The 115,343-nt window shown below is 46.6% G+C and carries 91 protein-coding genes and 1 tRNA gene (1 of these 92 running past the window's edge); 33 read left to right on the top strand and 59 right to left on the bottom strand.

The window, feature by feature from the left end; all coding sequences use genetic code 11:
- Positions 1-1,899, bottom strand: partial view of a TonB-dependent receptor gene (locus ABD836_RS09875; protein WP_344935235.1) — the 5' portion only. Its footprint begins 402 nt before the window's first position; the window shows 1,899 of its 2,301 coding nt (coding positions 1-1,899); it begins with the start codon at positions 1,897-1,899; its stop codon lies off the left edge, out of view.
- 240 nt (positions 1,900-2,139) lie between these two features.
- Between ABD836_RS09875 and ABD836_RS09870 the strand changes: the two genes are divergently transcribed.
- Positions 2,140-4,428: a 4Fe-4S binding protein gene (locus ABD836_RS09870; RefSeq protein WP_344935232.1), complete on the top strand. Its 2,289-nt coding sequence runs from the start codon at positions 2,140-2,142 to the stop codon at positions 4,426-4,428.
- Here ABD836_RS09870 and ABD836_RS09865 read toward each other — a convergent pair.
- Together ABD836_RS09865 and ABD836_RS09860 are read right to left on the bottom strand one after the other, a co-directional pair.
- On the bottom strand, positions 4,425-6,302 hold the full coding sequence (locus tag ABD836_RS09865; RefSeq protein ID WP_344935230.1) for an N-acyl-D-amino-acid deacylase family protein: 1,878 nt from the start codon (positions 6,300-6,302) through the stop codon (positions 4,425-4,427). The genes ABD836_RS09870 and ABD836_RS09865 overlap by 4 nt on opposite strands.
- An 18-nt stretch (positions 6,303-6,320) precedes the next feature.
- Positions 6,321-6,938, bottom strand: coding sequence for a TetR/AcrR family transcriptional regulator (locus tag ABD836_RS09860; RefSeq protein ID WP_344935228.1), 618 nt, complete (start codon positions 6,936-6,938; stop codon positions 6,321-6,323).
- 149 nt (positions 6,939-7,087) lie between these two features.
- Between ABD836_RS09860 and ABD836_RS09855 the strand changes: the two genes are divergently transcribed.
- Both ABD836_RS09855 and acs read left to right on the top strand, forming a co-directional pair.
- Positions 7,088-7,990 (top strand): alpha/beta fold hydrolase, encoded by a 903-nt coding sequence (locus ABD836_RS09855; protein ID WP_344935225.1) that lies wholly within the window; start codon positions 7,088-7,090, stop codon positions 7,988-7,990.
- Between the two features lie 258 nt (positions 7,991-8,248).
- Positions 8,249-10,189 carry an acetate--CoA ligase gene (acs, locus tag ABD836_RS09850; protein ID WP_344935222.1) on the top strand — a complete coding sequence of 647 codons (1,941 nt, stop codon included), beginning with the start codon at positions 8,249-8,251 and terminating at the stop codon, positions 10,187-10,189.
- A 44-nt stretch (positions 10,190-10,233) separates the two neighbouring features.
- Here the strand turns inward: acs and ABD836_RS09845 are convergent, their stop codons facing one another.
- From ABD836_RS09845 to ABD836_RS09825, 5 genes are all read right to left on the bottom strand, one after another.
- Entirely contained in the window at positions 10,234-11,781 is a 1,548-nt protein-coding gene (locus ABD836_RS09845; RefSeq protein ID WP_344935220.1) for a purple acid phosphatase family protein, read from the bottom strand.
- A 157-nt stretch (positions 11,782-11,938) separates the two neighbouring features.
- Complete coding sequence (locus tag ABD836_RS09840) at positions 11,939-12,757, bottom strand: SDR family NAD(P)-dependent oxidoreductase (protein WP_344935217.1); 819 nt, start codon at positions 12,755-12,757, stop codon at positions 11,939-11,941.
- Between the two features lie 30 nt (positions 12,758-12,787).
- Positions 12,788-13,729: an alpha/beta fold hydrolase gene (locus tag ABD836_RS09835; RefSeq protein ID WP_344935215.1), complete on the bottom strand. Its 942-nt coding sequence runs from the start codon at positions 13,727-13,729 to the stop codon at positions 12,788-12,790.
- Entirely contained in the window at positions 13,726-14,610 is an 885-nt protein-coding gene (locus tag ABD836_RS09830; RefSeq protein WP_344935213.1) for an SDR family NAD(P)-dependent oxidoreductase, read from the bottom strand. The genes ABD836_RS09835 and ABD836_RS09830 overlap by 4 nt, the downstream gene beginning before the upstream one ends.
- A 10-nt stretch (positions 14,611-14,620) precedes the next feature.
- Positions 14,621-16,087, bottom strand: a complete 1,467-nt coding sequence (locus tag ABD836_RS09825; protein ID WP_344935211.1) for a flavin-containing monooxygenase — start codon at positions 16,085-16,087, stop codon at positions 14,621-14,623.
- A 94-nt stretch (positions 16,088-16,181) separates the two neighbouring features.
- Between ABD836_RS09825 and ABD836_RS09820 the strand changes: the two genes are divergently transcribed.
- The gene (locus ABD836_RS09820; protein WP_344935209.1) at positions 16,182-16,856 is read left to right on the top strand and encodes a TetR/AcrR family transcriptional regulator; all 675 of its coding nucleotides are present in this window, start codon (positions 16,182-16,184) and stop codon (positions 16,854-16,856) included.
- 108 nt (positions 16,857-16,964) lie between these two features.
- Here ABD836_RS09820 and ABD836_RS09815 read toward each other — a convergent pair whose 3' ends face one another.
- From ABD836_RS09815 to ABD836_RS09780, 8 genes are all read right to left on the bottom strand, one after another.
- Positions 16,965-17,675 carry a crotonase/enoyl-CoA hydratase family protein gene (locus tag ABD836_RS09815; protein ID WP_344935207.1) on the bottom strand — a complete coding sequence of 237 codons (711 nt, stop codon included), beginning with the start codon at positions 17,673-17,675 and terminating at the stop codon, positions 16,965-16,967.
- A 164-nt stretch (positions 17,676-17,839) separates the two neighbouring features.
- Positions 17,840-18,619: an SDR family NAD(P)-dependent oxidoreductase gene (locus ABD836_RS09810; protein ID WP_344935204.1), complete on the bottom strand. Its 780-nt coding sequence runs from the start codon at positions 18,617-18,619 to the stop codon at positions 17,840-17,842.
- A gap of 62 nt (positions 18,620-18,681) precedes the next feature.
- On the bottom strand, positions 18,682-19,449 hold the full coding sequence (locus tag ABD836_RS09805; protein WP_344935201.1) for an SDR family oxidoreductase: 768 nt from the start codon (positions 19,447-19,449) through the stop codon (positions 18,682-18,684).
- 45 nt (positions 19,450-19,494) lie between these two features.
- Positions 19,495-20,529: a phosphotransferase family protein gene (locus ABD836_RS09800; protein ID WP_344935199.1), complete on the bottom strand. Its 1,035-nt coding sequence runs from the start codon at positions 20,527-20,529 to the stop codon at positions 19,495-19,497.
- A gap of 61 nt (positions 20,530-20,590) precedes the next feature.
- Positions 20,591-21,805: an acyl-CoA dehydrogenase family protein gene (locus ABD836_RS09795; protein WP_344935197.1), complete on the bottom strand. Its 1,215-nt coding sequence runs from the start codon at positions 21,803-21,805 to the stop codon at positions 20,591-20,593.
- A gap of 71 nt (positions 21,806-21,876) precedes the next feature.
- The gene (locus ABD836_RS09790) at positions 21,877-22,554 is read right to left on the bottom strand and encodes a histidine phosphatase family protein (RefSeq protein ID WP_344935195.1); all 678 of its coding nucleotides are present in this window, start codon (positions 22,552-22,554) and stop codon (positions 21,877-21,879) included.
- A gap of 137 nt (positions 22,555-22,691) precedes the next feature.
- A complete protein-coding gene (locus ABD836_RS09785; RefSeq protein WP_344935193.1) occupies positions 22,692-23,627 on the bottom strand; it encodes a LysR family transcriptional regulator in 936 nt (311 codons plus the stop codon).
- A 162-nt stretch (positions 23,628-23,789) separates the two neighbouring features.
- Positions 23,790-25,388, bottom strand: a complete 1,599-nt coding sequence (locus tag ABD836_RS09780; RefSeq protein WP_344935191.1) for an AMP-binding protein — start codon at positions 25,386-25,388, stop codon at positions 23,790-23,792.
- Between the two features lie 257 nt (positions 25,389-25,645).
- On the opposite strand from ABD836_RS09780, the gene ABD836_RS09775 reads away from it, so the two are divergent.
- The 3 genes from ABD836_RS09775 (at position 25,646) to ABD836_RS09765 (ending at position 27,860) form a co-directional block, all read left to right on the top strand.
- Positions 25,646-26,353, top strand: coding sequence for a hypothetical protein (locus ABD836_RS09775; protein ID WP_344935189.1), 708 nt, complete (start codon positions 25,646-25,648; stop codon positions 26,351-26,353).
- 42 nt (positions 26,354-26,395) lie between these two features.
- Positions 26,396-26,620 carry a Sec-independent protein translocase subunit TatA gene (locus ABD836_RS09770; RefSeq protein WP_344935187.1) on the top strand — a complete coding sequence of 75 codons (225 nt, stop codon included), beginning with the start codon at positions 26,396-26,398 and terminating at the stop codon, positions 26,618-26,620.
- A gap of 211 nt (positions 26,621-26,831) precedes the next feature.
- The gene (locus ABD836_RS09765; protein ID WP_344935185.1) at positions 26,832-27,860 is read left to right on the top strand and encodes an AraC family transcriptional regulator; all 1,029 of its coding nucleotides are present in this window, start codon (positions 26,832-26,834) and stop codon (positions 27,858-27,860) included.
- 69 nt (positions 27,861-27,929) lie between these two features.
- Here ABD836_RS09765 and ABD836_RS09760 read toward each other — a convergent pair whose 3' ends face one another.
- The 16 genes from ABD836_RS09760 to ABD836_RS09685 form a co-directional block, all read right to left on the bottom strand.
- Complete coding sequence (locus ABD836_RS09760; RefSeq protein WP_344935182.1) at positions 27,930-28,406, bottom strand: styrene oxide isomerase; 477 nt, start codon at positions 28,404-28,406, stop codon at positions 27,930-27,932.
- A gap of 30 nt (positions 28,407-28,436) precedes the next feature.
- Complete coding sequence (locus tag ABD836_RS09755) at positions 28,437-29,330, bottom strand: metal-dependent hydrolase (protein WP_344935180.1); 894 nt, start codon at positions 29,328-29,330, stop codon at positions 28,437-28,439.
- 471 nt (positions 29,331-29,801) lie between these two features.
- Entirely contained in the window at positions 29,802-30,683 is an 882-nt protein-coding gene (locus ABD836_RS09750; RefSeq protein WP_344935177.1) for an alpha/beta fold hydrolase, read from the bottom strand.
- Positions 30,676-32,358: an alpha/beta fold hydrolase gene (locus ABD836_RS09745; protein ID WP_344935175.1), complete on the bottom strand. Its 1,683-nt coding sequence runs from the start codon at positions 32,356-32,358 to the stop codon at positions 30,676-30,678. The genes ABD836_RS09750 and ABD836_RS09745 overlap by 8 nt, the downstream gene beginning before the upstream one ends.
- Before the next feature lie 262 nt (positions 32,359-32,620).
- Positions 32,621-34,261 carry a fatty acid--CoA ligase gene (locus ABD836_RS09740; protein ID WP_344935174.1) on the bottom strand — a complete coding sequence of 547 codons (1,641 nt, stop codon included), beginning with the start codon at positions 34,259-34,261 and terminating at the stop codon, positions 32,621-32,623.
- Positions 34,262-34,426: 165 nt separating this feature from the next.
- Positions 34,427-35,674 (bottom strand): PucR family transcriptional regulator, encoded by a 1,248-nt coding sequence (locus ABD836_RS09735; RefSeq protein ID WP_344935171.1) that lies wholly within the window; start codon positions 35,672-35,674, stop codon positions 34,427-34,429.
- Between the two features lie 629 nt (positions 35,675-36,303).
- Positions 36,304-37,194: a haloalkane dehalogenase gene (locus tag ABD836_RS09730; RefSeq protein WP_344935168.1), complete on the bottom strand. Its 891-nt coding sequence runs from the start codon at positions 37,192-37,194 to the stop codon at positions 36,304-36,306.
- Positions 37,195-37,241: 47 nt separating this feature from the next.
- Positions 37,242-38,987, bottom strand: coding sequence for an acyl-CoA dehydrogenase family protein (locus ABD836_RS09725; RefSeq protein WP_344935166.1), 1,746 nt, complete (start codon positions 38,985-38,987; stop codon positions 37,242-37,244).
- A gap of 524 nt (positions 38,988-39,511) precedes the next feature.
- A complete protein-coding gene (locus ABD836_RS09720; RefSeq protein ID WP_344935163.1) occupies positions 39,512-40,855 on the bottom strand; it encodes an aldehyde dehydrogenase family protein in 1,344 nt (447 codons plus the stop codon).
- A 203-nt stretch (positions 40,856-41,058) separates the two neighbouring features.
- Positions 41,059-41,937, bottom strand: coding sequence for a haloalkane dehalogenase (locus ABD836_RS09715; RefSeq protein ID WP_344935161.1), 879 nt, complete (start codon positions 41,935-41,937; stop codon positions 41,059-41,061).
- A 205-nt stretch (positions 41,938-42,142) separates the two neighbouring features.
- On the bottom strand, positions 42,143-43,786 hold the full coding sequence (locus tag ABD836_RS09710; RefSeq protein WP_344935158.1) for a long-chain fatty acid--CoA ligase: 1,644 nt from the start codon (positions 43,784-43,786) through the stop codon (positions 42,143-42,145).
- Between the two features lie 179 nt (positions 43,787-43,965).
- Entirely contained in the window at positions 43,966-45,342 is a 1,377-nt protein-coding gene (locus tag ABD836_RS09705) for a DUF1329 domain-containing protein (RefSeq protein ID WP_344935156.1), read from the bottom strand.
- 87 nt (positions 45,343-45,429) lie between these two features.
- On the bottom strand, positions 45,430-47,502 hold the full coding sequence (locus tag ABD836_RS09700; protein WP_344935153.1) for a DUF1302 family protein: 2,073 nt from the start codon (positions 47,500-47,502) through the stop codon (positions 45,430-45,432).
- Between the two features lie 59 nt (positions 47,503-47,561).
- Positions 47,562-48,557, bottom strand: a complete 996-nt coding sequence (locus ABD836_RS09695) for a WD40/YVTN/BNR-like repeat-containing protein (protein WP_344935151.1) — start codon at positions 48,555-48,557, stop codon at positions 47,562-47,564.
- 54 nt (positions 48,558-48,611) lie between these two features.
- Complete coding sequence (locus ABD836_RS09690; protein ID WP_344935149.1) at positions 48,612-50,000, bottom strand: DUF1329 domain-containing protein; 1,389 nt, start codon at positions 49,998-50,000, stop codon at positions 48,612-48,614.
- Between the two features lie 76 nt (positions 50,001-50,076).
- Complete coding sequence (locus ABD836_RS09685; protein ID WP_344935147.1) at positions 50,077-52,557, bottom strand: efflux RND transporter permease subunit; 2,481 nt, start codon at positions 52,555-52,557, stop codon at positions 50,077-50,079.
- 748 nt (positions 52,558-53,305) lie between these two features.
- Between ABD836_RS09685 and ABD836_RS09680 the strand changes: the two genes are divergently transcribed.
- The 3 genes from ABD836_RS09680 (at position 53,306) to ABD836_RS09670 (ending at position 57,232) form a co-directional block, all read left to right on the top strand.
- A complete protein-coding gene (locus ABD836_RS09680; RefSeq protein ID WP_344935145.1) occupies positions 53,306-53,626 on the top strand; it encodes a 2Fe-2S iron-sulfur cluster-binding protein in 321 nt (106 codons plus the stop codon).
- 22 nt (positions 53,627-53,648) lie between these two features.
- Positions 53,649-54,917 carry a cytochrome P450 gene (locus ABD836_RS09675; RefSeq protein WP_344935143.1) on the top strand — a complete coding sequence of 423 codons (1,269 nt, stop codon included), beginning with the start codon at positions 53,649-53,651 and terminating at the stop codon, positions 54,915-54,917.
- A gap of 206 nt (positions 54,918-55,123) precedes the next feature.
- The gene (locus ABD836_RS09670; protein WP_344935140.1) at positions 55,124-57,232 is read left to right on the top strand and encodes a PQQ-dependent dehydrogenase, methanol/ethanol family; all 2,109 of its coding nucleotides are present in this window, start codon (positions 55,124-55,126) and stop codon (positions 57,230-57,232) included.
- A gap of 293 nt (positions 57,233-57,525) precedes the next feature.
- On the opposite strand, the gene ABD836_RS09665 is transcribed toward ABD836_RS09670, so the two are convergent.
- The 8 genes from ABD836_RS09665 to ABD836_RS09630 all read right to left on the bottom strand — a co-directional run bounded on the left by ABD836_RS09665 (position 57,526) and on the right by ABD836_RS09630 (position 67,122).
- Positions 57,526-58,557, bottom strand: a complete 1,032-nt coding sequence (locus tag ABD836_RS09665) for an AraC family transcriptional regulator (protein ID WP_344935138.1) — start codon at positions 58,555-58,557, stop codon at positions 57,526-57,528.
- A gap of 666 nt (positions 58,558-59,223) precedes the next feature.
- The gene (locus ABD836_RS09660) at positions 59,224-60,327 is read right to left on the bottom strand and encodes an NAD(P)-dependent alcohol dehydrogenase (protein WP_344935136.1); all 1,104 of its coding nucleotides are present in this window, start codon (positions 60,325-60,327) and stop codon (positions 59,224-59,226) included.
- Between the two features lie 49 nt (positions 60,328-60,376).
- Entirely contained in the window at positions 60,377-61,117 is a 741-nt protein-coding gene (gene tatC, locus ABD836_RS09655; protein ID WP_344935134.1) for a twin-arginine translocase subunit TatC, read from the bottom strand.
- Positions 61,114-61,488 carry a Sec-independent protein translocase protein TatB gene (tatB, locus tag ABD836_RS09650; RefSeq protein ID WP_344935132.1) on the bottom strand — a complete coding sequence of 125 codons (375 nt, stop codon included), beginning with the start codon at positions 61,486-61,488 and terminating at the stop codon, positions 61,114-61,116. The genes tatC and tatB overlap by 4 nt, the downstream gene beginning before the upstream one ends.
- 212 nt (positions 61,489-61,700) lie before the next feature.
- Positions 61,701-62,591: a fatty acid desaturase family protein gene (locus ABD836_RS09645; protein WP_344935130.1), complete on the bottom strand. Its 891-nt coding sequence runs from the start codon at positions 62,589-62,591 to the stop codon at positions 61,701-61,703.
- A gap of 204 nt (positions 62,592-62,795) precedes the next feature.
- Positions 62,796-63,125, bottom strand: coding sequence for a 2Fe-2S iron-sulfur cluster-binding family protein (locus tag ABD836_RS09640; RefSeq protein ID WP_344935128.1), 330 nt, complete (start codon positions 63,123-63,125; stop codon positions 62,796-62,798).
- Between the two features lie 49 nt (positions 63,126-63,174).
- A complete protein-coding gene (locus tag ABD836_RS09635) occupies positions 63,175-64,080 on the bottom strand; it encodes a metal-dependent hydrolase (protein ID WP_344935126.1) in 906 nt (301 codons plus the stop codon).
- A gap of 258 nt (positions 64,081-64,338) precedes the next feature.
- A complete protein-coding gene (locus tag ABD836_RS09630) occupies positions 64,339-67,122 on the bottom strand; it encodes a winged helix-turn-helix domain-containing protein (protein WP_344935124.1) in 2,784 nt (927 codons plus the stop codon).
- Between the two features lie 577 nt (positions 67,123-67,699).
- On the opposite strand from ABD836_RS09630, the gene ABD836_RS09625 reads away from it, so the two are divergent.
- The 3 genes from ABD836_RS09625 (at position 67,700) to ABD836_RS09615 (ending at position 71,284) form a co-directional block, all read left to right on the top strand.
- Complete coding sequence (locus tag ABD836_RS09625; RefSeq protein WP_344935122.1) at positions 67,700-68,173, top strand: styrene oxide isomerase; 474 nt, start codon at positions 67,700-67,702, stop codon at positions 68,171-68,173.
- Positions 68,174-68,234: 61 nt separating this feature from the next.
- Positions 68,235-69,686, top strand: a complete 1,452-nt coding sequence (locus tag ABD836_RS09620) for a coniferyl aldehyde dehydrogenase (RefSeq protein WP_344935120.1) — start codon at positions 68,235-68,237, stop codon at positions 69,684-69,686.
- 2 nt (positions 69,687-69,688) lie between these two features.
- Positions 69,689-71,284: a class I adenylate-forming enzyme family protein gene (locus tag ABD836_RS09615; protein WP_344935118.1), complete on the top strand. Its 1,596-nt coding sequence runs from the start codon at positions 69,689-69,691 to the stop codon at positions 71,282-71,284.
- A 99-nt stretch (positions 71,285-71,383) separates the two neighbouring features.
- Here ABD836_RS09615 and ABD836_RS09610 read toward each other — a convergent pair whose 3' ends face one another.
- The gene (locus tag ABD836_RS09610; protein ID WP_344935116.1) at positions 71,384-72,271 is read right to left on the bottom strand and encodes a LysR family transcriptional regulator; all 888 of its coding nucleotides are present in this window, start codon (positions 72,269-72,271) and stop codon (positions 71,384-71,386) included.
- A gap of 95 nt (positions 72,272-72,366) precedes the next feature.
- On the opposite strand from ABD836_RS09610, the gene ABD836_RS09605 reads away from it, so the two are divergent.
- Complete coding sequence (locus ABD836_RS09605) at positions 72,367-72,867, top strand: lactoylglutathione lyase family protein (RefSeq protein WP_344935114.1); 501 nt, start codon at positions 72,367-72,369, stop codon at positions 72,865-72,867.
- A 150-nt stretch (positions 72,868-73,017) separates the two neighbouring features.
- Here ABD836_RS09605 and ABD836_RS09600 read toward each other — a convergent pair whose 3' ends face one another.
- Both ABD836_RS09600 and ABD836_RS09595 read right to left on the bottom strand, forming a co-directional pair.
- Positions 73,018-74,421 carry a cytochrome P450 gene (locus tag ABD836_RS09600; protein ID WP_344935112.1) on the bottom strand — a complete coding sequence of 468 codons (1,404 nt, stop codon included), beginning with the start codon at positions 74,419-74,421 and terminating at the stop codon, positions 73,018-73,020.
- Positions 74,422-74,487: 66 nt separating this feature from the next.
- Positions 74,488-74,808: a 2Fe-2S iron-sulfur cluster-binding protein gene (locus ABD836_RS09595; protein WP_344935110.1), complete on the bottom strand. Its 321-nt coding sequence runs from the start codon at positions 74,806-74,808 to the stop codon at positions 74,488-74,490.
- Between the two features lie 193 nt (positions 74,809-75,001).
- Between ABD836_RS09595 and ABD836_RS09590 the strand changes: the two genes are divergently transcribed.
- Positions 75,002-75,607 carry a TetR/AcrR family transcriptional regulator gene (locus ABD836_RS09590; RefSeq protein ID WP_344935108.1) on the top strand — a complete coding sequence of 202 codons (606 nt, stop codon included), beginning with the start codon at positions 75,002-75,004 and terminating at the stop codon, positions 75,605-75,607.
- An 86-nt stretch (positions 75,608-75,693) separates the two neighbouring features.
- On the opposite strand, the gene ABD836_RS09585 is transcribed toward ABD836_RS09590, so the two are convergent.
- On the bottom strand, positions 75,694-76,110 hold the full coding sequence (locus tag ABD836_RS09585) for an MAPEG family protein (protein WP_344935106.1): 417 nt from the start codon (positions 76,108-76,110) through the stop codon (positions 75,694-75,696).
- Positions 76,111-76,236: 126 nt separating this feature from the next.
- On the opposite strand from ABD836_RS09585, the gene ABD836_RS09580 reads away from it, so the two are divergent.
- Both ABD836_RS09580 and ABD836_RS09575 read left to right on the top strand, forming a co-directional pair.
- Entirely contained in the window at positions 76,237-77,220 is a 984-nt protein-coding gene (locus ABD836_RS09580; protein ID WP_344935104.1) for a GlxA family transcriptional regulator, read from the top strand.
- 120 nt (positions 77,221-77,340) lie between these two features.
- The gene (locus ABD836_RS09575; protein ID WP_344935102.1) at positions 77,341-78,258 is read left to right on the top strand and encodes an alpha/beta fold hydrolase; all 918 of its coding nucleotides are present in this window, start codon (positions 77,341-77,343) and stop codon (positions 78,256-78,258) included.
- Here the strand turns inward: ABD836_RS09575 and ABD836_RS09570 are convergent.
- The 7 genes from ABD836_RS09570 to ABD836_RS09540 all read right to left on the bottom strand — a co-directional run bounded on the left by ABD836_RS09570 (position 78,252) and on the right by ABD836_RS09540 (position 88,955).
- Positions 78,252-79,490 carry an alpha/beta fold hydrolase gene (locus ABD836_RS09570; RefSeq protein WP_344935098.1) on the bottom strand — a complete coding sequence of 413 codons (1,239 nt, stop codon included), beginning with the start codon at positions 79,488-79,490 and terminating at the stop codon, positions 78,252-78,254. The two genes, ABD836_RS09575 and ABD836_RS09570, sit on opposite strands and share 7 nt — an antisense overlap.
- Positions 79,491-79,585: 95 nt before the next feature.
- Complete coding sequence (locus tag ABD836_RS09565; protein WP_344935096.1) at positions 79,586-80,602, bottom strand: nucleoid-associated protein; 1,017 nt, start codon at positions 80,600-80,602, stop codon at positions 79,586-79,588.
- 327 nt (positions 80,603-80,929) lie between these two features.
- Entirely contained in the window at positions 80,930-81,682 is a 753-nt protein-coding gene (locus ABD836_RS09560) for a 3'-5' exonuclease (RefSeq protein ID WP_344935093.1), read from the bottom strand.
- 9 nt (positions 81,683-81,691) lie between these two features.
- Complete coding sequence (locus tag ABD836_RS09555; RefSeq protein ID WP_344935090.1) at positions 81,692-83,569, bottom strand: DUF294 nucleotidyltransferase-like domain-containing protein; 1,878 nt, start codon at positions 83,567-83,569, stop codon at positions 81,692-81,694.
- A 79-nt stretch (positions 83,570-83,648) separates the two neighbouring features.
- Positions 83,649-85,274 (bottom strand): BCCT family transporter, encoded by a 1,626-nt coding sequence (locus ABD836_RS09550; protein ID WP_344935088.1) that lies wholly within the window; start codon positions 85,272-85,274, stop codon positions 83,649-83,651.
- A gap of 51 nt (positions 85,275-85,325) precedes the next feature.
- Positions 85,326-86,627: a porin gene (locus ABD836_RS09545; RefSeq protein WP_344935085.1), complete on the bottom strand. Its 1,302-nt coding sequence runs from the start codon at positions 86,625-86,627 to the stop codon at positions 85,326-85,328.
- Between the two features lie 327 nt (positions 86,628-86,954).
- Complete coding sequence (locus ABD836_RS09540; protein WP_344935083.1) at positions 86,955-88,955, bottom strand: alkyl/aryl-sulfatase; 2,001 nt, start codon at positions 88,953-88,955, stop codon at positions 86,955-86,957.
- A 182-nt stretch (positions 88,956-89,137) separates the two neighbouring features.
- Here ABD836_RS09540 and ABD836_RS09535 point away from each other — a divergent pair, with 182 nt between their 5' ends.
- The 6 genes from ABD836_RS09535 to ABD836_RS09510 all read left to right on the top strand — a co-directional run bounded on the left by ABD836_RS09535 (position 89,138) and on the right by ABD836_RS09510 (position 97,263).
- Positions 89,138-89,710 (top strand): DUF1214 domain-containing protein, encoded by a 573-nt coding sequence (locus ABD836_RS09535; RefSeq protein ID WP_344935081.1) that lies wholly within the window; start codon positions 89,138-89,140, stop codon positions 89,708-89,710.
- Entirely contained in the window at positions 89,707-90,252 is a 546-nt protein-coding gene (locus ABD836_RS09530) for a DUF1254 domain-containing protein (protein ID WP_344935079.1), read from the top strand. Before ABD836_RS09535 ends, ABD836_RS09530 begins: the two co-directional genes overlap by 4 nt.
- A gap of 360 nt (positions 90,253-90,612) precedes the next feature.
- Complete coding sequence (locus tag ABD836_RS09525; protein WP_344935077.1) at positions 90,613-91,206, top strand: hypothetical protein; 594 nt, start codon at positions 90,613-90,615, stop codon at positions 91,204-91,206.
- Between the two features lie 813 nt (positions 91,207-92,019).
- Positions 92,020-94,404: a right-handed parallel beta-helix repeat-containing protein gene (locus ABD836_RS09520; protein WP_344935075.1), complete on the top strand. Its 2,385-nt coding sequence runs from the start codon at positions 92,020-92,022 to the stop codon at positions 94,402-94,404.
- Positions 94,329-95,804 carry a sulfatase-like hydrolase/transferase gene (locus tag ABD836_RS09515; protein ID WP_344935073.1) on the top strand — a complete coding sequence of 492 codons (1,476 nt, stop codon included), beginning with the start codon at positions 94,329-94,331 and terminating at the stop codon, positions 95,802-95,804. The genes ABD836_RS09520 and ABD836_RS09515 overlap by 76 nt, the downstream gene beginning before the upstream one ends.
- Before the next feature lie 97 nt (positions 95,805-95,901).
- Complete coding sequence (locus ABD836_RS09510; protein ID WP_344935071.1) at positions 95,902-97,263, top strand: family 43 glycosylhydrolase; 1,362 nt, start codon at positions 95,902-95,904, stop codon at positions 97,261-97,263.
- Between the two features lie 115 nt (positions 97,264-97,378).
- Here ABD836_RS09510 and ABD836_RS09505 read toward each other — a convergent pair whose 3' ends face one another.
- Positions 97,379-98,203, bottom strand: a complete 825-nt coding sequence (locus ABD836_RS09505) for an alpha/beta fold hydrolase (RefSeq protein ID WP_344935069.1) — start codon at positions 98,201-98,203, stop codon at positions 97,379-97,381.
- A gap of 376 nt (positions 98,204-98,579) precedes the next feature.
- On the opposite strand from ABD836_RS09505, the gene ABD836_RS09500 reads away from it, so the two are divergent.
- Positions 98,580-98,656 (top strand) — tRNA-Arg (locus ABD836_RS09500).
- A gap of 659 nt (positions 98,657-99,315) precedes the next feature.
- Entirely contained in the window at positions 99,316-101,532 is a 2,217-nt protein-coding gene (locus ABD836_RS09495) for a hypothetical protein (protein ID WP_344935066.1), read from the top strand.
- A gap of 223 nt (positions 101,533-101,755) precedes the next feature.
- Here ABD836_RS09495 and ABD836_RS09490 read toward each other — a convergent pair whose 3' ends face one another.
- The 7 genes from ABD836_RS09490 to ABD836_RS09460 all read right to left on the bottom strand — a co-directional run bounded on the left by ABD836_RS09490 (position 101,756) and on the right by ABD836_RS09460 (position 107,781).
- Positions 101,756-102,268, bottom strand: coding sequence for a DNA/RNA non-specific endonuclease (locus ABD836_RS09490; protein WP_344935064.1), 513 nt, complete (start codon positions 102,266-102,268; stop codon positions 101,756-101,758).
- 460 nt (positions 102,269-102,728) lie between these two features.
- Positions 102,729-102,965 carry an EexN family lipoprotein gene (locus tag ABD836_RS09485; RefSeq protein WP_344935062.1) on the bottom strand — a complete coding sequence of 79 codons (237 nt, stop codon included), beginning with the start codon at positions 102,963-102,965 and terminating at the stop codon, positions 102,729-102,731.
- An 81-nt stretch (positions 102,966-103,046) separates the two neighbouring features.
- Positions 103,047-104,090: a hypothetical protein gene (locus ABD836_RS09480; protein ID WP_344935060.1), complete on the bottom strand. Its 1,044-nt coding sequence runs from the start codon at positions 104,088-104,090 to the stop codon at positions 103,047-103,049.
- 122 nt (positions 104,091-104,212) lie between these two features.
- Positions 104,213-104,575, bottom strand: coding sequence for a DUF4870 family protein (locus tag ABD836_RS09475; RefSeq protein ID WP_344935058.1), 363 nt, complete (start codon positions 104,573-104,575; stop codon positions 104,213-104,215).
- A gap of 97 nt (positions 104,576-104,672) precedes the next feature.
- The gene (locus tag ABD836_RS09470; protein WP_344935056.1) at positions 104,673-106,580 is read right to left on the bottom strand and encodes a hypothetical protein; all 1,908 of its coding nucleotides are present in this window, start codon (positions 106,578-106,580) and stop codon (positions 104,673-104,675) included.
- Positions 106,581-106,978: 398 nt separating this feature from the next.
- Entirely contained in the window at positions 106,979-107,419 is a 441-nt protein-coding gene (locus ABD836_RS09465; protein ID WP_344935053.1) for a hypothetical protein, read from the bottom strand.
- 158 nt (positions 107,420-107,577) lie between these two features.
- Positions 107,578-107,781 carry a carbon storage regulator gene (locus ABD836_RS09460; RefSeq protein WP_344935051.1) on the bottom strand — a complete coding sequence of 68 codons (204 nt, stop codon included), beginning with the start codon at positions 107,779-107,781 and terminating at the stop codon, positions 107,578-107,580.
- 1,172 nt (positions 107,782-108,953) lie between these two features.
- Here ABD836_RS09460 and ABD836_RS09455 point away from each other — a divergent pair.
- The 8 genes from ABD836_RS09455 (at position 108,954) to ABD836_RS09420 (ending at position 115,157) form a co-directional block, all read left to right on the top strand.
- Positions 108,954-109,256, top strand: coding sequence for a thrombospondin type 3 repeat-containing protein (locus ABD836_RS09455; RefSeq protein ID WP_344935049.1), 303 nt, complete (start codon positions 108,954-108,956; stop codon positions 109,254-109,256).
- Positions 109,257-109,293: 37 nt separating this feature from the next.
- Complete coding sequence (locus tag ABD836_RS09450) at positions 109,294-109,953, top strand: hypothetical protein (protein ID WP_344935047.1); 660 nt, start codon at positions 109,294-109,296, stop codon at positions 109,951-109,953.
- 116 nt (positions 109,954-110,069) lie between these two features.
- Positions 110,070-110,774, top strand: coding sequence for a zinc metalloprotease (locus ABD836_RS09445; protein ID WP_344935046.1), 705 nt, complete (start codon positions 110,070-110,072; stop codon positions 110,772-110,774).
- A 456-nt stretch (positions 110,775-111,230) separates the two neighbouring features.
- The gene (locus tag ABD836_RS09440; protein WP_344935044.1) at positions 111,231-111,677 is read left to right on the top strand and encodes a DUF2846 domain-containing protein; all 447 of its coding nucleotides are present in this window, start codon (positions 111,231-111,233) and stop codon (positions 111,675-111,677) included.
- A 588-nt stretch (positions 111,678-112,265) separates the two neighbouring features.
- On the top strand, positions 112,266-113,300 hold the full coding sequence (locus tag ABD836_RS09435; protein WP_344935042.1) for a hypothetical protein: 1,035 nt from the start codon (positions 112,266-112,268) through the stop codon (positions 113,298-113,300).
- Between the two features lie 303 nt (positions 113,301-113,603).
- A complete protein-coding gene (locus ABD836_RS09430; RefSeq protein WP_344935040.1) occupies positions 113,604-114,119 on the top strand; it encodes a P-loop NTPase family protein in 516 nt (171 codons plus the stop codon).
- A gap of 66 nt (positions 114,120-114,185) precedes the next feature.
- Positions 114,186-114,527 carry a hypothetical protein gene (locus ABD836_RS09425; RefSeq protein WP_344935038.1) on the top strand — a complete coding sequence of 114 codons (342 nt, stop codon included), beginning with the start codon at positions 114,186-114,188 and terminating at the stop codon, positions 114,525-114,527.
- Positions 114,528-114,842: 315 nt separating this feature from the next.
- Positions 114,843-115,157 carry a hypothetical protein gene (locus tag ABD836_RS09420; RefSeq protein ID WP_344935036.1) on the top strand — a complete coding sequence of 105 codons (315 nt, stop codon included), beginning with the start codon at positions 114,843-114,845 and terminating at the stop codon, positions 115,155-115,157.
- Positions 115,158-115,343 lie beyond the last annotated feature (186 nt).

Raw genomic sequence — 115,343 nt, 5'->3', positions numbered from 1 at the left:
GTGATTCGGTGAGAAAGAGGTAAAAGCCGTTTCATAGTACGCATCCAGATAGCTGTAACTTGCGTCCACTAGCCACCTACCACGATTTAGCGAGGCGTTTAACTCAAGTCCCTGATGCCGCGTATCGCCAATATTGGTGAAGAAGCCTTCGTTAGACGAAACACCGCCTACTGTTTGAAAATGAATGTCATCACGATTAATTGTCGTAAACAGTGCCGCACTCCATATCAATGCGATAGCAGATTGCTGCAGCTCCCCACTCAGCCCCCATTCAACACTGCGAGCAACAACATCCTTCAGGGGCGGGTCGGCGAGGAAGGTATTGGGTAATACGCAGGGTGCATCGGGATGCGAACACGCCAACTCTACCGGCGTTGGTGCGCGAGACGATTGATACAAACCGGCATAAACACTCAGCGCCTCGCTCACTAACCAGCGTGCACCAATACCGCCATTCAGACTTCTGTAGCGATGCCGCGCAGTTAACTCTGGTCGCTCGCCACTCAAATCCTTGGCGCCAACGCCAACATCGTTATAACGTAAAATGGCCGTTATACTCATGCTATCGCTAAACCGAAACGTATCGGAAAAATACCACGCCGCCATGTCGCTACTCGCGCGCAACACGGTAAAGCCTTCACCATCATATAAGCCAGAGCGCGTGGTCGATCGTGTTTCCGTTAAGCTGGCAAACTCGACCTGTGAGTTAAAATCAGTGATTCCGGCCAGATAATCAGCGCCCATGGTAATGTGGTGTTTTACCCCACCGGCCTCGTAGAGCCAATACAACTGGGCGCTGGCGCCCCAGCTTCGCTGCTGCCGACGACTAATATTATTCACCGCGTCAAACTCGCTACTCACCGGCTCACCAAATTGATCACTCGCCAATTCATCGCTATCGTCTTCGCATAGAAAATCACTGTTTACGCCGTCGCACTCTTCAAACTCTGTGCCGTCGCCGTTAAAACTATTACTGTAAACTTGCCGATAGAAAATATTTGAAGAGAACTTTACATCATCCGCCAACCAGCGCGAGTAAACGATATTCGTCATACTCATTTGATTTTCAGTTAAATCGGGATGTGTAAACACCGCCTCTCGGTCGGTTTCCAGCAAACCCAGGGGTACCGCGCCGTTACCCTTTAGATAAGTGTCTGAAAAATTAAAGAACACATCCAACTCGCTCTGCTCGTCGTGCCGACTTAGCGCCCCATAGAGATTCCGCGCCTCAGTCGGCGAATAATCGCGCCATCCGTCTTCTTGGTATTTTTCTAACGATAAAAATCCACCCCAATGCTCACCATGAGCACCCTGAGACACCGCCACAGCAGATTGGCCAAAGCTACCAACGCCGAGTTCTACAGCACCTCCCTGCGCGGTAAAACCGGTCTTGCCTTTAATCACGATGGCGCCACCGAGCGCATTTTGACCAAAGATAGGATTAACCCCGGCAACCAAGGCCATTTCTTGTACGCTGCTTGCGGGCAATAAATCCCAGTTCACGGTATCGCCGAACAACTCATTAACTCGCACGCCGTTAAAATACACCACCAAGCCCTGCGCGGAGCCCAGTAGCGGCGATGCGGCGTAGCCACGGAAGCGAATATCTGGTTGCAGAGGATTATTCTGGGCATCGTTCACCGAAATGCCACCGCCGTGCTGGTCTAGAAATCCTGCGACCGAGTAGGTTTTACCTTTTGCCAACGCCGCCGCCGAAAATATTTGCACCTGAAACGGCGAAAGCTCGGTAAGCGAGCCTACGCCCATCGGCGACATACCCACCACTCGCACGTTTTCAAGAGCCGGCTTTTCAGTTGCAGCAACAGCCAAAGGCGTGACACCAGCCGCGAGTACAGCGCCCAGCAAAAGCCGCTGAGTAAAGGCCACTAAACTGTTCATTATTATTCTCCACCGTACAGTTTATAAACCACCAAGCTTACGGACTGGGCCCGGAGCTACAATCCAACCAAAGTGGTTAAACTGAGGTGCGAAGTACTACTTTCGTCTTATTCGCCACCAAAGTAGTAACTAATTAAACGTTAAGTGCTATTCATGCGCAGCAGTCCCTACGAGACACTGATATTCAATAAATCCGACACAGCCATCCCTAAATAACATATAAAATAATTCGGTGTCGCCATGACTACATTACGCCCTTCTCGCCAGAATTTGCGCAGCAAATACCAGACTGAAGAGTTCGCCGCTTCAGGCTATCAAACATCAATATTATGCATTTCAAGTAGGCCAATAACGCCGGTTTACCAAGGCCTGAATCTGGCCGCGATGCTATTGCTGCTACTATTTTGGCTAGTGCTACCGGGTGCCGCCTTTGCGAGCGAAGACACCGGCGCAAGCACGCAGCAGGACCTAGAGAGTGACATTCTCGCCTTGTTCCCCCGCGCAAATCGTCCGCCGGAACTTGACCCTACAAGCGGAATTTGGTCGGTGTATCAGCTCAATGAACTGATCGGCTACGCCTATGAATCCAACAACTTTGTGGACTTCAAAGGCTTCTCAGGTGAACGTATCAATGTATTGATCGGTCTAGACATGGATGGCCGCTTCACTGGTCTACACATACTTAATCATCACGAACCCATTTTTCTGCATGGCCTTGGCCCCAAGCCACTAAAGGAATTTATTAACCAATATCCCCAACACAGCTTGTCGGAACATATTCTTTTTAGCGACCGTAAAACCGGACAAGGTGACGGCGGCAGCCACAACACTTACTTCGATGGCGTGACCAAGGCCACAGTGTCGATCATCGTTATCAACGACACCATCCTCTCATCCGCGCGGGAAGTTGCACGGCGAGTGCTTCCGGCTTTTGCACAACAAGCGCCCGCGGTGGTGCGCTCCGATGTATTTACTGCAATGGATTGGCAGGCGCTATTGGCGAGCGAGTTTGTTAAACACTGGACCATCCCCAGCGCAGATTTAGAAACCAAGCTTGGCCACTCGCTGTCGAGCTATTTAGCAGACCAAGTTGACCTAAGCCAGGCAGAGAGAGATGGCGATAGCAAAACTGAGCTTTACTATGCGTATCTAAATGCACCGAGTATCGGTAAGAACCTGCTTGGCGAGGAAGACTATCAGCGCTTAATGACCAAGCTCAGTGACGGCGAGCAAGCTATCGCCATTATGTCTAGCGGGGTTTACGACTATCTCGGCGCCGACTTCCGCCCCGGTACGATTCCAGAACGTGTCAGCCTTGAGCAAAACAATATCCCCATTACACTCCGCGATATTAATTTCTTTGATAGCAGTCAGCCCAATCTCCCTGAGGGCGCGCCAGCGCTCGACAACCTACGGATATTCAAAATACGACCTCAGGCCGGTTTTGACCCCAGCAGCGCCATGCAACTGATACTGAATGTAAAGCTAGATCGCAATCATTTGGTTCATGACAGCATTTATGTAAAGAGCGACTACGAGTTACCCGACAAGCTCTTTAGTCAGCTAAGCACACCAGAAGCTAGCAAACCCGACGCCATGTGGATCAAAATTTGGAAGGGCCGCCTCAACGATATTGCAATACTCCTGTTGGGATTAAGCCTACTCACTGTCGCTTTTAGCCTTCAGCGCAAAATCGTCGACCATAGTCGTGGATTCCTATGGTGTAGACGTGGTTTTTTACTCTTCACCCTTGTTTATATTGGCGTTTACGCCCAAGGCCAACTGTCTATCGTGAATCTTATCGCGTTGTTTATGGGCGCTATAAATGGCTTTGATATCACTGTATTTCTGCTCGACCCCATCATATTTATACTTCTCGCCTACACCGCAATCAGTCTTGTGTTTTGGGGCCGCGGGCTGTTTTGCGGCTGGCTATGCCCTTTTGGCGTGATGCAAGAATTCCTCGCCAATGCCGCCAGCAAGCTGGGAATAAAACAGTGGCATATCAGCCCTCCGCTGCACCGCCACTTACTCAAGTTGAAGTACCTGATCTTGATTGGCTTACTCGGCACTGCGCCCTTCTCCCTTACCGCCGCAGAAAAAATGGCTGAAGTTGAGCCCTTTAAAACTGCGGTCACATTAACGTTTGTGCGCGACTGGCCGTTCGTTATGTACGCGGCCATCCTACTTGTACTGGGTTTATTCATTCATAAGTTTTACTGCCGCTATATTTGCCCGCTGGGCGCGGCACTGGCAATTTTGGGAAAGATTCATCGCTTTGAATGGCTGCACCGACGTCGGGAGTGCGGTAGCCCCTGCCAGCTGTGTAAGCATCGCTGTGGTATTAACGCGATCGACAAGACAGGCAGCATCGACTACGACGAATGTATTCAATGCTTAGAATGCGTGGTTATTTTACAAGATCCAGCGCAATGCGCGGCGGCGATGTCTGCTGAGAAAAAAAGCCAGAAAACCCGCGCGCCACGCATTGACACTGTCACCATTTTTGAAGGCAACAGTACACCTTAGTGGGCGGTTGCTCTGAGCAAACGCCCCATTGGCTTGTTGCCAAACTGACTGGAGAATTCATCATTTTCCCAGGCGACATTACCGGCAATCATTACCAGCGGCACAACACCGTCGGAACGATTCACTAATTGATCGTGATTGTATTCGGTGCGGAACTGGCGAATAACGTGGGCTTCGCCGTCGTAGTTCGCCAGCGCCTGTGGGTCAACTAAAATCAAATCTGCAGTATCCCCTTCGTTGATCGTGCCGCCTTTAACACCAAAGAGATTTGCGGCATCTTTGGTAAGTCGCTTCACCATATACGAAACGTCTTTATCACCGCCACTGGAGGCGAGTTTGAGGCTGCGTAAATTAACATCGTAAAACGCCATATTGGTCAGATGCGCGCCGCAGTCGTTGAAGCCTGGCATAAGCAGGGGATTCATTAATAATTCGCGAATAGTCTCTGGGTTGCGGTTCGCTGTGACTGTGCTCCAGCTAAGGTCAAGGTCAAAGCTACGCAACAGCTGCAGCATAAAGTCCGCTTCGTCACTGATCCAAAAGAAATCACTGTTAATAATCTCTTTCTCTGCTTCATTACATCCGCTCGGCGTCTCGCCGCGTTTAATCGCGATGATCCGGTCCAGCAGATCCTGCATATTCAAGCCTACCCAATTATCAATTGGGCAGCCTTCCACGGTCATATCACTTAAGTTGCGATTGAAAGCATAATCTTCCATATTGAGAATACGCTTTAGCCTCGCCACGCTCCAGCCATGCTTACCCTTTAGCCACATTGCCCTAAACGCTTTAATGTAATCGGCGTCATTCAGGATACGTAGCCGCGCGTCGCGATCTTCAATGTCAGTTTCATTCAGTTTTCTAAGCTCAGGTATCTCTTCTGACAGCGGCGTTACTGCACCATCTGACCAAACTTTAAACGGCGCACCCAAGGCCTGCAGATGAAAGTCACCGCGGAAAAATTTGGAATTTAAAACTTTGCTAAGCAACTTCGCTAAGCGTAGAAGTTTCCTATTATTCGCCACATCTAAGGCAGCGACGACCGTGGTTCGCAATGGTCGTTTATGCAGTCTGCCACTGGTCAACAAAAACGTTTTTAAGGTGTTAATCGCACTGTCTTTTGGTGGTGTTGCCTGCCATACCGCGCCGTTGTCCCGCACGACCTGAGTCAAAGCTTTAATTTCTTCGTATTTGGCAAATTGGGTGGGGATAGTTTTTCCGCAATTCGGCTGATTAGCCAAGTAATGAAAGGGCAAGGCGTCGGTCGAAAAACCCGCGTAACCCAGTTTAAGCGCAGCGCCCAAGGTCGCTTCCATGTTCTTTAATTCACTGTCACTTGGGTCGCGGCTAATACTGGCATCAAACCCCATTGCATCAATACGCAACATTGAGTGCGGGAATAGGGTGACGACATTAGGCCCTAGATTAAGTTGTTCTAGATGTTCCAAATACGCTTTTGGTGAATCCCAATCGACTTTGTCTGCGCAGCTGCGCAATAATGACTTTGGTAGATTTTCCACCCGAGCAAAGCAATCAACGATGGGGTCTATATCGCCGCTGCGCTGATTACCGAACGCCAAACCTAAACTGCAATTCGCGATAACAACAGAGGTAGTACCGTGCCGCACAGACTCGGGTAAACCGGGCGCAACTTCGAGCTCTAGATCATAGTGGGTATGAATATCAAAGAGCCCCGGCATAAGCCATTTGCCACTGCCATCGATTACGCGTGCCGCGCCCTCGGTGGCTAAATTTTTACCCCGCGCCACAATTTTACCATCCGCGATTGCGATATCTTCTATAACAGCAGCCTCGCCGTTATTAAAAATTTTGGCATTTTGAATTAGTGTGTCTACTATTGCTGATGAGCTCATGGCTTATTATCTCTATTTTTATAAGTTATCGAAATAACTGGCGAGCATGGCTGCGCCCAGTTGTAATGTAAGCACTTTTGATTGTTCAGGGCGGCCAAATACCTGGCGATGCACCAAGCCCTCTGCCATGGCAAATAGATTAAAGGCAACGGCATCGGCGTTTTCAATATTAAAGCGATTCACAAACATCAATACCCGGTCATACAACATTTTTTCGCCCTGGCCTAAAATTTCGGCCAACTCAGGATCGAGTTCTTTGCGCTGCTCTAATATTTGGTGAAGCTCAGGCGCTTGCGCATGAAACGCATAAATTAACTCCAAAACCTGATGAAAAATCCGCTCCGTGGCACCCGGTTTTACACCGGCCGTTTCCGCCTTACTACTGAGTTCAAGGAACTCGGTCGCCGACGGCACTTGTTGATAAAGCTCTTCCATGCGCTGTTTTGCTATGACGCGCAATATGTCTTCTTTATTTTCAAAATACTGATAAAAAGTACCCGTCGCGACGCCCGCTTTGCTTGCCACGGTCTTTGCCGTGGTGTTGTGATAGCCGTAGCTAACAAAACACTCGCTTGCCGCCGCGATTAAGGCGGCGCGTTTTTGTTTGGCTCTCGCTTGGCTTGGTATGGCTTTCATTGCGTGGCTCTAATTGTCGACTTGTAGGGCGCATTAAACGGTTGATCTACGCAATATAGCCAAAACTTGAACTAGACGTCAAGTTCAGCTTTAATAGCAAAACATCAGTCCACTCTATTTGCGTAATGCATGGTTATATTGGGGTAAACATGAACACTCAAAATAAAAACAACTTAAATACAGCCCTTGCCAGCTGGAAAGCCAGTGGAGAGTGGCTAGAACTCAAGGGCCATCAAATATTCGTTAAAGACGACGGCGCGAGCGACCTCCCGGTATTGCTGCTTATCCACGGGTTTCCAACCTCAAGCTGGGACTGGTACAGCATTTGGGATACGCTAAAATCACGCTTTCGCCTAGTCACACTTGATATGCTGGGCTTTGGCTATTCAGACAAACCCAATGTGAGTACCTACTCCATTCATGGCCAGGCCGATATTGTTGAGGCGCTGGTAGCGGCCAAATTCTTAAAAGAATTCCATGTATTGGCTCACGACTACGGCGACACCGTAGCCCAAGAGCTATTGGCAAGACAGCAACAAGGCGTCGGCGCGGGCACATGGCTGTCATGCTGTTTTTTAAATGGCGGCTTATTTCCTGAAACACACCGCGCAATATTGACCCAAAAATTACTACTGAGTCCCTTGGGCCCAATACTCAATAAGCTATCTGGTTACAAACAATTTAGCGCACGATTTAGCTCAGTATTTGGTGACCAAACCAAACCCACCGAAGAAGAACTCCGAATCTTTTGGGCGCTTATTAATGAGAAAGGCGGAAAGCACATATTTCACAATTTAATTACCTATATGCGGGACCGTAAACAACATCGCGAACGCTGGGTAAACGCCCTGCATAACGCCACTATTCCGCTCGCCTTAATCAATGGCTCGGTAGATCCCGTCTCTGGGGCTCACATGGTCGCGCGCTATAAAGAGCTGAAATGTCGTTTAGATTATTTGGCTGAATTGGCGACCATTGGCCACTATCCTCAGGTTGAAGACCCCGCCGGGGTCGCGCGGCATTTCTTCAACTTTATTGATAGCCAAAAATAAGGTTTAACCAAGCATAGCTCGTAATGACGTGCTAGGTGACATTTTTAAAGGCACCTAGCACCATAATTTTTAAAGCGTTTTTTGTAAATATATTCCTACGCCCCACCGCAAACTTCCAGCACCTAATTAAGCACCACCCGCACCGCCCAGCAGTAGCCGCCACTTTCTGTGTAGAGGCTTTACGACTTTAGTTCAATTGTTATCAGCAGCAAGCACAGTGACACTTAGCACCATAATTTTTATGTCGGAACGCCTGCCATGTCTAAAAACCTCGTACACAAAGTGCCTAAAAATTTTCACGATGCACACATCACCCCACAAAAATATAAAGAGATGTATCAACGCTCAATAGATGATCCAAATGGCTTCTGGGCAGACATGGCAACTGAATTCTTAGATTGGAATCAGACATGGAACCGCGTCGTTGACTACAATTTTTCTAAGGGCAAAGCCCAGTGGTTTAGTGGCGCCGAACTTAACGTTAGCTACAACTGTATTGACCGGCACCTACCCAAGCGTGCGAAGCAAATCGCGCTAATATGGGAAAGCGATGATCCTGAAGAGAGCATGGAGATAAGCTACGCCGACCTCAAGACAGAAGTGTGCAAGCTTGCCAACACCTTAAAATCGCGCGGTGTTAAAAAAGGTGACCGGGTGTGCATCTACTTGCCAATGATCCCCCAAGCAGCTTACGCAATGCTCGCCTGCGCCCGTATTGGCGCGGTGCACTCCGTGGTGTTTGGCGGATTTTCACCCGAGGCGCTTAAAGACCGAATACTGGATGCCGATTGCCGGCTCGTTATTACCGCCGACGAAAGCACCCGGGGCGGTAAAAACGTACCGTTAAAGGCCAATGTCGACAAGGCACTCGCCCATTGCCCAGATGTCCACACCTGCCTTGTTGTTAAGTGCACCCACAACGATATCCCATGGGTGGCGGGCCGCGACATCTGCTACCGAGATTCCGTTAACGTAATGAGCGCCGACTGCCCACCCGAGTCGATGGCTGCCGAAGACCCGCTTTTCATTCTTTATACCTCGGGCTCAACAGGCAAACCCAAGGGCGTACTCCACACCACGGCAGGCTACCTATTGCAGGCGGCCATGACCTTTAAATACACTTTTGACTATCGCGAAGGCGAAGTCTACTGGTGCACCGCCGATGTTGGCTGGGTCACCGGTCACACCTACATTGTGTATGGACCGCTGTGCAACGGCGCCACTAGCCTCATGTTTGAAGGCGTACCAACATACCCGGATGCCGGTCGTTGCTGGGACATTGTAGACAAACACAAGGTTAATATTTTTTATACGGCGCCAACTGCGATTCGCGCACTACAAGCCCAGGGCGATGAGTTTGTTAGCCGCAGTGATCGCAGCAGCCTACGCTTACTCGGCACCGTAGGTGAACCTATTAACCCAGAAGCATGGGAGTGGTACCACCGTGTCGTTGGCGACGCGCGTTGCCCGATAGTCGACACGTGGTGGCAGACCGAGACCGGCACTCATATGATCACCGCACTTCCCGGTGCCACCGACCTAAAACCCGGGTCCGCGAGCTTCCCCTTCTTTGGCGTGCAACTGGCGTTGCTGAATGAAGACGGCAGCGAAGTGCAAGGCGCGGGTTCGGGCTACTTGGTGGTTAAATCATCTTGGCCAAGTCAAATTCGCACCATCTATGGCGACCACCAGCGCTTGATCGACACCTATTTTAGTACTTACGAGGGCTACTATTTCACCGGTGACGGTGCCACCCGCGATGCCGACGGCTACTACTGGATTACTGGCCGGGTCGACGACGTGCTCAATGTGTCTGGCCACCGCATGGGTACCGCTGAAGTTGAAAGCGCCTTGGTGCTGCACCCTAAAATTGCCGAAGCCGCTGTGGTCGGCTTTCCCCACGACATTAAAGGCCAGGGTATTTATTGCTACGTTACCCTTATGGACAACGCTGAGGTCGACGACAACTTACGCGCGGAACTCATCGCGCTGTGCAGCCGCGAGATCGGCCCCATTGCCAAACCCGATGTAATTCAATGGGCGCCCGGTTTACCAAAAACACGCTCTGGCAAAATTATGCGCCGCATTTTACGCAAAATAGCCGAATCAGATATGGAGTCCCTCGGCGACATTACCACCTTGGCCGATCCCACCGTCGTAGACACCTTGGTAAAAGACCGACTTAAGATCGTCGCCTAAGTCAGCCGATGGCGCATTTTTGCCGCCTAGCTAGAGCAGCAGGTTTAACCGCAGTGCTGCAACGCGCGGCGATTTCGGTCTTTGGTATGGGCGGCAATGGCCTCAAAATTTTGCAATAGCACTTCTTGGCCTCGGGCTGGCTTCGCACATTGGCTGCAGGCCAGCAAGGATTTCGCCTTTATTTCAACGCTGTCGAGTACTTCAAATTTACCTTCGCTGTATTGACGGCCAATATCCGACATATCCAAAGGTGGTGCGCCAATATACTCGATATTAATTTTGCCTTTACTCACCTTGTAATGGGCAAAACCGATACCGACAAATGCCTTTTCTGACCAGCTTTGTGTGCCGTCATCATCTAATAAACGAATCGACGCACCGCCAGTGCCCACCATCATTTGCACATAACCCAGCGGATTTGGCAGCCCCAAAAACATCGGCGCGGAACGCTGATAAATATGATCATGGCCAACAATAACGAGGTCTACGCCGTAGCGAAGAAATATATTCTCCTCCAAGGCCACCAAGGTGAAATTGGCCGGGCTGCGATCAAGCTGATCAGTCCATATAGTGAAATGCTGCATAACAATAATAAAATCTATTTCGCCGCGCAGACGACGCAGCGATGCATTGGCGAGATCGGCCTCAATATTCAACAGCTCTTCTGGCAGTGTACCGTCCCCGATTAAGGCGCCTGCCGTGGTCACCAAAAAGTGCACGCGATTAAAGTCGAAGGAATAAAATGTGCTGCCCGGATCACTAGGCCCAAACGAAGATGTTAACGGCTTGGGCGGATGGCTGAACCGATTTTTAAACGTATCGCCACCAAAGTCTTTTTCTTCATGGTTACCCGGCGCCGCCATAGTTAGACGACGCGCCAACAGCGGCTGCATTTGCTCAAACCACACATCCCATATTTCTTGATCGCCATTGGCATAGGACAAATCCCCCGCGAGCATCAGCAAATCAGCTGGTGTGCGCATCACTTCTTCCGTTACTAATTTCGGAAGTTCACCGATGCCGTGATCGCCAAAATGGATAAAGCTCCACTCATCACGCGGGCTCGGCATCACCACATAAACCGCTGACCAGCCTCCCTCGTCTGAGCCGACCCGGTAACGTAAAGGCCGATCAGGGTCGATACCCACGGCACTGGCTCGATGGGTAAAGCTCTCGATGCCGGTCGTTTGTGACGTACTCGCCTCAACACTATTTTCAAAGGCGTCGTCTTGAATCGAAAACTCATCCAGTCCCAGTTCAAACGACGAAAACTCCAACCACGAGACCGGCGCATCTTCACCGTCGGTAAACCAAGTGATGGTTCGCGAAGTGTGACTATCTCCCACCAAGCTACTGTGCAAGCCGCGCGGCATCATCGGCCCCGGCACTTCTGTATCCGGTATCGGTTCCGGCTCAGGGTTTGGCAAAGGAGTGGGATCCAGTTCATCTACCACAGCGCCATCAGCGCGACGACGAGTGCTGCTATTACAAGCGGTTAAAGCTATACCAGCAAGACTGCCCGTCACAAAACGCCGACGTGTTAACGGCCGCAAGGGAAATTGACGTGATTTTGGATCGCGAGGTAAAGACATAGAGAGCTCCGGAATTTATGCCCGCAGAGTCTATACGCACCCTATGAAGAAATGATGACACCGCTGAAATTGGCCAAAACTAAGAAGAATTGCCCTGAAAATACCCACACGTACTCATTAGCGCAGGCGAGTCAACAAAGCAAAGTATTTCCATAAGCTAACGCGCGACGATCCCACGTAGGCGCATCATCATTTTTATTATATAAATCGATGCGGTGGGCAGTAACCTTGCGAGTATGTCTTGCGCACGGCCGTCACTGATAAATATGCGGCCCACATTCTTTTGTACGCCACGTAGAATGATCTTTGCTGCATCGGCAGGCTGGGTTCCGCGCTGTAATTCTTCGTGAAATTGTTGGGTGCCGCTATTGTGGTGATCTGCATTGAGGGTGATATTGGTTGCTACCGCGCCGGGATGTACTGTGTGTAGCGTTACATTGCGGATGCCGCGAATATGGTGTTCAGCGCGCAGGCTATCGGTAAAGCCGCGCACCGCAAATTTGGTGGTGCAGTACGGCACAAGATACGGCAGCGCGAGAATACCTTGTGAGCTTGAGAGATTGACGATAGCCGCCTCTGGCCGAATCAGCAAATGCGGATAGCAACGTTGGGTAGTGTGAATGACACCCCAGTAATTGATGTTGGTAATTTTTTCAAAGTCTTGTTCGCTCGCTTCGCCAAAGGTCAGGTCACCCAAGGCAATACCGGCGTTGTTTATGAGCAGGTCAATGCAACTAAAGTGAGCGAGCACATTGTCGATGAAGGCCGTTATGGCTTGTTTATTACCCATATCGACGGTTTCACAGTAATAATCTGTACCTAACGCCGTTAATTTTTCTTCTGTGGCATTAAGCTTTGCGATATCGCAAAAGGCGATTTTAGCGCCTTGGCGCGCAAGCTCCATGACCAAGTGATGACCAATACCGTCGCCACCCCCGCCCGTCACGATGGCGACTTTGTCCTTGAATGTTTTCATGGCGGATCCCTTATGTCATTGCGGCTAGCGTTAACGATGCTTGGCGAGAAAGGCGAGCACGTCTTCAGCACTCTGGCGCGGCGCTTCTAACATGGGCATGTGGCCAAGCGCTGGGTACGTAATCAATTCGGCATTCGCAATGCCATTCTGCCACACCGTTGCGGAGCTAATATGCAGCAAGCGATCACGTTCGCCCCACAATACCAGTATCGGCACGTGTATTTCGGTCAGGCGCTGGTCCAAAAAATCGGTATTATGGAAGTCTTCAAATATACGGGTAAGTGACTCGCGACGAACCATATAGTCCTCGGCCATATAGTCTAAGATCATTCTTGGCAGCCAAGGCGGCTGAGCCATTGTCATGGCGTAGAAATCAATAAACTCCTCGCGACTGTGAATCTCAAAGGGGTTACGACCCGCCGCGAGCATTTTGGCCATGTCGCTCTTCTGCGGCGCAACGACACCCGCTGCATCAATTAGCACCGCACTCTGCACGCGGTCGGCGTAGAGCAAGGCTAACTGCCCAGCGATAAACCCCCCCATGGAATTACCTACTATGTGAGCGCGCTGAATACCCAATACATCCATGGCCTCAACGACGCGTTGCGCCTGGCTCACAGTGTCGTACTTAAGTGCGGGGTCGAAGATAGTTTCGCCGTGGCCGGGCAAGTCGAGAATTAAGACCCGATAGTTTTCGGTAAAGTGACTGGCAAAGCGCATCCATACGGTTTTTTCTGAGCTGTAACCATGGATCATCACCACGGTTTCTTTGGCGTCTTGTGGGCCGCCTTGCCAGCTCATCATCAGGCTATCGCTAATCTCAACTTCGGCGCGGTGCAAGCCATAGATACGTGTTTCAATACTGCTGGCCAAGTGCAGCACGTCACCGCCAATACGCGGGTATGTGACACCAGCCCAAACGGCAAAGCTGACGGCCAACGCGACAACGACGACAATTAGCGGCTTCTTCATCCTGCATTCCTTTCTTTGATCGGTGTAGCTGTAGCTGTAGGTGTAATCATTGGCTTAGTAGCAGCTGGCTGTAACGGATAGTCGCTACGATCAATCACGTCGCGCATATCCCACCAGATGATTTTATTGAGAAAACGCAGGGGCACAAAGTTTGCGCCGAACCAGGTTTTAAATGAATCTTTGCCATAGACAATTTTGGGCGTGCCACGGCGTATGCCGCGAATGACATAACGCACAATGGCCTCTGGCGGCGTTGACAGGTATTTATCCGAGAAGGCTTGATGCTGAGGCACATTGGCAATATTGGTGGCAATACCACCGGGATGCACAAGGTGTACGCTGATAGGGCTGTCGTGTAACTCAACCATTAACGCTTCAGTAAACCCGCGCACCGCGAATTTCGCCGCACTGTAATCACAGTTGTTTGGTGGTCCGATCAAACCAAAAATACTCGACACGTTCACCACCGCGCCCTCACCATTTTCAATTAACTGCGGTAAGAAAACTTGTGTACCGTGCACTACCCCGTAAAAGTTAATATTCATCACCCGCTCAATCGTCGCGAGCGGTGTTGCCCATACCGGCTTACCTTCACCAGACACGCCAGCGTTGTTAATAATGATATGGGCATTGCCGAGCTGAGTCTGTACGTCTGCCGCAAAACTTTCCATGGCAGCGCGATCCGAAACGTCGAAGCTTGCGCTGTAGACTTTGTTCGGACTACTGTCGTCGAGCAATGCCACTGTTTCAGCGAGTCCCTTGATGTCGTAATCGTTAAGTGCAAGCCGCGCGCCCAGTTTGGCAAACTCAACAGCATAAGCGCGGCCCATACCTGAGCCCGCACCGGTAATAACAACGATTTTATTATTAAAGTTTTTCATATTATCTGCCTCAGCTGAACAAATGGTGTTTCGCTTTAAAGCGATTTGCGAGCCGGCGGAAGGTAAAGCTGAAGCCAGGGAACATAGCAACTACATGGCCACTTTTACTCTTATACCAGCTAGTACAACCGCCGGACTTCCATACCGTTTTTTCCATTTCGGAGTGAACCATTTGGGTGTATTCATCTTCAGCCTCGGCGCTCACTTCTACCGCTTGCTTGCCCAGCTTATCGAGCTGCTGAACACTGTTGGTGATGTACTTCATTTGCGACTCAATGATAAAAATCGCCGAGGTGTGACCGATGCCGGTATTCGGCCCAGTGACAACGAAGAGGTTGGGAAAACCGGGGATCGTGGTACCAAGATAGGCCCGAGGATACTCACTCCAAACATCGGCCAAAGACTTATTGTCCCGACCAATCACCGGATAAGAGATCATGCCATCAGTGGCGTCGTAGCCGGTTGACCATACGATAAGGTCGACATCAAGCTGCTTACCTGTTGTGGTGAGAATACCGCTCTCGTTGATCTCCGCGATGCCATCTTGCTTGTCATGCAAGCTAACATTCTGCCGCGACAAAGCCGGATACAGGGTGCTAGATAGAATGACGCGCTTACAGCCGATGGTGAAATCGGGGGTTAATTTTTTACGCAACACTGGGTCCGGCACTTGTTTTTCAAGGGTCTTTAATGCGACTCGCCCAGCGACTAGGTCTAGCATAAGCTTGGAATACTTAAAGCCGATAACGCGGGTTTCAAGACTCCAGTAAATAGTCCAGCGCAAGAGCTTGTGCAGCAATTTAATACCTAAAAGCTTGCGCTGAAACGGCGAAAACTTGCGATCTGGCCGTGGCAATACCCAGTGCGGACTCCGCTGAAAAACATGCAATTCGGCAACATCGCCAGCAATAGCCGGAATAACCTGCGCGGCACTTGCGCCACTACCCACAATAGCCACTTTTTTACCACGGTAGTCATAGCTGTGATCCCAGCCGTTGGTATGAAAGCTCTTTCCTTTGAAGGTATCACGGCCGGGAAAATCCGGAATCACCGGCGTACTCAGCGGCCCAGAGGCATTAATTAGAATTTGCGCCTCAAATGTCCCCGCAGCGTCAGTCTCTACGACCCAGCGCTTGTCACCCTCATTCCAAAGCACCTGCTTCACGTTGGCGTTTAGCGTGGTCTTATCTCGCAAGCCGTGCTTATCAATCACCTCATTGGTGTATTGCTGCAGCTCATCGCGCTCAGCAAACATTTGGGACCAGGCATAGGGCTCTGAGGAGATTGAATACAGTGGCGACTGCACGTCTACTGCCGCGCCGGGATAGCTATTCTGGCACCAGGTTCCACCCATAAAATCACGGCGTTCAAGTAGGCGGATATCGGTGACGCCCTGCTCCTGCAGGCGAATTGCCGCGCACTGGCCGCCAAAACCGCTGCCGATAATAACAACCCGATAACACTGCTTTGTTTGCATGTGATTATTCTCCCCCTGAGGGCACTAGAAATTTTATATGTGATGACGCATAACATCACTTTACTTCTGATGACACTTGTCGTCAAATACTGAAATGCAAAAAAGTGAACAGAACAGAAAATCAGGACGAACCTACGGCGGTGAAAGTGCAGCGGAACGGCTGGCACGACAGCGTCGGACCTTTATGGACGCCGGATTAGAACTTTTTGGAACGGTGGGTTATCGAGCGACAACAGTTAGGATGCTGTGCAAGCAAGCGGGCTTAATCGATCGCTACTTCTACAAGACCTTTACTGATACCGAAGATCTTTTAGCCGCGGTCTATACCGAGTCACTAGACCAAATCCAAACAGAGGTCGTAACGGCGATAGAAACAATTACCAGCGAGCAAGCCACCGCGAAGCAAATCGAAGTCGGCCTTGAGGCATTTTTCAGTGCGTTCGAGAATTCACGGGTGGCCAGAGTGTGCTGGCTGGAGGTGCTTGGTGTCAGCCCACGCATCGACGCCCTGTACACCAGTCGCATACAACAATTTGCCGAGCTACTGCTACAACTTGGCAAATCGATTATGCCAAATTGGTCACTGGACGATGAAGAAACACGCATCACCGGCATCGCGTTGGTCGGCGCCATCAGCCAATCAGCACTGCAGTGGTTGCTAGACGATTACCGCTCACCGCGAGCAACACTGGTCAGTGCAAACGCGCGCTTAATCCGTGGGCTAATCAACACACTGCCTGACAAGAAACAGAATACTGACAATCCCTAATAATACTCAGGGCTTAAACCAAGTAGCTCGGTCGCACCGCGAGTTGCAGTATATGCTCTGACTTCCAAAGCGCCGCCCCATCGAATAATACTCGGCAAAAGCACCAAACTATGAATGCCCAGGTAAAAGCGTTTTGCCTTCGGCGTAATCTTGCGCAATTGCCTGATCCAACTTATTTAGCAAGGCTGCGCGAGACTTCAATTTGGTCCCCGCATGCGCCGGCATATTTAAACCAGACAAACGTAGGGCTTGCGCTTGTGCCTCGGCCATTAAGTTTTCTGCCGGTACGATTTTGTCGAGCAGGCCAGCAGCAACGGCCGTTGCGGGATCGTACATTTCGGCACTGATAACCGAACGGTCAAAAAATGGCTTATTTAAACGTGCACGTGACAGCGTTATGCCAACCTGATGCATGGTCATCCCAATTTGAACTTCGTTCAGGCCAAGCGTGAAAGGGCCGTCTATGCCAATACGGTAATCACAGGCCATGAGTGTGAAGCAGCCCTGTGCGATGGCATGCCCAGTACATACGCCAACAATGGGATAGGGAAATGCCAGCATTCGCCTACACAGCGACGACCCTGCATTTACCATTTCAACTGCTTCTACCGGATCACGCTGAATGGTTGATAAATCAAAACCCGCCGAAAAAATACCGTCCTTACCTACCAGCATAACCACTGCTTTGTCAGATTCAGCCTGATCTAAAGCGGCGCCAATTGCCAGAATGTGCGGCAATGACATGGCATTCACTTTGCCATTCTGCATGGTGATGGTCGCGATACCATCAGCTAAGGAATAATTTACTAAGTCGGCCATAACATCACTCTCGAAAATGTGGATAGTGAAAAGCCTCTGCAAACACAGAAAATCGGCGTTTTAGCGCCGATTTCGCGTATGGCAGAGCCATTTTCTTTAAACTAGGAAAATCATAGTATCACTGATGTTTTGCTCCCCCTAGTTCAGCTGTTTTATGGCGGCATTTAGAGCGACAATGCACCGCCACTTATTGCGATACACTGCCCCGTCATATAGGTGTTAGCTGGCGATAACAGCAGAATCATGGCGTTGGCAACTTCGTCCGGTTGGCCAAGACGCTTCATAACACAGCCTCGACTCAATACACTTTCTGCCGCATCCACACCCTTATGAACAGCAATAGACGACTCCGCCACCATAGGCGTAAGAGTGAAAAACGGACAGGCTGCGTTCACACGTATATTAGCAGGGCCAAGTTCCGCCGCTGCTGATTTTGTCAGGCCAACCACCGCGTGCTTAGCCGCGCCATATGCTGCGATACCCGGTGCTGCGCCGATACCCGCCATTGACGATAGATTAAGAATATTGCCGCTGCCCTGCCGCTTCATTTGCGCTATTTGGTGTTTCATACCGTATTGCACGCCATTGACGTTAACTTCCCACTGGCGCGTCCATACACTTTGTTCAATTTCTTCAAAGGGTATAAAGTCGTGACTGATGCCCGCATTGTTAACGGCGATGTCTAAGCGCCCATAGGTTTCTACCGCCGTCGCAACCAGGCGCTGGCAATCTTCTTCAAGCGCAACATTGCATAGCTGCGCAACGGCCTCAAAACCATCCCCGCGCAATTTTTCAGCGAGACTTTGAACGGCGCCTTCGTTCACATCACCTAATACTAGTTTTGCGCCACGCTGCGCCAAACCCTCGGCGATGAGTTTACCAAAGCCGCTCCCAGCACCCGTAATAAGTACGCTCTGATTCGTGAAATCCAGTAGTGAATCCATAGTCAAAATGCCTTTGCTTGATTAATTTTTAAAAAATAATTTCCATACGATCGGTGTTCGGCTTAAATCGTTAAACCGCCATCCACCACAATACATTCGCCGTTGGTATAACTACTGGCGTCACTGGCTAAATAGATAACCGTACCTGCCATTTCATTTGGCTCGGCATGACGGCCCATGGGAATTTTCGAGATCGCTTCGTTGTAGATGTCTTCGTGAGTGAATAAGGCACCGGCAAACTTGGTGTTGGTCAGCCCCGGCAAAATCGCATTACAACGAATGCCGAGATTTCCGCACTCTTTAGCAAAGGTCTTGGTCATATTAACCACCGCGGCCTTAGTGATTGAATAAATGCCTTGAGCCGGCCCTGGCTGTAATGCACTGACTGACGCGGTATTAATGATCACTCCGCCGCCCCGCGCCTTCATCAACTTGCCAGCCTCGACTGACATAAAGAAAAAGCCGCGAATATTTACATCTACGGTTTTCTCAAATGCCGCCAAATCGGTGTCCAATACATGGCCAAAGTAGGGATTGGCCGCCGCATTGTTCACTAGAATATCGAGTTTGCCATCGTGCGCATCTTTGAGATAAGCATAGATTTTCGTAATATCCTCTAACTTACCAACATTGCAGGCGAATGCTTCAGCCTTGCCGCCCGCGGCAATAATTTTTTGCGCGACCTCTTCGCAGTCCGCTAATTTACGGCTAGACACAATCACGTAGGCACCAGCCTCTGCCAAGGCCATCGCAATCGCTTCGCCAATACCGCGACTGGCACCACTTACCAACGCGGTTTTTCCCGTTAAGCTGAATAATTCTTTGTACATAATCTGTCCTGTCTCTAGGCAGTAATTTTAATACGAGGCCAAGAACTAGGCGCCGTCTTTTATAATTTGCATGCCACTGGCCGCCAAGGGCTGCACAAAGGCGCCTGCGGTTTGCGCCTGTTTGCTGGACGCATTACCCTGCGAGGCACGCTTCGCAACACCTTGAGCGATCGCCGCCAAGCGGAAGAAACTAAACGCAAGGTAAAACTCCCAGTTTACAATTGGATCAATACCGCGAATTTCGCAGTAGCGAGCCACCAATTCTTTCTCACTAGGGATACCAAGTGCAGCGGCATCGATACCCGCAAGCCCCTTCATGGCAAGACCTTGGCTCGGCATACGTAATTGCATGCAGTGATAGGCAAGATCCGCCAGTGGATGCCCTAGAGTAGACAATTCCCAATCAAGCACGGCGATAATTTCTTCACGCTCAGGATGAAACATCAGATTATCTAAGCGGAAATCGCCATGGGCGATACTCAGTGAACCATCGTCGGCAGGCACATGCGCACTGAGCCAAACGATCAATTCTTCCATCGCATCTATGGTGCCCATTTCACTAGCGCGGTATTGCGTTACCCAGCGATCAATCTGGCGCTGATAATAATTTCCAGGACGGCCGTAATCCTCTAGACCGACGTCAGCAGGATTCACCGAATGCAGAGTAGCCAATACCTCGACAACCTGAAAATGGATACGCGCACGCGCGGCGCTATCTGCTATCTCCGGCAGCGCCGAATCCCAAAATACTCGGCCTGGCAAATACTCCATGAGATAAAACATTGAACCGAGAACCTCGGTGTCTTCACAGAGATGAAATACCTTGGCAACCGGCACCGCACTGTCATTCAATGCGTTTAACACCCGGTACTCGCGATCTACCGCATGAGCCGACTTCAACAATTTGCCCGGAGGCTGGCGGCGTAATACATACTGCCCAGATGCCGCACTAATTTTAAAGGTGGGGTTAGATTGCCCACCCGGAAACTTTTCCGCCGTCGCTGGGCCTTTAAATCCCAGTACATGCTGTTCCAAATACGGCACTAATACATCTATATCGATACTGTCTACTTGTTGCATAACTGGCTCACCGTCATTCAATCGGGCTTGAAAATGTGTGCTACAACTCGCGCTATGGCCCCTAGCTGTCCAAGCGGCGGCGGGCCATATCACGACCGAGTTGCATCATGTGTACTTGGTCAGGGCCATCGGCTAAGCGCAAGGTACGCATCATTGCGTACATATTTGCTAAGAAGGTGTCTTGGCCAACGCCTGCCGCGCCGTGAATTTGAATTGCTCTGTCGATGACATCGAGTGCCATATTGGGGGCAACAATTTTGATCATGGCGATAATATCTTTAGCGCCTTTTGCACCCTCTTCATCGATTTTTTGAGCGGCTTTCAAGGTCATGAGACGTGCCTGCTCAATCTGACATGCCGATTTGGCGATATCCTCACGCACAGATTGCTTCTTGATCAGCGGCTCACCAAAGGCGACACGCTGATTAGCACGGTCAATCATCAATTCCAAGGCGCGCTGGGCAGCCCCAATCGAACGCATGCAGTGATGAATACGACCTGGCCCTAAGCGACCCTGGGCAACTTCAAAGCCGCGCCCCTCACCCAGTACGATATTGCTTACCGGCACACGCACATTTTCAAACGTCACTTCAGCGTGGCCTTCGGGTGCATCGTCGTAGCCAAAAACCTTCATCGGACGCACAATGGTCACGCCCGGCGTGGATTTTGGGACCAAGACCTGCGACTGCTGCAGATGGCGATTACTGTTAGTCGGGTCGGTTTTGCCCATAACAATGAGTATTTCGCATTGCTTACGGCAGGCACCAGAGATATAGAATTTACGGCCGTTGATGACATAATCGTCACCGTCGCGTTCAATGCGGGTTTCGATATTGGTGGCGTCGGACGAGGCAACTGCAGGTTCGGTCATCGCAAAGGCTGAACGCACTTCGCCTGCAAGCAGCGGCTCTAGCCACTGTTTCTTTTGCTCGTCATTACCGTATTTGGCAAGGACTTCCATATTACCGGTGTCTGGCGCGGCGCAGTTAAAGACCTCCGGCGCCCACATCACCTTGCCCATTTCCTCGGCCAATGGCGCGTATTCCAAATTGGTTAAACCCCCACTGTATTCACCGTAAGACACCGGCAAAAATAAATTCCACAAGCCCTGCTCCTTGGCCAGCGCCTTGAGTTCTTCCATCAGCGGCGGCGTACTCCAGCGCTCTAGTTCAACCTGCTCGTGCATCAAGGCTTCGTTGGGGTATACATGCTCGTTCATAAACGCACGCACTTGCTCCAATAAACCGATTACTTTTGTGCTGTATGTAAAATCCATGGTATCCACCTATCATGTGATGTGTCTGCCGGTCTACGCGACCGAACAGTGTGTTAAAACTGGCCGGAGCATCAAAAATAACTGATTAACTCACGGCGTTCGGACGTATCTAAATGCGGCACCGCATTAAAGCTACTCAAGCTAAACCCGCTACTATTAAAGTAGCAGTGACTGAGGCTAGCGTTACGTGTTTGTAAATTTAGTTTTACCATCATGCTCGGTGGCGACATCAGGATAAGTCGCAGCGCCATGGCAATTGCACCGCCGGAACTGATCACCAGTACCTTTTCGCGTGATGAATGACTTTGTAAGGCGTCTAATTGCCGAGTAAGACGCCCCTCGAATTCAGCCCAGCTTTCAGGTAGCTCGCCCTGAAGCTTACCCGCCGCCCAGTGCTCTAGGGCCTGTTTTAGCAAGCCGTATCGAGCCGATCTAGGGACATCATCTGCTAATCGAAAAGTGGGGTACTCAGTAAGGAATTGGCTAATCAAGCGATCGAAGTCGAACTCATCCCAATCAGCGGTGGTTTCTACCGCGAAAGACGGCTTACCAAAGCCCGCGAGCACGCCTTCGGCGGTTTCGCGATGACGGACCATTTGGCCAGTAATTATCCGGTCGAAGACCAAACCGCGTTCAGCAAAGTACTCGCCAAGCCAACGTGATTGTTGATGACCAAGGCTAGACAGCTGGTCATAGTTATCGCTCTCGATCGATGCTTGACCGTGACGGACAAGAAATAACTCTGCCATGAGGGAATTCTGCCGGTTGATAGTATTTATCTATCTTATGACAGTGCCACCACCACGAAAAATTCTAATTATTCATGGCCCACTATGAATCTGGCGCATGGCCGAGCAGCCGACACACCTAAGCGCCGATAGCTTGCCTAATCAGGCCCGCCCTGCTCGCTAATATTGCGTTGGAAGACCTCGGTAATGAAGTCTCTAAACCATAGGCTGGCCGGGTCGCTGTCTACATTCTGATGCCAGTATAGAAAGAGGCTCAATGACGGCACTTCAATCGGGAATGGCAAGACCACTAATTTGGCATCGCGCACGGCCTCATGCGCATAGGCATAGCCAGCCGACACAACGAGATCAGAAGTAGCAACCACCGAAAGTGCCGCGTTTATATTTTGGCAACGAACTCGGATATTTCGCTCATGGCCAAGCCGATTTAACTCGATATCCTCAATACCCCGGCCCGCACGACGCCCACTTACCTGAATATGCTCCAAACTAAGAAATCTTTGCAAGTCTAAGCTCGCACTCTGGGCCAAAACAGGGTGGCCCTTTCGGGCAACCACAACTAAGTCATCGTCCTGCAGCTTGCTATGACGCACACTGCCCGACAACGGTTGTAAAACGTCAATCGCGACATCAAAAACACCGGATTTAAGGTCTGCTTCAAGGTTGCCACGGTCTAAACGCACGGTCGAAATGCGGATCTGTGGGGCGATTTCTAAAAGGCTAGTAACAATAACGGGCAGCACCACCGACTCTACCGGCTCACGCACGCCAATGGTAAAACTACGTTCAGAAAGGGCCGGATCAAAGGAGGAAAAATCGTTCAAGGTTTGCTTTAGATTGCTGAGCAGCGGCTGTACTCGTTGGTATAAATTGCGCGCAATAGGCGTAGGTTGCATGACCTGGCCACTGCGAACAAATAAAGGATCGTCAAACGCTTCACGAAGGCGCGATAAGGAATGACTCACTGCCGACTGGCTTAGGTGCAACTTCTTGCCTGCGGGTGTAATGCCGCCCTCGCTAAAGATCGTACTAAACACCACCAGCAAGTTGAGATCTATGCGCTCAATATCCATTATTCCCTACTTCTAAACTCATTACCGCGACAGTATACGACACACACCTCCGTGTTGCCTTTTCCAAGCATCCTATACCTACAACTAAAAAGCCCCCAAAAAGGGGGCAAGGTATCAGCTGTAAAAATGCAAACAGCCAGTGAACTTAGCTGCTCAAATGGCCTAGTCGCGCAGCTCCCGACGCAATATTTTGCCAACATTCGACTTAGGTAGGTCCGCTCTAAACTCTATTTTGCGTGGTAATTTGTAGGCCGCCAGACGTGACCGACAAAAATCGAGAAGCGCCTTTTCGTCAGTGCTTTGATCTGCCACAACAACAAAGGCTTTAACGGCCTCCCCGGTCTTGTCACTCGCTTCACCGACTACCGCACACTCGACAACGTGTGGATGCTCATAAAGCACTCCCTCAACTTCGTTGGGATACACATTGAAACCAGAAACAAGAATCATATCTTTCAGGCGGTCAACGATACGAACAAAACCATCGTCTTGAATAATCGCAACATCACCTGTGCTAAACCAGCCGTCGGGGGTAATGCTACTTTCAGTGGCCTCTGGGTTATTCCAGTAGCCAACCATGACTTGCGGCCCTTTGAGCTGGAGCTCGCCTTCTTGCCCCGGTGCCAAGATCGTGCCGTCAGTAGCAATTACTCTGACATCACAGCCTACTGTCGCCTGACCAACCGTTCCGATCTGTCGTCCATCGCCACGGCCATTACAGCAGGCCACTGCAGCTGTCTCTGACAGGCCATAACCCTCGTATATTTGGCTACCAGTTAAACGCTCCCAACGCTCACCCACTTCATGTACCAGTGCTGTACCCCCAGAGATAACACCACACAACGCCGAGAAATCGATATCACCAAATTCAGAGTGATCCATCAGCGAGGTAAATAAGGTGTTCACGCCAGAAAAGGCAGTAATAGGAAATTGCTTGAACGCCGAGATAATTGAGGCGGTGTTGCGCGGGTCAGGAATTAGAACCGACAGGCGCCCATCGAGCACGCCACTCACCACATTTACGTTAAAGCCAAATATATGATAAAGCGGCATTGCGCCTATCAGTACCGGCCGCTCAACATCCGGAAACAAATTCATCCAAATTGCCGCTGACTGCCTACCTGCAGCATAAACATTGCCCTGGGTGAGCATTGCGCCCTTGGAAAACCCCGTGGTACCACCGGTGTACTGTAGTATCGCAAGGTCATCCATTGTGCAATTACTGCTATCCAATGCGGTTTGCTCATCTGCCGATGTCACCGCATCAAATGCATGTAATGAGGCTAGCTTTGAAACCGCCAATTCAGCCGTATCGATCGGCCCCGCCAGCGAGACCACAACAAGGGCTTTGACATTTGTATCGGTAATGACTTTCTCGATCATCGGTAGCAAGTCACTTAAGGTCACCACCACGCGGGCGCCGGAATCTTTAAACTGGTGCCGTAATTCACGCTCGGTATACATCGGGTTGGTGTTCACCAACACCATACCCGCGCGCATTACCCCCCACGCTGCAATCGGGTATTGCAGTATATTAGGTAACTGCACCGCGACCCGGTCTCCGGCGCTCAGCTTCAGCTCCTCTTGCAGAAAACGCGCAAACGCCCGACTCCGAAGGTCTAGGTCCTTAAAACTTAAGTCCTGCCCCATACAAGAAAACGCAACGCGATCAGCATTGGCCGCACAGGACTCATCAAAGGCCTGTATTAGATTTCGGTGACCTAAGGGATTGAGTGCATTCAATCTGTTTATTATATCCATATCTATACCGACTCCGGTGCTAGGCGAACATTGAATCTACATCGCGAGGCTCCTTCTAGGCAAATTTAGTTGGCCATACAATGCGTATCTTACGAAACCGCCCGGTTGTCCAACGTAGTCAAAACATCACATCGCCTCCGTGATACATACACGCAGCAGAAAGTGAGGACTATTTGCACAACACCAATCTAAAGACTGGTTATCTCTAAGTGATCACGTGCTTAAATCGCATGATAAAAAATAATATAGACATAAATATGATATTAAGAAATCACATCATCGCTGCCTGCAGTGTATCCATTTTTATACTTTGCTTTATTGCAGGTTGGTGGGTGATCGCTGGCTTAGTACCGCCGCTCTCCCCGTCTGCTAGCGCAGAGCAAGTGGCCGCTTTCTATCAGCAAAACCAACTCCGAATACAGTTAGGGCTCGCGCTGGCGATGTCTTCTGTAGCCTATATCATTCCCATGGCTAGCGCGCTCGGTTACCAAATTCGGCGGATTGAAGGCGGTAAGCCAATGCTTGCGAATGCCCAACTTGCCTGCGCGACAGTGACCGTAGCTGTGGTAACTGTAGCGCTAATCATCTGGTCGGTGGCCGCCTACCGCCCCGACAGACCCATTGAAATCACCTATTTGCTCAATGATTTAGCATGGATTGGCTTTACAATGCCGGTATCCGGCATCGTGGTATGGATGCTTTGTGTTGGCGTGGGGATACTCTCTGACAAATCAGCTGAGCCGATATTTCCGCGATGGGCAGGTTTTCTCAGCCTATTTTGCGCGACGTTAACACTACCAGGATTCCCCGTTGTCATTTTTCAAAATGGACCATTTGCCTGGAATGGACTTTTCGCATTCTGGATAGCGCTGACCGCCGCGATCGTATGGATGATTATCATGTCCGTTCTAACAATTCGCGCAGCGATCAATGAAAGCAAGTCCAACGCATTGGTACAGAATTAAGAAGATAAACTCACTAACGTTGATTAATTTACGGAGAATAATATGGGATTAGGTGGAATTGGAATTTGGCAGCTGGTTATTGTACTTGCCATTGTCGCACTGGTATTTGGCACTAAACGGCTAAAAGGAATGGGCGGCGACCTCGGCGGTGCTATCAAAGGCTTCAAAGATAGCCTCCAAGACGATAGCAAAAAAGACAGCGCATCATTATTTCATGAAAGCGCTAAGGCCGACATAAACGAAAGTCCAGCGACGAACAACAAGTAAACCCTTGCACTCAAAGTGGCGCCTGACGATAAATATCTCGTCACTGGTATTCGGCAGCACATGAAACTGCGGTATTGGCGCCACTGCAGCGTATTCAGCTGTATTGATGAGTTTGCACACTCAGTATCGCGACGTCTAATCATTGTCAAAAACGCGCATAGTTCAAGATCGGCGCGTTGTTCAGGCTTCACCATAAACGTTTGGATAGTTTATGTACAACGAGCCTGAGAGCCTGCTAATTCCAACTACCTACTCGCGTATTATTGCGCGAGTCCTCGGCTTATACGAAAGAGATCTAGGCCGCTTACTACGGGGCACTCAGCTTCCGAATTCAATATTATTGCCTGGCGACGACACGCATATTAATGTCCAGCAACAGATCAGTATTGTTGAAAACGCCCAGGACATTATTGGCGATAGGCAATTCGGTTTGAAATTTGGCAGTCAGCTGCTCCCATCAACCCACGGCGCGCTAGGTTATTTGATCCTAAGCAGCCCAGACCTAAAGACAGCATTAGATTCATTTATTGACTACCTTCCTTTCAGAATTCCATTCATTCGGGTGAGCATCTCATCCGATTCAGAATACATGATTTGTACACTTGAATTGCTTATTAGGCCCTCAGAGCGAGTTACTAGCATTCTCCATGAGTGTTTCTCCTTAATAATACAGGCCGTAGTAGAGTCCGTTTTAGGCCGGCCATTATTGACCGGTCTAGCCACCTTCACTCACCCAACGCCCAGCTACCATGAACACTATCGCGAGTATATTCATTCACCGACGCTGTTCGGACAAGTCTCAACCTCATACCAAATACCCCTAGTATTAGCTAATGCAGTAAATGCCTCGGTCGACCCAGACTCTTACGCCTTGGCAAAAAAACAATGTCATAAGCTACTGCGCAATCTCCCAGTTAACAGAATATCGACGGCAGATCAGGTCCGGCGTTTAATTCTGTCTACACCGATGGGCACGCTAAAAGAAGACGACGTTGCGAAAGCGCTATTCACCTCTAAGCGTACCCTTAGCAGAAGACTCGCGCGCGAAGGCTCCAGCTACCGAGCGATCACAGAAAAAGTTCTTTCGGAACTCGCTATTCGTCATTTGGCGGAGAAGGGGCTATCAATAGATAAAATCGCGCTAATGCTCGGCTATTCGGACGCGGCGGCATTTCGTAAGGCCTTCCATCGCTGGTACGAAAAAAGCCCGTCGGAGTACCGTTTATGTCAGAGTGAATAGGAATAGATGTAGGTAACGAGACATAACTCGCAGCTAGCGAAACTCGCTACGAGTCATGCTAAACAAGCGCTAAGGTGCTGCTCGGAATGATCGAATGGCGATTGTCGCCACCAGCCAGATTACGATGCCAATACCAATAATAAACAAAAAGAAGGCAATATCGCTAATCAGGCCCGACTCTTTGGTAAATGCCAAGCCCCGTGATTCAGGAAACAATGGATCTAATACCGATGCTATTGCGATTGTCCAACCTACGATGACAGAACCGACCGCCAGCCGATATGTGCCCGCAATATAATTAGACAATATTGGCATAACAGCAGCCAGTATCCACATCATCAGGCCATTGAGAATACCTTCAATATGCGCCATTCGCCATGCATCGTAAGTTCCGGGCATTTGATATTCAATTGCGCCAAACGGCCAGAGTTCGATTTTCCCCAACAGAAAAAACAAAAAACCGAATCCTACAAGAAAGCCAAAAAGCAGTACAAGCGCACCGTGGCCAAGCAATAATCGCTGTGATTTCTCTAACTTGCTAATCATTATTATTCCTCTCTACATATCTTATAATTTTTATGAAAAACCTGGGGTAAGATTCTTGGTATCTATCTGTTCAAGCGTATGTCCCTCTTTCTGATACAGATCAAGCCATTCGTTGCACCACTGCGGATCAGGACGCTTAGATGGGTGATGGTTAGGGAGACAAGCTTCAAAAAAGGAAGGGAGAACATTTTTATGGAAACGAAGTATAATTTTCATCAAACGCCACCGCGACGCCAAGTTACTCCACAAACTATCTCGCTCCAGCATTAATTTGTAGGCAATTCGGCTGTACTTCAAAACATGAAATGTCGCGTACAGCACCCCATATATGCGATAAAAATAGTCTCCATAAACATAGTTGTAGGCGTCTATCGCGACATTCTTATGCTCAATCTCTTCAACAAAATGCCAGAGTATTAGTGATGCGACTTTGGTATCGGAATCGCCGAACAAATATTCGCGATCACGAATGAGCCAATGACCAACACCTAAAGCCATAGATTCAAAGCCAGCAGCGTATGCAAGATTGAACTTCAATGAGCGATTTTCTTCCATATTCTTATAATCTTCACTCAATCTCCTTTCCACCTCGGGTAGCTCTACGTAACCGTTAGCAATTAAGGTGTCATTAAACTTTCTGTGCTGCTGATAGTGCTGTGCCTCCTGCCCCATATACAGCTTTACATCAGCCTTTAACGTTTCCGAGTCGATTAACTCACTTGCTTTTCGCAAAGTGCGAATGAGGTAGGGTTCAAGAAAGGGCATTGCCAGCGATGCGCCATTGGCCATGTGACTCCATTCGGGCAGCCTAGGATTCCAATGCGGATCAATTTCGTCAGGAAACTCGAAGGGCATTCTACGTATCTGCATTTCTCTTGCGGACTCGCCCACAGCAGTCTTCGATGAAGAAAAATCTTTATTCATAGGGTTATCTCCTGATTTACCTAGAAATTATTTTTTTATTTATGAATAGGAATATTACTCCGCTTAGCATTCTACAAAGGGGTTATAAGTTGCCATCAAGGGGTTATATATGGCCATTATTCTCTGTCTAATATAAAATATATTTATACTATAAAAATATTTTAATAATATATTTTTTGTGAAACACGATATCCCGAAAATTTAGGAGCTACAATTTATGCAGTACGTCAACAAAAATTAACTAGAGACGTATGAGGAGACAGGGCACATTTAGAGGATAAACAATTAAATTTAAAGGGAATAATTTTCTTATTTTGGTACTGGTATGGTCCACCCTATACTTCAAAAGAAAGATTACTAACACTAGCTATAATGTAGCTTCACAACCAATCCGAAACCAATCTAAAGACGGCGCGATGATACAAAATAACTTTAAGTCGCGCCTTCCGTTCTCATCTAATACGTTCAGCATTAATCAATAACACCAGCACTTTCAACCCACTTATTGAGCAGTGCTGCCGTTTCTTCCGACCGCATTGTCATGAATAAATGTCCGCCGCCGTGCATCACATGCAATTTTGCATTGGGTATCAACTTGGCGAGTAAGTGAGCATTGCCAATATGGATCAAAGGGTCATCGTCTCCGCAAATGACCAAAGCCGGACAACGCAAGCGATGCAGCCAAGGCAGGCTGCTAAACCCCCACATAGCAAGCAATTGCTGAATGTATGCTAGGCCAGTAGGTGGCATAATAAAGCGCGCGTGTTCCACCGCCTTGTGTGGTGAGTTGAGCAATTCACCACCGTAAATTGCGCTCGCATTTTTCGCCATATAGCCACGCGACAAATATCGCTGAGGTGTGGCCATGCGACGAATGGCACTGATCCTGCCAGGAAGCATAATAATCCCAGGGCTAGTGGCCATCAGTATCAGGTGGCTAACGCGTTTGTGTTGGTGCCTTGCTATTTGCTGTGCCAGACCGCCGCCCCAAGACACACCCGCCACGGCAAATCGACCGGTATAGCCTGCGTGATCTAAAACCTCCATAGCAAATCGACTGTAGCGCCGTAGGCTCGGCCAAAACAATGTCGATTCAGATCCGCCAGTGCCAGGCAGATCGAGTACAACAACTGGACGCTTGAGATATTTCAATAGTGGTAGCATCAACTCCAGATTGGCACCAATACCATTGCACAATAATAATGGTTCACCGACCCCAGCTTTAACAGCATAACGAATACGGGCACACCCTATTTGTGCGTGCCGGATGTCGATATTGGCTGCCTGTTGCGCCTCCAACAGTCTCGCGCGGCGGGATGGCGAAACCCGCAATAACCCCGGTTGCTCAACCATGAATATAGGTTCCCGGTGCTGCGTCTAGTGCAGGATAGGCTGCATTGCCCACATTGATATCGACAGCCTTTTTGCGCCCAGAGCGTTTGCCCAACCATGCATGCCAGTGAGGCCACCAACTGCCGTCGACGTGCTCCGCCCCGGCTTTCCAAGCGTCAGCGTCTGGGACAGTTTCACCGCCCGTCCAGAATTCGGCCTTTTTCTTGCCAGGAGGATTAAGAATACTCTGGATATGTCCACTGTTCGAAAGCACAAAGGTGCTATCGCCGCCCAATAACTGCGTACTTCGGTAGCAGGCTTTCCATGGCGTGATGTGATCGGTGGTGCCAGACAGTATATAGTTATCACAAGTGACTTTAGTCAGGTCAACAGGTACACCTTGGAGCCGCAATGCGCCTGGCTGCGTCAATGCGTTATTTTTATAAATATCCAGAAACTGGCCGTGCAGACACGCAGGCAAACGAGTGCTGTCACCGTTCCAGTACAGCACGTCGAAGGCCGGCGGCGGGTTGCCCAGCAAAATATTATTGACCCAGTAATTCCAAATCAGATCATTAGGCCGCAACCAAGCGAAGGCGCTGGCCATATCCTTGCCGTCGAGCACCCCTTTGCGCTTCGACAGGCGTTTTGCAGCCTTAAAAACGCGGGGGCTGGCGAACAAACCGAGACCGGTATCACCCAGCGCACCAGTGTCCAACACATTCACCAATAAGCTCATGCTGTTAACGCGGGTATCACCCACTGCGAGTCGTGCTGCCGCAAATGAAGCCAAGGTGATGCCTCCTGCGCAGGCACCCAAAAGATTGACCTTAGTCTGGCTGGTTATATTACACGCTACTGACACCGCTAGCTCGATACCTGCCGAGTATTCAGACAGCCCCCAATGCGCGTGCTCTGGTCCTGGATTGCGCCAACTCACAACAAACACCTGGAACCCCGCATCCAACAACCCTCGCACCAAACTCTTCTCGGCACTAAGATCGAATACGTAATACTTATTAATCTGCGGGGGCACAATCATCATTGGAATCGCATGAGCTTTTTCCTGAGTCGGATGGTACTGGATGAGTTCCAGTACTTCCGTGCGTGCCACTACCGCACCGGGCGTGTTCGCAACATTTTCGCCAATTTTAAAGCGAGTGGTATCTACCTGTGCGGGTAAGCCGCGATTGTCGCGCAGATCTTTCATAAAATTGCGCAGTCCCGCCCTTGCGCTTGCGCCCCGCGTTTCCTTCATTTTACGTAGCGCAGTCGGCTGAAAAGGAAAGTTTGATGGTGCGATCGCATCGTTGATCAGGCTGGTCAAAAACTCCAACCTAGCTCGCGCAAACTGACTAATTTCGGGTTGCTCCTCAACCCAACGGTTTACCCCATTTACCCAGGCAAGATAAGCTTGCAACCATTGACGATACGCTTTGTTTTCCATCCACTCAGGGTCGGCGAAACGGGCATCGCGATCGGCTGGAGCAAGCTCTGAGTCGTCTTTAAATACCTTTACCCATTCATTGACAATACTCTTAGCGACCGTACCAGTCAGGCGCGGCTGGCGCAATGCAATACTAACTGCCCGTGCAGTTTCACGGGCAACGTCAGTGGCACGAAACCCCACAATGGGATTGGGGCCGAGTATGACATCAGCACTATTGATACTGTCCTTATCAGACGATTGATCCACGAGGAGTCTCCTTTGCTTGGTTTACGCCGAATATCACTACAGAGTCATCGGCGATGAGTGCCACTTCCTTTTTGTTCTCAATTTCTAGTACATTTTTGGTCAGAATAAGCACCAGACCCTTGCCATTGCCCTTCTATTCACGGTTTCACCCTGGCGCGAATCACTTGGACTGCAAGCACAGGGATATAAATTTGACATTACTACCATCTGCATTGACGGCCTGCATGAGTAGCCCATGCAAGCATGTAGCGCCGAACCAAACTTAGTTTCCGTACTTCTCGCGCAGCACTTTCTTATTGATTTTGCCAACACTGGTTTTGTCGATACTGTCAATAAACAGAATTTGATCTGGGACTGCGTAACGCGACATCTGTCCTTCGTCAGCAAAGACTTGCAGGTGCGCCTTTAACTCAGCCACTGAAGGCGGTGTATCGTTATTCGCGACAACCAAGGCAACCGGACGCTCCCCCCACTTCTCATCTTTGGCACCGATCACCGCAGCTTCGATAACACCAGCGTGTTTAGAAAGCAGATCTTCAATTTCAATTGAAGACACCCACTCACCACCGGTCTTGATGACGTCTTTGATCCGATCAGTAATCTTCAAATAACCGCGCTCGCTAATACCGATATCTTGGGTATGAAGATAACCGCCAGCCCACAGCTCATCCGACGCCTCGGGATTACCAAAGTAGCCTTGTGTTAGCCAAGGGGTTCTAACGACCACCTCGCCGCTAGTTTGACCATCGGCGGGCACGTCGTTCATATCGTGGTCAACCGTACGCAAATCCACCAGTGGCACTGGCGTGCCCGCTTTACAGCGATAGAGAATCTGTTCATCTTCACTCAACTCACCCAACGCTGGGCGCAGTTGGGCCAAACTGAGCAGTGGGCAGGTTTCAGACATACCATAGCCACCAAAAACATCAATACCCCGTTTAATTGCTGCGCGGGCCAGACCGTCGGACAAAGCCGAACCCCCAATAACTACCTTCCATTCACTGAGATCAACCTTGTCTGAACCCGGTGTATTTAACAGCATTTGCAGAATGGTCGGCACGCAGTGGGAAAAAGTGACACCTTCGTCCTGTATAAGCTTGAGTAATTGGTCAGGCTGATAGCGACCGGGATAGACCTGCTTTACACCCAGCATCAGGGCTACATAGGGAATACCCCAGGCATGAACATGAAACATAGGGGTAATGGGCATATAGACATCACCCGTGTGGAAGTTTTGCCCCTTCGCCGAAGAACCGAGTGCGGCCATAGTAGCTAATGAATGCAGCACCAACTGGCGGTGACTGAAATACACGCCTTTGGGATTTCCGGTGGTGCCAGTGGTATAGAACGTTGTCGCTCGGGTGTTTTCATCAAAGTCGGGGAAGTCATAATCAGCGCTAGCCTCAGCCAATAGCGTTTCATAACTACCTAGCACGGGAATCGAGGTCGGAGCGGCCTCGGCTTCGTCGCTTATCCAAATCACCGTTTCGACCGAAGTGAGTTGCTCGCGAATTTCCAAGTACAGCGGTAAAAATTCACTGTTAAGCAACACAACCTTAGGGCCCGCGTGATTCAGAGTGTAAAGCACTTGGTCTGGCGACAAGCGAATATTCACGGTTTGCAGCACGGCACCCATCATCGGTACCGCGTAATAGCTCTCAAGGTAGCGATGCGAATCCCAATCCATTACGGCCACAGTATCACCCATGGAGACACCCGCCCCACTCAGCACATTTGCCAGACAAGCAACTCGGCTTCGAACACTGCTGTAACTAAGACGAATATTACCTCGGTAGACTATCTCCTGATTGGGAGAGTGCACCAGTGGCGCGCTCCACAACTGCTTTATTAACAAAGGATAGTTATAGGCTTCTGCCGCAATAACAGCGTTATTATTTTGCATATAATCGACTCTTAATGTGATTAGAACTGTCAGTATGGCAACAGTCTAAAGTCGAGAATGCCTGCGTACTATGGAGGGAATACGGATCTTTTTGTGATGTGTCACAAAGACACTGAACTGAAGACATGTACTTAACTCGGAAACAGCACCCGAGTTCAGTATCTGCTAATTACTGCGACGTAGTGCGATATACAGTTTCGCCTGCCAGGCCGGATCATCGAGCCGGGCACCCAAAATTTCTTCAATGCGACCCAGCCGATAATCAAGTGTATTGGGGTGAACATGCAATTTGGCAGCGGTCGTCTTGCGCTGCTGATGATGATAAAAATAGGCTTTGAGGGTATCCAGTAAATTGGCCTCCTGCGCTAAACGTTCAACAATCGCATCAAAATAGCGGGCAGTATTAGCTAGTTGACTGATGGCATCATCGAGTACTCTGTCGGAATAGCAATACACTGCATTGTTTGTTGAGTCACCTTGCATCTGAAGCGATTTCATAGCCTGCTCGGCAGACAGTGCCCAACCTGGCGCGCCCACCCCAGGCAAGCCAATCCCAATCGCGGTGATATTCGGCACGTTTTCAAGCATGCGCTCGGCTTGAGACGCTAATTGGTGATCAAAATCCAGCAGCGATACCCCGCCGGGAACTGGCGCCCACACCAGCAAGCAGTCGGCATGAAATACCCGAAACAGGCGCAGCCTTTTTAGACCGAGTGCACGGGCAGCACCGTCGATCATGCGATCTAACTGAGACTCCTGCTGCGAAGGTGTACTTGGCAAATCTGCTGTTTTCATTGCGAGCGTCGCATACGCAGGGGTCACATCCAAGCCCAACGCCGCAGCATGACGACGAAAACTCTCATCATCATCTGGCCGATTGCGGGCGATATTCCAGATTTCTGCGCGTAAACGGCTACGCCAGCGAGACGACTGATGCATCTCGGTTAAGTATGCAGAGGCACTATCACGCGCAACCCTGTCGAAGTGAGCCAGTAAGTAGGGAGAAACATTAAATAGCAACTCACGGTGCAGCTCGGGGAGGTCCCGCACAGCATCCAGCATCAGAAACCAAAAATCCTGAGACCCCGCTCGAAATGCATGCAGCAAACCGGAAAGTGAAATCCCCTGATGAACTCGACGTGACGAACTGATCCGAATTTGCTCAAATACCTCATCGTCAATAGGAATTCGCTCGAGTAATGCCCTATACCAAAGCGCCAGATTTGCTTGAACCGCCTCGCCTAATTCTCTAGCAGCAATCTGATCATTCACCGCTTTGTATTCAGGCACCATTTGCAGAATATTAACGGTGATACGGTGGCTATCGCTCGCAAGATCCTCACTCATCGATGCAACCAAGGCGCGCAGCGCCGGTGACAGCGTTGGCGGATTCTGCAGAATTGATTTGGGCATAAACAAATACTTCCGAGACTTCATTATCACAAACGACAAAAGCGATACCAAGCGTAATTCTACAGAGCAGAAAACACTAGTATCACCCATGTAGAATCCAGTACTTGTCTGCGGCTATTCAGCCCCCAAACAAATCCTCAGACGAACATGATCATTGTAAAAAACCCCATCAAAAGCAATGTCTCTCATCGCCTTTTTACACAGGCACTGAAAACCGGCGTAAGATCCGTCGACCACAGATACATCGTAAGATGCCAGCCTAGCCAATTTCCGGCCGGCTCAGCCAAAATTATTGCAACATCAATAAACCGAGTCAGCCGATAAGATCAACCATTCTCCCCAAATTAGCTAAGACATTATCGGGTTAGACGCGATCTAGCCCTCAGCGACCGCGCTTTTTATAAGGACGTGACATCGCATTTACTTTGCCGTTAAACAGAGCAACAAGTTCAACACTACCCGCTAAGAAACGATCCAGAAGATCAGTTATAATTTCAGTTTAAAAATACTTTTAACTTAGCGTCCGCGGAATCTTCAACGCCATAATTTGTACGTGTTACACAAATTATGGCGTGATATTCCCCGTCACTAACTACCAGAGATATAATCCAGAATTACATCTCGACAATTTAAAGTAGCGAGAGATGCCACTCGGCAATAGCCTGTCCAATCTCATGAGGAGAATCTTCTTGCATAAAATGCAATCCAGGAACACTGGCTTCCGACAAATTTGGCCAAGATCGAACATAATCCCGCACCGCGCCGGTTATCAAAACTCCGGGCTCAGCATTAACAAATAGCTTTGGTATGTCGCACTGCGCTAACCATGCACTGTACTCGGAAATTATTTCAACCACGTTCTCAGGCTCGCCCGCTATGGGTAATTGACGGGGCCACGTCAATGTAGGGCGCCGATCTTCGCCTGAATTTGAGAAAGGACGACGATATTCGGCCATTTCGGCATCAGACAGTGGTCGCAATATCATTCCGGGCAGAACAAATTCAATAAAAAGATTATCTTCTAAAATCATCTGCTCGCCAGCCGGGGAGCGAAAGCCCTGAAACAGTTCTTGCGCATCTTTGGGGAAATCGTCCCATGTGGGGATAGGTCCAACAATTGCCTCCATAAATGCGATGCCCTTAAGCGCGCTCGCATTCATTTTTGCCCAGTGAAAACCTAAGCCAGATCCCCAGTCATGGATAACCAAGGTTACATTTTCTTTAACGCCCAACTCTTCTAATAATGCGAAAAGATACTTGCGATGCTCAACATAGGTGTAGCTGTCTACGCCGCTATTATCGAGCTTTTCAGAATCGCCCATGCCGATTAGGTCTGGCGCTATCAGTCGTCCTCGTCCTTCCAGATGGGGCATGATATTCCGCCAGAGATAAGACGAAGTTGGGTTACCGTGAAGGAAGACAATCGGATCGCCTTCGCCACTTTCCATGTAAGCCATGCGCTTACCATGAATAGTCTTGTATTTTTTCTGGTAAGGATATTGCTCAGATATTTTTTTCATAAAAACTCCCCTATCATTGCTATAAATTAAGTGCTCTTAATAACTGACTAAAATTGTTCGACTGACAGTGCCATGACATCATCCGCACCAGAACGTATCGCGATCCAATGGGCATGAACACGTGGTAATATCTTGTTTATATAAAATCCAGCAACGGAAATACTAGCCGAAAGGTAATCTACATCGTCACCATCAGCCGGCATTGTACTTGACAGCATCGCTTTATCGCACAGCAGCGATCCAGCGCAGACATAACCAGCCAGCATGACAAAGTCGAAAGCAACACTTTCAATAAAATCATTATCGTCTTTGTTTGCCAATATCCAATCCGTAGCAGCCTGAAGCGCCATAACCGCTTCCATAAGATTCATTCCCATATCAGAAATATCACTTTCACAACGCTGAAATTTGTATGCATCGGCTCTGATCATATGGATCATCCGCTTCATTTCACTGCCGGAATCACGTATCACTTTTCGCTTAGTAAAATCTAAGGCCTGAATTCCGTTGGTACCCTCATAAATAGCCAGAATGCGCGCGTCACGATACAGCTGGGCCGCACCAAACTCCTCAATGAATCCAGCGCCACCATGAACCTGAATCCCGATAGAGGTGACTTCGTTCGCAATTTCAGTCGACCATGCTTTAATCATCGGTGTAATCAATGCTAGACGCATTTCACTGTGCGTACCTATGGCTGCCTCCGAAATATCATGCTGCGCATAGGCGTAATAACACAACAGACGAGCGGCTTCCGCTAGGGCACGCATTTGCATTAACATTCTACGCACGTCAGGGTAGTTAACGATTTCTGTACCACCCTGAAAGCGTTCTTTGGCATAGGATAAAGCAAGTTGGTAGGCGCATTCAGATACCCCTGCACCTTGGAGTGCAACGCCAATCCGGGCGTGGTTCATCATAGTGAACATATATGCCAAACCACGGCCTTCTTCACCCACTAGGAAGCCAACAGCACCGCCATTCCCACCAAAGTCAAGGACACAGGTTGGGCTACCGTGTATGCCAAGCTTGTCTTCAACCGAAACAGGAGCCACATCGTTTCTTTCACCAATCTCCCCAGCCTCATTCAGAAGGTACTTGGGGACGATAAAGAGCGACAGACCGGAATTGCCTTCCGCCGCACCGGACACCCTCGCAAGTACTAAGTGAATAATGTTATCAGCGACATTATGATCACCCCAGCTAATAAATATCTTCTGCCCCTTTATTAGATAATCTTTCCCTGATTTTACCGCAGCAGTTCGTACAGTACTTAAGTCCGAACCCGACTGCGCTTCCGTCAAATTCATTGTTCCAGTCCACTGCCCGGACACTAGCTTGGGTAGGTACAGGGCCTTCAGCTTACTATCACCATGTTTAGTTAGCGCCGAAATAGCACCTTGCGATAGTAAGGTCACGAGAGAAAAGCTCAGGCTGGCGGCCATGAAGCTCTCATTCACTGCACACGCCAACAAATTTGGTAAACCGTGCCCGCCATACAATGGATCACAAGACACTGCAGGCCAACCTGCCTCGGTATACCCTTTGTACAAATCACTGAATACCTTAGGAACAACGACTTCGCCGTTCTCTATACGGCACCCTTCGCGATCAGCGTCTTTGTTAAAAGGAGCCAATACTTTCTCAGCGTACGCAGCCGCACCGCCAACAACCTCCTTTATAAGAGACTCGTCAACCCCTTTGTATATTGGCAAGCTGTCAAGTTGACAACTTCTGATAAGAGACCGAATTGTATGGACGATATCATCAGTCCTAGCCTTGTAATAAATCATAATATCCTTACTCGATTTAATGGTTAGCGCTATATTGAGTACGTATAGCAGGACACATGGTAACGAAGAGTTCTATCCCGCCAATTGCTTACGATTAACCCTACAACACATTTGTGAAGCGCTTTCGGAATACCTACGATGGTATTCCTCTATTGATCAATGACAATTGGTGACTGTCATGCTAGCCAATACTAGAACCCATTGAGTTTAGAGACCTACATACCATACCTTTAGTTGAAGTATTCTCTCGTGCTACCGGTTTCGTAAAGCCACGCGACTCACTTACTTAGCACGCAGCTACACACAAATGCACGCATAGAGACTGTATACCCATGGTTACTATCGTACGCACATTAACGAATCACTTTCACATATTCCCAAATTAAGTGAGCGAGCGTATCCATCAAGATACTGAGTCAAATCTATGTATTTGGCTAAATAGAAGTCTAGCGATTATCTTGAATAGTTTTATCGCCACAGAAATTATCACAACACTTCTGTGGCCTGACAAAATCGCTAGGAATTTACCCTACCACGGTGTGTAGTACCGCACGTTCATGAGAAAGCTCCTTAAACCCATATACGCCGTGATAGCGCCCCATGCCGCTGCCGTTAACCCCACCGAAAGGCAAATTATGTTCAAGATAATGCATTACACAATGGTTAACTGTGACACCCCCAGACGAAGTATTACTTAGAACATCTTCTACAAAATCATCGTTCTCACTAAAAACATACAAAGCCAATGGCTTCTCTTGCTTGTGCAAAGACCGATAAACCTCATCAATATCCTTATATGTAAATACAGAGAGAATAGGACCGAACACTTCCTCGCCTAAAATTTTTGCATCATCCGGTACGTTGGTAAAAATCGTAGGATGGATAGATTGAGTCGCGTCGTCGGTGTGGCCACCAACCTCTATGGATGCACCTTTAGCTACTGCATCATCGATATAGCCCTTAACACGTGCAAGGTTTCTCTTATCTACAATTTTTCCATGAACTTCAGTGTTAAGCTTACCGTCAAGATAGCAAGTAGCTTCAATGGTGGCTTTAGCTACCGCTATAAATTGTTCCTTACAATCTTCATGTACGTAGACGTTCTCGGGGCACAGACAAACCTGACCCGTATTCATGTTTCTTAACACAGCGATCTTGGCGGCAGCATCTTCAATATTTGCAGTTTTATCAACAATCACCGGATTTTTACCGCCGAGTTCAAGCGTTACTGATGCAAGATGCTTAGCAGCAGCGGCCATCACCACCTTACCTACCGCTGGGCTACCAGTAAAAAACACATGATCTACCGGCAATTCCAGCAAACGGTTTGCCAAGTCAACACCACCTTCAAAAACAGCGATTTCGTCTTTCTCGAATGCTTTCTTAATTATCTTAGATATCACTATGCTCGTGGCCGGGGCCATCTCATTCGGCTTAACGATGGCGCAATTTCCTGCAGCAATAATTGGAACCAAAGGTTGAAATAGTAATGTGAACGGAAAATTCCACGCACCAAACAATAAGACTACACCGCGCGCTTCATAAACTAGTTTCGCTCGAGCGGTTTCGAAAGCCGCCGATGTTTTAACGACAACTGGCTTCATCCACTCAGAGACTGAAGTAATAGCGTCATCAATATCGCCATAAACTGCACTCATTTCGAAGGTAGCTGCTTCTTCGTTTTTTCGGAGGTCAAGAAATAGAGCCTCTTTAACTTCACCTTCGTACGAACGTATAACGTCTCTCAGTCGCACAAGCTTCTCTATACGCTGTTCTGCAGTGCTACGACGGATAACCCATTGATTTTCAGTTTGCAAGCCAAAAACTTCTGAAACTTCGTCTATTGCAATTTTATTCTCTGCGTTCATAAATTACTCCCCACCAGTTTATTGTCTTAATCATCAACACTAAAAATCCATATTCAATACAAAAGACACCTTACATTAATATCCAAGGATCACATCTACATTACTTCACTCGGCAACGTTAATATAATTATTTATAGTTAATGTAATACTTATTTTTAATTATTAAATAAATAATTAAAAATCCACCACCACAACGCCAACATCTACAACATATCAATCCATTCAACCACAGCCGTCCCAATCTCAACCGGAGAATCCTCCTGAATAAAATGCAATCCCTTAACAGTGACCTCTTTCTGTTTAGGCCAGATTCGACAAAAATCACGCTGCCGACCTACCAGAATTGAACCTGGATCTGCATTGATAAACAATTTTGGAATTTCAGATTTACTCATAAATTCACTATACTCAAGGACCTTCGCGACCACATCAGCAGGCTCACCTTCAATAGGTAACTGCCGCGGCCAGCTCAACATTGGCTGACGAGCCTCTGGAGTATTGAATGGCGCCCGGTATTGATCCATTTCAGTTTTAGTTAACTCACGCAAAATCGAATTTGGTAAGACAGATTCTATGAATAAATTGCGATTTAGGATCAGATCTTCTCCACTCCCGGACCGAAATCCTTGGAAGATACTACGCGCTGCCGCAGGCCAGTCTTCCCAGGTAAGCGGCATAACAATCGCTTCCATATAAGCGATGCCACGTATCGCATGCGGATGCATTTTCGCCCAATGAAAACCAAGACCACTCCCCCAATCGTGTATAACCAGAATAACATTAGAAATAATCCCTAGTTCAGCCAGGAACCCATCTAGATACTGATAGGCCGATTCGAATGAATACCGGTCATCCCCCTCACTTACGAGTAATTTATCTGAATCACCATGACCAATCAGGTCTGGCACTACAACACGGCCACTTGTTTTAAGCACCGGAATGACATTTCGCCACAAATAGGAGGATGCGGGGTTTCCATGGAGCAAAACAATTGGTTCACCTACCCCCTCATCGATATACGCAATTTTCTTTCCGTTAATACGCACGTATTTTTTATTAAACAACATGTTTTCTGATACCATCCCTGACCTCTCTTAACGTCTATCTATTCGCAAGACCACGAAAGCTAGGTACTACGCAGTTCACTAGTACAAAGTAATTCACTTTCTGTTCACCGACATACGAAACATATATAAAAAGTTAGTTTTTAGGGAAATTCGTTATTCAGTCACCTTAATCTATGTAGCCCGTTTATGTTATTTGGACTCCCAAGATCATATTTCAGTATTAGTTATGCACTTTATAATCAGCGACATGGTCGTCGCGCAGCGCCATTTTGTTAATTTTTCCTGTTGCGGTCAGTGGAATATCAGCTACAAATTTGATGTCTTCTGGAATCCACCATTTTGCGACTTCACCAATAAGAAATTCCTTCAATGCGGGCTCCAGCAAAGCAGCACCCGGATTCAACTTAACCAGGAGTAACGGACGCTCTTCCCATTTTGGATGCGGAACACCAATTACTGCCGCAAGTGCCACCTCAGGATGATTCATAGCCGCGTTCTCGAGATCCACTGACGATATCCACTCGCCGCCTGATTTAATAATGTCCTTAGCCCGATCAGTGATTTGCATAAAGCCCTCTGCATCAATCGTCGCTATATCTGCTGTATCAAACCAACCATCCGAATCTAAAATTACCGAATCATTTTTATAATAGGAACTTACTACCCACGGGCCTCGGACCATTAGCCTGCCAGGTGTTTTTCCATCAAACGGCAACTCCAGCCCATTTTCATCCTTAATACACATTTGCAAACCAAACAAAGGTCGCCCCTGCTTCAATGCAACTGCCAGCTGTGCGTCGCCGTCTAACTTCAGGGTGGCAGGCATTGGTCTATTAATACTTCCCAATGGACTAACTTCTGTCATACCCCACGCCTGCAATACATCTACACCGAAATCGCGCTTGAACCGAACTAACATCGACCTCGGTAACGCAGAACCACCTATAACCACCTCTTCAAGGGCGGGCACCTGTAGTTGATTAGTCGTCATATAATCTAACAACATACTCCACACGGTCGGCACTGCAGCCGAAAATGTTACTTTCTCGGAATTGACTAGATCATAGATGCTAGCGCCATCTAAATTCGGGCCTGGAAGAACCAGCTTTGCACCCGACATGGGAGCCGAATAAACCAAGCCCCATGAATTGGCATGAAACATAGGCACTACCATCAATACTGTCGAAAGCGCGGAGAGCTTAAATGCGTCTGCAGAGGATGACGCGTAGGCCATAAGTAGATTAGACCGATGGGAATACAGTACGCCCTTTGGATCACCTGTCGTCCCGGAGGTGTAGCAAAGGGAAGAAGGTGCAGCTTCATCTAGCTCTACCCAATCAAAATCATCAGATTGATCACCAATAAATGATTCATAATCAATTGCCGCTCTAAGGGTTGTAGCTGAAAATTCCGCATTACTCGAGAGCACCACAAACATCTCAACGGTCGGCAATTCGTCTTGTATTTCCTCAAGCAAGCCAACAAACGCGGGATCAACAAAGACAATGCGATCACCAGCATGATTAATAATGAAACGAATTTGCGCGGGGAAAAGACGTGGGTTAACGGTATGACAGATGGCACCCTGACCAGCAATACCATACCAGGACTCAAAATGGCGATATCCGTTCCACGCCATTGTCGCAATTCGATCACCGAATTCAATGCCATATGCCTTAAGAGCATTGGCGAGCTGCTTGGAACGTGCCAAAGCTTCCCGATAGGTATAGCGATGCACTTCGCCTGACGCGAGCCTTGAAACAATTTCCTGATTACCGTGGAACCGTGCAGCGTGCTCCAGAATCGACGCAAGATTCATGGGAGCTTCCTGCATACCGCTAGACACTTTATTATCTTTATTCACTGAACATTTCCCTTAATATTTTTAATCGATTAATAAAATTATTATTCTGTTTCTAAAGGTAATTTTTTGTTACACGACTACCACAAATAAATTATTTTATAATTCCCGATCCGATGGTATCTGACCTGCTCATATCGAAACCAAATTTTCGCCACCAGAAAACCAAAGTCAAATAGGCATCACGCGCGCCCCAACCTGGCCAGAGCAGCCTGAGTTAGATAACGCTGATAAATTGAAGCATCATTTACCGAACTTTTATGCCCACCACGGAGCTCTTTAACGTGCTCAACTCGGGTAATTCGCCCGCTCTGAAATTCATAGGCATGAAAGTACCCCCACGACCAATACGGATGGGATCCGTCTAACACTTTTTTATCGCCGTCTTCAAATTGGCCATAACAACCATCGAAAGATCGAAACGGTACTCCGGCCCGATCGTAAGTTACCATCGCCAATGGCATTTGGTTTCGTGCATCAAACCAAACCCGCTTCTTCCCTATTGGTGCACGCGGAAACCCCGTTGGTTCAGCCTCACAAACGATTGCTTCCGGCACCATTTCTACAACACTGTCGAAGAAACTCTCACCCTTTGGACCGCCGTGTACTCCGTGTTCCCAATTTTCGTCGGTAGAATCCCAACCACCTGACACACCGGCGAGCATAGGCTGCCGACCCACTATTTTATAATTACCCCAACTCAACAGCGGATCACCAGCAGCCCATGCATCAGAAAGGTATAGTGCTGAACCAGGAACAAGTGGCTCAAACCGTTGGTTGGTCGGAAACTGACGAACCCGCCTAAAATGCGGAACATAGCCATATAGATCAGGAAGCTTGTTTTGATCATAGGACCAAACATTCAGATACGACGCGCCTCGCTGACTCTCAGGATAGGTATACACAACCGTATTGAAACGTAGCTTATCCATATGTTCAGGCCAATATGGTTTGGGCTCGAGCACTAAGCGACCAACCGGTGATAACTCAGCCCACACCAAGTCGTATTGATAGTCTATTTCGCCCTCAGGGTTTAAGTCATACTCCTTCATCCCAAATAAATCGGCATCATGCCGGCCCCAGGACAGAGTTAAACCCGCAAAAAGTTGTAAAGCAGATTTGCTTTCCGGAAACGGATGTCCGCCGATCCATGGCTTGCCATCTTGAGTCACTACATTTCCGGCTTCCGAAAACCGAGCTAAGCCTTGATTAGATAAAGTCGCCTCTTGGTATTCCCAGGGCCCCATTTTCATCCAATCCGTTGTTGTCGCCTTGACTTTCAGCCTACGGCCCATCTCAGCAACATGTTTGAATTTTGCGGGGTCTAATAACTCTTTCACAAGATGAACATTATCAGCGGTTATATAATCGCCAGCCTTAATTTTCCCTTTTGTATACATTTCTATTGAAAGAAGTTCGTCCGGGTACGCCTTTGTCACATCCCCTGCAGACGCGATGGTGGGCCACAATGAGGCCAACACTCCGCCACCAGAGAATGCAGATCCATAACGCAGAAAATCCCTACGCTTCATGTTTGATGACCATTTCAAAAGGTGCATTAGTTATCCTTGTAAAAAAATGCTGGACGTAAACTCAATCCAGCAAAAGGTACAGCATCTAACTATTTTTCGGAAACGATCTAACAGTTAAAACTGATAGGTTACTCGTAACGCAACCTCATCGGCAAAATCAAGCGATGAAATCACATTATTGTTCGGGTTATCGCCCCAAAGATCGCCATTAATGTAGTTATAGAATCCCTCGACAGTTAAGCCTTTCCCCGGATTCCAACGCAGACCTGGTTGAAACAGGATACCACCATCTAAATCTACCAAAGTAGCGAGTTCAATCTCGAAAACTTTATTATCCGTAGGCTGGAGAAAACCAAAAACAATATAATTAGCATTGCCAGTTTTCGCTTTTTTCACGGTCGATGTCGCGTCACCAGAGAGTTCGTCTAATCCTACACGCCCATAGCCACTCAAATGCCGACCGACTAGATCGCTTCTATTCTTAGTTAATGCCTGCAAAACAATATAAGTACCCGGCAATTCTTTAAAGAATCTGTGCCACTTATCGACTACTACCGCAAGAGTGTACTCATCATCTTCAATCGCCTGCTGCGACAAAGTTGGATTTGTATAGGTCCGGTTCGGCGTGTACTGTAACTCCACATTAAAGATTAACTGATTAAGAAAGTTATTCTCACTTTCGTTAACATAACTTACACCTAAAGCGTAGTCCTCTTCTCGGTGATAGGTTCTTTCGATTGCACCGCGCAAGCTGCCACCGGCGGCCATAAAGAAAGTATTCAGCTGAGCGGCAGTACCACCCGCGGTCAAGTCAGGCGTAGCATAAATATCCGTTGTACCATCAGTTTCCAAAATGGCGGCGTTCAGCCCACCAATCGCGTCAAGCCTCGCATCCGCCGCATATTTAAAAAATTCAGCAGCGGTATAGACGCCACCAGGACTCGCCGAAAATGCGGAATTAGCCATAGCCTCTCCAGAATCTGCGTAGTTCCTGCATAGAATTGGGTCATACACAGCGCAGTTCGACAACTTCGCATCGTAGGCAGTATTTATTAACGAGCCAATTGAGCCGGACAGCGGTTTATTCACACCGGACTTAGTCCACGCAAACGTTCCTTCTGTACCTAACTTAGACACAAAAGAAGCCTGCCATCCCCACTGGCCGTAGTCACCTTTCAAGCGAAAGCCGCCCGCTAACTTCTGGTCGTAGTTACCGGATTCATACCGATCGTGAACAGTAAATTGCGAAGGAATTATATTGTATGGCGTATTTGGGTTACCAAACACCGTCGGCTGAAATCGGCCAATATAGCCATCTGCTAGGATATCGTTAGTTAGCTGGTACGTCGCCCGTAACGATAGCATTGGTACGCGTTTATCTGAGAATTCCTCTAAGCCGCGATCCAATAGTGAATGGCGCCGCAGATCTAAGCCATTCGGAGTATCGAAGACTCGAAAAAAGATCGCTTGGCCCCAGGCTATTTGCTGATTACCAAGACGTAACGCCAAATCACCCGTAGCGTACTCCAACAGGAATGTCGGCAAATAAATCTGATAATTTTTTCCCGTCCACTCCAACGGATTAGGATTACTATTGTTATCTGTTAAGTAATCAAAGTAACTCGGTGTACCGTTGTCGTAGAGAGCAGGATTACCACCAGATTCCGAACCTCCTTGAAATTCTGATAAATCGCTAGCATCAAACGCGTCGTAAATTTCTGGATCAAACATCGCCCTAACTCTGGCAATGAATCGCATCTCATAGTTTATTCTAACGTTTAATTCAACTTCGGCCCGAAGCACCGTGTAATTAAAATCGTTATCCGTAGTCTTAACAAAGTCGCCACGCCGCAGATTATCACTGAAAGGAAGTGGTACTGTGCCCCATGCGCCAACTGAACCACTTCCCAGTAAGCCAGTGACTAGGCCGCTAGTCGGATTTAATGCCGGAGGAAGGTACGCTTGCCGAGCTATAGTTTGGTCATTGAAATAGTTGCCGCCTTGGTTATTTGGATTTTCCTCACCACTAGTACTAGCCGCGATTTCGGCGCGAATAAAACCATTATATGAAATATTGAAATCTTCAAACCACCCATCGTCCGACGCAAAGGACTTAGCGCTGCCTAATACGCTAGATACCAATACCGATAGAACAAATATTTTATTGGTTTTTTGACTTTTTCTCATTATTTTACCCTCAAATCTTATACGTAAAAATCTGGCAATAGTTTATCAACCTAATTATTTTAATTTTGCTCAACTCTGATAATGTTTCCATTATTCCCGGCTACGAGCACGCCAGCACCAGAGCTCGGAATAGCAACCGAACCGTACCACCCTACTTGAATATCGAGCCCTACTACCGACCTCCAGCTTTCGCCGTCATTCGTACTCATCAGAATGTCGCGCATGCCTGGAACAACTACTAATCCACTCGATTTGGTCTTTACTGACAACAGATTTTGATGTGTTACAGACTCCAACTTTCTCCAACTACGTCCGAAATCGAGGCTTTTAAGCATAAAGCCTTCCTGGCCAACGGCATAAGCGACACCATCAGCCCGCATATCTATCGCTGACAAAGTCGGGGATACGCCATGCTCTGAACTGCCGCCAGCGTTCACGACGATCCATGTCTGGCCTTGATCATCAGAGTTCAAAATAAGCGCCAGCTCACCAACCACCCACGCCCTTCCACTCTCACTGACCTTGACACCGTAAAGACTCGGATCGAAGAGAGAACCAAGTCTATTATCAGGATCATCAAACATTCCGGCCCAGCTCGGAGCAACCGATTCCCAGGTATTTCCGCCATCAATGGAACGTAATAGCGTCCCAAAAGAACCCGATGCAATAGCGTAACCCTTGTTGTTTACATCAACAGAAAAAAGCCGCTCCTCAGTGCCACTCTCTACCTGCCGCCAGCTCCCGGCGCTATCACGAACCATAATCAGCCCGTATTGCCCAACCGCGATAGTGCTTGATTTACTGAAACTAACGCCGAGTAACGCAAGGGTGTTGTCGTTATGCTCACTCGACCATGTCTTCCCTGCATCTATCGTGTGATAGATGTCACCTGCGTAACCTACCGCGTACCCTTCATCGCCCCGAATATCGATATCAAACAGCGCATCGTGAGCAGTTCCCTCTACAACAATACTTGCAGTAATTGGAGCGGAGTTAGCCAAACAGCTCAGCGCCGCCGACACCGTAAGTAAAATGATTATTTTAATTTTTTTCATAGCAAATTTTTCACCTATAAAAAATTGCCGCAGGTAGCCCCTGCGGCGATAGAATCAAACCTGCCCTAAACGCTGCAAAGCCTGCTGGGTGAAGTATCTGCTATATGCCTTTTCCTGGTCTGCCCGGAAGTCGGATTTATAACCGCCTTTGTTTTCCTTATTATGCGTAATACGACTGTTGCGTCCGGTCTGAGCATCAAACGAATTAATATTCGTCCATGACCATGCTGGAGACTTACCATCTGGACCGTATTCGACCTTGTCGCCAAGTTTGTACTGACCAAAGTTTGTCTCAAAGTTTACCCATGGTTTGTCTTGACGATCGAAACGGATATTCCCGCAATACATATTGTTTCGGACATCGATGTAAGCAAGTCTTCGACCTACAGGAGCACGCGGATAACCTGTTGGCTTCGACTCCAAAATAATTACTTCAGGTGCCATCTCAAAATCGGTATCCCAAAATGTTGTTCCCTGTGGGCCACCATGGGTATCTGCCTGCCAGTTATCTTTATCACCATTCCATTTAGCGTTAAAGCCACCTAACATTGGTTTTCTTGCAATAATCTTATAATCACCCCAGGTCAACATTGGGTCACCAGCTGCCCACGGATCGGTCAGGAACCAAGTTACGCCTGGAATAAGCGGTTCAAAACGTTGGTTAGTAGGAAACTGACGGACACGTCTGAACTGCGGCAAATACCCATAAAGGTCCGGGAATTTACGCTGATCGTAGTACCAGGTTGATAGAAATGAACTACCGGCAACATCCTGAGTTGAAGTAAAGAAGACCGTCTGCAATCGTATCAGATCGTCTTTTCCCATGAATGCCTTACCATCCATACGGGCTTCCATTTGAAGTTCTGCCCATATAAATTCATAGTCATAAGCAGTAGAGCCATCAGGGTTTACCACAATATCTTGAACCGCATACTGATTATAATCAGCACGCCCCCAGCTCATAGCAAGGTTAGCCTGAACTTCAGGGCCAGTCCTCGGATCAGGGAAAGGTAAACCACCAGTCCAGTTTCCTCCCTTGTTCGTTTTCACATTACCATTTTTGTCAAAAACTGCCGAAACGCCATCCCTCAAATTACTTAGCGTTCTTTCGTAAAACTCAGCAGGGAACATTGCGCTAAAATCTTTTGTCGTGGGACGAATTAAAATACGTCTTCCCATGGTTTTTACTTGATCAAATACGATTGGATCTAGCAAATCTTTTACGTGGTCAACATTATCTGCGTTTAAATAGTCACCCTCATTAACTTTTCCTTTTGTATACGCGGAGACGGACATCAACTCGTCGGGGTAAACTTTAGCTAAATCCCCCTCAGCGGCAAACACTTTACTCAAAGGCATCAGCACACCTGCTGCGGCGCCGGCTGCTAAGTTTTTCATAAGTTGGCGACGACCATAGTCATGGTCATATTTTTTAATTATCATATTTTGAATCTCCAAAATTAAGTTTTAAACTCGACTTACAGGTCACTCTATTAACGTTACTTTAACGCGCATTACTTCAACGGATCGCCAGTTCAACTTCTCCGGGTTTTGAGTAATTTTCCTCTATCTTATTGCTGACTATGTCATTACCTTTTTCAAAAACACTTAAGTCAATACCTTCACCGATCATAAGATCGTTTCTACTTGCAAAATGAGGCTTAACAAACCAAACAAGCAATGGAAGCACGACTAAAGACAGGATCATATTGATCAACATAATTGCGACCAATAATAAGCCCATGTCGGCCATAAATTTTAGATCAGACAGCAAGTACCATGGCATTATGCCAATCAACATAATTGATGCCGTAAACATAATTGCCTTACCTGTAGTGGTTAGCGATTTGGTAATTGCAGCCGCCCAGCCAACTTCAGTCGTATATTCTTCGCAAATTCGAGACATTAAATAGATGCCGTAATCTATACCGACACCAACACCGAGAACAGCAACCATTACAGAGTTGATATCTAAGCCAATGCCCAGTATGTGCATCGTCGCGGTCAGCATATAATTTGAGATATTTACCGGTATTAGTATCAAAATTGCGGCAACAAACGATCTGTATGCATATGCAACAACTGCGAATATGGAGGCATTAAGAAGTAGGAGTATTAGCCAGTGATAGCGACTAACTACCGAGTTCATCGCCTGCTGGAGCGCAATTGTTCCCGAACCCATCCGTACAGTGAAATCAGCGTGCTCCGCGCCAACACTATCCACGGCCCGCTGAGCGCTTGCGAGTGCCGCGTCCACGGTCTCCTGCTTGTTGTCTTTATACCAAAGAGAAATAGTGGAGTTTTGAAACTCAAAATCTGAAACATGACCAAAGTTGACTGGGTTTGTGCCAAATACAACAGCAGTACCCGCCGCTCTTACTGCTGACTCAGTCGGATCTAGCGGTAACCATTTCGGGTCTCCGCCCGAGAACAATCTGTTAGATTCCTTCATATAGTCAGCAAACGACAAGGTTGCGCGTGGCGCCAACACTTCATCCTTTTCGACCATCGATTGTATTGCGAGGGAGACCGCCACCGCTTCAGGGGTCCTTACTACGCGACGGTTTAGATCATCGGTCTTCCCCTCTAGAATAATCTCAAGTGTATTTACTCCAGGAAAGTGACTATTAACCGCTCTTATAGCGGTATTAAAATCTGAATCCTCCCAAAGGATATTTGATCCTTCTACCGGGTTACCAATTTTAATTTGACCCGCTATACCAATAGCAGCAACCGTAATTAGAATGGCGATACCACCCGTAATCCGCGCGGCTTTCCCGTGGGTGATACTGGCTATCGCGTTCAATAGCCTTAATTGAAGACCATTAACGCCACCGCTAACCTCGTCTGTAGACGTTAACTCGTCAATATTTGATGGAGTGGGCAAATAGGACAGTACAATCGATATGAGAAAGACACCTGTCGGTATGATTGAGACGGCCCAGAAGCCGGTAAATAGCGCAAATCTCTCCATTGCGGGAATCGGGGCTAAACCGATGAATACGATACCCAATGTATCGGTAACCACACCAAGTATCGACGGTGCCATCATTACACCCATGGTTACTTCCGCGGCCTTCTTTTTATCTTTTAGATGAGCAAATATTTCATAGTAGCGCTCACTAAATTGAACACAGTGAGAGAAGGAACGTGCGACCAGTAATAGTGGCACAATCATCAATAATGGTTCGATGGGCGAGGATATCCAGCCGACCATTCCAAAGCCCCAAACAGCCGCTACAGAGCTACATATAATCGGTGTAAGCGTGCCGGCGATGTTACGCATGTATAGCGCAAGAGCTATAATTAATGCAAATACAGTAACCGCAAAAATCATGTAAGTTTGATTTTGTAGCTTATAAACCCACCCAGTCAGTATTGGTTGACCAACGACATATACTTCATGATTTCCATCCCGATACTCCTTAGCCAGGAGCTGAACGGACTTGAAAACTACGTCATAGTCTAGAAGGTCTTCTATAAAAGCGGCTGTTATAATTGTGGCCGACTCATCCCCGGACACATAAAAGGTACGGACATTAGGACTCTGATCTACCTTTTTTCGAAATGCATCAATTTCTGTACGATTTGCTGGAACTGAGTCTCCCATCAAGGGCCTCATGTCAATCCCGTATGGCGTTGCCTCTGCGTAACGAGCCTTCTCAGTAGCGATTGAAATTAACGTATCGTGGTTTATACCCGGAGTTAAGTCGAGTGCACGAGTAAAATCCCATACCTTCTGAAGCGTCTCAGTATTGTAAATGTCGCCATTCTTACGTTTTATCATTACCGAGACAGTTAAGGGATTACCAAAGTTCGGGTGATCCTTAAAAACCTGTACATATGGATCGTCAGCGGGTAGCAAGTCCGAGAAAATTGTCTTTATTGTCAAACCCTGCATACCGATAGCGAAAAAGACGGTTACAGCAAGAAATAATAGCGCTACCACGAACCTGTTCCGCATTACAAGTGCAGCAAGCCGAAAACGATAATTATCCATTCCCTGTCCTCATTTATTGTATTTATAGAATTCAGATTAGAGCCATGCTAATTATTATGTGCGCCAGCTCTAAATCTCTTTACAATAGAAAATCTCATTTAAGATCAAATGAATCTCTACAATATTATTTAGCAAGCGCAGAACATACAGAAAGACTCGGAGTTGCCCAGTTTCTGCACTCATCGCGCCCTCAAGCTACTTATCTTACTACCCGCTACAAATTGACCACCCATCTTCTGCAGATCAAACCGTCTGGAAAAGCATTTCGGTATACTTACACGTCTATTTCGATAGCACCCAAACCTTTCGATGGGGCTGACTGAAATAAATGCACATTACTGACTATCCAAAGTTGGGAATTGCACATAAAGGTCAGCAATGGCAAATAGATTCTATAAGTATCACTTTCCTAAAAAGAAAATCTAAGGTATCCACGCGCTCGAGCTTTAACGAGTTCCCATTCCACGAAGACAAACAATTGTCCTCATAAGATAATATGAATTGTTTTATTTGGTATTTACTGGGAATCGTGAATAGCGATGTTAAAGATATTTTTATAATTTACTGCTTACACTATAACGGAAAGATAAATTTTAATAATATTAAAAACTAAATAAAGATACTCGGCATAGCGACAAAAAGCTGATCACTTTAATATTGCGAGAATATCGTATGTAAACTTATAGATTAAAACATCTGTCTATTATTAGAAGAATAATCATAAGCAATATAAGCGAGGACATTATCAATGATTAAAATAAACTATGTTGACCATAAAGGAACCAACTTCGAAGTCGACGCTACAGAGGGCGAAACACTAATGAGTGCGGCCACAAACAACTTAGTGCCTGGCATAGACGGTGATTGCGGAGGAAGTTGTGCTTGCGGTACCTGCCACATCATTGTGGACGAAAACTGGGCGCACCGCCTTTCAGATCGAAACTCAGAGGAAATATCCTTACTGCAAATGACACCGGATTTCGAAGACAACTCGAGGCTGGCGTGCCAAATAGTTGTAACTAAGGAACTCAATGGCTTAGTAATTAACATCCCCGAGCATCAAATGTAAGAACACCCCCTAGGAGAATGAAATGAATATAGCGATAAAAAAACAACTCGTTCCGGATCCTTATACTGAAACATTGGAAAATATCGATTTTAGTGACGGCCGGCTCTTTGAGACAGATGCGTGGAAGTCCTACTTTAAACGTCTCCGCGATGAAGACCCAGTCCACTATCAAGCTGACAGCCCATTCGGTCCATTTTGGTCGGTTACTAGCTACGACGATATTCTGTACGTTGACAAACATCACGAGATATTCTCCTCTGAGCCGGGAATACTCATCGGCGATTTTGAAGATGAAATACCACTCGAAATGTTTATTGGAATGGACCCTCCTCGCCACGACCAACAGCGCGTTGCTGTCCAGTCGGTTGTCGCCCCTAAGAACCTGGCTGCAATGGAATCTCTAATTAGATCTCGAGTTTGCACAATACTGGACGACTTACCATTAAATGAAGAATTCGACTGGGTCGATAGAGTATCGATTGAATTGACGTCACAAATGCTAGCGACATTATTCAATTTTCCGTTTGAAGACCGTCGTAAACTAACCTATTGGTCCGATTTGGCGACGGGTACTCCTGCACTTACAGATGGAGATGTTGACCCAGCTGAGCGAGCGGCTGGCCTAGCTGACTGCCTAACCACCTTCCAAAAACTATGGATGGAGCGCCTAGAGGAAGGCAAACCAGACGGTGAAGTGGGTCTAGATCTGATTTCCTTGATGCAAGCCAACGATGAAACCAAAGACATGATGGATCGCCCCATGGAGTTACTTGGTAATCTAGTGCTCTTAATAGTCGGCGGAAACGATACTACCCGCAACAGCTTAACTGGCGGCCTATTTGCACTAAACAAGTTTCCTAAAGAGTTTGAGAAACTTAAAGCCAATCCCGCCGTTATTCCGAATATGATTTCTGAAATCATACGTTGGCAGACACCGCTGGCTCATATGCGCCGAATTGCAAACCACGACGTGAATCTTGGCGGAAAGTCCATTAAAGCGGGCGATAAAGTTGTCATGTGGTATGCATCAGGCAATCGCGACGAAAGTCACTTCCCTAATGCTGACGATCTCATCATAGATCGCAAGAATGCACGCAGCCATTTATCTTTCGGCTATGGAATACATCGCTGCATGGGGAACCGGCTCGCGGAAATGCAACTACGAATTGTTTGGGAGGAAATTCTAAATCGCTTTTCAAGCGTTGAAGTGGTTAGCGGTCCTACCGGCATAAAATCAAACTTTGCCAAAGGCTACAGTTACATGGGCGTTAGGTTAACACCAGTATCCTAAGCAGTTAGGTAGTGCCCGGAGCTAATATCTAAGGCTTTGGGCACAGACTACTATTTAGATATAGTTCACCTAATTATTATTACAAATTTATACCAAGGGTAGTTCTCGTATCAATATCCGATAAAAAGATACCCATTATTTGGAACCTTATTTCGTACATTGCAATTTCAGACACTTTACCCATATAAAAGATGGAGTTCATAATAATGAAGATCACCGTTACCCGTAGACTTGGGGGCGCTATCATATTCATCCTGTCATCCCTACTTTTACCTGCTTGTTCATACAATCCCTTTCCGACAAACGCTACGCAGCCACAAGAAAAATCGGTTGAATGGAATAAACACGGTGGAGACGATGGTGAGCAGCGCTTTTCTCCATTGCAAAAGATTACACCCGACAATATAGCCAATCTCGGCCTAAGCTGGTCGTTTGACCTCGGTGTTAGCCGTGGAATTGAATCAACCCCTATTGTAGTCGATGGCACTATCTATGTTACGGCAACATGGAACATAGTCTCCGCCTTAGACGCCAAAACTGGCGCCCTGCGTTGGCAGTTTGATCCGCAAGTTGATCGTAGCAAAGCCGCGGATTTGTGTTGCGACGCAGTTAACCGTGGCGTAGCTTTTTCCGACGGAAAAATCATTACTGGCACAATAGATGGTCGCCTAATAGCACTTGACGCTAAATCCGGTATTAAATTATGGGATGTCGTCACTGTCGATCAAAGCCAGCCCTACACCATTACTGGCGCACCTCGCATTGTTAAGGGCAAAGTCTTCATTGGCAATGGCGGCGCAGAATATGGCGTGCGCGGATATATGTCGGCCTATGACATTAATAACGGTAATATGCTGTGGCGCTTCTATACTGTGCCTGGCAATCCTGCAGATGGAATTACGAATCCAGCCATGGCACGGGCTGCAACCACGTGGACGGGCGAGTGGTGGAAATTTGGCGGTGGCGGCACCGCATGGGATTCAATGGCCTACGACGCTGAGTTAGATTTACTGTATATCGGCGTTGGCAATGGCTCACCGTGGAATCAAAGTATTCGCAGCCCAGGCGGTGGCGACAACCTTTACCTTTCATCAATCGTCGCCCTGCGTCCTGATACCGGAGAATACGTTTGGCATTATCAAACCACACCGGGTGAATCCTGGGACTACACCGCAACTCAGCACATGATTTTAGCCGATTTAGAAATAGGCGGAAAAGATCGCAAAGTGATTATGCAGGCCCCTAAAAATGGCTTTTTCTATGTTATCGATCGCGCTACCGGTGAATTACTGTCAGCAGAAAATTACGTTCCGGTAAATTGGGCTAGCCATATAGATCTTAAGACAGGTAGACCCGTCGAGGTTCCAGAAGCGCGCTATGGTAGCCAATCACCGCACACCCAAATGCCTGGCCCATTTGGCGGACATAACTGGCATCCCATGGCATATAGCCCTAATACCGGTTTAGTCTACATCCCTGCAATAGAAACACCTTTTGTCTACGCAAAAGATAAAGATTTTAGTTACAAAGAAGGTCGTTGGAATACAGGCGCCGATATGACTAAGACATCGCTACCCACGAACGAAGCGGACTTTAAGGCAATCAAAGAGATGCTGAAAGGGCGGCTCATAGCATGGGATCCGGTTAAGCAAAAACGTGCATGGCAGGTTGAACACAGTAGCCCATGGAATGGTGGCGTGCTAGCCACAGCCGGGGGCCTGGTGTTCCAGGGTAACGCCAGCGCTAAGCTTGTGGCCTACCGAGCAGATGATGGGACTCCGGTTTGGGATTTCTTCGCACAAACGGGCATCGTTGCGCCCCCCATCAGTTATCAAATTGATGGGGAGCAATATATCGCAGTGGCGTCCGGATGGGGCGGCACATTCGCTCTTCTCTACGGTGGCGTACTTCCAGAAAAACAAGCAACGGCAGGGATTAAAAGAGGGCTAGGCCGCCTAATGGTCTTTAAATTAGGCGGACAAGCCAAACTGCCGGCGCTAAGTGATTTAGTTGAGCGCAAACCAACCCCCCCGGCTTCCACCGCCGATAAGGCAACCGTAGCAAATGGCAACCGACTTTATGATATAAACTGCGCGGTTTGTCATGGTGACCACGCAATCTCTAGCGGTTTAGTGCCTGACCTGCGCTGGACTCCGTTCCTCGCAAGTGACGACGCTCTTCGGCTTGTTGCCCACGACGGCATTTCCAGCACCAAAGGAATGCCTTCATTTCATGGAGTACTAACCGAGCAAGACCTACACGCGATACGCGCTTATATAATATCTAGTGCGCACAAAGGGCTCAAAAATGAATAAATTTCAGGGCGGGGGAAATCATTAACTTGCAGATTGATTAGTAGGAAAGGCTTCCACATTAAGGAGAAGGACGGAAGCCTTTACTGCCAAAAAATTAACACCAAAAGCTCATAGCAGAATTATTTAAGATTTATTATAGTCAAGCTAAAGCGCGTGGTGTGCGCTAAATAAAACAAGCTCAATAAGCCTATATACAAATTTTAACACCAGTAACTTAACGAAGAATAATCCACAATACACTTGAAAACAGGTAGTAGGCAGGAAATTATTTGTTCATTATATCAAGCTAGAGCTTAATGAGTATTTTTTACTTCTTCGCTAGTAATATACTCACTCGGACACATCCCATACCATCTCTTAAATGACCGATTAAATGAGCTCTGCTCACTATACCCGAGAGCGCCGGTTACCTGTGACATTGGAATATCAGGATTTTTCAACAGTTTTTTTGCTTCATCTCGTCTAACCTCATCAATTAAAGATTCAAATGTATACCCTTCAGCTTGAAGCTTACGATGTAGAGATCGACCATGAATGTTCATTTTTTCTGAAATTAAATCCCGCGTTACTCTTCCCGTCGGTAACAATTTTTTAATTATGTGCCGCGCCTTATGACTAGCAAGTACAACAGGGTTAGAATTGGCGTCAATTTCTATTTCCACTATCGACAAGTAATTCGAGACCAACTTGTGTAGGCCTGAATTTTTAGAGCTGACTATCAATTCCAAGCATTTAGTGTCTAGCTCAATTGAATCGCGTGGTTGATTAAAAGAAACCGGACAATTGAAAATTTCATTGTATTGTTCTTCTGTTGAAATCTTCGCGTGCCGAAAATTTACTTTAAGAGGTTTAAGAAGACTTCCCGTCAACAAGGAAATAATGTGATAAGTACATCCAATTGTGTGCTCGACTATCTGTTCATGATCTTTTTTTTGTAAACCCACAAATTCAAGACAAGCGTAACTACGCTCCCCCTCATCTAATGAGAGAGAAATTACCGGTGTGTAATGATAAAGGAAATGACCAACGCTATTTATAATCTCACGCACATCAGCCGAAGCCAAAGCAAGAAACGCCACTGGCCCAAGGATATCCTGATCTTGTCTAGCCGACAATCGCAAACCGAAATCACTGCAGTCCAACATAGCCGCGCTAGTAGAAAGTAAACTAGCAAAATCGCAAAATGGAAAAAAATAATCTTCGTCGGTTAATCGCCTGTAGTCAATCCCAGAGTTGCTTATAAGTGAACTGGCATCACCGCCGAGTTCGTCGACAAGATCCTCAAAGCCATTTAGGCAACTGCTTCTAATACGTCCAGTCATCATTTAAACCAATAATTATTTTCCCGGATTACGAGGCTATACCCAAATCAATTTTATCTTTGACAAATACTCCGCCGTTAATAGCAGGCGAGTCACCTGTGTTAGATATATTCATTTGAGTATACTTGTATGTCAGTGTCTTCGCTAGCGGCTATCAAAAACTGGACTTTCGATTTATATTGCCTTGCTAAGCGTGATCCATGAACTAAGCAAACCGTAGGAACGGAAATCCATCTTTATTTATAAGCTCTCGAACAGGACGACTAGGGAATTTCAGCGCAAAGTACACCAATCTAACAATCCCTGCATTCTTACGACCATCTCTGATAGACAGTATACATGGCGAATTTAGAAACCAAACGATGTCGCAATGGGCTAATTAATGCCCCCTATGACGACACAAAAATAAATTATCGAATCCGGCGCGAACCACACAGCTTCTTCCTATTATGTATGGTCGCCGAGGAAATCTACAAAACGGCCAGCTTTACAATGCGGAAATCGCGTAACGACGCATTATCGCGAAAGCCAAATAGACATCCGCTCACAAAGGCTATGAGCACCCAAGGCCAATCAATGGACCAAACCCACCATACCAAGATTAAAAATACCAAGTTTCAGAACAGAACGTCTTAGTAACACCGGTATTAAGCCAAACACCCTTACATTCTAAAGCTTCAAAATAGCTTTTACACATTTGCCGCTGTGTTGATCCGAAACAGCTTGATTTATATCATTAAACGCATAGAAATCACACAGCTTATCAAAAGGAAACTTTCCCTCCATATACAGATCGACCATCACTGGAATGAACTCCGAGGGATCCGCATCACCTTCACAAATACCCTTTACTTGAATACCACAGAGCAAAAGATTAAGTACATCTAGCTTTAACATCGCTTCATCTTCTGAACTGGGAACTCCGACAACACCAATAGTTCCTGCTGCCGCCATCGCCGCTACAAGCCCACCAAATACAACATTCTTGCCGGTGGTTTCCAGCGCATAGTTCAGGCCATTTGGCGCGATTCCGCGAATTGCATCGGTCATATTCTCAGCCATGGGGTCAATAACATGGGTCGCACCTAACTCCAATGCTAATTGGCGTCGGTTTTCATGCGGTTCCACAACGATAATTACCGCGCAACCTTTCACAACCGCACCCAATACCGCGGCAAGCCCAACCGCCCCTCCGCCAGTAACTGCTACTACAGAGTCGGCCTCGCATGCCATTGATCGCATAAAGCTGCCCGCTCCCGTTTGGATTCCGCAGCCCAATGGGCCGAGCAGCTCTAGTGGTGCATCGTTACGCACCTTGATAACGTTGTTTTGGTTACATAGAGCGTAGTCTCCAAAAGAGGACTGCCCAAAAAAGTGGCTGCTTATTGGACCAGTGCTGTCGGACAGAGCTTTACTACCATCAGACCGGGTCCCGATCAAATTTAGAGGCGCAAACTGCTGACAATAATTTTTGTGATCGTGCCCGCACGGTGCGCACTCCCCACAAAAAGTGTAAGACAATACCACGTGATCACCTGGTTTTACTGACTTTACTGCGGAACCTACTTTCTCAACAACTCCGGCCCCTTCATGACCGAGCACAACAGGCATCTCAGTAGGCAACGCTTGGTCCCGGGCTGCAATATCAGTGTGACACACACCAACACCCACAATCCGAACTAGTACTTCATCTATTCTTGGATCTTCCAGTTCTAAGCTCTCTACTGTAAAATCCGCTCCGGCTGTGCGACTTACCGCTGCTGTAACCTTCATATCTCATTTCCCGATTCAATTCGTAAACTATTTTTAATTAGTTCTATTGCTAAACCATACTATTTTTTGTAACAAAAACACTTAACGCCAAACCAAGCTCAAACAGAAGTAACATGGGAATTGCGAGCAATGCCTGTGATACGACATCGGGCGGAGTCAGAATCATACCGATCGCAAAACAAGAAATTATTATGTATGGCCGCTTTTCACTTAATGCCTTTCTGCTTGATATCCCGCTGGCAATAAGCAGCACTGTAGCTATCGGAATTTCGAAGGCGAGACCAAAAGCAAGGAATAACTTAAGTGCCGTATTTAGGTATAGGGAGATATCCGGAGTGTAAGAAACGCCTTCGGGTGTAGCCCCGCTAAAAAAACTAAATACGAGGGGAAACACGATATAAAATGCGAACGCAATTCCACAGTAGAATAGGAGGACACTGCAGCTCAGCAATGCGAAACCAAGACCTCTTTTCTTTTGATACAATCCAGGCGCAATAAACCCCCAAACCTGAAAAAGGAACACTGGCATTGATATCGTAAAAGCAGCACAAAGTACGAGTTTTAATGGCGCCATAAATGTGGATGTGACGTCGGTTGCTATCATACTCCCGCCAACAGGTAAATATTGCAAAAGTGGTTCCGCAACAAGGCTATATATTTCTTGTGAAAAAGGCAGCAAGACTAGTATTGATAGAAGCATAGCGCCAAGAAAGCGTAGAAGCCGATCACGAAGCTCAGTAACGCGAACCGTCAGCTGAGAACCTTGATCAATCGCAGTAACTAAACTCATAATTCTGGCACGCCATCTTTTCGCGCATGTTGAAGAAGGTCGGAATCCCCGTCATCACGACTTTCCTCTAGAGCAGACTCTTTAACAAGTGAGCTGCTATCGGACGCATAATCAGTAACTCGATAGTAGTTCTTCTTTAAATCTGCGAGATCCTTTTCTATCTTCAATGCTGAATCATCCACCAGCGAAGCGCGTATTTCCTTAGCACCTATTTCAATCTCAATTTCATCTCGCAGCCTCTTTATAGATCGCTTAATACGGCCAACATAAAGAGTTCCTGTCCTAACTGCTCCCGGAAGGCGCTCTGGCCCGAGAACGAGCAAGCCAACAATCGCTATAATCACTATCTCAAGGAAACTCACGTCAAACATGGGCAGCTGCACCTCATCGTTCAGTAAAGGGTAAAATTTTCTTGTTAGGCAAAGCTTTCTCAGTTCTTAACTCGGCGATTATAATGAGCTAGCATATCGCTACAGAGCTAAAAAAATGGCCTACTATTCATCAGTGATGAAGTTTTTAATTTCAGCCGGCACAAGCTCACTATCATTCCGAAAATTCTATTACTGATTAACGGAATTAATAGTTAGACTGCCTCTTCGATAGGCTTCCTACTAAATATTCCTAGAATAGGTGTTCCGTGCGCCCGCAGTATGGGTTCAATTTCGCGATGAAGCGCATGGTAACGATAGAATGGTACGCGGGGAAACAGATGGTGAATTGAATGAATATTTTGACCAAACCAAAACCATTCAAAAGGACGCATCCAGAACGGCATAATGAGGCTGCTAGTATTCTGATACCGCTCAGTATTGTCATACGGAAAGTGTGGCCGATAAGCAAACCAATATCCCACACACCAGGCGCCAATAAAGTAGCCAAGAATAATGACCACCGAAATCCCAGGTCGATCAATAAACACAATAGCAAGCCCACGCCAACCTAAGGACACGCACACTTCAGTACAGTATAAAATACGATCCTTCAACTTCGCCGACTTCCAGTTATTCTTAACAAAGAATAGATTCTGCGAAAAGAAAAACCGAAATATCGTAATCACAGACGTGATAGGACCTCTTTTCATCTGACTTATACCGAAATCTGGATCTTTATCTTCAACATTGGTATAGCGATGATGGGTGAAATGTTCATACTTATGTGATGCATAAGCAATTCCAATTATTGGTGCAACAGCATAGCCACAAAGCGCATTAAGCCAACGTAAACTTGGTTTACTTCCACTGATATTGCCGTGCACCGCTTCATGCAGCGTAGTATATGACATATAGGTAAGCACACCCGTAATGAGCGTCGCTAACCATACAGACATATATCCTTTTGCAAAAAGTACTAAGCAAGGAACAAAAAGGCTACATACAATAAGAGTAAGCGCCAACGTCGGCCATGCAACCTTCCCCATATGCCCTAATGCAGCACCTGTAGCCTGCTTATTTAGCTCAATCAAATCATCTTGCATATTTTAGTCCTTTACAAATTACAATTATAATTATTAGGAATGGAGCTATATAAGCTAAGCATCTAGTCATATTCCTAATCGCCAATAGCAATAAAATGCCGCAATGGTAGTCAGATTAGCCACATCGCTTTCTATCAGTAACATGATCTTTATTAATTAATAATATAATTCTAAATAATGTTAAAATTTTACAGACCCACGATATTACTCAACGACTTTTATCCGCAAACCGTCAAATCGTGAATTGATTGTTATTTGACACCCCAGCCGTTGGGGAATATCGCCGTCCGCTGCAAATTCGAGCATGGCAGACTCCATATCATCCGGCGCTTCAAATAGGTCAGGAATGTTAGTTTCCGCGTATATCCGGCAAGTCCCGCACGCGCAACCTCCGCCGCAATCAGCATCAATACCTTCAACCATATTTGCTGCGGCGACAGACATAACACTTACCCCAATGTTTGCTGAAACGGTCTTTTCGACCCCGCTACTTTCAATAAATGTAATTTGAACTTGCTCTGTACTTTCACTCACGTTGTAATATTCCTAACTGTCATAATTTTCCGTTCTATTGCCGAGCTAGTTAGTAGCTCGCAACTCCCATAATTTCTGCCATACGCTGATGGTCGATTTCCAAGATATCGCCACCATTTTTTTCATAACGTCGCCATGCAATTTGTATTGGGTTTTGTGCAGTGGTTACCATCCTATGGGTCCGCGGATGATAATTTCTTTTAAACACTGGCAGTGCCGATTTCAAGAAACGGGCTAATGTGATAATACAGAAGCTCATCTTCTTTACGGCTGAGAATGGGTTCCGAAGCCAACCCTCTACTTTCGCCATAGCCCAGTAGCATTGAATTGTTTCACTGGCGATGTGCATCAACGCAAATAGCACCATCCACTTTCGGTACCATTCATGTTCGCCGTACAGGTGTTTATACACTTCAAATGCAACTGCACCGTGTTCAACTTCTTCAACTTGATGCCATAGCCACAAAGCCTTCATAACGCCATCTGCTTCTTTGAACCACTTCTCGTGATTATCGAGAACGATCATTCCGCCAAGAAATGTGAAAGTTTCATATCCGGCAGTGAACGCAAGCAAACGTTTCATATCGTCTTTTTTTGCATGATCAGTAAAGTAGTTACGGGCCTGCAGGTCCAGACGCTCTACTTCGGGGTAGCGCTTACTCAACCACCGATTAACCGCGATGAAATTTTTGGCGTGGTGCCCCTCCTGACCTATAATCGCAGATACATCTCGCAACAAAGCCTCATCCTTAATCAGCTTTTTTGCGCTCGAAAGCGCCTTAACGAGGTATCGCTCAAAGTAAGGAACGTGCACACCAAGAGCATTAATAAACATTGAGAATTCCGGCTTAGTGCGACTCCACAAGGGATCATTGAACGTGACCTTGCTCAAATCAAACTGCAGAGGTCTCACAGGAATTTCATCCATTGGATGATCAGATGGAAATGTATTCATTGCGCCCCTCCATAATTCTTATGGGTTTAGGATCGCATAAGAACTAGCAGGAAGAGCAGGCCGATAGGTTGGGTTTAGTTAATCGGTTAAAAACCAACCATACCCAAGGATTGGATAAAAAGCAGAAAACCCTTAAAACCTGTTTATTATCAATACGTTAATAATAATAATAAGAAAGAAAAGGTCCGCAATTTTGCACGATGGTGATAGGTCTAAGTGAAGGAACCACGTGAAATATCGAGATAACACTGGAATCAGCTATATTAAATTCACTTTTCGGGCATAGGCCGCTGCAGCTGTACGGCTCCGAACCTCAATTTTTTGATAAATATTATGAAGATGCCATTTTACAGTGGCAATGGAAAGCACCAACTCCTTTGCAATTTCATTATTTGCCATGCCCGCGCCGATCAACTTCAAGATATCAATCTCTCTACTCGTTAAGTCACCGCAAACTTCGTCATGAGATGCAGCCTTACTCTCACTTAGAGCATCAATGGAATCCCCATTCAACAGCAATATCAAGCGATCTACAAAATCATTTTTTACCCGTAAATCATCAACTTGCACTCCACTAGCGCGCTTTGATTGGATCGCCTCAAGTATTGGCAAGACTTGCTTCCCTGACACAACAATAGGATAAGCATGATCTTCGTGGCACGCGGCACTAACGAGCTTATCCAGCTCCCGAACACTCTCTTTTTTCTGACCAAGTTGCCATAAGGCCAAGGCCTTAAGGGTTTTCAAGGTATACAGCTGGCGAACACTGTCGCTGTGCTTAATCTGTGTAAGATTGATCAGTTTCGCTACAATCTTAAAAGCCTCGTCCGCCTTGTTTTCCGCTAACAATAACCGCGCCCTTATCAATTGCCTGGTTTCATCAATTGCAGGAAGTAATTCCGACGGAATTTCCTCATCTCCCGTTTGAAAGTAGTTGGTACGAATGACCGTTTCTTTTGCTGCCTCCAACTGATCGTCCCAGACTTGCAGCTCTATTTCCTCAGCAATAAGACCTAAATGCAGGCGTGGCTGGTTTGTGCTTAACGCCGACTCCTGTCCCTGGTGCAATACTTCGCGAGCGAGGTCTAGCTTTCCAGCCCACACCAATTGACGAGCCTCATTCCTTATAGCCACAAACAATGCTTCGACAGGGCCATACAAGGAAATAAAGGACCGGCCCGAGTGGGAATTTCGCCTAACTAAATTGAAATTACATTTCTGAACGTTAATTTCAGTGTGTATAAAATCTGCCATTGCACACAAGTAAAGATTATTCTCACCTAATGGACCTGCCTTGTACGAAGCCTTAGTTGCATTGCCTGACGCAGCACGTAGCTTACCCATCTCTACATTAGCAAGGCCAGCAATAAAAACAGCCCAAAGTGACAAATAATTAGAGCCTGATTTTATACTGTACTTGTAACCCTCCGCGGCGTGAAGGACACTTTGCACATATTCGCGGCGCCCCAGAAGCGCATATGCAAGACAATTACGTATAGAAGAAATGCTGAAAGACTCTGTTAGCGGAATATCTGCCAATGCACTCTTACATATCTCAGCGCTAGCCAGCAGCTCGTCAGCGCAACCATTTGCAATAGCTTCTGTTGCTTTGGCACGCCAATAGCAATCAATCTTATCGTCTTCGGTCAACGACCATAAATATAAACTAGAGTCCGCTAAACCTGCATACACTTTCCCACAAAGCTCGATAGCTAGCTCTGGATTTCTACTGAAGGCACTAGACCATGCATGATTAAGTAAAAGTGTTGGTCGATTCGCGTGATATTCGACTGGCAGTCGCCGCATCCAATCAAGTACAGTTGAATGATCACCTCGTAGAAAAGCTAAATCTGGCGCTCTGGTAGTAATAAGATCTGCAGCCTTCTCGTAATTCTTTGCCGTTAAATAATACTGAATAGACTCTGTGAGCATATTTTCATTTTCACACCACTTTGCGGCATTAACACATACTTCATTATATTTCGCCGGATTTACCTTTTTTAACTCGGAACGAAGAAAATCAGCAAACAAATGATGATACCTAAACCACTCAGCCTCCCGATCTTCGCAAACGATAAATAAGTTATTCTTATCGAGATACTCTAGCATCGTATGACCGTTAGCTAACTTACTAATATGATCACACAAACTAGCAGAGAAACGGATAAGCGGTGATGACAATAACAAGAACTCACGCACATCGGATGGCAAACCACGCAAAACAGTCTTTAACAGATATTCCGTCAGCGACTTGTCTTTCCCCGTAAACCCCTCCACGAACTCTGCTACCGATTCATTAGAGTTCGTTATCGCCAAAGCAGCGAGCTGTATACCTGCGAACCAGCCTTCCGTTGAAGTGTGAAGTGTTTCAGCGGACTGAAGTGAGCACTCTATGTTATGCGCGGCCTTCAGATATATTACAATTTCACTAGCAGTCAAATTTAGCTCATTCTGCTTGACCTCAGTGATCATGCCAGATATTTGGCGTCGACTTAGGTCCAGTGGCAGGCGATTCCGGCCAGCTATAACGATGCACATTGTAGGTGGTGCGTGAGCAATTAACTTATTCCAAAATCGCAATATTAATGGGTTACTAATGAATTGAAAATCATCTACAAACAAGACGAATTCACTTTTAATGGCGATTATCCGCGCCAAAATCGAGTTAAATAGTGAACGGTAGTCTTGCGATGGATTGGACTTAAGAAACACCAAGTCACGCTCAGCGCTCTCAGTGTCTAAACTAGCGATACTGGCAATTAAATACTTTGAAAAAATTGCAGACTCATTATCATCGTCGTCTAAGCTAAGCCAGCAACAATGCTTACCATTGCCTTGTGCACTACGGTATAACTCCGTCATTAACGTGCTTTTCCCGGAGCCAGCAGAAGCGACAATCGTAAATAGGCCTGTACTGGTCGTGTCGCAAACTAAACGCTTTGATAATTGTTCACGGACAATCGCCTTAGCGCGAATACTCGGTGGCCGAAGCTTTGTTTCTAAAATCTGAAATTGACTAAATGGTAATCCAACGGCATCCACTAACAATTGTCCTTCTTATTAAATTTGGCGCTACACGGCTAAAAATGGTCGTATATACGACTGCGCGCGAGGCCTTAATAACTAGCGCAAGCCAATATTATGGGATAATAAGGTAGTATATACCTCCAACACCCTTTCCGCTCGCCCAAGCAATAACCGCATACTCCTAAACTTTTTCAACGTAGTCAAACGCCTAGTATTGTGTTCTCGCGTATCACCTACTCTATCGTAACTCCCGTGACCGCGTTCGCAGAATTGGCTCATATCAGATGTTTCGAAGAGAATTAAGCCGTTAAGCCCGACAGCTTTCATGCTTGCACCATATTGGTTCAATGTTAGCGCTCAGGTATATCTCCACATTTTTATACCGAACAAATGCCAACTTGAACTAAATACTGACAATTTTCATCGATTGACTGGAAAAATATCTTTCAATACCAACATTTCGATTGGGTTGATAATCATAGATTATCTATAGGATGTAGGTCGTTAATAGAAACGCCACATTATTTTGGAGAGCACTAACGGTATTAACCTGCTTTATATTCGCCTACTGCTTAAAAATGGAACAATAACAATGCTACATCATTATTCTAGTAAACTAATACGTCATGGCCTTGCCGGCATTCTATTCTCCCTAACAGCCGGATTTATACTAATCTTTTCTATGATTGGTGGAGCCTCACTCAGCCCAATCCCAATTCTTATCGAGTTTGATGTGCCTGGCACGATCAAAGGATGGCGCGGCGTACATATTGGCATGATGATGAACGGCATTATGGCGGTCACGTTAGGCTGTGCAATGAGAGCAGTTTACCTTAACGAAACCCAAGCATTTAGGGTATTTAGCGGTACGATCATCGCGGTTTGGGGAAACTGCATGTTTTATGTGTTCGGCATGTTTGCCCCCAATCATGGTCTAACAATGGAAGCAAATGCAATGGGTGAAGCTAGTCTAGCTGGTGCATTAGCATTTTTACCCGCCTTAATCGGCGCGATCACATTGTTCTATGCCGTTATTTCCATGCTGAACGCAGAACCATCTGACTGATCGTTTTAAGGCCATCGCAAACCACACTTCTCTCACATAGCCATGTAAGCATCTGATATCTATGAGCATTGTTAATATGAACGACGCCGTTAGAAATATTGAGCAAAAATATGAGTTTATATCGACTTTTGAACAGCAAAAGGTCGCGTTTCAGAAAAATAAGTTCCCTACTGTAAATGAACGTCGGCGCCAGTTAAAAGCACTTAAAGATGCGCTCACAGAGAATAGTGACGCGATCATAAGCGCGCTACGCAAAGACTTTGGCAACCGCTGCACTGAAGAGACGCGACTGTCTGAAATTAGTAATAGTGTTGGAAATATAGATTACGCCATTCGTCATTTAGGTAGCTGGATGCGCCCTCGGACTCGCGGCACCGGCATCTGGTTTTTGCCTGGCGAAAACACCATCGGCCCACAGCCCCGCGGTGTGGTGGGTATTATTGTCCCGTGGAATTACCCTATTAATATTGCCGTTTCAGGTCTGGCCTCAGCTATAGCAGCCGGGAATCGGTGCATAGTTAAAATGTCGGAGTGCACACCTGCCTCAGAAAAATTACTAAAAGAAATCGTTGCCAGCGTTTTTGATAATGATCACGTTTCTATTATCGGTGGCGAAGCTGACGCGGCGTCGGCATTCTCTGCCCTGCCTTTTGATCACCTTATGTTCACTGGCTCCACCCGTGTCGGACGTTTTGTGATGGCAGCGGCGGCGAAAAACCTCACCCCAGTAACCTTGGAGCTCGGCGGTAAAAGTCCGGTTATTATCCACGACCAGTACCCTATTGACGAAGTCGCAAAACGAGTACTTTGGGGCAAGACCTACAATGCCGCGCAAACCTGTGTAGCGCCAGACTATGCGCTTATTCCAAAGGGCAAAACTGAAGATTTTAAAATATGGCTATCTCGGCACTTCCAAGATCATTTCCCTGAAGGCATATCCTCAAACGACTACACGTCTATTATCAACAAAGCTAATTACGACCGCCTAAACAGTTTAGTCAATGAAGCAGAAGCCGATGGCGCGACTATTATACGAATGGAAGAACCGACTGCCGCACATATCCAGAATAGGAAATTTCCGCTTACACTAATATTGAACCCAAATTTAGAAAGCCGGGTGATGAAAGAAGAAATCTTCGGACCAATATTCCCGATCATAGAAGTAGATTCGGTGGACGCAGCGATAGACTTTGTCAATGAAAGAGAGCGGCCGCTCGCTTTGTATCTATTCTCTGACTCTCGCCGCCTGCAAGAGCAAGTACTAGCCTCCACCCACGCCGGTGGCGTGACTATCAATGACGTAATGATGCAGTATCTACAACCCTCACAGCCTTTTGGCGGCGTCGGAGCAAGCGGATTCGGTTCATACCACGGCAAAGAAGGGTTTATTACCTTCTCGCACATGAAACCGGTCTTCAGACAGCGCGGCATCGGCCGCTTTACTGGCGTAAAGCTACTTTACCCACCCTATGGAAAACTAGGTCGGCGTCTAATTTCCTTGATGGGGGGCTAAGTATGACTGTCGGAATCCACCCGTTTTCTGCAATAGATTATCATTGCAATGCACAGTCCAACGCGATCGCGGTGGCAGACGATAACAGTAGTTATACGTTTGCGACCCTTCGCAAAAATGCCTGGCAGGCGGTGAATGGCTTTAAATCCCTAGGTTTAAACTCAAATGATCGCATTTCACTAATTTGCAAAAATCGCTATGAAGTACTGGTACTTCTAACAGCGGCATTACTGGGTGGGCCGGTAGTGGTACCGATCAATCGGCGATTAACGCGGTCTGAGCTTAGCTGGATAATAAAAGACGCACAATCACAATGCGTGGTCATGGATATCGAAACCGCGGAATTATTAGCGGACATCGACGTCGCAACCAAGCTCACACTTAAAGACCAAGCAATTACACCGTTAAATTTGGGCTTATGTTTCTCTACATGGCTAGAACAACAATCCGCGGCACGAAGTGACATCCAACTCGCGGCGGATCGTGATTACTTACAAGTCTATACCTCTGGCACCAGCGGCTTCCCTAAAGGTGTCGTTCTAACAGAGGGAAATTGCGTATCGCAACTAGTGAATGTCACTCTCTCCTTGGATGTAGCAATACTGCCCGGTGAACGCATGTACCAGGCACTACCACTGTTTCATGTTGGCGGCATTTTCGTATCCTTGATGTGCCTTAGCCGAGGCGCCACCTTGATACTACGAAGTGACTTTAGCCCTGCAGCAACACAAAAACTGATAAGTACTGAAAAATTACAGCACGCAGCCTTAGTACCGGCAATGATACAAGCCTGTACGAACCTGGATGCAGATACCAATAATAGTTATAAAAGCCTAAAAAGTATTTTTTACGGCGCGTCGCCAATTAGCGAGTCTGTACTGCGTGCGGGCCATCAGCATTTCAATTGCGATTTTGTGCAGATATATGGCATGACAGAAACGCATAGCGTCATTTCCGTGCTCGGTGCCAGAGACCATCAAGAAATTGTTAATTCTGTAGACTCACCGCTACTTGGCTCAGCCGGACGGCCAATTTTGGGCACCACAGTGAAACTCTGTAACGGCGAGGGCGATTCAGTAGGCAATGGCAAAGTTGGTGAAATTCGTGTTCGGTCTGATCTTGTCATGAAAGAATATTGGAATAATCCGGAAGCGACTGAAGAATCTATCCAAGATGGCTACTTGCTAACCGGTGATATCGGCCGCGTAGATGAAAGAGGCTATCTTTTTGTTGTCGATCGCCTAAAAGACATCATTGTCTCGGGTGGGGAAAATATTGCTTCGTTGGAAGTTGAATCAGTTTTGATGCAACATCCCGCAGTCGCCGATGCAGCCGTAATCGGTGCTCCTCACGAAAGATGGGGCGAAATAGTCGTTGCGATTTTGGTCGTTAACACGGAAGTTGACGCTTCAGATATTAGCAACTTTGCGCGTATATACTTATCCGGATTTAAGATTCCTAAATGCATAGTCTTTATCGACTGCATTCCGCGCAATGCCGGTGGGAAAATACTCAAACGGAAATTGCGTGAAATATATGCGCAACCAGAATCCACTACTAAAGCAGCCGCAACTAGGAACGTATCCACGGTTAGCTGAATCCCTCCAGCGATTATGATACACCGCAATACAATGGTGGTTGAGTTATAGCAAATGCCACACACGCTGTGGCATTTTTAGAATACTGAAACGCCTAGGTTAATCAGATTCAGAGTCATCTAAACAATCACTCACTGCCGCCATTACCGTTGCAACGCGATTAGGCATAAACTTATTTCGGTGCCTACCTATGAATAGCGTCTCCGCAACTTTGTGCTTTAAAGGACATATTTTGATCTTACTACTCGCCCGAAATGCGGCAACGGCGTAAGTCGGTAATACGGTAAACCCTAAGCCCAGACTCACCGGTTCGAGAATTAAATTAATTTGATTTGAAAACCCTGTTCGATTTAGCTGTTGGCTACTCTGAAACTCCGGGAAATTGGCACCTAGTAATTGACCTGCGTGATGCGCCCCATCAGGGTGGTCGATAAACCCTAAAGACATCAGTTCATCCCAGCTAGGTTTGGCATGCTTCGCAGGTAAAATCAGTAATAGCTCCTCTTCCGCCATAGCCTCAAGACTAACGTCCGCATTGCTAGCCATGCACGTCATTAATCCGAAGTCGATTTTATGCACAGCAATGAGCTTTTCGATTTCACTGTTGGGAGCAAAGCGATAATCGATGACTAACGTCGGGTAACGCTTCTGCAATTGCAGTAAATAGGGGTAGAGCTTAAGACCGACACTGCCCGGTGACGCAAGTTTCACTACGCCCTCGTATGCTGGATCTATACCCACTTTCGCCTCAAGGTCATCCCATTCGGCCAAAAGTCGGCGGCCCTCTCGATACAGACGATCACCGCACGCCGTTACGGTGAACCCCTTGCCCTGCCGAACAAGAAGCGGCTCACCTAAGTGTTCTTCAAGTTTTCGAATATGCTGACTCACGCCAGACTGCGTCATATGGAGGTGGTCTGCGGTGCGAGTGAAGTGACCGATATCAATAAGCGCACAAAAGCTGCGTAAGTAAACAGGGTTAATCATTACAATAAATACTCGACACTATTAGAAATGATAATTTCAAATAATGATGCACTTTTTGTACGCTGCTGACAACATCAATTATGGAGTGTCATTCTATGAGCAGCACGTATCCAAGAAATTTCTCACACATCGGTATATCAGTTCCTGACCTCGATGCAGCGGTCAAATTCTACACCGACGTAATGGGCTGGTATTTAATCATGGCACCTACCGAAGTCGTCGAAGACGACAGTCCAATTGGGGCAATGTGCACTGACGTATTCGGTAGCAACTGGGACAAATTTCGTATCGCGCACCTATCTACCGGCGACAGAATTGGCGTAGAGATATTTGAGTTTAAAGGACAGGTCAACCCAGAAGATAATTTTGAATACTGGAAAACAGGCGTGTTCCATTTCTGTGTTCAAGATCCAAATGTTGAGGAACTAGCAGAGCGCATCGTCGCTGCCGGGGGGAAGAAGCGCATGGCAGAACCCCGCTATTACTACCCCGGTGAAAAGCCCTATCGTATGATTTACATGGAAGATCCGTTTGGCAATATTTTAGAAATTTATAGCCACAGCTACGAACTGGTCTACAGCGCAGGCGCTTACTAAACCGCAACGTAACCCTTAACGGAATCGGCGGCGACTGGAGACTGGGCATTAAGCGCCAACTCTTTATCGCCGCTATTTAGAGGTTCACATGTAGACGCAAGCAAGGACATCATCTCATGGCTACCCATGCAAATTATGCCAAAAAGATCGCTACGCTTTACCCGTTAGCTTAACCATCATTTTGGTGTAGCCTTTTACAAAATTGGATTGCACATACTCTGGCTCTTCAAGCACTTGAATATCATCAAAGCGTTTTATTAACTCGTCCCATAGTATACGGAGCTGCATTTCCGCTAAGCGGTTACCCATACAGCGGTGCACACCAAACCCGAACGAAAGGTGGTTACGCGCATTTTTGCGATCAATAAGGAACTGATCAGGCTGATCGATGACGCGCTCATCTCTGTTACCAGACACATACCACATAACGACTTTGTCGCCCTTTCTAATGGTTTGGCCGTTCAACTCAACATCTTCCTTGGCTACCCGACGCATATACGCCAAGGGCGTTTGCCAGCGAATAATTTCCGAAACCATATTGGGAATCAAACCCGGATTATTCTTAAGTTTGATGAATTCCTCGGGAAATTTATTTAAGGCAAACACGCCACCGGTCATAGAGTTGCGTGTGGTGTCATTGCCGCCAACGATGAGTAGCGACAAATTGCCAAGAAACTCCATCGGGCGGTTAATCATGTCCTTGGTTTCTTCATTAGCAAGCAACATACTAATAAGGTCGAAACCCATAGGCTCACCAGCTGCCTTCTTCGCCGCCTTTTCGTGCCATAGCGATGAAAAGGCCTTACCCGCCTCAGCTGCCGCAGTAAAACCCGTGTCCGTCACCACATCACCGCCGGTTAGCTCAACATTACCGCCAATAATATCTGACCACTCTGCCAGCTTATTTCGCTGTTCATAAGGAAAATCAAACAAGGTCGCAAGCATCCGTGCAGTTAACTCCACCGACACACGCTCAACCCAATCAAAGGGTTCACCAAGGGGCAGATTATCTAAAACGTCTTCAGCACGGCTACGAATTAGACCTTCCATTTCTTTAAGATTTTGCGGCGCTACAACACCCTGTACCGCTCGGCGCTGCACGTCGTGCTTTGGCGGATCCATAGCAATAAAGGTGTCCGCATGCAGGCCCTCCGGACGATCGCCAAGCATAATGATCGGCTCAGCAGAAAACAGTTCGTGATGTTTATCGACAAACATAATGTCTTCATAGCGAGTCACCGACCAGAATGGACCAAACGGACTACGCTTCTGGTAATGCACCGGACGCTCATCCCGCAGACGCTTAAAGTAGGATTCCCATTTATTTTGCTTGAATAGAAAGGGATTACTAACGTCGATATCTTTGAGCTCGAGTGTTGCCACATCGGGAATATCAGACTCTACAAACGCAGGAAAGTCTTTGCGATTCAATACTTTCTTCTTCGCCTTCTGAAATAAATGCGCACCTTTGATTTGCACATGAATCGGCACAATCGATGCGGTCTTTTCTAGCGCTGTAGTGCCTTTTTTAATGACTGTCGACGTAATGCTCATAAGGTTTCCAATATGCGTATTATTGTAATTGACGGTAGCGTGGTATTAACAAGCGAATTGATGGGGCTACATTTGAAATTCTGGCAGGTGTACGATCATGCCATCCATCTCCACCGAAGTTTGCACTTGGCAGGACAAGCGAGACGTAGCCATTTTTTCAGGCGTCATATCCAGCATTAGCAACTCTTCGTCACCAGCGGTACCAGTACTCGCAATCCAATCTGGATCAACAAATACATGGCAGGTGCCGCAGGCACAGGAACCACCGCAATCTGCATCTATACCAGGCACGAGATTGTCGATGGCGGTTTGCATTAAGGATTTACCCTCTTCAAAAACAACAGTGTGTTGGGTGCCGTCATGCTCGACAAAAGTAATATTACCCATAGCGTCCTCGCAATTATCGATGTTAGTTATTGTTGCTCGCAGCTATGACTCACACAGATCAAAGGCACCGCACGCTCGCACCCAAATTAATCTACTCACAAGTAGGTTAATTGTCAACATCCATGAATACTGCTAAGCTGCGGGCTTATAGCACCGACTCCTTAGCATAGGCATACCCGCCGAAGAGATTGAGATGGCACGCCCTAAACGACAAAATGACACCCCTGAAACACGCGCCCAAATTTTACAAGCCGCACGCATTGAGTTTGCAGAGCAGGGTATCGCCGCGCCACTCGAAGCTATCGCTGCGCGCTGCGGCATTAAACGCCCATCGTTGCTTCACCACTTCTCATCTAAACAAGCGCTTATTGCGGCGGTGACAGATGATATATTACGCATGACACGTGAGCGCTTACTTAGCACTATCTCTAGCCCCGACGGTGACTACGCCACCACCATGCAAAAAATATTTGGGGTACTCCGAGAGCTCGAAAGAGAGGAGCAAGGTGTCGCTGGCGTCCTTGTTCACGCCATGATGGCTGAGGATAAGGGGGGACCAGTCACTTCAAAAATGGCGGAGTTTATTGACATCATTTACGCCTCATCGGTAATGGCTGGCAGTCAAAAAACGCAAAATCCTGAGGAATTCAGGGCTGCCATTGCGCATTTAGTTATCGGCGAGGCAACGCGTGTAGCCTTAGGCAGTCGCGCAAAAGCGCTGTGGGGCAACGGTGATGGCCTAACGCCTTTGTTCAGTAGTTATTTTCTTGATGACAATACAAGAAAACCTGACAAGTAAAAGCTCACAAGCCTGATAATAAAAACCCGCGACAGACTGCTCCGTCACGGGCCAACCTCAAACGCTTTGCGTATCGCCTACAGCGTTTAAATTAAACCAGTTAGTGCAAGTGACCACCACGCTAATAAGCCCACCTGCACCAGGAACGCAGGAAAACGCACCAAGAAAATCATCAAATGATGAATTGAAATAATATGTGACACCGACTGTACCACCCGCGCGCCAACATAGATTGGAGCGAGCCCGTCAGTGATCGCTGACTGATCGCTAACGTGAGCCAGCAGAATAACACCAATGAACAAGGGCACCGTTTCTAAACTATTGCTCAGCGCATCACCGATACGCTTTACTGACTGACTGTCTTGTAGCTCACGTCCGCGGGTCCAAGCGTCGGCCTTACGTTGCGCGCTCATTACCATAAAACCACGGTAGGCAATCACAACAAAATACAATAGTAATACCCAGCCAATATAGCCAGCCATCGCCATTAGGGATGTAGTCATCTTATTCTCTCCGGTTCTGTGTAAATGTATGGCGCAGTGTGCCACTAAGATTCGATAAAATCAGCATCAGCTTACGCTGACTTCAAAACTCAGATAAGATGCCAGAAAACAAATAACGGTTCTAATATGCCAATTCGTGTACAAATTTTATTGTTGCCCGAGACCATGCTTTCCACATTGACCGGCCCCCTAGATCTGCTTTCAACTGCGGGTACACTCTGGCCGCTGTTGATGGGCACCGAGCCACAAACTTTGTTCGACGTAGAGCTAATTTCAAGTACACGGGAGCCACTGTGTTTTGCTGGCGGCTTAACGATTCACCCCCAAAAAACCCTCGACCAAGCCGGCCCGGCAGATGTTGTTTATGTACCGTCTATTTTCATCACGCCAGACGGCGAGTTACCCGCCAGCGTATCACTGGCAAGCAATTGGCTTAGCAAGCAACACAGCGACGGTGCCATGCTGTGCTCCGCGTGTACTGGCGCCTTTGTATTGGCCGAAACCGGCTTACTAAAGGGATTACCAGCGACAACACATTGGGCATTTGGCGAGCTATTTCAACAGCGCTTTGCCAATGTGCTATTTAAAAACAACGCCGTGCTGGTTGTGAATAGTGATGCACGCCTAACGACTGCCGGCGCCAATGCAAGCTGGCAAGACCTAATCCTGCACCTCATAAAAAGTACGGCAAACGAACGTGTGGCCGAAGAGACTCGGCGTCTGTTCTTGATCGACAATCATGACTCAAACCAGGGCGCTTACTCGCACTGCAATTTACAGCTCACGACAGCAGACAAGGAAGTCGCAAAAGCGCAGTCTTGGCTTCAAGCTAATTTGGCAGCCTCTTTGCCAGTAGAGCAAGTTGTTCAGCAAAGCGCCCTCCCTGAGCGCACATTTAAACGACGTTTTAAACAACACACCGGCATGACAGTGATAGCGTATATGCAAATGCTACGCATCGACGCGGCTAAAACGCGGCTAGTGACCGACAACGACAGTGTTGAACAAATTGCCAGTGACGTCGGTTACCAAGATCCGAGTTATTTCCGCAGAATATTTGCAAGGGAGACAGCATTGAGCCCGTCGCAGTATCGGCGAAAATGGAAATAGGAATACGGCCACCCTAATGGTATGGTTTAGTCGATATGTACTTGCGAGAACGCAAGCTCCAAACATCGCCAATATGACTCGCTTTAGAAAATATTCGTAATATTTAATGACGGAATGAACATGGCCGAAAAAACCGCAAAGACCAGCAGACTACTCATGACCTACGAGGAGTTCGGAAAGCCGAGTGACCCGGCCATGGTATTGATTATGGGCCTAGGAATGCAAATGCACGCTTGGCCGGACGAGTTTTGCTCAGCATTAGCGGAAAAAGGGTTTCGGGTCATCCGCCTAGATAATCGTGACGCCGGACTATCACAAAAATTCGCTGATTCACAGGCACCACATCCAGTCAAATTAATGTTGCGCAGCCGTCTTGGCCTGAAGATGAAAGTGCCCTACCTGCTGCAAGACATGGCCGAGGACACGGTCAGCCTATTGGACTATTTGCAGATTGAATCTGCTCATATTGTTGGCGCTTCTATGGGAGGTATGATTGCGCAGTTAGTCGCCGCCTCGTATCCGGAGCGCAGTATGAGCCTAACATCAATTATGTCGTCTAGCGGCGCCCCCTCACTCCCGCAGGCAAGTATCAAGGTACTGAAGCAGCTTACCCGCAAACCCGGTGTTGGTGAGGAAGCTTACTTAGCGAATGCAAAACGGACCTGGCGGATGATTAGCAGCCCCGCCTATACCCTTGACGATGCGGCACTAAGTGAACGCTTACTAAGCGCCTACCGGCGCAGCCATTACCCCCAAGGCTTAAGTAGGCAAATGGCCGCTATTATCGCCAGCGGCGACCGCTCAGCCAAATTAAGAACCGTCCGCGTACCGACACTTGTTATTCACGGGCAAGACGACGTTTTGGTGCCAGTGCAAGCGGGAATTGATACCGCTAAAAAGATTCCAAATGCACGCCTCGAACTCATACCCGGCATGGGCCACGATCTACCGCGGGATTTGTTCCCCCACTTTGTCAATAAGATTGCGGCGCTAGCAAGCGCCGCTACAACCAGCGCTACAAGCCAAGCAGCTCACTGAAATTCAGCGGGATCTGGCGCAAGGCCGTTGCCGCGATAGGCCTTTTCAACACCGTTTATGCGAGTTGCACTATCGTGTAGAAATGACAGATGCGGGTGACCACCCTCAAGCACTGCCAACGCGGCGGCATCATCACGCAGGTAATAATTCATCCACGCCAGGGAATAATTAGCTGCGATCTCCCGCCCCCATGTCGCGGTTGGAAGTAACGGGTAGTTAGTATGCTGGCCATGAGTAGAGGCCTCCGCCACAATAAACGCCCTATCACCTTCAAAGCTATCGTACAGCGGTCGCACTATTGCGGGGTTAGCGAAGGGAATCGGGGCAATAGGACCATCGTGATCGCCGGTTTGAATCATGATCGGAATTGGACTCGCACTCACCGACTCCCCCACCGTCGCCGCGGCAACCGCCGCCCGAATACGCACAGGATTCGGCTCTGTAGCATTGCTTGCTTCCTGTTCCTGCACACGCAGCACCGCGCCTGCCCCCATACTGTGACCAATTACGCCAACTTGCTCCGTATTGAGCACACTGGCGATCGAAGATTGCTCAAATAAATAGCGCATGGCATCTTGCGCGTCATGCAGATTATTGCCGGGATCACCCTCGCCCTCATCGTCAGAATGGCCTTGACCGCTAAAATCAAAGGCAAACACCATATAGCCATTATCTGCGAATAAGCGATGCCACCATCGATACATAGCCACGTTGGTATTTAGCCCTTGCAGAGCAATGATTACCGGGAAAGGTCCCTCCCTAGGACTGCCTTTTGCCGCATAAGGCAATACGATCTCGCCGTATAACTTGGTACCGTAGCGATTTGAAAATTCCACTGGTATTAAGGCAACTTCTGAGTTTTCGTAAGGATGACCATACCAGTGATAGGCATGCTGTAAACGAGAGCCGTCTTGTAGCTGAGCAAAGCTAGCGCGCACCATATGCTCAACAATGATGGGATCACTAATATCATTTACGGTGTAACCGAAAGCGACGGGGTCAAACAGCCGATTGACAATATTAGCGGGCAACATACTGGCGAGCGTGTCGCCATTGCTAATGATGGGCTCAAACTGTTCTGGCGCTGGCGGTGGATCTTCGCCCTGCTGCGACGCCGGCCACGACGCCAGTCCACCCGCAGCAGCCCCGCCACCTGAACTTGAATTCGAACTTGAACTACCACCGCAAGCGGCCAGTAAAAAACCAAGTAAACCTATAGCAATTAATCGCATTATTATTGTTACCTATCGCAATCATAATTTTTATGAACAAGGCACTAGCCAGAATTCCTAGCAAGCGCTTAGTCGGCTTTAGCCTTAATACTAAATTACACTTCCTTGCGTGCTTTAATATTAACCACAGCCTGAAAGCCATCTTGATTATCAGTAATCGAAACTCCCGACACTGAATATTTTGAATCACTAATCACTAAACCAACGCCAGCGCGCACGCGCACCCGGCTGGTAATGGGCTTTGCTTGTTTGGCAAAATCTTGTGATTTGATTTCATAATTATCTTCAATATCAACGCCGGTGCTACTCACCACACCAGATATCACCTCAGACAAGGCGTCGGAATCAATGTACCGCGAGGAAATATCCTTTATTTCTGCAATAGAGGTAATCTCTGAAGAATTAATTTTCTCAGTGATCTTTTCATTCAAATCGGCAACGTCTTGCGAATCCTCAATTTTAGAGCTTATGCCCTTTAAAATTGAGCCGCATATTTTAGCATAAGACTTCGATGTCGCTCTTGGCGAAACCTTCAAGAAGGCATCTTTCCAATATTTGGTTTTTTGGCCGAGGTTATCAACAACAAATACGCCCTTGGCATTGGGTAGGATCAAGGCGCCCTTTTGTATCTTATTAAGAGAAATTCCGCTTCGCTCAATCACATCAAAGGAATCTGGCGATTCCGTTATTTCCAAGAAATTATCTTTTTTTTCAATTTTCAAAATAGCAAGGCAATTCGACTCAATCTCGTCTACTTTAATGTCTGAAAATAGCAAAAATACCAGATCACCCGCAGAGATATTCTGATGTGTAGACGTAGCATATAAATGTTTCGCAATGGACTGGGTGCTCGTCACAAAGTCATTCGATTCGTCGAATATCTTTTCCGCAATACTCGATACCGCATTCAACGACAAATCTGACTCATGAAAAAAATCGTATATTTCCTTCTGCTTTGCGAGCGGAGCAAGGTAGTGCTTCGCTAGCAGTTCACCCAAGGACTCACTCACACTCGACTCTTTCTCTGCGAGACGCATGCCTTCTTCGCGCGCTTTATTGCCTACTCTATGCACAGCAACATTGCTCAGTCGCGCGGAACTTACATCGATCATTATTTACTCCACTCATCGTAAAATAACAGTGCTCACGCTTCACGTATCTAGCACCTGTAGGGTTTCCATCAGATATTATCGTCTACACTGTGACTAAAAATTATTATTCTACCGTCCGGCTATGACGTCGTGATGCACTCGAACCAGGCCAGCGGATTAGGCTCAAATGGCCGAAACCACCCCAAATTGAAATTTTGCCAGCGTATTTGCCAGTATAACAAGTATTGGCTGCGGTACTCATGTATTCACCACGTCGATTCAGTCGACGCCGATCCGCCCTGTCGCCACTAGAAACCACTAAATCTTCCGCACATAGCGTCTGTGCGATCAGCTCCACACCGCACTCACTGGTGTCGCGGGTGTTAGATGAGTAGCACATTGCGCCTGCAGTAGTTCAGCGCAGGCCAGCGCGTCAGTAAGCGCGTTGTGCTGTCGGTAGTAGGGTAGATGATAACGAGTGCGGCTATCCGTTAAGCGAATAGAATTCAGTTGCCTGCCGAGCAGCGCAGCCCGCAGGCTTTGCCACACTGTACGACTGAATCGAGCCTCTAGGGCCATGGTATCGATAACAGGGAATTCAATTCCCTCTTGTACTGCACGTCTAAGCGCCGCGTCCAAAAAACAACGTTCAATAAGACTGTGGTGTACAACTACGACTTTGCCCTGCAACGCCGCCAGTAAGTTATCGATGACCGTGTGAAAATCTGGGGCATCGGCCACCGCAGAATGGGTAATCCCATGAACGACCACAGACGTTGAATGTAGACGTGTTTCTGGCCTTATAATCCAATGTTTCGCCCCACCACAGCGTATTCGGCTGAGGCTCATGGGTACGAGACCGATACTGACAATGCTGTCGCGACTGGGATCCAATCCCGTGGTTTCAAAATCCAGCGCCACCATTTCGACATCCGCGATGGGCGTTGACGCCGCGACAACGCCCTTCTGGTAAAACGTGGTTAACGCTGGGTATTTACTTGCCTCAGCCAGCGTGGCGAAGCGTTTTGACCAGTTGCCATGTTTTCCCACTGACCTAGCTATATGCGGGTCGGCAAGCTGATTTTTAGCAAGATAAAACATGCCCGCCCCTCAACTTACCCTGCCGGGTTGATATCTGAACTTCAAGTAACGTTGCGCACTACTAAGTATTTGAAAAGCCTCTTTTAAGTTTTTACGCTCAAAATCCGACAAATGCTCTGGTTCAATATTATTGTCTGGCTCTCGCTTCAATTCGATATCTAAGGCCTGATGGCGAATTCTAACCATGGCAATAAATTCAAGTGCGTCACGTAAATCCATGCCTCGGCCGGGCGGCAAGATCTTCGCGTCAATAATGTCCTCTAAGCGTTCAAAGGTGTTACGCGCTGTTGAGCCAACTAGCAATGCGTGAATGCGAACAAGATCGGCTATCGGTGCAGTACCTCGGCGCTTCATATTAATTGAATTTGTTTGCTGGCCATCGGTTTCCATCACGAAGTCCTTAAAAAAGCCCAAAGGGGGCGTTCGCAGCAAGGCATTGCGGGCCATGCATGCTAGGAATCGTGAATTCTTCTGGGCCTTGTCGCGAATCAACTGATTGAGGGCTTCCGCCCACTTGGTCTGACCCCACACTCCTTCTAGATCAAAGAATATTGAACTATGTAATAAAGACTCGGCGCTTGGCCTTTCAATCCACTCCCGAAAGTATTGCTGCCAAACCGAGAAAGACTGTCGCCAGCGAGGGTTGCTTGCCATGATGTTTCCGGTGCAGTAGCTATAGCCGCAACGCGCTAAACCGTCGCTGACAAAGCTGGCAAGTGCGCTGAAATATTCGTCGTGCAAGGCCGGCACAAAACTATCATCCAAAATAAGCGCGTTGTCCTGATCTGTTACAATCAATTGCTCGCCACGCGCCATAGAGCCTAATGCCAAGAAACAGTACGGCACGGGCGGTGTGCCTAAATGCGCTTCGCCTAGCTCACATAAACGCTGTTTAAAGCTCCGCCCAATCACCGCCATCGCATTGCCGATCATCTGCGAGTTGGCATCTTGATGCACCATTCGAGCAAAACAAGCGTGAACCTCTGGAGTAAGTACAGCTAAGTCATCGACGTTCTGTGCATTAAAAATACTTTTAACCACGAACAAGCTGTTTTGCGATTCGTAACGCAAAATATCCAAATGACTAATTAGGCCAATTGCTTGCTTTTTCTTCAGCACAGGGAGGTGCTGCACCTTGTGTTTGAGCATTAACATCATCGCGTCGAAAACGAACTGATGGCTTTGCACGTAAATCAGCTCGGTGCTCATGATATTCACCACCGGGGTTTCACTGCTTAGCCCCTTCGCGACAAGCCGGCCGCGAATATCTAGATCAGTCACAATGCCGATGATTTCACCTGCTTGGCCTTCGTGTTGTTCAGAAGCGGTAATCAATAATGAAGATACGTTCTCTTCGGTCATACGAATGGCGGCTTGATGTACGGTGGTCGCGCTAGCGACCATAACCGGTGGCGCCGTGATTAAGGTACTTACTTTCGCAGTGAGCAATGCATCATCGCTATCGTGCTTTGATATAGATTGGCGTAAGCGAGTCTGATCTTCTACTTCGACAAAATCGGCAAAGTGCTCAAAATTGTCAAATAAATAATTAAATGTCTCCTCGCTAATGAGATACACCAGCGAGTCTTCTAAAGCCGTAACCGGGAAACGCACAGGCCGATTAAGCATAACGCTTTGCTCGCCAAAAAAATCACCTGTGCCGAGCCGATTATATAGTTGCCCGTCGCGGCGAAAAACCTCGACTGCACCGCTGCGGATCACGTACCAATGGCGATTATCTTGTCCTAATTGAAGAATAGGTGACTGGGCGCGGTAATAGGCGATTTCAACGCTATTAGCGACGTTGTTCAACGCTTCCTCAGGTAAATTTGAGAATGGCTTATAACGCCGAAAAAAATCCAATACTTCGGATTGCTCAGCCTGCATTATTCTGCTCCGTAATCTACTTCATATGCCCGCCCGGAACCCATTATAGATTCAAGACGAGCAGCCAAACAGCTCGGGGTTATCGGGGCTCCGACATTAAGCCCTTCACCGTAGAAAATGCGGCCACCAGCAGCACCAGCGTAAAGGGTAAGCCGGTAGACACCGCCATGGCCTGCAAAGCCACCAAGCCACCCCCCACAATGAGCGATACGGCCACTAAACCTTCAAACAAACACCAAAACACCCGCTGTGGCGTTGGCGAATCAACCTTGCCACCGGCAGAAATCACATCAATCACCAAGGAACCAGAATCGGACGAGGTCACAAAGAACACAATTACCAGCACAATCGCAATGAACGAGGTGATACTCGACAAGGGCAAGGCATCAAGCATGCTAAACAATTGCAGGGGTAAATCAGCCTCAACCACTTTTTGATAATTATCGACCACCACTTGTTTAATTGCGGTACCGCCAAAAACCGTCATCCAGAACACGCACGCGGTAGACGGGATCAATAATACAGAAACAATAAATTCCCGCACTGTGCGACCACGTGATACGCGAGCAATGAACATACCCACAAAAGGACTCCATGATATCCACCACGCCCAGTAAAAGGCCGTCCAGCCCGAGGCAAAGTTGCTGTCTTCACGGCCTATGGGATTAGCCAGTTCAGGTAAATAGCGGAAGTAGGCGACGATATTTTCGGCAAAGCCAGTCGCGATGGCTAAGGTTGGCCCGACGACCACCACAAATGCCAGCAGCAGTAAGGCTAAGATCATATTGATCTCAGATAATTTTTTCACCCCAGCATCCAGGCCCTTCACTACAGAAATAAGTGCTATAGAAGTGATCCCGATCACCAACAAGATCTGCGTAGTTTCGCCTAGCGGGATACCAAACAGATAGTGCAAACCGGAAGCCGCTTGCGATGCCCCCAAGCCCAGCGACGTCGCCAAGCCAAATAGTGTCGCCAACACGGCCAGAATATCGATGATATGACCCGGCCAACCCCAAACCCGCTCGCCCAAGAGAGGATAAAAAACAGAGCGAATAGTGAGCGGTAAACCTTTGTTAAAGGAAAACAACGCCAAGCCCAATGCCATTACCGCGTATATAGCCCAAGGATGCAGAGCCCAGTGATAGATGGTAGCAGCCATTGCCAAACGTTCCGCTGACTCAGCATCACCTGCGGCGCCAGCCAAAGGCGCCCAATCGGTACGCGCACCACTCTCCCCAACGGTGCCGGCAAAGGAAGTCCCAAAATGGGTCAGAGGCTCAGAAACCCCATAAAACATCAAGCCGATGCCCATACCTGCAGCAAACAACATCGAAAACCAGCCTAGATAACTATAATCCGGTTTCGCTTCGGTACCACCGAGGCGCACCCGCCCTAGTGGCGAGACAACCAAAACCAAACATATCAGCACGAAAATATTTGCCGCACTAATAAAAAACCAATCTAGATTGCTCGTCAGCCAATTACGCACGCCACTGAACATGGGTTCAGCTTGTTCTTGAAAAAACAGTGTCAGTGCGACAAATGCAATCACGGCAAGCGCAGAAATGGCAAAGACCCGATTGTGTATATCTAGCCCAAAGGGACCAATATTCAGCACAATATTGTCTTGCCCAACTTGATAGTCAGTATTGATTGGCGTGACCTGGCCGTCGGGGACCATGGGATCCTTTTTATCTGTCATCAGATTATCCTTACTGCGTTTGTTAGTTTCAGTGTATTGCGCTCAACTGGCTTAAAAATAGTAACCAACATTAATGTTTAAACGCTGCTCGTAATCACCGCTATCCCCCACAGCGCTGCCGCCGACAAAGGGTTGATTCTTGGCGTGTACCCAATCGAAATAAGTAAACAAGCCGCCCGCTGCAACAGACACCCCAGTTACATTCATCACGGTATTTGCCGTTGCGTCTGACTTGTCGTAAACAACGCCATAATTATTATAAAATTGCAGACCAGTCACAGCGCCGAAGTTCACCGCCATGTCGTAAGCGATATTCAGCGTTGTGGACGTCGCCTCAGCAGCGATGGTGTCATAAAAGGAATAAGCGCCAACGGCAACTTGCTCAACATTGTCTATGTCGTAACGATATTGGCTATGTTGAAGTTGTAAATGCCAATTTTGATACTGGCTGTTAGCATGAAGTGCCCACGCATCATAATCGCCAGCGCGGCTGTCTCCGTCATGCAGCCCGCCACTTAAAACTGACACACCCACTTCCGTGGATAACTCGCCCTGCTCAAAATGATAGGCATAGCGGCCACTAAACGTATTGTATTCACCCAAGGCCTGACCCGGCTCATCGTAAATACCTTCGCCAGCAGTTCGCGCACCGACAATATCGTATGAGTAGCGGTCGGAACGGTTATCTACGTAACCATCGATTCCGCCGAGTTCGTCATTTTTGAAAAAACCGAGATCAAGTTGCCAATGTTCGGCAACATTGCGTTTAAACACCACACCTAGGTCAAAGTCATCTTCTAGACCCAGGTAATAATTTGCGCTGAAAAAATAATTATTGGAGTTATACGGGCTATTACCAAAGGGCACTTTCGTGACCCCTGCGTTTACCTGCCAATTTTCACTGAATTGGTAGCCAACGTAAGCGTATTTAATCGCGGTCATATAGTCGAAAAAGCGAATCTCACCATTCAATGACACATCGCCGATCTCACCGCGTAGATTCAACCTGAAGATATCAAAATCAAAATCCCCACCACGGTCCTTATTTCCTTCACTGTATGAGGTGTGGCTGTAATTCGTACGAACTGCGCCACCGACTGTAATGCCGTCCTTGGATTTTTCTTTTACCGGTGCCACAGTCGCTTGCTTCTCCGTTAAGGCCTGGGAGTTTATTGCAACTGACGAAGTCGTTAGTTCTGCTTGCGCCTCGATTTCCGCCAACCTAGTTTGCAGGGCCGAAATTTGTGCTTTAAGCGTCGCGAGTTCTTCTGCTGAGATCTCGACCGCTTGGGCAAACAGCGGCGTGGCGAAAGTAGCTGCCATTGCGATCGAAAGTAAACGATGTTTATTCATGATTATTTCCTATGATATAAAATTGATCTAAGCCAAAGCAGTTACCAGTACCTCTGCCATAATTCAGCACATTTATCGCCAGCAACCGATATTGATCTAATAACCTATTTTTCCTTGGTTCCATGGAAATACAGTGCGTTGCCCGTAATGCGTGCGCTACATCTTAAGTAGACGCTAAACTAATAATTGAAATTTAAATATTCGAAAATAAAGCGACACGCAGTGTGCGCTAAGCGACAGCTATCTGCCTTTTAACGCACACGGTGGTATTGAAAATATCGATATGTACAGCAAACGGATGCTATACATAAATACAGAGTGACTGTATCACGGCGTCACAATAGAAAAACCAGCTGCAATACCATCTTGCAGAGCAAAAAATCGACCCAGATCTATTTTGCTACCGTCAATTGATAACTGATCAGAGAACACCAAATCTTTAATACTTGCCTGACCAAGCGCAATATCCAGAAATAATGCATGACTTATTTTAAGTGTTGCATTGGCATCTGGATCAGCCTCTGCACGTCGATGATGCAATACCGAGTTCTTTAATTTTAATACGTGAGTCTCAGCCAAGTCAGTAAATACGAAATTAATCGTCATTTCCATGCCTTCCGCTTTCGTCGCGTTTAATCTCGCCGCCATCACGTTAAAGAAGTTTGAGAGCGGTGAGTGTACCAGCATATCTCTCGCAACGCTGAGATCCTGAGTGCTTGCCGTATTACCGTGACGCAGTTCATAGGCAGCGCTAAGATAAACATCGCGCCAAGGACCCGATTCTGCTTGGTAGCCAAGCTGATCATAATTGCGCGCCAACAGCGCTTTGGCTTGCTCGTTTTTAGGTTCAGCAAATACTAAGTGATTCAGCAGCGTTGCGACCCAGCGATAGTCACCCTCGTTATATGCCTGCTGTGCAACCGCCAACACTTTTGCAGCGCCGCCCATTGCAGCAATATAGCGACGCCCAGCATCTTCTGGGGGTAATGCATTCAGATTTGCAGGATTACCGTCATACCAGCCAAAATACCCTTGATAGACCGCGCGGGAATTGTGGCTTACCGTGCCATAGTAGCCGCGGTTAGCGAAGTTCTTCTGCAATGCCGCGGGCAGCGCCAATTGTTCAGCAATCTCCACTGGGGTGTAGCCTTTGTAGGCCATACCCAGCGTTTGGTCATGAATATACTTATACGTATCGCGTTGAACTTCCAAAAATTCGTTTATACGCGGCTGGCCCCAAATGGGCCAATGATGACTGGCAAAGTATATTTCGGCCTCATTAAACAAAGTCGCGGCCTCATCAATATAACCACTCCATGCCAGCGCATCACGCACTTTTGCACCACGCAGAGTGTATAGATTGTGCATATTTCGCGACAATAATTCGGCGCCGCAAAATGCTTTTTTCTCAGGTAAATAAAACGTAAATTCGGCGGGTGCTTCTGAACCTGATACGTTCTGAAAAACAAAGGAAACGCCATCAATCTCTAGGGTCTCACCAGTACGGCTAACAAGGTCTGTGGGCGTTAATATCCCCACGGTGCCAATACCCGGCTCTTTACCCAAGCCGCTATCCACGTGGCCACGTGCTGTTCTGGGCAGCGGCATGCCATACATATATTCCGCGCGACGGTTCATGGTCGGACCGGCTAAAACATTCTCACTAATCGACTCTTCCATGAACCCGCTTGGGGCAATAACCCGAATATCAGCAAGCTCAGTTTGCGCCGCAGCGAGTGCCCCTAGCGCGCCACCGAAATGATCTATATGGCTGTGCGTAAATAAAATTGCCGATATGGTTTGGTCGCCAAGATGTTCGCGGGCAAACTCAATTCCGCGCGCCGCGGTCTCCGCCGTGGTCAAAGGGTCGACCACGATCCAACCTTTATCGCCCTCGATGATGGTCATATTGGCAAGGTCAAAGCCACGCAACTGATAAACACCGTCGGTGACCTTAAAAAGACCATGAATATTATTCAGCTTGGCTTGCCGCCAAAGGCTAGGATTGACGCTATCGGGCGCATCGCCACTAATAAACTCGTATGACGGCTGATCCCATATTACTTTATCGTTTTTATCACGAATCGTAAGCGCCTCTGCGCTGGCGATGAGACCACGTCTAGCCTCAACAAAATCCTGTTCGTCTGCAAAAGGCAATTCTTGCAATACCTGCCGATTTATCTCAGCCGTGCGCGCTGTGGCGGGTGTACTGCCATAGGCGTCGGCATCGGCGGCGCGCTCAAGTGGAGTATCTTTAGAGCTACAGCCACCGAGTGTGAGCGTGGCGACACACAATCCCAAGGCGGCACACAAAGGGAGTTTTCTCATAATCTAATCCTTATCACCATTTTTTATTGTTCTAACTGTAATACCTCCCTCGCGCTAGTAGCCGCTTAACATTGCTCTTTGAAGCGCAACAGACTAGGAAGATCGACGTGATTGTTGTGTTATTATTTAGTTCGTACAAATAACAATATCAATAACACAGCGATCATAATAAGACGATAACCATGCGAATACTCAAATACAGCTTAGCACTCGTGCTTGGAATCACCATTGGCATTTTGTCCGCGCAAGCTGCGCTTCGCAAACAGCTCGACGCCGCAGCACTGCATAATGGCCCGTGGCGAACGCTGTTAGCAACCGGCGCCGTTGATTCAAATATGTACGAACGCGCTGCCATTGCGGTCGGTGGCCTACTCGCGCTATCCAAAGAAGAGACACTTTATTACACCGCCGCGGAGGACAGCATTGGCCAGCCGCTGCAAGAACACTGCACCTACCATGTTTTAGGTAAAGACCCAGACGCCCGCTGGTGGAGTCTAACCGCCTATGCAGCCGACCACTATTTACCCCAAAATACAGATAATGCACTGTCGATTGCGAAAACAACGGTCGAGAGAGATGAGAACGGGCAATTCGATATTATCGTGTCGGCAATTGCGAACCCCAAAAACTGGATTTCAAGCCGCGCAGCTGGCAATTACTCTCTTACACTGCGCCTATACAACCCTAGCGCCGAGGTATACAAGGCACCGCAAAGCGTCGAACTCCCCGTAATTCAACGGGAGAACTGCCAATGAAACGCTTAGCCCACTGGCTTGTATTCATCGCCATCGTCGCCGTCGTTAGCCACCTTGTTGTTGTGCGTTATACGCCCAAAGCCCTTATGGCTCTCATCATGTTCAATATCAAGTCTGAGGCTGGAGGGGCCAATCGGCTGTATATTCCAGAAAAAATCACTGCGAAAAGCCGAAAAATAGTCAGACCAGCGCCAGACCTTGCCTACACCGTATGTGCATACGACCTAAGTAACGGACCAGTAATGGCGACATTAAACGCATCGGATAACTATACATCGCTCGCTGTATTTGCCGACAACACCGACAATATATTTGCAGTTAACGACCAAGCGATAAGCGGCAACCTGGTGACCGTCGTGCTAAGGACCGAGCAGCAAGAGATACAGCCTGCGACCGACGCCATCGAGGTAACGGCGCCGAGCGACAAAGGCTTAATTTTATGGCGACGGGTGATCACATCAAATGCTGACTGGCCTCAAGTTGATACCGCACGCAGGGAAGTTAGCTGCGGGGGCTACCATCAAACTAAATCGGATATTTAAACGCAGCATTTGAACATACGTCGGTGGTTACAATTGGCATTTTATCTCGCCCGAGCCGCCGGCCATTCCATCCCATACGGCCTGCCTGTCAATCATTCTCACATACTCATCAAGCTGCCTTGGTAGGGTTACTTAACGGCGCTTTGTATCGAGACGAGCAAACAAAACAAGATCTCAAAGGGGTTTCTACGTGAACTAGCGGTCACTTCATGAGCAGATCAGGCAATTTTTTGTGACCGCCGTCACACCTAGATATAAGTGTAACTACGTACCATGACTACTCGCTTACAACAGTTTTAGTTAGCGGTGGCGCCGTAAGCATTGCAATCACTTTCAGAAGATAAAATTTTGGGGAACAGAATGACTAGTATTAAAAAAATTGCGGCTGCAGTCGCGTTCACTTCGATCTCATCCCTCAGCATGGCTGGCCCACTAGCGCCGGTTATTGACGTATTAACGCAAGTCGACAATCAGCTTGGTGCCTTGGGCGGCGGCGCAAGCGGGCTTCCCGGCTTAGATGCACTCCCCCTCGATCCAATGGTACTACTGACAACGCTACCCGCCCTTGATGGTGGCTTGATTGGCTTAGAAACACTTACCAACCCTAGCGCTTTACTTGGTGGCGGCCTGCCAGGCCTTGACGCCCTACCTACAGACCCAAGTGTGCTGCTTAGCGGTGGCCTGCCAAACGTAACTGATTATTTAGCCCTATTGAATGTTGGCCTGCCAACCATACCTGGTTTAACCTTCCTACCCATTGATCCCGGCGCATTACTTGGCGGCAGCCTGCCAGGCCTAGATGCACTGCCAATTGACGTGGTATCAATATTAAGCGGCGGCCCGGTACCTGGCTTAAGCGTCCTTCCTTTTGATGTATTTGCCGTGATTGGCGGTGGTAGCTTACCTGGCCTCGATGCGTTGCCAATTGATATTTTGGCCATTGCTCCGCTTTAAACGTTAGCGTATTCCCCGCAAGGAACTAAAGTCCTTGCGGGAAAATAAACGAATGAGTTTAAACGTAGCGATAGTTAAACATGCCTATCCCCCGTCAAAAACACCTCATTCCCCCAAAGCAAATTTGGCCCCCTCCACGACAAACACTCACCGATTCACATCAATACCTTCAACAACTGCCATAAAGCCCAAAATTTGACTTCACCTACTGGTATCTCGTGTACATACAACAGTTTCGTCTCATTAACTGCCCCGAAATACTAAGAATCTCAGAAAAAAGGCCACCGATTCGTTGACCGCACATAGCCAGCTCCCAAACAAAGAACAGCACTAAACTGTGTAAGTTGTAGTTGTGATCGCCAACCATCACGGCGCCATAAGCCATATCTATCGACTCTAACCAATAACAATGCATGGGGGTTAAATCCGCAAATTAATAAGGTGCTTGACTACACCCTCCTTGTGTATAATTATCAATAATAATCAAGCATCGCATGCCTTGCTACGAATAGTAAGCTGCCGCTCTATTCAAGGACACATGGTTGCATACAACCCAAGTACAGCTATTCAACATTTAATTTTGATTGGGTACGAAACCAGCCATATCGGTAAGTGAGTTTATGAAGCTTCTTTGATAGTAAAAATATTTAAGTCACTATATAGGGAAGATCTAAGCGGATGTTGTACTTTACCGCTAGCTCGAAAACACCACCCTAGATAATAAAATCAGTCCAAATCGGATTTATAGACGTTTACTTAAGGATTTTTTCAAAACATAAACCCACCGACGTCTAGCTGAAATCAGGAGTTCATGTGTTTTTTGTTAATGTGCTTAAACAAGTATGTCACCATACTGAAATTCTTTCTGGCTTGATAGTACTGCTTTTCAGTTTATATGCTTGTTCAACACCATCGGAATCAAACTTCAGTACTGCAGTAGAAATAGTTGTCACAAGTAATAATCCAGAAGAACTCGCACGCGTTATTGAGCAGGCAAAACCGCTTCTCGCTTCAGGCAGGGATGTTAATGTCAGCTTAGCAGCTGGAACCTATTATTTAGATAAGACACTTGTACTCGAAAACAATACCGATAATACCCTTTCACTCATTGGGGCCATGGATGGAAAAACCATAATAAGTGGCGCCAAGAAAACAAACCCTAAATGGCAAAGACACACGCAGAATATCGTCAAAACCAAGCTCGACATTCATCATGTTGATCAAGTCTTCGTTGGCGATAAATCGCAAATTAGGGCGCGTTATCCAAACTACAACCCCAACGCAGACATTTATGGCGGATATGCGGAAGACGCCATAGATCCCAAACGTACAAAACATTGGACAAACCCAAAGGGTGCTTTTGTTCATGCTTTGCATAAAGGCCGCTGGGGTGGAATGCATTATGCTCTTACGGGAAAAGCAGCTGACGGTGAATGGATATTGGAGGGTGGTTACCAGAACAATCGTCCATCAGCGCCACATAGAAAATATCGCTATGTAGAGAATGTTTTTGAAGAACTTGATGCACCCAAAGAATGGTACTTTGATAATAGCGATCAAACCTTGTATTTCTACCCTGACAGCACTGATCTAGCTAATTACCGTCAGCTAGATATACCACAGTTAAAACAGCTAATCACCATTACTGGCAATGCAAACAAGCCTGTTAAAAACATAATGATAAGCGGCATAACCTTTACTCACACCACACATAGCTTTATGGACACAAGTGAACCACTATTAAGAAGTGATTGGGCGATATACCGAGGCGCTGCGGTCGCGATCGAAAATGCCGAAAACATCCAGATTAAAGCCAGTAGCTTTGTTAACCTTGGTGGAAATGCAATCGCGGTAAACCGCTATGCTCGTAATATCGAGATTTCCGGAAATCATATTTCTCATATTGGCGCAGGCGCAATAAATTTCGTTGGCGACCCATCGGCCGTACGCTCAGCTAGCTTTACCTACCATGAATTTATTGAGTTAGATAAGATCGATTTTTCCGCTGGCCCTCAAAATGCCTTATACCCCGCCAATTCACTCGTCATTGATAATTTAATACACAACATTGGCTTGATTGAAAAGCAAGTGGCTGGTGTGCAATTGTCAATGTCGCGCGCCATAACCGTCAGTCACAATTCAATCTATCAAGTCCCTAGGGCTGGTATAAACGTCAGTGAAGGTACATGGGGTGGGCATCTCATTGAATATAATGATGTTTTCAACACCGTGTTAGAAACCGGTGATCACGGTGCGTTTAACTCGTGGGGTAGAGACCGATTTTGGCATCCAACACGCAAAAAAATGGAATATATCACGCAATCCTACCCTGACCTTTACCTGAAAGATGCCACCGAAACCGTAGTGATCAGAAACAACCGCTTCAGATGTGATCATGGCTGGGATATCGACCTAGATGACGGTTCGTCCAATTACGATATTTATAACAATGTGTTGCTCAACGGCGGTTTAAAACTAAGAGAAGGTTTTCGGCGGAACGTCTATAACAATATTCTCATCAACAATACCTTGCACCCACACGTTTGGTTTAAAAATAGCGGCGATAAATTCAAACACAACATAGTAATGATGGGCTATGCCCCGGTCTCTAACGACTTCTGGGGTGAAGACATAGACCAAAACTACTTCATGAATTGGTCTGCATTAGACGATGCGCAAAAGCGCGGTACAGACAAGCGCTCAAAATATGGGCCACCATTGTTTATTAATGCAAATACGGGTGACTTTCGAGTTCAAGATGATTCAAAGGCAAAGGAAATTGGCTTCAAAAATTTCAGCACTAACAATGTTGGCGTAATGAGTCCAAAGCTTAAGAAAATTGCACTAAAACCGAATATTCCAGGTCTTATTCTTGCTAATCAAAGCAACGACAAGACCAAAACCTACCAACTCTTTGGCGCCAAAATAAAGACAGTTACAACTCTCGGCGAACAATCTGCTTTAGGTATTTCTGAAATGGCAGGAGCCATGATCATATCAGTGACAAAAGATAGCTTAATGGATAGAAGTGGCATTATGGCCAATGATGTAATTTTAGAAGTTCTGGATAAAAACAAAATTGATACAGCAGAAGATTTTCTAAGTGCATATCAAACTAATAAGTGGCACAAAAAATTAAATCTAACTATATCCAGAAATCAAAACATAAAGAAAATTATTCTTCTTTTAAGAGATTAGTAATGAGAGTTAATACAAAAAATGCACTTATCAATATCTTTCTGTTATTACTTTTCTCATATCAATGTTTAGCCGAACCTTTACATAAGCCAAGGCATAATCGCCCCAATATTATTGTTATTGTAGCTGATGACTTAGGATGGGGAGATACTGCCACCTATGGCCACAGTGTTATTAAAACGCCAAATATAGACTTGCTTGCCAAACAAGGTGTTAAATTTAATCAAGGCTATGCGGCGGCAGGAGTATGCTCTCCATCACGCTCTGCAATTCTCACTGGCAGAACACCCTACCGCAATGGAGTATGGCGACATTTATCCGGACATTCCGAGCCAACACACCTTCGCAAAAGTGAAATCACCTATCCCAGGATGCTTAAACAGGCAGGTTATAGTACAGCGCACTTTGGAAAATGGCATTTACTCTCCAAGACTCAAGTCAATAACAAGTCATTTCCACAGCCAAATGATCATGGTTATGACTACTGGTTTGCCACACACAATAATGCTTGGCCCAGCCATAAAAACCCCAACAATTTCATCCGAAATGGCGTGAAAGTTGGCGAGCTAAATGGTTATTCCGCACCACTGGTTGCGGATGAGGCAATTCAATGGTTAAAACATAAGCGCGAGCCCCTAAAACCATTCTTAATGTCTGTGTGGTTTCATGAGCCCCACTCCCCCATCGCAACCGATATTAAATTTTCAGATCTCTACCCAAATGAAACACCCCAAAATAAAAAATATTATGGCAACATCAGTCAAATGGACTATGCACTGGGCCAGATATTGAAAGCCCTAGATACGCAAGACCTTAGCGACAACACTTTAGTAATATTTACATCAGATAACGGGCCAGTGGTTAAATTTGGCGGTAGCAGTGGTGGTTTAAAAGGCTATAAACGCTATGATTTTGAAGGAGGGATTCGTGTTCCCTTTCTCGTTCGCTGGCCTGGACATGTTATAGCAAATACAGAAAGCAACATACCGGTAATCGGCACTGATATTTTCACGACGGTTTTAAATATCGTTGGCCTTCCAACTCCCCAAGATAGAACCATCGACGGTGTCAACTTTCTGCCAGCAATTACCGGCAAGCATTTAGTACGTAAAACGCCACTCTTTTGGCGAACTCATGTTTCTCCCTACGACAATCGTGTCGCGCTCCGCGAAGGCGACTGGAAAATCGTTGCCAATGATACCCTGAGTAACTTCAAACTTTTCAATATCCAAGAAGACATGAAGGAAGAAATTGACCTTGCCGAAGGGATGCCTGAAAAATTGGCACAGATGAAACAGCGGCTCATAAACACATGGCAAGAAATATCCGCCGAAGGACCTAATCAATGGTGGGAAAGTGAGACTAGCAAGCCCATGCCTGGGGCAACGCTGCGATATTAATGCTTATAAGCTGTTGTAAATATGCACTTACTAACACTTTTTAGATCACAAACTAAGACTTCGACTGGATACTTGAGCCTATCGCTAGGGGATAATAATGGATGATTTGAATACAATGCCACACACAACAAACATCTTTACGAAAAAGGTAAATATCGGTTTATTGGCAATATTAATCATGAGCAGTATGGATGTGTCTGCGCTAGAAAATGGCAATCCTTTGGTCAATCACATCTATACAGCCGACCCCTCTGCGCATGTATTCGAAAACAGAGTCTATATCTACCCATCTCACGATGAAGATGATGCAATGCGGTATACAATGAAAGACTACCATGTTCTTTCATCTGCAGACCTATTAACGTGGGAAGACCACGGTATCGCACTTTCAGTAGATAATGTTCCCTGGGCAAGTCAAAAAATGTGGGCCCCAGACTGCGTATATAAAGATGGAACTTATTATTTTTATTTCCCAGCAAAGGACAAAGATAACAATTTTAGAATTGGCGTCGCCACCAGTGACTCACCTGCTGGGCCATTTACAGCAGAGCCTAGCTACATTCAAGGTAGCGATGAAATTGATCCCGCCGTATTCATTGACGATGATGGTCAAGCCTACCTTTATTGGGGTGGAAAATCTGTCAAGGTAGCGAAATTAGATGCCTCCATGAAGAAAATAAACGGCGAGATCCTTAAACTCAAGGGCGTAGATTATTTCTATGAAGCGGCTTGGATGCACAAGTATCAAACCACTTATTACTTAAGCTATTCTACTGGAAAATTTCTTCCTGACACCAACGATCATTTAATCGCCTACGCAACGGCGGACAGCCCGACAGGGCCGTTTAGCTACCAAGGTATAGTCAATGGTGATGTATCCGGCATTACAAATCATCATTCTATAGTTGAATACAAGGGACAGTGGTATTTGTTTTACCATAACTCTGATTTGTCCGGCGGTAACAATACTCGACGAAGCGTGGCTGCCGATTACCTGCATTTCAATGATGACGGTTCAATCAGACCCGTTATTCAAACAGAACTTGGGATTGGCCGATACAATGGTCGAAGCACAATAGAAGCCGAAAATTACAGCGAAACCAACAACACAAAAAAACGTGAAAACTTTAATGACGATGGACTTCATGTCGTCTTCGACAATAATGACAAAATCATATTTAACAACATAGACTTCGACAATCTGTCATTCAACCACGTCCAATTAAAAGTGACATCAGAAACAGATACCGGAACCGTGATGGTACGTACTAAAACCGGAACTCTGCTGGCGGAAATAACGATACCTAAAACTGAGGGTATAGGAAAATGGAAAACCGTAGGGGGTAAAATTGGACCACTGACCGGCACAAACGACATTTCCTTTAGCTACGTTGACGCTAGCGCCACCGATAGCGTACTTCGCCTCGATAGCATTTTATTTACCAAAGATACAGATTAATTCCCTGAAAAAAATACAAAGGTATTGATCAAATTAGAGAAAAACTAAATTCATAACTGATGCGCTAATTGTTAAATAGACACAATTTCTCCTGCGGACGTAGCTACGCATTTCCTCAGGAGAAATACTCCAACATCAACTGATTCAAACGCTCAGGCTGCTCCAATGAGATCCAATGATGCCCCCTCAAACGCTCGTAACGCCAAGGGCCATCAACATATTTCTCAGAGTCAAGCATCTGAGCTTCCGTCAAGAAGCGATCACCGTCGCTCCAAAGGCCTAGTGTTGGCACAGATACTCTCGGCTGCCTGCGAATAAATACAGTCACTAAAGCCGCTCGATACAGACGTACTGCCCCAGTTAGCCGCCCAGGTTGACGCAAGCGTGCCATGACTTCATCCATGTCCGGATGGCTAGCGAACACCTTACGCAAGGAAAACCGTCCTTCGCCCCTCAGAAGCCATTCCGACAGGCCACCTAGCTGAAAGAATAGGGTATACCAGCCTAGCAATTTTTGTTTTAGCCCAGCACGGGCGTATGACGTGGGATGGCCTACCGACATCACCAGTAATTTATTTGTACGTGCTGGGAAGTATGCCGCGAAAAACCAGGCAATGACCGCGCCCCAGTCATGGCCCACAACATACACCTTTTCAATACCTAGGTGGTCAAGCAAGGCAACACTATCACTGGCGACCTTGACCGCATTGTAATCGCGAACGCGCGGCGCCATGTCGGACTGCCCGCAGCCGAGCGTATCTGGTGCAACACACCTATAGCCAGCAGCATGAAGCGCGTCAATTTGCAGCTGCCACATTAAAGCCGTATCTGGAAAACCATGTAGCAATAACACCACAGGCCGATCGCCATCGCCTGGCGCAGAGTCCAAGTAGGACAGGCTAAAGCCTCGATGTTTGAATTGGAACCTGAACAACTCCATTAAAATAACCTCACTTATTTACCAAAGGTTCCACCGCGAAATCGCTAGCGAGACGTGATCAACGCCAACTTTACACGGCTAAGGTGTCGACACAACACTATATATATCAATTATTTGGGCAGTGTAGCACGATGATAAAGTTGCTCCGCGTAAACCTCTGCCCCAGATCCGCACCCAGCCCCGCTAGAAAGACATTTCCTCGCTTGATCAGCTAGATTTTCTCGAGCACCAGCACAGGAAATGTGTTAGATCAGCACCTTAATGCTGTTATATATCAATATGTTGGCGATTTTTTGAACAAATACCGGCAATTTCAAAATTATTTCATGAAGTCGTTGACAGGAAGGGATGACATCCATATAGTACGCAGCCTGAAGCGCCCGTAGCTCAGCTGGATAGAGTACCTGGCTACGAACCAGGCGGTCGCACGTTCGAATCGTGCCGGGCGCACCAAACATAAGTCTTTGACTTATATAAAAAAACCTAGACCTTTGGTCTGGGTTTTTTTATGCCTGAAATTTGGCTGTGCCCAAATCGTGCCCAAACTGTGCCCATTCAATTTTCAAAACTCCCAAATTTGACCTCTTAGCTCCATAATTCGGATGTCCGCAGACGTTGGTGCCAAGTGGTCGCTGACCACTTGGTTTGTGCCAATTACCATTGTGCCACAAAAGCTAAGTTGTCAGTCCAGTTACCTCAACGGGCTCTACCCCATTAACGGGGGATGGCGCTCATCAAACCCTGTTAATCACACCGTCCCATCCACAATGGGTCAGCACTCTTATCCTGTAATTTTCAACGAGCTACACCCTATGGCGATACCATTAACCGGGAACGGCACTCATTAAACGCAGTTAATAATCCCACAACACCCGCTATGGACCAAGACATCTCGGTGTCATTAAAGTCACAGGCTCTACCCCATTAACGGACGATCAAAACCACTCAAATAGACTATTATGTACCTCAGTGGTTGCATCACCCAAGGTCACCAATTGAGTGCTTCGAGACTGAAGGTCCGGTTGATGTATGCTGGGTACGTAATTGCTTATAAGAATTAGACTAAACGGCAAAAATAAATAAATCGAATAAGAATATGAAAGGACTCCGCCATGGTTAAGTTTTTAAACGTTTGGAAGGTAAAACCCTTCGCGCTTTTTGTGTTGGCGGTGCTATCAATTCAAGGCTGTCGGGACAGTAAACAAATCAGTACAACGCAATCGATTGATGTAAATCAATTGGCTGGTTTGCCATCAGAATTCACTCCTAGACCCGGCCCGCCAATTCTTTACGCGCCGGCTCCAGTTTCTCCACAACTTAGCAATACAAGCATTTGGAATGCGCAGCCTATTCTGATTTCCGGCGCGACCGCTTATCGCTCTGGCGAATTTATTTACCAGGATTGGCTTTTTGACGATCACGGTGCTGCTGGAACTCAGGATTTCACGGACCCTCAGGGCGCTGGGAGTACTAGCTATATTTTTTCTCGAAAAGCGGGGACTTTAACGTACCCGACGAATTCTGCTTATGCGAATAATGCTGCCGATCTCGTTGAGCTGCGAATGCGTGCTTTAAACAATGCGACGGCTTTTCGGCTGACGTTAAATACAATGATAGAGTCAGAGCTTTCCGCATTCACTCTTGCAATTGGCGCGTCCGATGAACTCGTAGATTGGCCTCTCGGTGCTGGAGTTAGGTCACCTGCAGATATCTTCGTCACAGTACATAGCAGTGAAGCTGTTGCTCATAAAGCAAGTGATTTAACTGTTATAGAAGCTGAAATCACCGTAAATGTGGATCCAGTGCGGCGTCAGATTGAGGTAAGAATTCCACACGGTATATGGAATCCAGGCCGAGGTAAAGTTCGTTTGGCTGCGGGTGTAGGATTATGGGATTTGGAATCTGGTCACTATCTTCAGCCGGGATTGATCGCAAATGACACTACTCCAGGCGGCGCTGCGATTTCTGGCGCGGCACTGTATAACGTAGCATTTCGTGAAGAACCCATGCCGCAATTTACCGCTAAGAGCGGTAGAACAATTGTTGATGCCGCTGCGCAGGCTTTAGCTGAAGCTCATTTTTGGCAGGAACGAGCACAGGCAGATGCCCTCAGTTCGGGTGATATAAGCACGTTCTATACGGTTGTGGATTTTGCAAAACTTATAGACTCCATCACAGATGAATCCGGTGTCCCGTTAACGGGACACATGAACCGAATCTTTGCTAGTAGATTTGAGTACGGCCAAGGCGTTGATTACTCTCGTCAATGCGGTCTTGGAACTACAGGGGAATGTGATGGACCTCTTATTGGGCAATTGCAGCCCTATGCGATCTATGTGCCGCGAACTCCACCATCCGTGGAGGGTTATGGCCTTACATTATTGCTACATGCCCTGTCGGCTAATTTTAATCAATATCTAGGTAGTCGGCACGCTGAACAGTATGGCGAGCGCGGTCGCGGTAGTATTGTTATAACGCCTGCTGCGCGAGGGCCAGATGGTTTTTACATCGATATGGCTGAAGCTGATGTATTTGAAGTCTGGGCTGATGTCGCTAGCCACTATAAACTTGATTCAGAATGGGTTGCTATGAGCGGGATCTCTATGGGTGGCATTGGGAGTTTTCGTCTTGCGTCACGCTATCCTGATTTATTTGCTCGAATTGCGCCGGTAGTCGCGACCACACCAGTCGAGCACCTCGTGGCAAGCATGCATAATGTCCCCGTTATGATGTGGGTTTCAGCTCTGGATGAACTGCAACCGTTGCCGTTAACTGAGCTTACAGTGCAAGCGCTAGACAATACTGGTTTAAGATATGATGTATTAAGTTTTCCAACATGGGACCATCTTTCACCCTCAACCTATGATTACTATCCGCAAGCAACTGCGTTTCTTGGAGAGCATTTGGTGGAACGTAACCCTGCTAGGGTACGGTATGCTATTGATCGCTCTCAAGATAGCCCCCGCGTGGGTGTAGTTGCGCCAAGTGGAGCGTATTGGGTTTCTAATATTGAGCTTAATGATAAGCAACTTTTGACTGGCGAAATTGATATTGTCACAGAAGGGCTTGGTGTGGCTCAGGGTGAACCAACGCCGTTCAGTTCAAGCGCCGCTGTCCTTTCTGGAGGTAGCCATGAGCCAGCTCCATATTTCCGTCGTCAGCGTGATTGGACTTCGAGCACTGAAATTGCGCGTACGGATCGCGTACATATAAAAGCTCGGAATGTAAAATATTTGCAAATAGATCCCGCTCGTGCCGGATTGAGTTGTTTTCCTGATATTAGAATTGAGGCGGACGGTCCAGTGGAAGTGGGGCTGATCGGCTGTTGATTGTAATTAATCGAGATTTACCTGCGCAATCGAACAAGGCCATTTAGTTCGGGGTTTTTGACCATCCGCTCTTTACTAGACCAAGAAATGCCATCGTAAGTAGATGGTGCTTCAGACTCTTGAGTCACAAAAGCAGTCAGTCACTGTTTTCGCTCGTCGAGATAAGTGAACAAGAGAGTACGCCCCACTAACACATTGGCGAATCACTTAACTCATTGAAATTTCAAAAAAATGCGATATAGCCGCTGTACTTATAGTGATCCAAGGTAGAGCGGACGGATTCAGGAATACTTTCGTCTCCATGAAAATCATCCGTGCGCTCAACGTAGAGGTTTACTTTATCCCGTTGGAGGGAGTAGGCGACCCAGTCAGGCTGCTTGGTGGTGTAGTTATAGCCCACCGAGTAGTTGTCCCAGCACAGGATTTGATCGCTGACTGTGGGAACGGAGTACGGGTTGTGAGCAAGGCAGTCGGTAATCTTCGCGCTATCGCTGCCAGCACCCTCACCAGCCGAGCCTGAACCTTCTCCGGAAGATGCGCCCTCATTGCCAGCACTGGTGTCTTCACCAGAGGCATCGCCGCTGTTGTCAGTTTCATCTGGTGTATTGGCACCGTTATCCACCCCACCAGGGGCAATGCCACCTGCGTTGTCGGTGCCAGAGTCTTCGATGTTGGAGGGGTAGTCGGTAGAGCTATCCTTTTCGGGATCGCCACCACCGCCGCCACAACCAATCAAAGCCGCATGCGCCCAGTACTGTTTTCAGAATTGAATGATCCATAAGTATCCTATGCTCGTAGTTGCTTCCTTAGAATTCTCGCTGCCAGCAGGGCAGTAAAATTGCGATCCAGTAAAATGTACTACCTGAAAAAACCGACGCAAATTAGCGTGCATCAGGTGTACTGGTCGCTGAACCCCCGTTTTATCTACGTTTCAGCCGGGAGAACAATATTGCTACTACTCATTAAAGCCAATATTTAGTGATATGCCCTCATTTAGCTGGGCATTCCGGTGAATAAATGGGTGAATTGGGCCACTATATTTATAGGGAGGTAACAGCTCCACATTCCCAGCATCGTTCGACCGTTATAAAAGACATTCGCATTGGATTGCTAGATACTTAACTGTGGCCAAGGTTTACTTGACCACAGCACGGAGTATGGGCCCCCAAAGGTAACGACCCGATCAAGCTGTTTTTTTAATGACCCATTTGTTTCATTGTATTGTTTATTACATTGTTCATCATTTTCTGGGTAGCGGTCTGAGCATTGTTGCACTCTTCAGTGTCCGCGTCCTTGCCCTGAGCCACAAGCATATTGCACTTCTCTAATGCTGCTTGTAGCTTCTCTGGGTTTTCAATGAAGTCTTCAACTGAAGGCGAACCACAGGCCGTTAACGCTAATGCTATGGGTAATGCCAATAATACCTTTTTCATAGTAGTCCCTTTTTCACCCTTTAATAGATAGCACTTAAGTAGGGTGATATCGCTTAAGTGCTTTATGGAATAAGTAGGGAATTAACCTTTATTGGCTTCTTCTACGTAGTACAACCAAGATTCTGTTTGTCTTTTACTATCTTGAAGATCGTACCTTTTTTGACTCTCAACATCTTGATGTTTCTCAAGCTCAGCAACCTTTGCATTAACGCCATCAATATAGGCTTGAACTTGGGCACCAGCAGCTTCATAAGCAGCAACCTCAGGTATAGATTTGCGCTGCTCTTCAAACATTGCACTGTACTTTTTCTTCGCCTCATCAATAGCAGGCTGGTATTTCGCGGCAATTTCTCTTTCAACCTTATATCGTTCACCCCAGCCTAAACCGCCCTTCTTGCGCACCGCATTAATCTCGTCAACCTTGGCCGTCTCAACAGGTAATAATTCCTCATTCATTTCAGCACTTATACGCTTATTCAGCTCTCGTTCCGCAGGCCCAACCTTGGATCTAGCCTCGCGCTGAGTAGCCTGTAGCTTATACAACTCATCACCACGATACGTTTTCGTGTTCAATAAGCGTATTTCCTCACTTCGAGATGTTTCTTCTTTTAGTAAGAGTTCAATCATCGGTGTCAATTCATTAAGCTTTTTACTGAAACTATTTGATAATTCTTTTTCGCGAGAAGAGCCAAGAAAAACCACTTCCATCTCTTGATTTTTAATCTTCGATTTACTTTCAAGACTACGGTCAAATGCAGATTCATCTAAACGAACCTCAGATTCTATCGACTCACCATTGGTTACGTATCTAAAACCACCTAGGAACGGAACATCCTGAAGTTTACCGGCCTCTCTTACCAACGCGTACTTATCAGCCTGTGTTATTGAGATTACAGCATCGTTAGAAATTTCAGCCGTTCCAGTGATCTTGTATGTTGTTATCGTTGATCCACGCTCGGCCGACGTCTCGTGTAGGTCCATTTCAAAATCACCAAGCTCATAACCAGAAAATTCTTCAACAAAATATTTCTCAAGGTCAGCTTTAGCCTGACTCGTGATTGGATCACCAGAGCAGCCCACCAGTGAGATACCCATAAAAAACAATAATAGAAAATACTTTGACACCGAAACTCTCCTTTGTTTTATTGAAATCCATAATAAACACATTAAAATTACGAAGTTATTATCCGTCAATTAAAGATCAATATACGAAAAAACTAATTATCATTTTCCAATTACCTACCATATTAACCATATGACTTATTCGAAGTTATCTTTGAAAAACCTTTAACAACCTTAAAAATAGACCATATCCAAACGGCAATTAATATAAAATAGCCCACGACAAAGACAGCTAATAAAACACCAATAATTGAGAAGCCTAACCCCCACCAAAACGTTTTAATGATATTAGAATAATGATCTTCAAATATAGATCCATGAGCTTCACTCTTTTTAAGCATCGCCCAGATTGCACCGACAATCCAAAAAACGCCTGTAAAAAGACCAACCGCCATGAATCCATACGCAATGAGCGCGTTTGTCTTAGCCGCAGAATCGCTTACGGTTAAGGATTTAGTTGCTAAATTTACTTCATTATTATCTTGCACTTTATTCTCCTTTTCAGCCAGGCTGATGAAATCAACAGCATTAAAATCGCATCACTATTTGATCGCAATAGAGCCCTTTATTTTATATCCTGGAATATTAAGCTCGCCCATCATCAAAGCCACCATTAGCCTGACGCTCCGCTTCTTGCCTTAGGTGTCCCGCCGCCTCATTCTCAGCACGCTGAAGCGCTACTGACGGCTGAACAGCGAATGCACGTGATTGATTATTTATTTCATGTATCTGCGATGCATTCTGTAGATCCCTATTACTCGTAATCGACGCGATGGACTCTCGATCTTTTAAGAAACCGACTACGTCATTACGAATATCACTTAACTCCTTTTCGTTTTTGTGCATTTCAAGGATATAGCGTGGATACTCCAAATTTCGGATACCAGTCGCAGCAAAGGTACTGGAAACAACACGACAAACTATAATCCAGGGCGTTATGCTAGACCTAACCAAAGTATTTTCCGAGCGAGTGGAGTCATGAATTCCAGTGCCAGTTGATATTTTAGATTCAGTGAACGTGCCTTCAACTTTTATGTATATTAGATTACTTTCGAACTGCATTTCCGCGTAAAAACAATGAACAGAGTTTAGGATTACTGAAGCGAACGCCTTAACTATTAAAAAAACCATAAACATATGCAAAACTAAAGCAGTATTGTCGGAAATACTGTAAAGCAGGTTATCATTTAATCCGAAATTGTCATTTTTGAAATCTATACCACGAACTAATTCGTACAAATCACCAATAGCAAACGCAATAAAAATCAATAAAGTAGCGTTAATTACACGCATAATGTTTCCAGCAATCAATCCACATAACCTAGCTCGCTGAAAATCCAGCCCTAGATCAACATCTATAAATTTTGGCTGTATTTCTTGGGTCATTTCACCATAGAACTTCCCTTTTCCCTCCACCTGTTCATTCAGTGTCGGTTCAAGTTCTTGGTAGACTCGATTTGGGACCTCCTTAAACCTCCGATTTGCCATCACAAGATTGTCTAAGTTGATAAATATCTCATTTGGATGAACAGATTCCTGCCAATTTTCTCTGAGCTCTGAAACCTCAACCTTGGGATCGGCATGCACGAGACGTTTTCGGAGCATAATTACAACTAGACCAGTCATCCCGACCGCAGCTACGAACATACCCAGCAGATACAAAGACGTGTGAGCAGCTGGGAAATTTGATAAGACTTCGGAAACATGAGTTACAGTGACATCAGATGAAGTTAGTAAGTACTGTATTAACAACCCAATTATCACCGGTAACAATATTGCCCCTACGGAAATTAATACTAAATCGCCAACACCAACACCCGGTATATCCTTATCGGGGATACGCTGGATATTCCTACCTGCCGAACGCCAAATCACTAAAAAGTAAAGCACTAGAGCTATCGAATAAATTGGAAAAACAAAGGTACCAATTTCTCCAGCAAAACCAGCAAGCGAAACAAATCCTACAAATGCGTATGCCAACAATGCTACAAGCGTTACAACCCAAGCACCGACAATACGTTGAGCGATATTTCGGACTGGACCAGGCATATATGTGAGGCGAGGAAAAATAGTGTGCACTAATCGAGCAATAAGACCAATAGGCTCAATAAAAGTAGTGTTTTTTCGACCAACCAACATTTCAGTTAGCTCTTTATTTTTGTACGCGACGTACTTCTCTTCACCTTCTGATGTACTTGATTCAGTTCGACTATGATTTTTTGCAAGCGAGGTCGGATGACTCCTTCCAACAAAGTAACGAAGCATCGCGAAGATACCGTGTGATGCTGCGGCGATCCCGCTACCCAAAAGAACAATCCCAAAAGATACAATTATCCAACCTATTACTGGCTCACTTCTGACAATTGAGGCGGCTTTAACAAGGAGGACAAGACCCATTAAAGCTACAACAGCACCACGAACGGTAGTTACCAAGCCCTCCATCTTGAACGGATTTCGCAAACCAATATCAATAGAACCATAATCAAATGCCACTACATCACCCCTTAACTATCGCTAGCAGCCAGAAAACGGCATGCAAATACTGAAGCCAACACTTAACAATCTCGATCCAGCATCCCCAGCGATCGAAGGGTATTGGCAATTAAAAAACAATCACAACGACAAACTTATAAAGTCGTAAATATTTCTCGAAAACACTATATTTACTTATACAGAAAGGAAAATATCCTGCGCTTAATAAAACAAAGCAAACTTCCATATCAACTTAATTGTATTTTTTAAAAAAATTACTTCTTATTATATGTAAAACTTTCATAGATATTGATAACCCCTCATATTTCCAGCATGTAAAAATACCGCAACATTGATTATCTAGACTAGAATAAGCCCCAGAGCCAGAATACACTGACTCTTTCATTGGATGCATCAGCCTATTTATTAGCCACTGAAACTATCTTACAAAACTCTTCCATCACCGCATTTGGCGGCGAGTAAACCCCCATGCCAGTGCTAAATGCAAGTGAGACCTCAGACCCACTAGATGTGTCGTCAACAGAGATATTAAGCGGCGCCGTGCCACCGTTACTCATAGCGACACTCTGATTTGCATTAAGCATACCTAACTCGCTATCCGAGTTAGAAATATTCCAACCTTGCATCGCTAAACCCTTAGAAATATTTGAAAATGCTCTCTTCTTTCCTGTGCCTTCAAGGTAAATACTGGTTCTGTAAACTTTCCCAGTCACTATACTTCCTTCTTGGGTAAAGTTTCTGGCACAGTCACGCCCGTCATTAGGAGCTAAGGCCACCGGCCCAGTAGAGGCACACCCCGCCGCCATAGTTATTAAAATTGGTAACAAAATCCTTTTCATAATTAATCCTGTAATAAATACAATTACTATTTAGCTTTCGCTAAAACCTTTTAAAAATACGATACTTATAAAAAATCACGCACCCCAATTACTAACATCTTAAAAATAGTCAGAGCAAAAATATTTAACATACTTCGCGCGCAAGAAAGCATCGTCGCTTAATATTCATCCGTCATAAATTCTACATCAGGAAGAGGAATACCATCTGGAGATACGGCAGACAGCTCAGATCTCATGATAGATATCTCACGAGGAGCGTTTATTCTAATAACAGCATTCCCTGACCTTGCCCGTTTGACCGTAACAGTAATTTCATCACCAATATAAAATGACTGCCCCTCCTTGCGAGTGATTGATAGCATCCATGCACCTCCGTTTCTTCTCAATATTTCAATAGATCGATAAACCAAGTAAACCGATTAAAAATATAGAGGTTAATTAAAATCCATTAATTTCCGATTTTTATAGCTAATTTAGTGGCAATCTGGTCGTTAGTTAAACCTAGCTAATGCCTCACAATACAATACGTGCACCATACACCAACATTGAATATCTGGATAAAGCAACAAGCTAGTTAATCGTTGGGTAACAAGCTCCCTAATCCCTCTGCAAACTCAGATTGGATATTGAGGCTACTGGCAGGCAAAATCAGATAACCAAATTTCTTCGGGCTAAAAATTGGTATACCAATAACAACATAATTTTATAGCACAACAACGCCAAATACCGCTCATCCCTAAAGGATAAACCAGGCGAGTGTATTATAATTGCGTCAAATTACAGGTCAGGATTAAAGGCGGGCACTTGGATCTTGGCATTGTAAACTCCTTTTACAACATTTCTCAGGCTTTAATGTTTGTGCAATAGCACGAGATCTGAATTTACTTGTTTTTCATTGTTACTGTCAACAATTTAATTCTGCGCTTGAACAAATACTTTCCTCGCAACGTATTATCGCCTGAAATACCACACAAATTTCTACGCACTCCATATTAAAATTCGTTGGCTCATTTTAAAGTTACTACAGCTTTCCAATTAGCACCTTTTAACCGAAAGGTATTTGAAAATAATAACGACAGCCCTTCTTACAAGAATATCGTTAAAGTTTAGACACAATAATTATTAAGTAAGCAGGTTGGTGAAATAGAAGTAGTTACCTACAGCTACTTTGATACGTTATTTAGCTCATAATCTAATGTAGATTTTGCTAGCCCGTATTTGCAAGGTACAGCCTTTTTACAATCAAAGAACTACGCAACCCAACTTCAGCCAAAACATTACAAACATTTAATATACAAAAATTGCAATCTGTGTGATAGCGTTCGCATATGGATTTAGTTTTTCTCTCAAGGATGCGAGTTTAATATGCCTCATGATCATACTAGTAACACCCCCTCTTTAAGCAGGTTCCGCGATCTTTATAACGCACTACACCTAGCATTCTGATCAATTCCGCTTTATCACCCAAATACGCAGGGAGACATCTCCGTGTGCTTTCTGTGAGCATGAAACGGATAACTCAAAGGAGATTTATATGGATAGACGAAAAAAACTGGGCTATTCCCTAGTCCTGGTTTTCCTATTATCAGGTGGAATGACAGCCTGTGGAGGCGACAGCAGTAAAAGCACTATACCTAAACCCAACAACCCAGTAGCTGGCATTGATGTCGATGAGGACGGGATAGATGACAGTATCGATAATTGCCTATCTGTCAGCAATCCTACTCAAGCCGACACCAACAACGATGGTGAGGGCGATGCTTGTGATGTTGATGACGCACCAAAAATCGTTGCAAACTGGGAAGACACAAGCTGGAACGAAGCTAGCTGGAAATAGCTTTTACACTTATTAAAACTATGTATTAGGGAAGATTATGAAATCACTTAAAACCATTCTACCTATGGCCGCAGCAATTTCTTTAGCCGTTAGTGCTAACACTGCTTATTCTGCCAATATTGTCGCGCCACTTACCGAGTTTGTGTCCAATACCGCTGCTAAAGCAGATGAAGTCAACGGTAACTTTAACGCCCTTGTTGCTGCTGTTAATGATGTCGCAGGCAGCGTTGCGAGCCTTGTGGATCGTGTAGCTGCGCTTGAGAATGGCGCTACTGTAGAAGATCTTTCGGATTCAGTGGCCGGACGGTGCTACAAAGTTACCTCCATCAACGTAGAATTGGACTACGGTTCAGGAATGAAAAATGGCTATATCCTGTTTGATGAATCAGGCAACGGCGCCATGCTCTCATATTTAAGAAATGCGGCTAAACCAGATCTTGGTCAAGAAACTGACGCTACAACCGAGTTCAGCGACTACGACATAACATGGACGCAGGATCTGTCTACTGTTACGACTACCAGAGCTAAGGGCGAGGGGGAAGATGAGATTATACACTTCACGGCTACACCTGCTCGTGATGTTCTAGTCGCTACGCACATTGACCCAAGCGGTACTCACGGAGAAACAGAGCTATACATTCTCAGTGAAATGGATTGCGAGGAAGCTGAAGCTGGCGAGGAAGTTTTAGGTAATTAAATTGCGTGCCCAAAAGTAATTTCGATATCAGTCGAAGTAGTTTTTGGGCTAGGTTTTTCGATATTAATCTGTGAGTATCAGTCAGGCTTTATATCCATAATTACAAAGGACGTAATATGAATAATTTACTAAGAATTTTCACATTCACACTACTCCCTATATTTTTAATCGCATGTGGTGGGAGTAATAGCGACTCAAACGATATTGCCGGCGTAGACGGAATTCGCGAGAATATTATTACAAGTAATATGTCTGGTGGATTCCCCTGGAATGGCTCGTCTAGTACGAGGACCGCCCTTAAAATCTGGAGTATCGATGTTGACGGGCTTATTCCGGTTAAACACAAGAATATCCCAGAAGCTATCTACGCACTTAATGAAATTGAGATGAAAACTGGAAAAATTCTATTTGATCGCAATTCGATCATTAATACTCCTGATCAAGAAGTAGAGCGTGGGTTAGTGTTTAGTTTCGGTACAGCGCTAGGGCCCAATGGCGTTGAAGCGAACGGTTGTGGTCATGTCGGCGCCGTTGGCGGCAGCGTATCATACCCTCAAGGCTGGTATGACGCGGATGGCCACATCCAAGGACCGCTACAAGTAAATATTGATTCAGACCAGCCAGGGGGCTGCACAAATGGCTCAAACATGAACAAAATAGCGGTTCATGAAGTCGGTCATGCCTTAGGTTTGGGGGCTCACTTTACTGGATTCGGTATTGGCGATATTTACGACGATAACATGTGGAATGCTCTCTATAACATGTACCGAAATCAACCTCTGACTGACATAGAGGGCTTGACTATAGAAAAGGCGTTTTAGCCTTGGTGGGTTTCCCGTCCGTGAAGAAGTACGCTAGAAACCCCGTATCAGCATGCTCAAGCGGAATATGGGATCACAAAAAACTGTCCAGCAAGTACTTACTAATGCGTGAGCCCCCAGAAAGCTCCATTGCTAACCGCTTATATCGCTACTTCTATCGTCGGATGTGTTGAGCGGCCCAGCGACACATAAGAAATGGATACCAGTTCAAGTCAGCGTGATCCTTGTTTTGGCACTAACAATGGCAGCAAGCCTGAGGATATCAGAATAACGGAGATTCACCTTCTGAACTCATTAGTAACAGGTCCAACGGAATCGAGTGCGCAATACATAACCTCCATTCGCATCCACCAAAAGTGATCAAATACTGTGTTAACTGATTTCATCGATTGGTTATACCTACACTACGATATAAGCGCATTGCGTCGTATGCGCAATCAACAAGGAAACTACACTATGAAATACATTGCCATTCTGATCCTCGCATTCGTTACTTCCGCGTGCTCTGTAGTACCGTATGATGAACTCAATTTGGACACTACCACGAATGCAAAGCGGCCCAACGCTGGAATGGCGGGTATATATGCTTATCAATGGAAATCAGGAATTTTGGGCGCGCATTTTGACGCCCGTTTCAAAATTACTGGCCAACCTATCATTAAACTAAACACAGGTGAGTATGGGTATTTCCAAATACCTGCAGGAAATTACGAATATCGCTCACTCGCAGGCATCATTCCCAAACACAGAGACATTACGTTTAAAGCCGGTCAGAACTATTTTTTCCGACTTTCAAATTCCATGACTTCAACGAGTACATTTCTAATACGTGATCAAGACGAAATAGACGCAACGAAAGAAAAGATAAATTCAGGTTGGTACGAATTAAACACATTGGACTAAATAGGTAGTAGCTACCGTCACCGGGTCGCAGTGGGTTCTTCCAATCACCTCCGAAAATGAAATTATCGAGGACGACGAAGAAACAATGACCCTCACAGTTGAAACAACTCATGAGTAGTGCTCGTAGGTTGGCCGCGTCCAACAAACTGCTCTAGGTGACGTTAACGCAATTCAGCTCCTATCGGACGTCTGCTTTTTACATTAGGCCAGAGCATACGGCATGAAAATCTAGTACGAAAGGCTCCTGTGTCACAAAAGCGGTCAGTCGCTGAATAGTGCTGAGTAATTGGGAAGTCCAGTCAAACCCTTATTCAACAACATTGCGCTCACTAATCCTGACATGATTCACTTAAGTAATTGATTTTTATTTAGAAGTGATTATGATCAGAGCCAAAGGATTCCACATCAAATGCAGGATGCACACAAATGAAAAAGCCATTTCAAGCTTACTATCGCTCTGATTTAAATAGAATTTTCCTACTTGATCGCCTCAACGTTTAGACTCACGATGTGCATGAGTTATAAAGTGTGGCGCGTTTGAATTCGCTGTTATGCCCCAGATGGACTATCCCATAATTAAGGATTTCTATGCCGACATTACCTCAGTTGGATATAAAAAATAACTGTAATCACTCGCCCCATGTTTTGATCTTGGGTGCCGGTGCCAGTTATGCAGCATTCCCCGAGGGCGATAGGAACGGCATAAAACTCCCTCTTATGAATAATCTTGTTGAGGTGATTGGATTAGAAGGACTGATTGCTAAGTATGATCTCAAATACGAAGGTGAGAATTTTGAGGCAACTTATGATGCCTTAGTCCACAGTGGCAATTACGATGAGCTAGTCTCAGAAATAGACCACGCTGTAGAACAGTACTTTCAACAGATGGAGCTTCCAGATGAAGCAACGATATACGATTACTTAGTGCTGAGCCTGAGAAGCAAAGATATTATTGCCACCTTTAACTGGGACCCATTCCTAGCCAAAGCATTTCAAAGAAATATGAATGTCATTGGGTATGAGCAGATGCCCCAACTAGCTTTCCTCCATGGGAATGTATCTATTGGCGTATGTAACGACTGTAAAAGTAAAGGCTGGAGATATAATAGCTGTGACAAATGCCAAAAGCAGTTTGGCCCCTCCAAGTTACTTTACCCTGTTAGCAAAAAGGACTATTCATCTGATCTATTTCTGGAATCAGAATGGAAAAATCTTCAGCATCATATTCAGTATGCCTATTTTATTACAGTTTTTGGCTATAGCGCCCCTGTAACCGACGCTGAGGCTAAAAAGCTAATGCTTGATGTATGGGCCGAAAACGGAACTAGGGATTTAGCTCAAATAGACTTGATAGATGTCAAAGAAAGAGAAGAAGTAAAAGAAAACTGGAAAGATTTCATAGTTAGAAAAAATTATGCGATAAGGGATGACTTTTTTGATACATACCTTGCCATTCACCCTAGGCGGAGTTGTGATGCTTTTGCAATGGCAACACTCCAACAGCGCCCATGGAAAGACAATCATTTCCCTAAAGGTGTTTCGTTAAAAGACTTGCAGAACTGGGTCATGGCGTTAGTTGAAGAAGAAAAGTCAGGAAAGCTATCAGGTAACCCTTGTGATTAGTTCATTGAAGAAATGGCATAACAAAGTGCTGCTAGGGACAAAACTACGCTGCGCTCCGTTTTGCCCCAGAGCACGGCGTTATATGCTCTCGCGAACATCTTCATTCGATTCGCAGTTGACAATATTATATTCTTCTAGCAGCATTGACTGATGAACCTAAATCTTACGCAGCAAGCATCTCGAATTATCATCATTCCATAGGAATGGTGGGAGTTTTGATGCGTTTTTAGTTTATCAAACCCACCCAGAGAGGTGGGTTTTCTGTTTCTGCCTCATGGGAATAATTCTTTTCAAGGAGGCAGCATGAATAAAATAGCAGTTTTTGGTAGGCCGGGAAGCGGAAAGTCTACGTTAAGCAAAGCGCTAGCGTCGGCAACAGGTATACAGCTGTACCAACTAGATTCGATAGTGTACAAAAAAAATGGGGAGCTGGTAGATCGTAGTTCATTCGATGAAGCACATGAGAGTATCTTATCGTCTGAAAGTTGGATAATTGATGGATTTGGACCAATAAGTTCTTTTAACCAGCGTCTGGAAGCAGCTGATACATTGGTTTACGTTGATCTGCCATACTTAATGAGCTACTGGTTTGTGACTAAGAGGCTGCTAAAAGGACTTGTTGTAAAACCTGAGGGATGGCCTGATGGCAGCTCGGTACTAAAAGGTACTTTGGAGAGCTATAAGGTTCTGAGGCTATGTCCAAAATTTTGGAACGATGATTTCATGGGAAGATTAGAAATGATGTCAGCTGAAAAATCATTATACATAGTTAAGTCGGTAGCTGAGCTAAATAGCTTTGTGCATCGAAATATAAAATAAATGCATATAACAAGACCATGCACGCGACAAGCGCGTGCTGGCGGCGTTAGTTTTTTCGGAGGGTTAGTGTTTTATAAAATATTGGGATGGGTATCTATCGTAGTATCTATATTAATCCTTGCTCCCAGTTTTGTGCCTGGAGCAATATCGATACTTGCATCTTATATAGCTTTGTTAGCTATACTAGCTTCGATAATCACAATAAAAAGTGGTAGTATTTTATATTTTAAAATCACAGCTTCCATATCTGCGGTTAATATATTTGTTGTTAATGATGGGCTTCGTATTTATGGCTCACTACCTGAAATATCATGGCTTTATAAAGTAAGTATCTATTGTGCTTTTATAGCCACTTGTGCGCTTACAATTGTTTATTCTAAAAAATTTGTTGGTGCCATAAAAAACTAATCGGATAGTCGAGAGTCTCTAACCCTCAACCCCCACAACACTCTTCGAGCATGTCAGCATGACCCCGTTCGACTGACCGCTTTTTACCAGCTCTGGAAGTGGCCCTTTACATGCGCAGCGTGGATGGCTCTAGGGTCACATTAGCAATCAGTCGCAGCTTCCACGTCGGCAGAGCATGTGAACAAGAGAGTATTCTCCATTAATATAATGGTGAGTGACTTAACTGATTGATATTTGTAAATTGCGCGATATGATCAGGTGGTCAAAGTGATATATGGCCTGAGTCGTTATTAACCGTTATGCGTAAAGGCGATCATGGCAAATAACTGGAATATCCCAGCATGGCTGGAGGCAGAAGTTCGTGAGCGGGATAAAATCTGCGTGTACTGCAATCAAGAGTTTCTAGCGCCAAAAGAGTCAGCCAAACAATCCGCAAGCTGGGAGCACATCATCAATGATGCAAAAATAATTACCAGAGAAAATATTGCGCTGTGCTGTCGCGGTTGTAATGCGAGCAAGGGCCAAAAACAATTATCAGTTTGGCTTCAGTCAAAGTATTGCAATGAGCGCGGAATATCTCCGGAAACAGTAGCCCCGATTATTAAGCAGGCAATCGCAAATGGGCAGTGAGTATACGCATAACAAGGCCAATCACCGCGCCGAATTTTCCGTTGCGACTTTGCCTTCACTGTTGATTTGCATTTAAAACTGACCCAGGATTTGCATCTAAAATTGACCCACCCTGATGGCCAGATTATGGCCTAGATTTTACTTCTTTGCTGCCTTCAATTCCTCCTGTTGCGTTGTTGAGTGTTT

It is taken from the genome of Zhongshania borealis (assembly GCF_039539625.1).
GTDB classification, from domain to species: Bacteria; Pseudomonadota; Gammaproteobacteria; order Pseudomonadales; family Spongiibacteraceae; genus Spongiibacter; species Spongiibacter borealis.
This window is presented reverse-complemented; position numbering and strand designations above follow the sequence as displayed.

Excerpts from the sequence above, each read along its gene's own strand:
- ABD836_RS09460 (WP_344935051.1), bottom strand. The coding sequence starts at position 107,781 with ATGCTATCAATCACTCGCAAGGAGGGGCAGTCATTTTATATTGGTGAT.
- ABD836_RS09610 (WP_344935116.1), bottom strand. The coding sequence starts at position 72,271 with ATGATTAACCCTGTTTACTTACGCAGCTTTTGTGCGCTTATTGATATC.
- ABD836_RS09755 (WP_344935180.1), bottom strand. The coding sequence starts at position 29,330 with ATGAATAAAGATTTTTCTTCATCGAAGACTGCTGTGGGCGAGTCCGCA.
- ABD836_RS09420 (WP_344935036.1), top strand. The coding sequence starts at position 114,843 with ATGGCAAATAACTGGAATATCCCAGCATGGCTGGAGGCAGAAGTTCGT.
- ABD836_RS09810 (WP_344935204.1), bottom strand. The coding sequence starts at position 18,619 with ATGGATTCACTACTGGATTTCACGAATCAGAGCGTACTTATTACGGGT.
- ABD836_RS09445 (WP_344935046.1), top strand. The coding sequence starts at position 110,070 with ATGAATAATTTACTAAGAATTTTCACATTCACACTACTCCCTATATTT.
- ABD836_RS09660 (WP_344935136.1), bottom strand. The coding sequence starts at position 60,327 with ATGAAGGTTACAGCAGCGGTAAGTCGCACAGCCGGAGCGGATTTTACA.
- ABD836_RS09685 (WP_344935147.1), bottom strand. The coding sequence starts at position 52,557 with ATGGATAATTATCGTTTTCGGCTTGCTGCACTTGTAATGCGGAACAGG.
- ABD836_RS09510 (WP_344935071.1), top strand. The coding sequence starts at position 95,902 with ATGGATGATTTGAATACAATGCCACACACAACAAACATCTTTACGAAA.
- ABD836_RS09760 (WP_344935182.1), bottom strand. The coding sequence starts at position 28,406 with ATGATTAGCAAGTTAGAGAAATCACAGCGATTATTGCTTGGCCACGGT.
- ABD836_RS09485 (WP_344935062.1), bottom strand. The coding sequence starts at position 102,965 with ATGAAAAAGGTATTATTGGCATTACCCATAGCATTAGCGTTAACGGCC.
- ABD836_RS09525 (WP_344935077.1), top strand. The coding sequence starts at position 90,613 with ATGACTAGTATTAAAAAAATTGCGGCTGCAGTCGCGTTCACTTCGATC.
- ABD836_RS09730 (WP_344935168.1), bottom strand. The coding sequence starts at position 37,194 with ATGAAAAAAATATCTGAGCAATATCCTTACCAGAAAAAATACAAGACT.
- ABD836_RS09860 (WP_344935228.1), bottom strand. The coding sequence starts at position 6,938 with ATGAAAGCCATACCAAGCCAAGCGAGAGCCAAACAAAAACGCGCCGCC.
- ABD836_RS09450 (WP_344935047.1), top strand. The coding sequence starts at position 109,294 with ATGAAATCACTTAAAACCATTCTACCTATGGCCGCAGCAATTTCTTTA.
- ABD836_RS09555 (WP_344935090.1), bottom strand. The coding sequence starts at position 83,569 with ATGCAGGCTGAGCAATCCGAAGTATTGGATTTTTTTCGGCGTTATAAG.
- ABD836_RS09540 (WP_344935083.1), bottom strand. The coding sequence starts at position 88,955 with ATGAGAAAACTCCCTTTGTGTGCCGCCTTGGGATTGTGTGTCGCCACG.
- ABD836_RS09560 (WP_344935093.1), bottom strand. The coding sequence starts at position 81,682 with ATGTTTTATCTTGCTAAAAATCAGCTTGCCGACCCGCATATAGCTAGG.
- ABD836_RS09870 (WP_344935232.1), top strand. The coding sequence starts at position 2,140 with ATGACTACATTACGCCCTTCTCGCCAGAATTTGCGCAGCAAATACCAG.
- ABD836_RS09690 (WP_344935149.1), bottom strand. The coding sequence starts at position 50,000 with ATGATAATTAAAAAATATGACCATGACTATGGTCGTCGCCAACTTATG.
- ABD836_RS09815 (WP_344935207.1), bottom strand. The coding sequence starts at position 17,675 with ATGGCCGACTTAGTAAATTATTCCTTAGCTGATGGTATCGCGACCATC.
- tatB (WP_344935132.1), bottom strand. The coding sequence starts at position 61,488 with ATGTTTGACGTGAGTTTCCTTGAGATAGTGATTATAGCGATTGTTGGC.
- ABD836_RS09670 (WP_344935140.1), top strand. The coding sequence starts at position 55,124 with ATGAAGATCACCGTTACCCGTAGACTTGGGGGCGCTATCATATTCATC.
- ABD836_RS09495 (WP_344935066.1), top strand. The coding sequence starts at position 99,316 with ATGGTTAAGTTTTTAAACGTTTGGAAGGTAAAACCCTTCGCGCTTTTT.
- ABD836_RS09855 (WP_344935225.1), top strand. The coding sequence starts at position 7,088 with ATGAACACTCAAAATAAAAACAACTTAAATACAGCCCTTGCCAGCTGG.
- ABD836_RS09570 (WP_344935098.1), bottom strand. The coding sequence starts at position 79,490 with ATGCGATTAATTGCTATAGGTTTACTTGGTTTTTTACTGGCCGCTTGC.
- ABD836_RS09795 (WP_344935197.1), bottom strand. The coding sequence starts at position 21,805 with ATGGATTTTACATACAGCACAAAAGTAATCGGTTTATTGGAGCAAGTG.
- ABD836_RS09735 (WP_344935171.1), bottom strand. The coding sequence starts at position 35,674 with ATGCCCAAATCAATTCTGCAGAATCCGCCAACGCTGTCACCGGCGCTG.
- ABD836_RS09595 (WP_344935110.1), bottom strand. The coding sequence starts at position 74,808 with ATGGGTAATATTACTTTTGTCGAGCATGACGGCACCCAACACACTGTT.
- ABD836_RS09645 (WP_344935130.1), bottom strand. The coding sequence starts at position 62,591 with ATGCAAGATGATTTGATTGAGCTAAATAAGCAGGCTACAGGTGCTGCA.
- ABD836_RS09750 (WP_344935177.1), bottom strand. The coding sequence starts at position 30,683 with ATGGTTGAGCAACCGGGGTTATTGCGGGTTTCGCCATCCCGCCGCGCG.
- ABD836_RS09535 (WP_344935081.1), top strand. The coding sequence starts at position 89,138 with ATGCGAATACTCAAATACAGCTTAGCACTCGTGCTTGGAATCACCATT.
- ABD836_RS09545 (WP_344935085.1), bottom strand. The coding sequence starts at position 86,627 with ATGAATAAACATCGTTTACTTTCGATCGCAATGGCAGCTACTTTCGCC.
- ABD836_RS09565 (WP_344935096.1), bottom strand. The coding sequence starts at position 80,602 with ATGATCGATGTAAGTTCCGCGCGACTGAGCAATGTTGCTGTGCATAGA.
- ABD836_RS09590 (WP_344935108.1), top strand. The coding sequence starts at position 75,002 with ATGGCACGCCCTAAACGACAAAATGACACCCCTGAAACACGCGCCCAA.
- ABD836_RS09680 (WP_344935145.1), top strand. The coding sequence starts at position 53,306 with ATGATTAAAATAAACTATGTTGACCATAAAGGAACCAACTTCGAAGTC.
- ABD836_RS09800 (WP_344935199.1), bottom strand. The coding sequence starts at position 20,529 with ATGCAACAAGTAGACAGTATCGATATAGATGTATTAGTGCCGTATTTG.
- ABD836_RS09820 (WP_344935209.1), top strand. The coding sequence starts at position 16,182 with ATGCAAAAAAGTGAACAGAACAGAAAATCAGGACGAACCTACGGCGGT.
- ABD836_RS09530 (WP_344935079.1), top strand. The coding sequence starts at position 89,707 with ATGAAACGCTTAGCCCACTGGCTTGTATTCATCGCCATCGTCGCCGTC.
- ABD836_RS09695 (WP_344935151.1), bottom strand. The coding sequence starts at position 48,557 with ATGAAAAAAATTAAAATAATCATTTTACTTACGGTGTCGGCGGCGCTG.
- ABD836_RS09435 (WP_344935042.1), top strand. The coding sequence starts at position 112,266 with ATGCCGACATTACCTCAGTTGGATATAAAAAATAACTGTAATCACTCG.
- ABD836_RS09720 (WP_344935163.1), bottom strand. The coding sequence starts at position 40,855 with ATGAACGCAGAGAATAAAATTGCAATAGACGAAGTTTCAGAAGTTTTT.
- ABD836_RS09725 (WP_344935166.1), bottom strand. The coding sequence starts at position 38,987 with ATGATTTATTACAAGGCTAGGACTGATGATATCGTCCATACAATTCGG.
- ABD836_RS09440 (WP_344935044.1), top strand. The coding sequence starts at position 111,231 with ATGAAATACATTGCCATTCTGATCCTCGCATTCGTTACTTCCGCGTGC.
- ABD836_RS09430 (WP_344935040.1), top strand. The coding sequence starts at position 113,604 with ATGAATAAAATAGCAGTTTTTGGTAGGCCGGGAAGCGGAAAGTCTACG.
- ABD836_RS09620 (WP_344935120.1), top strand. The coding sequence starts at position 68,235 with ATGAGCATTGTTAATATGAACGACGCCGTTAGAAATATTGAGCAAAAA.
- ABD836_RS09825 (WP_344935211.1), bottom strand. The coding sequence starts at position 16,087 with ATGCAAACAAAGCAGTGTTATCGGGTTGTTATTATCGGCAGCGGTTTT.
- ABD836_RS09585 (WP_344935106.1), bottom strand. The coding sequence starts at position 76,110 with ATGACTACATCCCTAATGGCGATGGCTGGCTATATTGGCTGGGTATTA.
- ABD836_RS09665 (WP_344935138.1), bottom strand. The coding sequence starts at position 58,557 with ATGATGACTGGACGTATTAGAAGCAGTTGCCTAAATGGCTTTGAGGAT.
- ABD836_RS09575 (WP_344935102.1), top strand. The coding sequence starts at position 77,341 with ATGGCCGAAAAAACCGCAAAGACCAGCAGACTACTCATGACCTACGAG.
- ABD836_RS09550 (WP_344935088.1), bottom strand. The coding sequence starts at position 85,274 with ATGACAGATAAAAAGGATCCCATGGTCCCCGACGGCCAGGTCACGCCA.
- ABD836_RS09700 (WP_344935153.1), bottom strand. The coding sequence starts at position 47,502 with ATGAGAAAAAGTCAAAAAACCAATAAAATATTTGTTCTATCGGTATTG.
- ABD836_RS09765 (WP_344935185.1), top strand. The coding sequence starts at position 26,832 with ATGTACAACGAGCCTGAGAGCCTGCTAATTCCAACTACCTACTCGCGT.
- acs (WP_344935222.1), top strand. The coding sequence starts at position 8,249 with ATGTCTAAAAACCTCGTACACAAAGTGCCTAAAAATTTTCACGATGCA.
- ABD836_RS09615 (WP_344935118.1), top strand. The coding sequence starts at position 69,689 with ATGACTGTCGGAATCCACCCGTTTTCTGCAATAGATTATCATTGCAAT.
- ABD836_RS09455 (WP_344935049.1), top strand. The coding sequence starts at position 108,954 with ATGGATAGACGAAAAAAACTGGGCTATTCCCTAGTCCTGGTTTTCCTA.
- ABD836_RS09805 (WP_344935201.1), bottom strand. The coding sequence starts at position 19,449 with ATGTACAAAGAATTATTCAGCTTAACGGGAAAAACCGCGTTGGTAAGT.
- ABD836_RS09635 (WP_344935126.1), bottom strand. The coding sequence starts at position 64,080 with ATGAATACATTTCCATCTGATCATCCAATGGATGAAATTCCTGTGAGA.
- ABD836_RS09865 (WP_344935230.1), bottom strand. The coding sequence starts at position 6,302 with ATGAGCTCATCAGCAATAGTAGACACACTAATTCAAAATGCCAAAATT.
- ABD836_RS09740 (WP_344935174.1), bottom strand. The coding sequence starts at position 34,261 with ATGCAAAATAATAACGCTGTTATTGCGGCAGAAGCCTATAACTATCCT.
- ABD836_RS09835 (WP_344935215.1), bottom strand. The coding sequence starts at position 13,729 with ATGAAGAAGCCGCTAATTGTCGTCGTTGTCGCGTTGGCCGTCAGCTTT.
- ABD836_RS09790 (WP_344935195.1), bottom strand. The coding sequence starts at position 22,554 with ATGGCAGAGTTATTTCTTGTCCGTCACGGTCAAGCATCGATCGAGAGC.
- ABD836_RS09780 (WP_344935191.1), bottom strand. The coding sequence starts at position 25,388 with ATGGATATAATAAACAGATTGAATGCACTCAATCCCTTAGGTCACCGA.
- ABD836_RS09775 (WP_344935189.1), top strand. The coding sequence starts at position 25,646 with ATGATATTAAGAAATCACATCATCGCTGCCTGCAGTGTATCCATTTTT.
- ABD836_RS09715 (WP_344935161.1), bottom strand. The coding sequence starts at position 41,937 with ATGGTATCAGAAAACATGTTGTTTAATAAAAAATACGTGCGTATTAAC.
- ABD836_RS09625 (WP_344935122.1), top strand. The coding sequence starts at position 67,700 with ATGCTACATCATTATTCTAGTAAACTAATACGTCATGGCCTTGCCGGC.
- tatC (WP_344935134.1), bottom strand. The coding sequence starts at position 61,117 with ATGAGTTTAGTTACTGCGATTGATCAAGGTTCTCAGCTGACGGTTCGC.
- ABD836_RS09675 (WP_344935143.1), top strand. The coding sequence starts at position 53,649 with ATGAATATAGCGATAAAAAAACAACTCGTTCCGGATCCTTATACTGAA.
- ABD836_RS09830 (WP_344935213.1), bottom strand. The coding sequence starts at position 14,610 with ATGAAAAACTTTAATAATAAAATCGTTGTTATTACCGGTGCGGGCTCA.
- ABD836_RS09705 (WP_344935156.1), bottom strand. The coding sequence starts at position 45,342 with ATGCACCTTTTGAAATGGTCATCAAACATGAAGCGTAGGGATTTTCTG.
- ABD836_RS09840 (WP_344935217.1), bottom strand. The coding sequence starts at position 12,757 with ATGAAAACATTCAAGGACAAAGTCGCCATCGTGACGGGCGGGGGTGGC.
- ABD836_RS09605 (WP_344935114.1), top strand. The coding sequence starts at position 72,367 with ATGAGCAGCACGTATCCAAGAAATTTCTCACACATCGGTATATCAGTT.
- ABD836_RS09770 (WP_344935187.1), top strand. The coding sequence starts at position 26,396 with ATGGGATTAGGTGGAATTGGAATTTGGCAGCTGGTTATTGTACTTGCC.
- ABD836_RS09465 (WP_344935053.1), bottom strand. The coding sequence starts at position 107,419 with ATGAAAAGGATTTTGTTACCAATTTTAATAACTATGGCGGCGGGGTGT.
- ABD836_RS09785 (WP_344935193.1), bottom strand. The coding sequence starts at position 23,627 with ATGGATATTGAGCGCATAGATCTCAACTTGCTGGTGGTGTTTAGTACG.
- ABD836_RS09600 (WP_344935112.1), bottom strand. The coding sequence starts at position 74,421 with ATGAGCATTACGTCGACAGTCATTAAAAAAGGCACTACAGCGCTAGAA.
- ABD836_RS09505 (WP_344935069.1), bottom strand. The coding sequence starts at position 98,203 with ATGGAGTTGTTCAGGTTCCAATTCAAACATCGAGGCTTTAGCCTGTCC.
- ABD836_RS09845 (WP_344935220.1), bottom strand. The coding sequence starts at position 11,781 with ATGTCTTTACCTCGCGATCCAAAATCACGTCAATTTCCCTTGCGGCCG.
- ABD836_RS09580 (WP_344935104.1), top strand. The coding sequence starts at position 76,237 with ATGCCAATTCGTGTACAAATTTTATTGTTGCCCGAGACCATGCTTTCC.